At 61.8% G+C, this 112,917-nt stretch carries 115 protein-coding genes and 1 pseudogene (2 of these 116 running past the window's edge); 63 read left to right on the top strand and 53 right to left on the bottom strand.

Annotation, left to right across the window (positions count from 1 at the left end):
• A protein-coding gene (locus tag ACBG85_RS25375) for a LuxR C-terminal-related transcriptional regulator (protein ID WP_065351475.1) crosses the window boundary here: on the bottom strand, positions 1 to 214 show its 5' end (the start). Its footprint begins 791 nt before the window's first position; the window shows 214 of its 1,005 coding nt (coding positions 1-214); it begins with the start codon at positions 212 to 214; its stop codon lies off the left edge, out of view.
• Here ACBG85_RS25375 and ACBG85_RS25380 point away from each other — a divergent pair.
• Positions 203 to 709, top strand: coding sequence for a hypothetical protein (locus tag ACBG85_RS25380; RefSeq protein ID WP_372025303.1), 507 nt, complete (start codon positions 203 to 205; stop codon positions 707 to 709). The genes ACBG85_RS25375 and ACBG85_RS25380 overlap by 12 nt on opposite strands.
• Positions 710 to 731: 22 nt before the next feature.
• Here the strand turns inward: ACBG85_RS25380 and ACBG85_RS25385 are convergent, their stop codons facing one another.
• Both ACBG85_RS25385 and ACBG85_RS25390 read right to left on the bottom strand, forming a co-directional pair.
• Positions 732 to 1,874 carry a hypothetical protein gene (locus ACBG85_RS25385; protein WP_372025305.1) on the bottom strand — a complete coding sequence of 381 codons (1,143 nt, stop codon included), beginning with the start codon at positions 1,872 to 1,874 and terminating at the stop codon, positions 732 to 734.
• Complete coding sequence (locus tag ACBG85_RS25390; RefSeq protein WP_156778932.1) at positions 1,867 to 3,195, bottom strand: hypothetical protein; 1,329 nt, start codon at positions 3,193 to 3,195, stop codon at positions 1,867 to 1,869. Before ACBG85_RS25390 ends, ACBG85_RS25385 begins: the two co-directional genes overlap by 8 nt.
• A 349-nt stretch (positions 3,196 to 3,544) precedes the next feature.
• Between ACBG85_RS25390 and ACBG85_RS25395 the strand changes: the two genes are divergently transcribed.
• The gene (locus ACBG85_RS25395) at positions 3,545 to 5,500 is read left to right on the top strand and encodes an ABC1 kinase family protein (RefSeq protein WP_372025307.1); all 1,956 of its coding nucleotides are present in this window, start codon (positions 3,545 to 3,547) and stop codon (positions 5,498 to 5,500) included.
• A 14-nt stretch (positions 5,501 to 5,514) separates the two neighbouring features.
• Here ACBG85_RS25395 and ACBG85_RS25400 read toward each other — a convergent pair whose 3' ends face one another.
• From ACBG85_RS25400 to ACBG85_RS25415, 4 genes are all read right to left on the bottom strand, one after another.
• Complete coding sequence (locus ACBG85_RS25400) at positions 5,515 to 6,246, bottom strand: hypothetical protein (RefSeq protein ID WP_338926262.1); 732 nt, start codon at positions 6,244 to 6,246, stop codon at positions 5,515 to 5,517.
• A 38-nt stretch (positions 6,247 to 6,284) separates the two neighbouring features.
• A complete protein-coding gene (locus tag ACBG85_RS25405; protein WP_042924918.1) occupies positions 6,285 to 6,569 on the bottom strand; it encodes a hypothetical protein in 285 nt (94 codons plus the stop codon).
• Positions 6,570 to 6,696: 127 nt separating this feature from the next.
• A complete protein-coding gene (locus ACBG85_RS25410) occupies positions 6,697 to 8,304 on the bottom strand; it encodes an AMP-binding protein (protein ID WP_338926264.1) in 1,608 nt (535 codons plus the stop codon).
• Between the two features lie 103 nt (positions 8,305 to 8,407).
• Positions 8,408 to 8,599, bottom strand: a complete 192-nt coding sequence (locus ACBG85_RS25415) for a hypothetical protein (RefSeq protein WP_039973125.1) — start codon at positions 8,597 to 8,599, stop codon at positions 8,408 to 8,410.
• 25 nt (positions 8,600 to 8,624) lie between these two features.
• Here ACBG85_RS25415 and ACBG85_RS25420 point away from each other — a divergent pair, with 25 nt between their 5' ends.
• The gene (locus ACBG85_RS25420) at positions 8,625 to 9,140 is read left to right on the top strand and encodes a CGNR zinc finger domain-containing protein (protein ID WP_003940315.1); all 516 of its coding nucleotides are present in this window, start codon (positions 8,625 to 8,627) and stop codon (positions 9,138 to 9,140) included.
• Positions 9,141 to 9,150: 10 nt separating this feature from the next.
• Here ACBG85_RS25420 and ACBG85_RS25425 read toward each other — a convergent pair whose 3' ends face one another.
• From ACBG85_RS25425 to ACBG85_RS25435, 3 genes are all read right to left on the bottom strand, one after another.
• Positions 9,151 to 9,783 carry a hypothetical protein gene (locus ACBG85_RS25425; protein ID WP_075834517.1) on the bottom strand — a complete coding sequence of 211 codons (633 nt, stop codon included), beginning with the start codon at positions 9,781 to 9,783 and terminating at the stop codon, positions 9,151 to 9,153.
• Between the two features lie 87 nt (positions 9,784 to 9,870).
• Positions 9,871 to 10,407: a hypothetical protein gene (locus ACBG85_RS25430; RefSeq protein ID WP_007729952.1), complete on the bottom strand. Its 537-nt coding sequence runs from the start codon at positions 10,405 to 10,407 to the stop codon at positions 9,871 to 9,873.
• A 149-nt stretch (positions 10,408 to 10,556) separates the two neighbouring features.
• The gene (locus ACBG85_RS25435) at positions 10,557 to 11,720 is read right to left on the bottom strand and encodes an LLM class flavin-dependent oxidoreductase (protein WP_003940457.1); all 1,164 of its coding nucleotides are present in this window, start codon (positions 11,718 to 11,720) and stop codon (positions 10,557 to 10,559) included.
• 157 nt (positions 11,721 to 11,877) lie between these two features.
• On the opposite strand from ACBG85_RS25435, the gene ACBG85_RS25440 reads away from it, so the two are divergent.
• The 3 genes from ACBG85_RS25440 (at position 11,878) to ACBG85_RS25450 (ending at position 15,668) form a co-directional block, all read left to right on the top strand.
• Positions 11,878 to 13,209 carry an MFS transporter gene (locus tag ACBG85_RS25440; RefSeq protein WP_075834521.1) on the top strand — a complete coding sequence of 444 codons (1,332 nt, stop codon included), beginning with the start codon at positions 11,878 to 11,880 and terminating at the stop codon, positions 13,207 to 13,209.
• Between the two features lie 141 nt (positions 13,210 to 13,350).
• Entirely contained in the window at positions 13,351 to 14,016 is a 666-nt protein-coding gene (locus tag ACBG85_RS25445; RefSeq protein WP_003939987.1) for a TetR/AcrR family transcriptional regulator, read from the top strand.
• Positions 14,013 to 15,668 carry an FAD-binding dehydrogenase gene (locus ACBG85_RS25450; RefSeq protein WP_019745556.1) on the top strand — a complete coding sequence of 552 codons (1,656 nt, stop codon included), beginning with the start codon at positions 14,013 to 14,015 and terminating at the stop codon, positions 15,666 to 15,668. Before ACBG85_RS25445 ends, ACBG85_RS25450 begins: the two co-directional genes overlap by 4 nt.
• Positions 15,669 to 15,676: 8 nt before the next feature.
• Here the strand turns inward: ACBG85_RS25450 and ACBG85_RS25455 are convergent, their stop codons facing one another.
• Positions 15,677 to 15,814 carry a hypothetical protein gene (locus tag ACBG85_RS25455; RefSeq protein ID WP_153211511.1) on the bottom strand — a complete coding sequence of 46 codons (138 nt, stop codon included), beginning with the start codon at positions 15,812 to 15,814 and terminating at the stop codon, positions 15,677 to 15,679.
• A gap of 44 nt (positions 15,815 to 15,858) precedes the next feature.
• Positions 15,859 to 18,225, bottom strand: coding sequence for an arylsulfatase (locus ACBG85_RS25460; RefSeq protein WP_372025312.1), 2,367 nt, complete (start codon positions 18,223 to 18,225; stop codon positions 15,859 to 15,861).
• A 117-nt stretch (positions 18,226 to 18,342) separates the two neighbouring features.
• On the opposite strand from ACBG85_RS25460, the gene ACBG85_RS25465 reads away from it, so the two are divergent.
• Both ACBG85_RS25465 and ACBG85_RS25470 read left to right on the top strand, forming a co-directional pair.
• Positions 18,343 to 19,554, top strand: a complete 1,212-nt coding sequence (locus tag ACBG85_RS25465) for a DUF2254 family protein (protein ID WP_165638981.1) — start codon at positions 18,343 to 18,345, stop codon at positions 19,552 to 19,554.
• A 94-nt stretch (positions 19,555 to 19,648) separates the two neighbouring features.
• Positions 19,649 to 21,481: an APC family permease gene (locus ACBG85_RS25470; protein WP_311094901.1), complete on the top strand. Its 1,833-nt coding sequence runs from the start codon at positions 19,649 to 19,651 to the stop codon at positions 21,479 to 21,481.
• Positions 21,482 to 21,489: 8 nt separating this feature from the next.
• Here ACBG85_RS25470 and ACBG85_RS25475 read toward each other — a convergent pair whose 3' ends face one another.
• Complete coding sequence (locus ACBG85_RS25475) at positions 21,490 to 22,563, bottom strand: VIT1/CCC1 family protein (protein ID WP_007729922.1); 1,074 nt, start codon at positions 22,561 to 22,563, stop codon at positions 21,490 to 21,492.
• Between the two features lie 25 nt (positions 22,564 to 22,588).
• Entirely contained in the window at positions 22,589 to 23,434 is an 846-nt protein-coding gene (locus tag ACBG85_RS25480) for an alpha/beta hydrolase (RefSeq protein ID WP_054780970.1), read from the bottom strand.
• Between the two features lie 190 nt (positions 23,435 to 23,624).
• Here ACBG85_RS25480 and ACBG85_RS25485 point away from each other — a divergent pair, with 190 nt between their 5' ends.
• On the top strand, positions 23,625 to 24,266 hold the full coding sequence (locus ACBG85_RS25485; RefSeq protein WP_063315626.1) for a DUF4232 domain-containing protein: 642 nt from the start codon (positions 23,625 to 23,627) through the stop codon (positions 24,264 to 24,266).
• 1 nt (position 24,267) lies between these two features.
• Here the strand turns inward: ACBG85_RS25485 and ACBG85_RS25490 are convergent, their stop codons facing one another.
• The 3 genes from ACBG85_RS25490 to ACBG85_RS25500 are packed head-to-tail and all read right to left on the bottom strand — an operon-like array spanning position 24,268 to position 26,617.
• A complete protein-coding gene (locus ACBG85_RS25490) occupies positions 24,268 to 25,338 on the bottom strand; it encodes a hypothetical protein (protein WP_064687790.1) in 1,071 nt (356 codons plus the stop codon).
• Entirely contained in the window at positions 25,335 to 26,204 is an 870-nt protein-coding gene (locus ACBG85_RS25495; protein ID WP_063315624.1) for an ABC transporter ATP-binding protein, read from the bottom strand. Before ACBG85_RS25495 ends, ACBG85_RS25490 begins: the two co-directional genes overlap by 4 nt.
• The gene (locus tag ACBG85_RS25500; protein ID WP_003939899.1) at positions 26,201 to 26,617 is read right to left on the bottom strand and encodes a GntR family transcriptional regulator; all 417 of its coding nucleotides are present in this window, start codon (positions 26,615 to 26,617) and stop codon (positions 26,201 to 26,203) included. The genes ACBG85_RS25495 and ACBG85_RS25500 overlap by 4 nt, the downstream gene beginning before the upstream one ends.
• Positions 26,618 to 26,925: 308 nt before the next feature.
• Between ACBG85_RS25500 and ACBG85_RS25505 the strand changes: the two genes are divergently transcribed.
• The 4 genes from ACBG85_RS25505 to cobU are packed head-to-tail and all read left to right on the top strand — an operon-like array spanning position 26,926 to position 31,034.
• Positions 26,926 to 27,885, top strand: a complete 960-nt coding sequence (locus ACBG85_RS25505) for an ABC transporter substrate-binding protein (protein WP_063316028.1) — start codon at positions 26,926 to 26,928, stop codon at positions 27,883 to 27,885.
• A gap of 7 nt (positions 27,886 to 27,892) precedes the next feature.
• The gene (locus ACBG85_RS25510) at positions 27,893 to 28,927 is read left to right on the top strand and encodes an iron ABC transporter permease (RefSeq protein WP_042447095.1); all 1,035 of its coding nucleotides are present in this window, start codon (positions 27,893 to 27,895) and stop codon (positions 28,925 to 28,927) included.
• Positions 28,924 to 29,712 (top strand): ABC transporter ATP-binding protein, encoded by a 789-nt coding sequence (locus tag ACBG85_RS25515; RefSeq protein WP_058226645.1) that lies wholly within the window; start codon positions 28,924 to 28,926, stop codon positions 29,710 to 29,712. The genes ACBG85_RS25510 and ACBG85_RS25515 overlap by 4 nt, the downstream gene beginning before the upstream one ends.
• On the top strand, positions 29,712 to 31,034 hold the full coding sequence (gene cobU, locus ACBG85_RS25520) for a bifunctional adenosylcobinamide kinase/adenosylcobinamide-phosphate guanylyltransferase (protein WP_064687792.1): 1,323 nt from the start codon (positions 29,712 to 29,714) through the stop codon (positions 31,032 to 31,034). The genes ACBG85_RS25515 and cobU overlap by 1 nt, the downstream gene beginning before the upstream one ends.
• 2 nt (positions 31,035 to 31,036) lie before the next feature.
• On the opposite strand, the gene ACBG85_RS25525 is transcribed toward cobU, so the two are convergent.
• Together ACBG85_RS25525 and ACBG85_RS25530 are read right to left on the bottom strand one after the other, a co-directional pair.
• Positions 31,037 to 31,822, bottom strand: a complete 786-nt coding sequence (locus ACBG85_RS25525; protein ID WP_217017917.1) for an IclR family transcriptional regulator — start codon at positions 31,820 to 31,822, stop codon at positions 31,037 to 31,039.
• Positions 31,819 to 33,357 (bottom strand): APC family permease, encoded by a 1,539-nt coding sequence (locus ACBG85_RS25530; RefSeq protein WP_217017919.1) that lies wholly within the window; start codon positions 33,355 to 33,357, stop codon positions 31,819 to 31,821. Before ACBG85_RS25530 ends, ACBG85_RS25525 begins: the two co-directional genes overlap by 4 nt.
• Before the next feature lie 348 nt (positions 33,358 to 33,705).
• Between ACBG85_RS25530 and ACBG85_RS25535 the strand changes: the two genes are divergently transcribed.
• The 8 genes from ACBG85_RS25535 (at position 33,706) to ACBG85_RS25570 (ending at position 40,207) form a co-directional block, all read left to right on the top strand.
• Positions 33,706 to 34,296, top strand: a complete 591-nt coding sequence (locus ACBG85_RS25535) for a MauE/DoxX family redox-associated membrane protein (protein ID WP_063315621.1) — start codon at positions 33,706 to 33,708, stop codon at positions 34,294 to 34,296.
• A 44-nt stretch (positions 34,297 to 34,340) separates the two neighbouring features.
• A complete protein-coding gene (locus ACBG85_RS25540) occupies positions 34,341 to 34,949 on the top strand; it encodes a redoxin domain-containing protein (RefSeq protein ID WP_019745575.1) in 609 nt (202 codons plus the stop codon).
• A 75-nt stretch (positions 34,950 to 35,024) separates the two neighbouring features.
• Entirely contained in the window at positions 35,025 to 35,696 is a 672-nt protein-coding gene (locus tag ACBG85_RS25545) for a methylamine dehydrogenase light chain (protein WP_064688132.1), read from the top strand.
• Positions 35,693 to 37,012, top strand: a complete 1,320-nt coding sequence (locus ACBG85_RS25550) for a hypothetical protein (protein ID WP_003940153.1) — start codon at positions 35,693 to 35,695, stop codon at positions 37,010 to 37,012. The genes ACBG85_RS25545 and ACBG85_RS25550 overlap by 4 nt, the downstream gene beginning before the upstream one ends.
• Positions 37,009 to 38,598 (top strand): multicopper oxidase family protein, encoded by a 1,590-nt coding sequence (locus ACBG85_RS25555; protein ID WP_372025318.1) that lies wholly within the window; start codon positions 37,009 to 37,011, stop codon positions 38,596 to 38,598. The genes ACBG85_RS25550 and ACBG85_RS25555 overlap by 4 nt, the downstream gene beginning before the upstream one ends.
• A gap of 27 nt (positions 38,599 to 38,625) precedes the next feature.
• On the top strand, positions 38,626 to 38,973 hold the full coding sequence (locus ACBG85_RS25560) for a plastocyanin/azurin family copper-binding protein (RefSeq protein WP_003940240.1): 348 nt from the start codon (positions 38,626 to 38,628) through the stop codon (positions 38,971 to 38,973).
• Positions 38,973 to 39,296 carry a cupredoxin domain-containing protein gene (locus ACBG85_RS25565; protein ID WP_080712742.1) on the top strand — a complete coding sequence of 108 codons (324 nt, stop codon included), beginning with the start codon at positions 38,973 to 38,975 and terminating at the stop codon, positions 39,294 to 39,296. The genes ACBG85_RS25560 and ACBG85_RS25565 overlap by 1 nt, the downstream gene beginning before the upstream one ends.
• A 74-nt stretch (positions 39,297 to 39,370) precedes the next feature.
• Positions 39,371 to 40,207, top strand: coding sequence for a methylamine utilization protein (locus ACBG85_RS25570; RefSeq protein ID WP_372025320.1), 837 nt, complete (start codon positions 39,371 to 39,373; stop codon positions 40,205 to 40,207).
• Positions 40,208 to 40,302: 95 nt separating this feature from the next.
• Here ACBG85_RS25570 and ACBG85_RS25575 read toward each other — a convergent pair whose 3' ends face one another.
• Genes ACBG85_RS25575 through ACBG85_RS25600 form a run of 6 tightly spaced genes read right to left on the bottom strand, consistent with a single transcriptional unit; the run spans position 40,303 to position 47,498 of the window.
• A complete protein-coding gene (locus ACBG85_RS25575; protein WP_372025322.1) occupies positions 40,303 to 40,992 on the bottom strand; it encodes a vancomycin high temperature exclusion protein in 690 nt (229 codons plus the stop codon).
• A 25-nt stretch (positions 40,993 to 41,017) separates the two neighbouring features.
• Positions 41,018 to 42,751 (bottom strand): ABC transporter ATP-binding protein, encoded by a 1,734-nt coding sequence (locus ACBG85_RS25580; protein WP_372025324.1) that lies wholly within the window; start codon positions 42,749 to 42,751, stop codon positions 41,018 to 41,020.
• Positions 42,748 to 44,562, bottom strand: coding sequence for an ABC transporter ATP-binding protein (locus ACBG85_RS25585; RefSeq protein ID WP_372025326.1), 1,815 nt, complete (start codon positions 44,560 to 44,562; stop codon positions 42,748 to 42,750). The genes ACBG85_RS25580 and ACBG85_RS25585 overlap by 4 nt, the downstream gene beginning before the upstream one ends.
• Complete coding sequence (locus ACBG85_RS25590; RefSeq protein ID WP_372025328.1) at positions 44,559 to 44,906, bottom strand: plastocyanin/azurin family copper-binding protein; 348 nt, start codon at positions 44,904 to 44,906, stop codon at positions 44,559 to 44,561. The genes ACBG85_RS25585 and ACBG85_RS25590 overlap by 4 nt, the downstream gene beginning before the upstream one ends.
• 10 nt (positions 44,907 to 44,916) lie before the next feature.
• On the bottom strand, positions 44,917 to 46,479 hold the full coding sequence (locus ACBG85_RS25595) for a multicopper oxidase family protein (RefSeq protein ID WP_372025329.1): 1,563 nt from the start codon (positions 46,477 to 46,479) through the stop codon (positions 44,917 to 44,919).
• Positions 46,476 to 47,498 (bottom strand): ABC transporter substrate-binding protein, encoded by a 1,023-nt coding sequence (locus tag ACBG85_RS25600; protein ID WP_042925933.1) that lies wholly within the window; start codon positions 47,496 to 47,498, stop codon positions 46,476 to 46,478. Before ACBG85_RS25600 ends, ACBG85_RS25595 begins: the two co-directional genes overlap by 4 nt.
• Positions 47,499 to 47,644: 146 nt before the next feature.
• Between ACBG85_RS25600 and ACBG85_RS25605 the strand changes: the two genes are divergently transcribed.
• A complete protein-coding gene (locus tag ACBG85_RS25605) occupies positions 47,645 to 48,376 on the top strand; it encodes a TetR/AcrR family transcriptional regulator (protein WP_372025331.1) in 732 nt (243 codons plus the stop codon).
• A gap of 63 nt (positions 48,377 to 48,439) precedes the next feature.
• Here ACBG85_RS25605 and ACBG85_RS25610 read toward each other — a convergent pair whose 3' ends face one another.
• The gene (locus ACBG85_RS25610) at positions 48,440 to 49,603 is read right to left on the bottom strand and encodes a S9 family peptidase (protein ID WP_003940397.1); all 1,164 of its coding nucleotides are present in this window, start codon (positions 49,601 to 49,603) and stop codon (positions 48,440 to 48,442) included.
• Positions 49,604 to 49,777: 174 nt separating this feature from the next.
• On the opposite strand from ACBG85_RS25610, the gene ACBG85_RS25615 reads away from it, so the two are divergent.
• Entirely contained in the window at positions 49,778 to 50,218 is a 441-nt protein-coding gene (locus ACBG85_RS25615) for a VOC family protein (protein WP_064687801.1), read from the top strand.
• A 21-nt stretch (positions 50,219 to 50,239) separates the two neighbouring features.
• Here ACBG85_RS25615 and ACBG85_RS25620 read toward each other — a convergent pair whose 3' ends face one another.
• Together ACBG85_RS25620 and ACBG85_RS25625 are read right to left on the bottom strand one after the other, a co-directional pair.
• Positions 50,240 to 50,839, bottom strand: a complete 600-nt coding sequence (locus ACBG85_RS25620; protein WP_030536496.1) for a TetR/AcrR family transcriptional regulator — start codon at positions 50,837 to 50,839, stop codon at positions 50,240 to 50,242.
• Positions 50,840 to 50,914: 75 nt separating this feature from the next.
• Positions 50,915 to 52,348 carry an FUSC family protein gene (locus ACBG85_RS25625; RefSeq protein ID WP_064687802.1) on the bottom strand — a complete coding sequence of 478 codons (1,434 nt, stop codon included), beginning with the start codon at positions 52,346 to 52,348 and terminating at the stop codon, positions 50,915 to 50,917.
• A gap of 58 nt (positions 52,349 to 52,406) precedes the next feature.
• Between ACBG85_RS25625 and ACBG85_RS25630 the strand changes: the two genes are divergently transcribed.
• Positions 52,407 to 52,922 (top strand): MarR family winged helix-turn-helix transcriptional regulator, encoded by a 516-nt coding sequence (locus ACBG85_RS25630; protein ID WP_003940222.1) that lies wholly within the window; start codon positions 52,407 to 52,409, stop codon positions 52,920 to 52,922.
• 1 nt (position 52,923) lies between these two features.
• On the opposite strand, the gene ACBG85_RS25635 is transcribed toward ACBG85_RS25630, so the two are convergent.
• Positions 52,924 to 53,328: a PaaI family thioesterase gene (locus ACBG85_RS25635; RefSeq protein ID WP_019745591.1), complete on the bottom strand. Its 405-nt coding sequence runs from the start codon at positions 53,326 to 53,328 to the stop codon at positions 52,924 to 52,926.
• A gap of 117 nt (positions 53,329 to 53,445) precedes the next feature.
• Here ACBG85_RS25635 and ACBG85_RS25640 point away from each other — a divergent pair, with 117 nt between their 5' ends.
• Positions 53,446 to 53,889: a helix-turn-helix domain-containing protein gene (locus ACBG85_RS25640; RefSeq protein ID WP_165639001.1), complete on the top strand. Its 444-nt coding sequence runs from the start codon at positions 53,446 to 53,448 to the stop codon at positions 53,887 to 53,889.
• Positions 53,890 to 53,891: 2 nt separating this feature from the next.
• Here ACBG85_RS25640 and ACBG85_RS25645 read toward each other — a convergent pair whose 3' ends face one another.
• The 4 genes from ACBG85_RS25645 to ACBG85_RS25660 all read right to left on the bottom strand — a co-directional run bounded on the left by ACBG85_RS25645 (position 53,892) and on the right by ACBG85_RS25660 (position 56,003).
• Positions 53,892 to 54,347 carry a PPOX class F420-dependent oxidoreductase gene (locus ACBG85_RS25645; RefSeq protein WP_030536493.1) on the bottom strand — a complete coding sequence of 152 codons (456 nt, stop codon included), beginning with the start codon at positions 54,345 to 54,347 and terminating at the stop codon, positions 53,892 to 53,894.
• A gap of 33 nt (positions 54,348 to 54,380) precedes the next feature.
• Positions 54,381 to 54,890, bottom strand: a complete 510-nt coding sequence (locus ACBG85_RS25650) for a hypothetical protein (protein ID WP_030536492.1) — start codon at positions 54,888 to 54,890, stop codon at positions 54,381 to 54,383.
• Between the two features lie 70 nt (positions 54,891 to 54,960).
• Positions 54,961 to 55,776, bottom strand: coding sequence for a DUF72 domain-containing protein (locus ACBG85_RS25655; protein ID WP_372025335.1), 816 nt, complete (start codon positions 55,774 to 55,776; stop codon positions 54,961 to 54,963).
• 44 nt (positions 55,777 to 55,820) lie between these two features.
• Entirely contained in the window at positions 55,821 to 56,003 is a 183-nt protein-coding gene (locus ACBG85_RS25660; RefSeq protein WP_007729726.1) for a hypothetical protein, read from the bottom strand.
• Between the two features lie 81 nt (positions 56,004 to 56,084).
• On the opposite strand from ACBG85_RS25660, the gene ACBG85_RS25665 reads away from it, so the two are divergent.
• The 5 genes from ACBG85_RS25665 (at position 56,085) to ACBG85_RS25685 (ending at position 59,911) form a co-directional block, all read left to right on the top strand.
• Positions 56,085 to 56,405 carry a GYD domain-containing protein gene (locus ACBG85_RS25665; protein ID WP_007729728.1) on the top strand — a complete coding sequence of 107 codons (321 nt, stop codon included), beginning with the start codon at positions 56,085 to 56,087 and terminating at the stop codon, positions 56,403 to 56,405.
• A gap of 44 nt (positions 56,406 to 56,449) precedes the next feature.
• Complete coding sequence (locus ACBG85_RS25670; protein ID WP_039973116.1) at positions 56,450 to 57,298, top strand: LLM class F420-dependent oxidoreductase; 849 nt, start codon at positions 56,450 to 56,452, stop codon at positions 57,296 to 57,298.
• Between the two features lie 75 nt (positions 57,299 to 57,373).
• Positions 57,374 to 58,123 (top strand): SDR family oxidoreductase, encoded by a 750-nt coding sequence (locus ACBG85_RS25675; protein ID WP_372025337.1) that lies wholly within the window; start codon positions 57,374 to 57,376, stop codon positions 58,121 to 58,123.
• A gap of 62 nt (positions 58,124 to 58,185) precedes the next feature.
• A complete protein-coding gene (locus ACBG85_RS25680) occupies positions 58,186 to 58,650 on the top strand; it encodes an Rrf2 family transcriptional regulator (protein WP_039973110.1) in 465 nt (154 codons plus the stop codon).
• 118 nt (positions 58,651 to 58,768) lie between these two features.
• Complete coding sequence (locus ACBG85_RS25685) at positions 58,769 to 59,911, top strand: diguanylate cyclase (RefSeq protein ID WP_007729732.1); 1,143 nt, start codon at positions 58,769 to 58,771, stop codon at positions 59,909 to 59,911.
• A gap of 27 nt (positions 59,912 to 59,938) precedes the next feature.
• Here ACBG85_RS25685 and ACBG85_RS25690 read toward each other — a convergent pair whose 3' ends face one another.
• Positions 59,939 to 60,823, bottom strand: coding sequence for a helix-turn-helix transcriptional regulator (locus ACBG85_RS25690; RefSeq protein WP_007729733.1), 885 nt, complete (start codon positions 60,821 to 60,823; stop codon positions 59,939 to 59,941).
• Between the two features lie 167 nt (positions 60,824 to 60,990).
• Here ACBG85_RS25690 and ACBG85_RS25695 point away from each other — a divergent pair.
• The 3 genes and pseudogenes from ACBG85_RS25695 to ACBG85_RS25705 form a co-directional block, all read left to right on the top strand.
• A pseudogene (locus ACBG85_RS25695) lies at positions 60,991 to 62,544 on the top strand (MFS transporter); the annotation flags it as partial.
• A gap of 217 nt (positions 62,545 to 62,761) precedes the next feature.
• Positions 62,762 to 63,148 (top strand): DUF2255 family protein, encoded by a 387-nt coding sequence (locus tag ACBG85_RS25700; protein WP_007729735.1) that lies wholly within the window; start codon positions 62,762 to 62,764, stop codon positions 63,146 to 63,148.
• A gap of 143 nt (positions 63,149 to 63,291) precedes the next feature.
• Complete coding sequence (locus tag ACBG85_RS25705) at positions 63,292 to 63,591, top strand: cupin domain-containing protein (protein ID WP_372027914.1); 300 nt, start codon at positions 63,292 to 63,294, stop codon at positions 63,589 to 63,591.
• A 13-nt stretch (positions 63,592 to 63,604) separates the two neighbouring features.
• Here the strand turns inward: ACBG85_RS25705 and lexA are convergent, their stop codons facing one another.
• Positions 63,605 to 64,294: a transcriptional repressor LexA gene (gene lexA, locus ACBG85_RS25710; protein ID WP_174519486.1), complete on the bottom strand. Its 690-nt coding sequence runs from the start codon at positions 64,292 to 64,294 to the stop codon at positions 63,605 to 63,607.
• A gap of 77 nt (positions 64,295 to 64,371) precedes the next feature.
• Between lexA and ACBG85_RS25715 the strand changes: the two genes are divergently transcribed.
• The 3 genes from ACBG85_RS25715 (at position 64,372) to ACBG85_RS25725 (ending at position 66,759) form a co-directional block, all read left to right on the top strand.
• A complete protein-coding gene (locus ACBG85_RS25715; RefSeq protein WP_063315607.1) occupies positions 64,372 to 64,830 on the top strand; it encodes a hypothetical protein in 459 nt (152 codons plus the stop codon).
• Positions 64,831 to 65,014: 184 nt separating this feature from the next.
• Complete coding sequence (locus ACBG85_RS25720) at positions 65,015 to 65,884, top strand: aldo/keto reductase (RefSeq protein ID WP_197487714.1); 870 nt, start codon at positions 65,015 to 65,017, stop codon at positions 65,882 to 65,884.
• A 122-nt stretch (positions 65,885 to 66,006) separates the two neighbouring features.
• A complete protein-coding gene (locus ACBG85_RS25725) occupies positions 66,007 to 66,759 on the top strand; it encodes a phosphotransferase family protein (protein WP_042925138.1) in 753 nt (250 codons plus the stop codon).
• 364 nt (positions 66,760 to 67,123) lie between these two features.
• Here ACBG85_RS25725 and ACBG85_RS25730 read toward each other — a convergent pair whose 3' ends face one another.
• Positions 67,124 to 68,623 (bottom strand): flavin-containing monooxygenase, encoded by a 1,500-nt coding sequence (locus ACBG85_RS25730; RefSeq protein WP_372025340.1) that lies wholly within the window; start codon positions 68,621 to 68,623, stop codon positions 67,124 to 67,126.
• Positions 68,624 to 69,140: 517 nt separating this feature from the next.
• Here ACBG85_RS25730 and ACBG85_RS25735 point away from each other — a divergent pair.
• Both ACBG85_RS25735 and ACBG85_RS25740 read left to right on the top strand, forming a co-directional pair.
• The gene (locus ACBG85_RS25735; protein ID WP_333822612.1) at positions 69,141 to 69,800 is read left to right on the top strand and encodes a LuxR C-terminal-related transcriptional regulator; all 660 of its coding nucleotides are present in this window, start codon (positions 69,141 to 69,143) and stop codon (positions 69,798 to 69,800) included.
• A gap of 168 nt (positions 69,801 to 69,968) precedes the next feature.
• Positions 69,969 to 70,856 carry a ScbA/BarX family gamma-butyrolactone biosynthesis protein gene (locus tag ACBG85_RS25740; protein ID WP_021331802.1) on the top strand — a complete coding sequence of 296 codons (888 nt, stop codon included), beginning with the start codon at positions 69,969 to 69,971 and terminating at the stop codon, positions 70,854 to 70,856.
• 38 nt (positions 70,857 to 70,894) lie between these two features.
• Here ACBG85_RS25740 and ACBG85_RS25745 read toward each other — a convergent pair whose 3' ends face one another.
• Positions 70,895 to 71,539: a ScbR family autoregulator-binding transcription factor gene (locus ACBG85_RS25745; RefSeq protein WP_003940238.1), complete on the bottom strand. Its 645-nt coding sequence runs from the start codon at positions 71,537 to 71,539 to the stop codon at positions 70,895 to 70,897.
• A gap of 86 nt (positions 71,540 to 71,625) precedes the next feature.
• Between ACBG85_RS25745 and ACBG85_RS25750 the strand changes: the two genes are divergently transcribed.
• The 5 genes from ACBG85_RS25750 (at position 71,626) to ACBG85_RS25770 (ending at position 76,493) form a co-directional block, all read left to right on the top strand.
• Positions 71,626 to 72,468 (top strand): NAD(P)-dependent oxidoreductase, encoded by an 843-nt coding sequence (locus ACBG85_RS25750; protein WP_065351496.1) that lies wholly within the window; start codon positions 71,626 to 71,628, stop codon positions 72,466 to 72,468.
• Positions 72,469 to 72,826: 358 nt separating this feature from the next.
• Entirely contained in the window at positions 72,827 to 73,945 is a 1,119-nt protein-coding gene (locus tag ACBG85_RS25755; protein WP_333822605.1) for a hypothetical protein, read from the top strand.
• A 219-nt stretch (positions 73,946 to 74,164) separates the two neighbouring features.
• Positions 74,165 to 74,878 carry a FadR/GntR family transcriptional regulator gene (locus ACBG85_RS25760; protein ID WP_003940486.1) on the top strand — a complete coding sequence of 238 codons (714 nt, stop codon included), beginning with the start codon at positions 74,165 to 74,167 and terminating at the stop codon, positions 74,876 to 74,878.
• Positions 74,879 to 74,927: 49 nt separating this feature from the next.
• A complete protein-coding gene (locus ACBG85_RS25765) occupies positions 74,928 to 76,163 on the top strand; it encodes an MFS transporter (protein WP_050656055.1) in 1,236 nt (411 codons plus the stop codon).
• 183 nt (positions 76,164 to 76,346) lie between these two features.
• A complete protein-coding gene (locus ACBG85_RS25770) occupies positions 76,347 to 76,493 on the top strand; it encodes a hypothetical protein (RefSeq protein ID WP_218695723.1) in 147 nt (48 codons plus the stop codon).
• Positions 76,494 to 76,498: 5 nt separating this feature from the next.
• Here ACBG85_RS25770 and ACBG85_RS25775 read toward each other — a convergent pair whose 3' ends face one another.
• The gene (locus tag ACBG85_RS25775) at positions 76,499 to 77,155 is read right to left on the bottom strand and encodes an alpha-ketoglutarate-dependent dioxygenase AlkB (protein WP_372025343.1); all 657 of its coding nucleotides are present in this window, start codon (positions 77,153 to 77,155) and stop codon (positions 76,499 to 76,501) included.
• Between the two features lie 94 nt (positions 77,156 to 77,249).
• Here ACBG85_RS25775 and ACBG85_RS25780 point away from each other — a divergent pair, with 94 nt between their 5' ends.
• Genes ACBG85_RS25780 through ACBG85_RS25790 form a run of 3 tightly spaced genes read left to right on the top strand, consistent with a single transcriptional unit; the run spans position 77,250 to position 78,548 of the window.
• A complete protein-coding gene (locus ACBG85_RS25780) occupies positions 77,250 to 77,594 on the top strand; it encodes a helix-turn-helix transcriptional regulator (protein WP_003939956.1) in 345 nt (114 codons plus the stop codon).
• A 2-nt stretch (positions 77,595 to 77,596) separates the two neighbouring features.
• The gene (locus ACBG85_RS25785) at positions 77,597 to 78,079 is read left to right on the top strand and encodes an SRPBCC family protein (protein ID WP_003940319.1); all 483 of its coding nucleotides are present in this window, start codon (positions 77,597 to 77,599) and stop codon (positions 78,077 to 78,079) included.
• Between the two features lie 40 nt (positions 78,080 to 78,119).
• Complete coding sequence (locus ACBG85_RS25790; protein ID WP_118607011.1) at positions 78,120 to 78,548, top strand: VOC family protein; 429 nt, start codon at positions 78,120 to 78,122, stop codon at positions 78,546 to 78,548.
• On the opposite strand, the gene ACBG85_RS25795 is transcribed toward ACBG85_RS25790, so the two are convergent.
• Genes ACBG85_RS25795 through ACBG85_RS25815 form a run of 5 tightly spaced genes read right to left on the bottom strand, consistent with a single transcriptional unit; the run spans position 78,511 to position 82,393 of the window.
• Positions 78,511 to 78,804 carry an Ada metal-binding domain-containing protein gene (locus tag ACBG85_RS25795; RefSeq protein ID WP_007729748.1) on the bottom strand — a complete coding sequence of 98 codons (294 nt, stop codon included), beginning with the start codon at positions 78,802 to 78,804 and terminating at the stop codon, positions 78,511 to 78,513. The two genes, ACBG85_RS25790 and ACBG85_RS25795, sit on opposite strands and share 38 nt — an antisense overlap.
• Positions 78,794 to 79,513 (bottom strand): 2OG-Fe(II) oxygenase, encoded by a 720-nt coding sequence (locus ACBG85_RS25800; RefSeq protein ID WP_064687817.1) that lies wholly within the window; start codon positions 79,511 to 79,513, stop codon positions 78,794 to 78,796. The genes ACBG85_RS25795 and ACBG85_RS25800 overlap by 11 nt, the downstream gene beginning before the upstream one ends.
• Before the next feature lie 21 nt (positions 79,514 to 79,534).
• The gene (locus tag ACBG85_RS25805; protein ID WP_372025347.1) at positions 79,535 to 80,554 is read right to left on the bottom strand and encodes an ABC transporter substrate-binding protein; all 1,020 of its coding nucleotides are present in this window, start codon (positions 80,552 to 80,554) and stop codon (positions 79,535 to 79,537) included.
• Complete coding sequence (locus ACBG85_RS25810; protein WP_166502715.1) at positions 80,551 to 81,927, bottom strand: MFS transporter; 1,377 nt, start codon at positions 81,925 to 81,927, stop codon at positions 80,551 to 80,553. Before ACBG85_RS25810 ends, ACBG85_RS25805 begins: the two co-directional genes overlap by 4 nt.
• A gap of 46 nt (positions 81,928 to 81,973) precedes the next feature.
• Positions 81,974 to 82,393 carry a MerR family transcriptional regulator gene (locus tag ACBG85_RS25815; RefSeq protein ID WP_021345761.1) on the bottom strand — a complete coding sequence of 140 codons (420 nt, stop codon included), beginning with the start codon at positions 82,391 to 82,393 and terminating at the stop codon, positions 81,974 to 81,976.
• 132 nt (positions 82,394 to 82,525) lie between these two features.
• Here ACBG85_RS25815 and ACBG85_RS25820 point away from each other — a divergent pair, with 132 nt between their 5' ends.
• From ACBG85_RS25820 to ACBG85_RS25830, 3 genes are all read left to right on the top strand, one after another.
• Positions 82,526 to 83,935, top strand: a complete 1,410-nt coding sequence (locus tag ACBG85_RS25820) for an ABC1 kinase family protein (protein ID WP_372025349.1) — start codon at positions 82,526 to 82,528, stop codon at positions 83,933 to 83,935.
• Between the two features lie 164 nt (positions 83,936 to 84,099).
• On the top strand, positions 84,100 to 85,740 hold the full coding sequence (locus ACBG85_RS25825) for a CdaR family transcriptional regulator (protein WP_047271905.1): 1,641 nt from the start codon (positions 84,100 to 84,102) through the stop codon (positions 85,738 to 85,740).
• 79 nt (positions 85,741 to 85,819) lie between these two features.
• Positions 85,820 to 86,935 carry an NDMA-dependent alcohol dehydrogenase gene (locus tag ACBG85_RS25830; RefSeq protein WP_042447159.1) on the top strand — a complete coding sequence of 372 codons (1,116 nt, stop codon included), beginning with the start codon at positions 85,820 to 85,822 and terminating at the stop codon, positions 86,933 to 86,935.
• A gap of 58 nt (positions 86,936 to 86,993) precedes the next feature.
• Here the strand turns inward: ACBG85_RS25830 and ACBG85_RS25835 are convergent, their stop codons facing one another.
• Together ACBG85_RS25835 and ACBG85_RS25840 are read right to left on the bottom strand one after the other, a co-directional pair.
• Positions 86,994 to 87,896, bottom strand: coding sequence for an alpha/beta hydrolase family protein (locus ACBG85_RS25835; protein ID WP_223304593.1), 903 nt, complete (start codon positions 87,894 to 87,896; stop codon positions 86,994 to 86,996).
• Positions 87,897 to 88,190: 294 nt separating this feature from the next.
• Positions 88,191 to 88,781 carry a heme-binding protein gene (locus tag ACBG85_RS25840; protein WP_003940245.1) on the bottom strand — a complete coding sequence of 197 codons (591 nt, stop codon included), beginning with the start codon at positions 88,779 to 88,781 and terminating at the stop codon, positions 88,191 to 88,193.
• 184 nt (positions 88,782 to 88,965) lie between these two features.
• Between ACBG85_RS25840 and ACBG85_RS25845 the strand changes: the two genes are divergently transcribed.
• Together ACBG85_RS25845 and ACBG85_RS25850 are read left to right on the top strand one after the other, a co-directional pair.
• The gene (locus ACBG85_RS25845) at positions 88,966 to 90,135 is read left to right on the top strand and encodes a sensor histidine kinase (protein ID WP_058038292.1); all 1,170 of its coding nucleotides are present in this window, start codon (positions 88,966 to 88,968) and stop codon (positions 90,133 to 90,135) included.
• Positions 90,132 to 90,761, top strand: coding sequence for a response regulator (locus ACBG85_RS25850; RefSeq protein ID WP_372025351.1), 630 nt, complete (start codon positions 90,132 to 90,134; stop codon positions 90,759 to 90,761). The genes ACBG85_RS25845 and ACBG85_RS25850 overlap by 4 nt, the downstream gene beginning before the upstream one ends.
• A gap of 21 nt (positions 90,762 to 90,782) precedes the next feature.
• On the opposite strand, the gene ACBG85_RS25855 is transcribed toward ACBG85_RS25850, so the two are convergent.
• From ACBG85_RS25855 to catA, 6 genes are all read right to left on the bottom strand, one after another.
• Positions 90,783 to 91,148 (bottom strand): hypothetical protein, encoded by a 366-nt coding sequence (locus tag ACBG85_RS25855; RefSeq protein WP_065351503.1) that lies wholly within the window; start codon positions 91,146 to 91,148, stop codon positions 90,783 to 90,785.
• A 17-nt stretch (positions 91,149 to 91,165) separates the two neighbouring features.
• Positions 91,166 to 92,629 carry a benzaldehyde dehydrogenase gene (locus ACBG85_RS25860; protein WP_030536465.1) on the bottom strand — a complete coding sequence of 488 codons (1,464 nt, stop codon included), beginning with the start codon at positions 92,627 to 92,629 and terminating at the stop codon, positions 91,166 to 91,168.
• Positions 92,630 to 92,783: 154 nt separating this feature from the next.
• Positions 92,784 to 93,731 (bottom strand): helix-turn-helix domain-containing protein, encoded by a 948-nt coding sequence (locus ACBG85_RS25865; RefSeq protein WP_003940292.1) that lies wholly within the window; start codon positions 93,729 to 93,731, stop codon positions 92,784 to 92,786.
• A gap of 6 nt (positions 93,732 to 93,737) precedes the next feature.
• On the bottom strand, positions 93,738 to 94,019 hold the full coding sequence (gene catC / locus ACBG85_RS25870; RefSeq protein ID WP_007729770.1) for a muconolactone Delta-isomerase: 282 nt from the start codon (positions 94,017 to 94,019) through the stop codon (positions 93,738 to 93,740).
• Between the two features lie 13 nt (positions 94,020 to 94,032).
• Positions 94,033 to 95,154 carry a muconate/chloromuconate family cycloisomerase gene (locus ACBG85_RS25875; RefSeq protein WP_372025353.1) on the bottom strand — a complete coding sequence of 374 codons (1,122 nt, stop codon included), beginning with the start codon at positions 95,152 to 95,154 and terminating at the stop codon, positions 94,033 to 94,035.
• Positions 95,155 to 95,183: 29 nt separating this feature from the next.
• Positions 95,184 to 96,023, bottom strand: a complete 840-nt coding sequence (gene catA / locus ACBG85_RS25880; protein WP_003940427.1) for a catechol 1,2-dioxygenase — start codon at positions 96,021 to 96,023, stop codon at positions 95,184 to 95,186.
• A gap of 199 nt (positions 96,024 to 96,222) precedes the next feature.
• Between catA and ACBG85_RS25885 the strand changes: the two genes are divergently transcribed.
• A complete protein-coding gene (locus ACBG85_RS25885; protein WP_054827049.1) occupies positions 96,223 to 96,993 on the top strand; it encodes an IclR family transcriptional regulator in 771 nt (256 codons plus the stop codon).
• On the opposite strand, the gene ACBG85_RS25890 is transcribed toward ACBG85_RS25885, so the two are convergent.
• On the bottom strand, positions 96,990 to 97,928 hold the full coding sequence (locus ACBG85_RS25890) for a helix-turn-helix transcriptional regulator (RefSeq protein ID WP_204855319.1): 939 nt from the start codon (positions 97,926 to 97,928) through the stop codon (positions 96,990 to 96,992). The two genes, ACBG85_RS25885 and ACBG85_RS25890, sit on opposite strands and share 4 nt — an antisense overlap.
• Before the next feature lie 273 nt (positions 97,929 to 98,201).
• On the opposite strand from ACBG85_RS25890, the gene ACBG85_RS25895 reads away from it, so the two are divergent.
• The 10 genes from ACBG85_RS25895 to aztD all read left to right on the top strand — a co-directional run bounded on the left by ACBG85_RS25895 (position 98,202) and on the right by aztD (position 111,642).
• Positions 98,202 to 98,771, top strand: coding sequence for a flavin reductase family protein (locus tag ACBG85_RS25895; protein ID WP_007729773.1), 570 nt, complete (start codon positions 98,202 to 98,204; stop codon positions 98,769 to 98,771).
• A gap of 11 nt (positions 98,772 to 98,782) precedes the next feature.
• Positions 98,783 to 100,411, top strand: a complete 1,629-nt coding sequence (locus ACBG85_RS25900) for a 4-hydroxyphenylacetate 3-hydroxylase family protein (protein ID WP_003939685.1) — start codon at positions 98,783 to 98,785, stop codon at positions 100,409 to 100,411.
• A gap of 260 nt (positions 100,412 to 100,671) precedes the next feature.
• Complete coding sequence (gene benA / locus ACBG85_RS25905) at positions 100,672 to 102,069, top strand: benzoate 1,2-dioxygenase large subunit (protein ID WP_372025356.1); 1,398 nt, start codon at positions 100,672 to 100,674, stop codon at positions 102,067 to 102,069.
• Positions 102,070 to 102,080: 11 nt separating this feature from the next.
• Positions 102,081 to 102,590: a benzoate 1,2-dioxygenase small subunit gene (gene benB, locus ACBG85_RS25910; RefSeq protein WP_003939939.1), complete on the top strand. Its 510-nt coding sequence runs from the start codon at positions 102,081 to 102,083 to the stop codon at positions 102,588 to 102,590.
• Between the two features lie 31 nt (positions 102,591 to 102,621).
• Complete coding sequence (gene benC / locus ACBG85_RS25915; protein WP_311094004.1) at positions 102,622 to 104,175, top strand: benzoate 1,2-dioxygenase electron transfer component BenC; 1,554 nt, start codon at positions 102,622 to 102,624, stop codon at positions 104,173 to 104,175.
• The gene (locus tag ACBG85_RS25920) at positions 104,172 to 104,954 is read left to right on the top strand and encodes a 1,6-dihydroxycyclohexa-2,4-diene-1-carboxylate dehydrogenase (protein ID WP_007729779.1); all 783 of its coding nucleotides are present in this window, start codon (positions 104,172 to 104,174) and stop codon (positions 104,952 to 104,954) included. The genes benC and ACBG85_RS25920 overlap by 4 nt, the downstream gene beginning before the upstream one ends.
• Positions 104,955 to 104,998: 44 nt before the next feature.
• Positions 104,999 to 106,384, top strand: a complete 1,386-nt coding sequence (locus ACBG85_RS25925) for an aromatic acid/H+ symport family MFS transporter (RefSeq protein ID WP_007729781.1) — start codon at positions 104,999 to 105,001, stop codon at positions 106,382 to 106,384.
• The gene (locus tag ACBG85_RS25930) at positions 106,381 to 109,083 is read left to right on the top strand and encodes a LuxR C-terminal-related transcriptional regulator (protein ID WP_372025358.1); all 2,703 of its coding nucleotides are present in this window, start codon (positions 106,381 to 106,383) and stop codon (positions 109,081 to 109,083) included. The genes ACBG85_RS25925 and ACBG85_RS25930 overlap by 4 nt, the downstream gene beginning before the upstream one ends.
• A gap of 4 nt (positions 109,084 to 109,087) precedes the next feature.
• Entirely contained in the window at positions 109,088 to 110,332 is a 1,245-nt protein-coding gene (locus ACBG85_RS25935) for a benzoate/H(+) symporter BenE family transporter (RefSeq protein ID WP_372025360.1), read from the top strand.
• Positions 110,333 to 110,394: 62 nt separating this feature from the next.
• Positions 110,395 to 111,642: a zinc metallochaperone AztD gene (aztD, locus tag ACBG85_RS25940; protein WP_311094006.1), complete on the top strand. Its 1,248-nt coding sequence runs from the start codon at positions 110,395 to 110,397 to the stop codon at positions 111,640 to 111,642.
• Between the two features lie 383 nt (positions 111,643 to 112,025).
• Here the strand turns inward: aztD and ACBG85_RS25945 are convergent, their stop codons facing one another.
• Positions 112,026 to 112,493, bottom strand: a complete 468-nt coding sequence (locus ACBG85_RS25945; protein WP_030536456.1) for a VOC family protein — start codon at positions 112,491 to 112,493, stop codon at positions 112,026 to 112,028.
• Positions 112,494 to 112,595: 102 nt separating this feature from the next.
• Here ACBG85_RS25945 and ACBG85_RS25950 point away from each other — a divergent pair, with 102 nt between their 5' ends.
• Positions 112,596 to 112,917: the beginning of a YafY family protein gene (locus ACBG85_RS25950; RefSeq protein ID WP_070162549.1), read on the top strand. The gene runs 653 nt beyond the window's last position; the window shows 322 of its 975 coding nt (coding positions 1-322); its start codon is at positions 112,596 to 112,598; its stop codon lies beyond the right edge, outside the window.

A 112,917-nucleotide genomic window follows, 5' to 3' on the forward strand; every position in this document is an offset into this window, starting at 1 on the left:
CGTCGAGCTCCCGCGTGTAGCCTTCGCTCGCCAACGTGACGTGCCTGTGACTTCCTGAACCCGCATCCCATGCCGTCAATGCGTATCCGTCCCATGGAATCGAATCACGCAGGACTCTCATTGCAGCAGAAGCGCGCACGTGGACATCGGATAGTTCGACGAAACGGCCATCGTCCGGCGGGATCATGGCGGGAAGCAAAGCGTGGATCTGCATACGATACTCCTGGATCCGACTCCCCCAAGTACGTATAGGCTCTCATTGTCTCGCCAGTCAGGCAACATCGGGGAACGAGAGGGAAACCGGCGGCAGAGCCACACGCAGTGGTCGAAAAGTGGCTGGGTTTACGCCCACCCGGCGATCGGCTCGAGCAAGCTGGGGTCGCTATCCCCGGCATTTTTGACGGCAGTCGAGACTTTGCAAAGCTCCGATGCGGCACCCGCAATCGAACTGTCACTGGCGGCAACCGCTGACAAACAGTGCGCGCAGATTGGCTGCAAGTTGACCACCAATGGTGAATCGGCAATCGTTCGCGCAGCGATCAAGGGTATACCGTTCGGCACCATCACAATTCACACTGAATCAGGGCCGATCCACACCGAATCGTTGTCGAACACCGGGACCGGCGGAGGTGCGTTCGTCGCCGCGGTGGGCAGTGCAGCAAGTTTCCGGCTATGTTCGATGACGCTGCCAGATGCCCGTTCTCCTTGAAGAGTGCCTATCGCCCTCAGTCTCAGTCGCCGTTCGAACCGCCGAATACCAGTTCAGGCGTGCCCACTACCGATAGGCCGGGGTGTAGTTGCTGCTGTAGGGACTCGATCCCGGCGGTGTCGAGTGTTCCGTGGTGAATCTGGCAGACCCAGTCGAAATCTTCTGTAGACCAGGCGATCTGATAATCGTAAGTCTTGGCTTTCCACGGCTGGTTCGATCGTGGCCTCCGGGCGATCCATCCCGCTTTTTCACCGAGTTCGGCTGCGAATGTGCCGGTTTCGGGTTCGATTGAGTGGACGAAGCGCGGGGTCAGGTCCGTCAGCATGGGCACCGTGATGGGTTCGGCGGTGATCTCCTCGTGAAACCAGCTCATCGACTCCTGCGCCGGCGTTACTGGTGGCCCGCCGCGACCGGTGAGGCTCCTCGATTCTGCATCGGTGGTGACCGGACCGTCCCAGGTGAACAGGGAGAGTTCGAGGTGCTCACCCACTCTGAGGTCGGTGTATGCGGCGCCGTCGATACCATCGCCGGAGTGTTGGGCAAGTACTGCACCGGTTTCCGCGTCGACGACAAGCCGCAGCGACGGCTTCGGCAGATTCCGGCTCTCGCGTGGGGCGAGATCCACCGACCAGCATCGACGGCCGAGGAACTCGACCTCTGTCACCTGCCCTGTCGGGCGTGAATGATGGTTGCCGACCCAATGCTCAACGCGCGGGGTGATCGCAAGGTATCGGCCCGCGCCGGGCGAGTGCACGTGATGGAGTTCGGTGCGGCGCGGTTGGTCTGGGTCGGCGGTGAAGTCCCAGGCGGTGGTGCCGTCGCTGACGAACATCACCTGCCCGTCGACTGACTCGATCCTCGATCGGCGTCCCCACCGATACAGATGCACGCCGGGGAGGTGAACGGGAAGAAACACAGGTTCTTCACCGTAACTGCCGAAGTAATAGTGAAACGGTTCGTCGGAATTGCGGTACGGGACCACGACCCCGTGGATAGGTTGCCGGGGGCCGTCGGCCATCGTCACCAACATCTGCACCCATTCGGTCATCACTGCCTCCAATACATATTCCGGTGTCGGGCGTCTTCGGCCCAGGTCAACGCGTCTCCCACCGACCGTTTCGGTGAGCTTTCCGGCTCGATCGCCTCCGCTGCTCAGCTCAGACATGCAGGACTCCCGCGATGGCTTCGGAAGCCGGCGGGTAGGCGCGGGTGTCGGCTTGTTCTCTCAACTCTGCTGAGGCGTAAGACAGGAGATTGTCGAGTCGGATTCCTTGCTCGTCGTACAGATTGAGGCGAGCTGTCAACAACAGTCCTGGGTAGTCGCGATGCTGGAATCGGACGTGGATCCGGCCGCTCGGCCAGTGGCCGACGTACCTGGCGCTCACCTGATCAACTTTGTCCGAGAAACGAATTCGGTCGAGACCGCGCAGGCAGTACTGCACGTACCTGTGATGGTCGAGTGGCTCGGGCCCGACAGGCCAGCACCGATCGGTGATGTCGATGCGGCCTGTGATCAGCGAATGGATCCCGCCATCGACCCCGGTGGAAAGTACCGACCGGCCGACGGCAGGACGGGTGGCGGCCCTCGCGACCAACCACAGCCTCCCGACCCCTGCTACCCCGTGTGCGACATCCATCCCAGACAGCATCAAGGTCGTCACCGGCGACGGATCCTCACCCCGCAAGGCCCGTACGATCGTGGCGCCTCGCGTACTGGGGTCTTTGCCCCAGTACCAGCGCACGTCGCCGTCGAACGCCCGCTTGCGACGGCGCTTTTCGTTGTACGACACATCGGCGTACTCGCTGGTGCACGCGACCTGCCGGTCTTCCGCGCAGAGGTAGGTGTCGCGGTCGATGCGCAGCGGGTCCGGATCATGCAAAGATATCTGCAATACCGATGAGCTGTAACGCAACTCGAACCCGGCCCGCTTTCCTCCGGTGCTGTCTACGCGCGGCACCCGTTCCCACGGATCGTGTTCGACACCGAGATAGAGCGAGGATTCGTCGAACTCGGCCGATATGATCGCTGCGGCACCTACTTCGACATGACGCATCCCGCCACCCGGCTTGCTCACCAGCAGCGCCGGTTTGCGCCGCAGCGTCCGTGGCGGAATGTCCGGCGAGGGTGCAATGTCATCGTGCCGACGTGTAGTCATCATGCACCAGGCGCCGGCGCTTCCCGCGGCGACCAGATGGCGCCCTTCGGTATATTCGGACCGATCGATGCCGTCGATACCGAGGTGAACCAACGGGCCGTCGCGGTGATTCTGTATCCACAATCCCGACTCGTCCGCCGCGATCTGCACTGGGCCGGACCCCGGTGGTGCGGGAGGAAGATCGGTCCACGCCACCAACCCCACCAACGATTCTGTATGCGGATCAATCAGTGCCGCAACGGGTTGACGCTCGTCAACCACCCACAGGTGAGCAGCGGCGAAGAAGACATATCGAGGGCGCAGGAACCTACGCCCGAGGTGGGCGCTCACGCGCCTTTCTGCAAAGTCATGACATCGACGGTACCAGCGAAACCGGATCGTGTACCGCAACGGTCGCCCGCCTGGTTCGATTTCAGGGCTGCAGATGGTGCAACGCCTCGACGATCTTCCACTGCGGTCGAGGGTTGAGTGCACCGTGCGCTGTGATTGTTTCATTGCTGCCGTGTCACTATCTTCTTTTGGACAGTCGATCAGGACGAGTCGACATCGGAGCGAATGAACACCGAAGTGCCCAAGCATGTTCGACGCTTGGGCACTGTCGGGCTTGTTACCCGGCAGTCGGGGTGGGCTCGGGGTTTTCCTGGATGTATCGCAGATTGCGAACCCGTACGCTATCGCAATGGACTTGATGGTCTGGATCGTCACGACGCCATTTCTTGCAGCAGCACTGGCGGGCGTGATACGACGAACACTGGGGACGAGAGTCGGATGGCCGCGAACCCTTGCGGTCGCGGTGATAGCACTCTCGGTGGGGGTTCCACTGTCGGGATACGTCGCAACGCTTGCAGGAATTGCCAGCCAGGACGATCAACTTCTGGTGAGCGTAGGAACAGCGCTCATATTCTTCGGAGTTGTCGCGCTCTGGGTGTTCGCAGCATGCCTGGCCGCATTGGTTTTCCTCGAAGTTGTCCTTCCAACAGGGTCCATCCCCGGACCGCCAGAAGCATTGCAGCGCAGCCGCAAATCGTGGCGACGAACCAAGCGATACGTCCAGATCATGGGCATCGTCGTGCGAGCGGGAGGCGGGCCCGCTCTCCGTGCTGGGCCATCAGCGCCTCAGTTCGGGGACGCGCTGGTGGAAGTAATCAACCGGTGCGGTGTCACTTTCGTCAAGCTGGGACAGATCCTCGGCACGCGAGACGACCTCATACCACCTGAGTTGGCTCGCACTCTCTCGTCTCTGCAAAGTTCGGCACGACCGGCTGATCCAGTCCGCATTGCGGAGCTACTGGCATCGGAACTCGGCGACGCACCAGAGTCGGTGTTCGCATGGTTCGATGTGGAGCCGTTCGCCGCCGCCTCTGTCGCACAAGTACATTCCGCGCGCACCGTTGAAGGCGTCGACGTTGTGGTGAAGGTTCAACGCCCCGAGGCGAGCGCACAAGTGAGCGTGGATTGCGATATCTTCCTTCGCGTGTCATCCCGCGCGGAGACCCGTTTTCCCTGGGCACGCGATATCGGCGTTCACCGACTCGCCGGGGGCCTCGTCACGTCACCGCTCGAGGAACTCGACTACCGCACCGAAGCAGCGAATACCGGCGCGATTGCTTCCACCATGTCGAACCGCCCGGATATCGTCGTTCCGCATATCTACCCCAACCTCAGTAGCGGACGGGTGCTCGTGATGGAACGTCTTCACGGCACACCGCTCTCCGACGGTGAGTCGGCGCTCACCGGCCTCGACCGCGACACCCGCAGCAGCATCGCCAACGAACTTCTTGCGTCGTTGCTCGACGGGATCTTTGTCCACGGCGTGTTTCACGCGGACCTGCACCCCGGCAACATCATGATCCTCGATGACGGCCGGGTCGGGCTCCTCGACTTCGGCGCAGTAGGGGTTCTGGACGGCGAGACACGGATCTTGTTCGCCGTGCTCCTCAACGCTGCCCTCGCGGGTGATCCGGTGGCGACCGTCGACGCGATGCTGATGGCATTCGACGTGCCGCCCGAAGTTGATCGCGGAGCACTACGTCACCAGGTGGGCCGAGAGATCACCCTGCTCAGTGTCCAACCCAATGTTTCCATGGCATCGTTCGCGCGAATGTTCACCGTGCTTCGAGAACACCGAATCGGAGTGCCGGGAGACGTCGCCGCCGCTTTCCGTTCGCTCGCGTCCTTGGAGCGCGCCCTGCGGCTCCTGGATCCGCAGATCGACCTCGTCGCTGCTGTACGGGCCGAAGTACCCCGACTGTTGACCCATGTCGCCAGCCCGACTGCAGCCGCGCAGGCAATCCTGTCGACGACGGCGGTCACAACCGCGGTGGTCAGGCGCCTGCCTGGTCAGCTCGATCAGATCGCGACCTCGATCGCGTCGGGAAGCTTCACACTTCGCACTCGCTCGGTCGCACACCCCGACGACAGGCGATGGCTACGACGGTCGGCGAACAACGCCCTGGGTATGGCGGCGGGGGTGACCGCGCTGATTGTCGCGGCGATCCTTCTGTTCGTACCTGGCGGACCACAACTCACACCTCAGCTGTCGGGCTATGCACTCGCGAGTGCGGTACTGGGCTTCGTCGGCGTCGTTCTGTGCATGCGGACCGTGTTCCGTTTGTTCACACTCGACAACCGGTAACCAGTAACTGATGTTCATCGCTTGATCTCGATGTCGTCGAAGTCGAGCGCCAGGAGGGTCGGCCGCGAGAGAACGCGACTGCCTGGGCCCCGCGGGAGAACGCGCCGTCGAGTGGGAAAGGTGAGACCGTCGAACTGACGGTGATGGTCACAGTAGAGAGCAGCTTTCGCCCAGCTGCCTACCGGTTCGGCGACGAAGTCGTGACGGCGGATGAGGCCACCGTTGTCGACATAGAAGGTCTGCTGCCGGCAATGGGTGTCGATTTCTGGCGCAAATGTTGCTTGTAGTCGTCGCCATTGCTGCCCGGATTCCTGCCAAGGTTCGGCTTCGGCGACAGTGATGTCGTCGCGGGCGAGCAGCAGCGGTGCGTTCAGATAGTTCCAAAAGGCGTAGCCGGCAAAGTAAGCGGTGTCGAGCGCGTCCCAGTGGAGGTTGCGCCGGACTCCACTCAACCCGAAAAACTCTGGACGTGGGTCGGTTCGCCTCCCGAGTTCTTCGCCGTCACGAGTTTCGATCCGCACGACGCCCTTGTCGAACACAGCGCACTCGCCGACACGCGGAAAGTCTTGGAGGACAGTGCGTTGCTCGGCGACTTCAACCTCGACCGTGAACTTCGCCAGCTTGTTGCCGGGGAAGCGCTGAGGCAGCAGACCGCCCAAACGTCCCCGTGCCGTGATCGCTGAAACAGACTGCCAACGTTCGACTCCGCCATGTGCGGTGAGGACTTCATCGAGTAGTTCGGTCATATGTCGACGCTCTCCGTCCCCTGACGGAACTGTGGAAATCAGCGATCAGACGGACGCGTAGTTGTAGTTGCGTTCCTCCCGCGGTACCACTGCCACCCCGCGGTGATGATGACAGCGCCGGCAAGGGACCCGAGGATGCCGCTCGGGCGCAATGATAATCCGTCGCCCGCAATCAAACTCACAAGCAGTCCGCCCACCAGCGAACCACCGATTCCCGCGATGAACGCGAAGGTCCAATCCACTCGTGCGGCCCTTTGTCCCAGAATCAACTGGGCTCCCGCTCCGATGACGATTCCGAACAGAAGTATTCCGATGATGAGCATGAGCTGAGACCCTTTCGTGGAGTGACGACGCAAGGCGCGAACGACTTACTCTGCGCCATCTTTCCGGTATGTCTCTTATGTCGTGGTGAAATCCGTGTGAAAGGTTGTCGCCACCCACTCCACACTGCTAGGACGACGCCAGTGTCGTCGCCCAGCGGTAGTCCGCCTTACCGGCCGGGGTCCTCTTGACTTCATCGACCAGCACGATCGTGCGCGGCACCTTGTAACCGGCCAACGTCTTACGGCAATGTTCCTGAACCGCTTCGAGAGTCAGCTCGTCGGACTCGGGATAGGTCGCGATCACCGCGGCAACCTGCTGCCCCATGCGCGCGTCGGGTGCGGGGACGACAAGCGCGTCGGAGATCGCCGGATGCGCGTGAAGGGCAGCCTCGACCTCTTCGGCGAAAACCTTCTCGCCGCCGGTGTTAATGCACTGTGAGCCGCGGCCCAGGAAGACAATCGTGCCGTCCGCTTCGACCTTGCCCATGTCGCCGAGCACCGAAAGACGGGTGCCGTCAACGCGGGTCGGGAACGTGCGGGCGGTCTTCTCTTCGTCCTTGTAGTACCCGAGCGGGACGTTTCCGATACGCGCGATGTAGCCCACGTCGTCGGAGCCGGCGGGGATCTCTTCGAGCCGCTCGTCGACCAGGATCATGTTCGGCGAGGGCGGCATTCGCAGATTTCCCGCCTCATCGATGGAGAAGGCGCCGTCATTACCGGACTCCGAGGCTCCGAAGTTGTCCCGCAACAGCAGGTCCGGCTTCACCGCCAGCATGCGGTCTCGAACGCTGGTGGACCAGATCGCACCACCTGACGTGATCGAGAAGAGACTGCTGAAATCGACCTCGTCTTTGCGTCGTTCCATCTCGTCGACCAACGGCAGTCCCATGCCGTCACCGACGATCAGGATCACCTGTACCGAATCCTTCTCGATCGCTTCGACGACCTTCTCCGCAACGAATTCTCGTCGTAGAACCACGCGGGCACCGAGGGTGAGGAAGGTGAACAGCGAATACAACGCTGCGCCGTGCATGAGGGGGGCGGCAATGAGGAACGAGAGTTCCGGAAATTCCTTTGCAGCGCTGGCTATCTCGGCGAGGTCCTGTCGAGCTTCCTCGCCGTACGGATTTCCGCCGGAGAGCGGCTTACGGAAGAAGTCGTCGTGACGCCACATGACACCCTTCGGGTATCCGGTCGTCCCGCCGGTGTAGAGCAGGTACACGTCGTCGCCCGAACGAGAATCGAACTCCCCTACCGGTGACATCTCGCGAGCGTCGTCGAAGGAAACCACCGACACTTCATGCGCTTTCGCGGCAGCGACCAGTTCGGCCTCGACCTCGCCGATCACGATCACCGTCTTCACCTTCGGGCATGCACCGAAAAGGGAAGCAAGGACACGCTGATGCTCGGGGAGTTCCACGACCACTGCGACCGAGTCGGAGTTGGTGAAGATGTACTCCAGCTCGGCGGGCGTGTACCGGTAGTTCACATTGATCGGGACCGCACGGATCTTGATCAACCCGAGGATCGACGTGACATGTTCGACGCTGTTCTTCAGGAACAGGGCTACATGATCGCCGCGCGAGATGCCGGCTTGCGCGAGCAGGTTGGCCGTTCGGTTGGCTTCCGCGTCCAGCTCAGCGTAGGAGAAGTTCTCTCCCTCGTAAGTCAAGGCGACGCGATCAGGCACCGAGCTGGCGACGGTTTCGAATACATCAGCGAGGTTGAACTGCATCGTCTTCCCTTTCAGAGTCTGCGCCGCGATACCGAGGCATACAACCCTGAATCTAGAACACGTTCCATGTCACCCGAGGCAAAACGGAGCGATTAGCTGACCATTACCTGGACCTGACCTTGATCGGCGCAGCGACGGCCGAGCCCGCACCGCCCGACACCCATTCGGCGAGCAAGGTCTGCCACGACCCGCAATGGCAGCGCAGGTAGGTGACCGTCCCCTCGCTGGTCCGATGCCGAGATTCGATCTCCCAGCGGTGGATGCAACTTATCGGCGCGAAATCTGTTTTCTTCATACGACGAGCATGATGTAATGGCATTGTGCATCTCAACCCTTACGGCGAATATGCGGTGACGCTGGCCGCCGACCTGGCCAATCGAAATCCCGAGACCTTGGCCGAACTCGTCGAACGCTGCGTCGATGCAGGCATCATTCTCGATTTCCCCATCGCCGAGAAGGACCTCGACGAGACCCTCGACCTTCTGATCGAGTGGTCGAAAATCGTCGACGTCACGGAGGAGGCAGCCCGCGCCGAGTTGGTGAACGTCATGCTTGAGCAAGCGTCGGCGTATCCGCGCATGACCAACCATGCAAACGACGGGTGGCATCTGCACTACCGCGATCCGCAACAGTCGCTCGCCGAGGTCCTCAAGGCCCTCTTCTCGGTAGGCACGGCGCTGCACCTCGTCGGCCGCGGAATGCACAGATTAGGTCGGTGCACCCTGGACGAGTGCACCAACATCTATGCGGACACCTCACGCAACGGCAATCAGCGGTACTGCTCCCCCACGTGTGCGAATCGCGACGCGGTGCGACGCCACCGCGCGCGCAAGTGAGCCGGACCGACTACGACGTGGGACCCACTACCTCGAAATCCGAGCCACCTTGGTAGTCGAACTGGAAGCTGCCGCCGCTGCTTCCCGAGCTGATTCGATTCCACGCGTCGATCAAGTCCTGGACCGTGATATATCCCAGGTCCTCCAAAGAACCTGAGAGACTTCCGGTTCCGGCGCCCTCGAACCAGCCGCCGACCACAACGGCCTGCGGAATCGCGATAGTGGGGTTGGTCGGATCGAGCAGTCGAACGCACGCTCCCGCAACGGCGTACACCCCGGCCGGCAGATTGCCGACGGTCCGCGTGATCGTCTGCCCAGGCGAAACAGCAAACAGATCGAGGATGTTGCTGACGGTCGGATACACCAACACGCCGGGCTGGAGCAGCTTTGCCGGATCACGAATCACGTCGGGGACATCTCTGGCGTTGAGGATCGCCACTGTGCAGTTGATGAAGCTGAACCGCGGGTTCGGGTTGGTGATGGTGAAGGTGATCGCATTGTCCGCTGCGCTCACCGACATCGGAGGCGGGAGAATCGCCGGTGCTGCGGACGCCGTCGCCGGAGTCATGACAACAAGTCCCACGACGGCGGCCGACGCCGCGACAATGCTTCCGAGAACGCGTTTGAATCCACGACTTCGCATTTCCGAACCTCCAGGCAAGTCGGTCAGATCACCAGATGCCTGAAGAATAGACCGCTCAGTCGGAAAATTGGGGAGACAGACGGTGAGCTACCCGAAAAGTCCTTCGAGGCTGCCGCTGCCGAACAGGTCGCTCAGGCTTCCGGTATTGATGCCGCTGAACGGTCCACCGATGACAACGAGGCTCGGCACGCCAGGAACAGGCTTACCCAACGTCTCCAGATCGAGAAGATCGGAGCAGGCACCGAGCACGGCGTAGGTTCCGTCCGGAACATCGGTCACGGTGTTGGTGACCGTCTGCCCCTTACCGACGGCGAACAGTGAGGACGGGTCGGTGATCTTGGGGTACACCACAAGGTTCGGATCGAGCAGCTTGAGCGGATCATCAAGCACAGCAGCAGAATCCGCGGCGTTGACGACAAACGCCTGGCACAACGGGGCAATGCCCGTGTTGTTGTTCGTGATCGTCAGTGCCAGATCGTTTCCGGTCACCTTGTACGAGACGACCGGCGGGACCACCTCGGCCGACGCAGTTGCAGGATTGACCATCGCGACGCCTGCCGCGGTTGCAGCGGCGACTGCCACGGTTCCCACGACGCGACGTACTCCACTCGTGCCCAGCTTCATCGAGGATCCTTTCGTACTGCGCCTTGAGTTCGGCAACAGTGCGCAGCCTAGAACGGATCTACTGACCGAATTGCGTGAATAGTCCCGGAGGGAGGCCGTGCCCGAAAGATCGGGACAAACGTCCCCTTCTCGAAGAGCTTGCTTTCGACTCAGTTCCCACTGGAGACGAAGGGCGTCCGCACCGGTCCGCCGACCGAACCGTGCGGTGCTACCAATCCACGCTTTTCGAGGATCGGACGCACACCCTCACCGAACTGATACGCCTCTTCGAGATGGGGATAGCCCGACAATACAAAGTGATCCAGGCCGATCGCCGCGTACTCGGCAATCCGATCAGCCACTTCTTGGTGCGAACCTACCAATGCGGTGCCTGCACCCCCTCGCACCAATCCGACGCCGGTCCACAGGTTCGGCGCAATCTCCAGCGACCTCGCTCCGACACCCTCCTTGTAAGCCGAACCGCCGCCGTGCAATTCGAGCATTCGACGCTGACCTTCGGAGCCGGATCGCGCAAGACTCGCCTGAGCCTGCTCGACGGTCGCCGGATCGAGCGCACTGAGCAGCCGATCCGCTTCTGCCCATGCCTGTTCCGAGGTGTCCCGGCTGATGACATGCAGACGGATTCCGTAGTCGAGGTGACGACCTTGGACTTCCGCGAGGTCGCGGATCCAGGCGATCTTGGCGGCAACAGCGGACGGCGTCTCACCCCACGTGAGATACGTATCCGCGTAACGCGATGCGACGGTTCCGGCCGCCGGCGACGATCCGCCGAAGAAGATGGGCGGTACCGGATCCGGAATACGCTGCAGCGTAGCCTTTTCCACGTTGACGTACTCGCCGGAGAAATCAACCGGACCGTTACCGGACCACAACTGGCGGATCACGTCGAGGAACTCGCCGCATCGTGCGTACCGTTGGTTCTTGTCGAGGAAGTCACCGAACGTGCGCTGCTCGTGGTCCTCCCCGCCGGTCACGACGTTGAGCAGCAGACGACCGCCCGACTGCCATTGGAAGGTTGCGGCCATCTGGGCGGCCAGCGTCGGGCTGAGCAATCCCGGTCGCAGAGCAACCAGAAACTTGAGCGTCTCGGTGGTCTCGAGCATCATCGCTGTCGTCAGCCATGCGTCTTCGCACCACGCGCCGGTCGGCGTGAGGACGGCCTCGAAGCCGTTCGTCTCGGCGGCCGCGCCGATCTGATTGAGGTATTTCAGCGTCGCCGGACGATCACCGGACATCGAGCTGCCGTGCCCACCCGCCATCAGATTCCGGGAATCACCGTAAGTAGGCAAGAACCAGTGGAAGCGCAGTGACACGGTGATTCCTTTCGTCGACGAACAGGCAGAACTCTTCTGTCATTACAACCACAGTCCACCTCGAAGAACAGGGTTGAAATCACCCTGATCGCTACGGGTGCCCACTTTCGGCTCCGGCGATACCTTCGTGAATTTGCACCGCGACCCGGGGGCTCCGATGACCACGTTTGCCGAAGTCGAGCACAATTCACCGTTCTCGAACGAGACCGACGACGAGCGGCGATCCAGACTGAGAACCGTCGTCGCCGCGAGCCTGCTCGGCACGACGGTCGAGTGGTACGACTTCTTCCTCTATGCGACGGCCGCGAGCCTCGTCTTCAACCAACTGTTCTTCCCCAACCAGAGTTCCTTTGTCGGGACCATGCTTTCTTTTGCGACCTTCGCGGTCGGCTTTCTCGTTCGCCCCATCGGCGGAGTGGTGTTCGGTCACATCGGCGATCGCATCGGGCGCAAGAAAACGCTTGCCCTCACGATGTTCATCATGGGTATCGCGACGGCGCTCATGGGTGTCCTTCCGACCGCAGCTCAAATCGGGGTCGTTGCACCGATTCTGCTTCTGCTGCTTCGTATCCTGCAGGGATTTGCTCTCGGTGGTGAGTGGGCCGGAGCCGTTCTTCTGGCGGTCGAACACAGTCCGGAGAAGAAGCGCGGGCTGTTCGGCAGCATCCCGCAGATCGGACTGGCTCTCGGCTTGGCTTTGGGCACAGGAATGTTCGCACTACTTCAAACGGTCTTCGACGACGAACAGTTTCTCCGTTTCGGCTGGCGCATAGCCTTTGTTCTGAGCTTGGTACTCGTGATCGTGGGGTTGGTGGTCCGTTTGAAGGTCGACGAGACGCCGGCATTTCAGGCCGTTCGCGACCTCGAACAGCGCTCATCCGCCCCGCTCAGGGAAGTCTTTCAAGGAAGAGTCGCGCGAAACACCTTACTGGGCATGCTGTCTCGCTGGGGCGAGGGCGCCGCGTTCAACACCTGGGGCGTCTTTGCAATCACGTATGCAACCAAGACTCTGCATTTCGAAAAGGTTCCGGTACTTCTTGTGGTCACCGTGGCCGCAGTAGTGATGGCGATCTTGCTGCCGTTTTCCGGTTCACTCGCTGATCGGTTCGGCCCGCAACGGGTCTACATCGTGGGCATCGCCGCGTACGGCCTCGCGATCTTCCCCGCCTTCGCACTGTTCGGTACCGAGAATCTCCTGCTCTTCGGAGTCGCGATGGTCGTGGTCTTCGGAGTGATTCATGCCTTGTTCTACGGCGCCCAGGGAACGCTGTATGCGAGCCTCTACCCCACAGAAATCCGGTACACCGGGTTGTCGGTCGTTTACCAGTTCTCGGGTATCTACGCCTCCGGCGTCACACCTCTGATTCTGACGGCACTGATCGGCGCCAGTGGCGGTCCGCCCTGGCTGGCATGCGGATATCTGGTGGCCACCTCGGCGATCAGCGTCGTCGCCACTGCGGCGATCAGGAAGCGTGATCTGCATCTGTAGCGATCACACCTGAATATTCACTTCTCTTGGACATTTACTAGATACCCATAGAAATACCTGCGAAGAAGAACAGATCGAGATACGCCTACGCATCGGATACATCGGTGTATCGTTTGGGGTCCCACCCTGACGGAGGCGCCGATGACGACTGGAACGGACAACTCGCCGGCCAAGCGTGTCACCAAACGCCGTGGTCAGACCCGGCAGCGCCTGCTCGACGCGGCTGCAGATGTCTTCTCCGAAGCCGGGTTCGGGCACGCCACGGTCGAGCAGATCTGCGAACGCGCCGGATACTCCCGAGGCGCGTTCTACTCCAACTTCGATTCACTCGACGAATTGTTCTTCGCGATGTGGGAGCAGCGATCCGCAGCAATGCTCGCCGATCTGCGGTTGGCGACGGAGTCGATCACCGCCGGTAACACCGTCGACATCCATGCCGCTGTCGCCCGGATCGTGGCGGTGGTTCCGGTCGACCCGCAGTGGTACCGGATCAACGCGGAATTCACAGCCCACGCGCTCCGCAACCCGGCACTTCGCAAAGCCCTTGCCGACCGTGAAGACGCGATCCTTCGCACCCTGTTGCCCATCGTGGAGTCCGCACTCAGCGACGTCGGGCGAACAATCGTCGGCGACCCGACGGCGTTGGGACGGGCATTGGTTGCAGTGCACGACGGCACCAGCGTGCAGTGCCTCGTCGATACCGACACCAACGCCGCCTTTGCACTGCGCCGCGATATCTTCACTCGAATTCTGCTGTCCTACAGCGAAATAATCCAGAACAACCAATCGGAAGAGGAGTTGTCGTGAGCGAACAAGCTGACGTCATCGTTGTCGGGGCAGGGCTGGCGGGACTGGTCGCCACCTACGAACTGACGCGCGCGGGCCGCAAAGTCCTTGTCGTGGAACAGGAGAACGCTGCCAACCTCGGCGCGCAGGCATTTTGGTCTCTCGGCGGACTCTTCCTCGTGAACAGCCCCGAACAACGCCGACTCGGCATCAAGGACTCCCTCGAGTTGGCGATGCAGGACTGGATGGGCACAGCGGGATTCGACCGTGAGCGCGAAGATCACTGGCCTCGCCAGTGGGCCAAGGCGTACGTCGAGTTCGCGGCCGGCGACAAGCGTCAGTACCTGCACGATCTGGGGCTTCGCCTGATGCCGAATGTCGGCTGGGCCGAACGTGGCCGCGGAATGGCTCTTGGACACGGCAATTCGGTACCGCGCTTCCACCTCACCTGGGGCACCGGACCTGGCGTCGTCGATGTCTTTCTGACCAAAGTGATCGCCGCTCAGAAGCGTGGACTGGTCACGTTCAAGCACCGCCACCAAGTCGATCAACTCGTCGTCACCGATGGTGCGGTCACTGGTGTACGCGGAACCGTCCTCGAACCTTCCAGTGATCTGCGCGGCGTGAAGAGCTCGCGCACCCCCATCGGCGAATTCGAGTTCGCCGCACAGGCCGTCGTGGTCACCTCCGGTGGAATCGGCGGCAACTACGAACTGGTGAAGAAGAACTGGCCCGAGCGACTCGGCAAGGCACCCAAGCACATGCTGACGGGAGTACCGGCGCACGTCGACGGGCGCATGCTTGAAATCACCGAATCCGCGGGCGGAAACATCGTCAACCGCGACCGCATGTGGCACTACACCGAAGGCATCCAGAACTGGAATCCCATCTGGCCGAACCACGGAATCCGAATCATTCCCGGACCGTCCTCGATGTGGTTCGACGCCACCGGCAAGCGTCTGCCGGTCCCCAACTTCCCGGGCTTCGACACGATGGGAACCTTCAAGTACATCCTGGACAGCGGCCACGAGTACACGTGGTTCATCCTCGACCAGAAGATCATCGAGAAGGAGTTCGCACTCTCGGGATCGGAACAGAACCCGGACTTCACCAACCGCGACTTCAAGCTCCTCCTCGAACGAATCAAGAAGGGCGCGCCGGGACCGGTCGAGGCGTTCAAGCAGAAGGGCGCCGACTTCGTTGTGCGCAACAACCTTCGTGATCTGGTCGACGGCATGAACGCCCTCACTGACGAACCGCTCCTCGACTACGAGGACATCGAGCGCGAGATGATCGCCCGCGACCGCGAAGTCGACAACAAGTACAGCAAGGACTTCCAGGTCACCGCCATCCACGGTGCCCGTAATCTGTTGGCAGACAAGATCGTGCGCGTCGTTGCACCGCACAAGATCCTGGACCCCAAGAACGGCCCACTGATCGCGGTCCGGTTGCACCTGCTCACACGCAAGACTCTCGGCGGCTTGGAAACCAACCTGGATTCGCAGGTCATCAAGGCCGACGGCAGTGTCTTCGACGGCCTGTACGCAGCCGGTGAAGTCGCGGGCTTCGGCGGCGGCGGAGTCCACGGTTACAGCGCACTCGAGGGGACCTTCCTCGGCGGCTGCATCTTCTCGGGCCGCGCAGCCGGACGAGCATTGGCGCGCGACCTGTAGCCCCCAAATCAGGCGAGCGAATGCGTGACCAGAATGTGGTGGGCACGCATTCGCCGCGCCTCGTGCACGGATTGATGGTGGTGATGGTGCGTCGGCCCGCGCGCGTGGCGGACCAGATCGTGAACAGTTCGGATGACGGTCGGCATTGCGACCCTCCCTCAGGAGATGGCGACTGCTGTTGTCGGTGAAATCACTGTCTGGACACCGCCACTCGCGCCACCTCCTCCGGATCGATCAGGTGGGTATGGTCGTCGTCACCGACATCGATCTGCACGACGTCGATACGGCAGTTGAATGTGGTTGCGCCACTGTAATCAACACTGACAGGCATGCCGTAGTCGTCACCGATATCGGTGGTCTCGTCCGCGGAGAACACCATCGGTTGAGTCTGCTCGACGCGACCCGAGCCCACTTCGCGACCGTCGTGATAGATCGTGACCCCGCCACCTCTCGCGAGACCACCTCCGTCGTAGGCGAACTCAGCCCTGATCTGGTGGGATCCTGCCGGAATGTCTTCGTCAGAGCCGATGACGAACTCGGTCATGCCCAGTAAGTTGTAGACGAATTTGGCGCGACCTTCCCGCGCGTAGAGTGCCCAGCCCCCGAACCTGCCTCCCTGCGCGATCATCACACCGTTTGCTGTGATGCCATCCGCGACGTCGACAGCTGCTGTCACACTGAACGATCGGTTCTTGATGCTCAGCACGCTGTGCTCGCTCAGTCGCTTCATTCCGGGAAACAGAACCTGTCTGTTCCCCGACACCAACTGCGGGCGCCCCGCGATGTGAGGGTTGAACCGCTCGAATCTTCGGTCGTCGATGGGGAGCACGTTGTACTTGACCGCTTCGATCAACCACAAACGTTGCAGTGCAGCGAGTTTCTCCGGCATCTGGGCCGCCAAATCTTTGGACTGCGTCCAATCCTGTGACCCGTCGTAAAGTTCCCAGACGTCGTCGTCGAGAGCGGGGAGTACCTCCGCGAACAGCCACGGAGTGCTGTGCCTGGTGACCGCACTCCAACCCTTGTAATAGATACCGCGATTGCCGGCCATCTCGAAGTACTGCAGATCGTGGCGTTCCGGGGCTTCGGCGTCGTCGAAGGTGTAGACCATGCTGGTCCCCTCGACGGGCGATTGCTGGACGCCGTTGACAAAAGTCGGTTCCGGTAGTTTCGCGGCTTCGAGGATCGTCGGTGCAACGTCGATGACGTGGGTGAACTGCGACCGCGTCTCCCCCTTGGTCCGAATCCCTGCAGGCCAGTGCACGATCGTCCCGTTACGGGTGCCACCCCAGTGTGACGCAACCTGTTTCGTCCACTGATACGGCGTACACATTGCCCACGCCCACCCCACGGAATAGTGGTTGTACGCGTCCTTGGTGCCGAACTTGTCTTTCACTTCCGCCATGAACTCCGGCGTCTCGATGGCGGCGAGTCCGTTGAAGTTGGCCATCTCGTTGAAGGCCCCGTTGATAGTCCCCTCTGCGGATGCTCCGTTGTCGCCGATGATGTAGTACACGAGGGTGTTGTCGAGAGCCCCGAGTTCTTCGATCGCATCGACAAGCCGGCCGACATGAAAGTCGGTGTGTTCGAGAAATCCTGCATAGACTTCCATTTGGCGTTCGAGGACAGGCTTCAATTCCTCACTCATGTCCTCCCACGCCGGAATGGCCTCAGGGCGCGGGGTGAGAACCGCATCCGCGGGAACGACTCCCCGCTGCTTCTGCTGCTCGAGAATCGACTCGCGTTGAGCATCCCAACCTCCTGCGAACCGCCCCTCGTACTTGTCGGCCCACTCCTTCGGAACATGTTGCGGCGCATGGGTAGCGCCGGGAGCGAAATAGACGAAGAACGGCTTGTCCGGAGCCAAGGACTTCTGCATGCGAACCCAGTCGATCGCGTGATCGGCAAGGTCTTCGGTGAGGTGATAACCCTCCTCCGGTGTCTTGTCCGGCTCGACAGGCGCGACGCCCTCGTACAGAGCCGGGTAATACTGGTTGTTCTCCCCGCCGATGAATCCGTAGAAGTGCTCGAACCCGCCTTCTCCCGTCGGCCACGATGTGAACGGTCCCACCGGGGATGTTTGCCACGGCGGAACCTCGTGACACTTGCCGAACTGCGCCGTCGAGTATCCGTTGAGTTTCAACGTCATCGGCAGTGCGGCTTTGGTATTCGGCCGCAGGCCGGAAAGACCAGGAGCCGAGGTAGCGGTTTCGGTGATCGATCCCATGCCGACCGAATGATGGTTGCGCCCGCTCAGAAGAGCGGCGCGGGTCGGAGCACACAGTGCCGTCGTGTGAAACCGCGTGTACGTGAGCCCATTACTTTGCAATCGCTCAGCAGTCGGTGTGTCCGCTGGTCCTCCGAAGGCACTGCTCGCGCCATATCCCACGTCGTCCAACAGGACCACCAGAACATTGGGTGCGCCGGCCGGCGGTAGTAGCGGAGTGATCGGCGGAAACTCGGTGTCCGGATCCTTCGCGTCGTACGTCACCAGACCAAGATGTTGTCGATCCGGAATCGGTAGTACGGCGCGGCTCTGGTCTGTCGGATCCGTCATGACGTCTCGCCTTCTGTCTCTCACATGGCTCTTTCAAGCGTTTCAGGATCACGACGACGTCGACATCATCCGTTTCGGGTGAAGGCGCACCATTGCCGCAGCGTGGAGGCTTGAAGTGTGGATCAGCCCGGACGTTTCGCTCCCACCCCGATCGGGCATGCCTTCCTCGTCCCCCGGCGCCGTGTACGTGCAGGCCTGACCCAGATCCTGTGCGTCGTCGTGGGACTGGCTGCCGGACTGGGGATGCCGTATGTCCGGAGCGGCCCGATGATTCCCGCCCGTCAGGTCAGCGAGATGCTCGTTGCCCTCGGACTGGGGTTACTGGGTGTAGTGGCAGTGATCTTCTCGCTGCTGTTCCTCGTCGTCCAGTGGGCCGCGACCACCTTCACTCCTCGCTTGTTGTTGTTCCGCGACGACCCCATCGTGTGGCGGACGTTTGCCTTCGCGATAGGCCAGTCGGTTTTCGACATCACGGCGGCGCTCGCCATCAGCAACGAAACGGACGTGTCGGTGATCGTGCCCAGCCTCGCAGTGCTGGCGCTCTTGGCGACGCTGACGCTGATCAGGCTGCTCCAGCTGCGCGCATTCTCGGCCATCCAGTTGGCTCCTGTACTGACCACGATCTCGAGTCGTGGCCGAGCAGTCTTCGCCGCCGTGTACCCCACCACTGATCTGGAGTTGCTTCCTCTACCAACACTTCCGGTGATCACGACAATCGAGTGGCATCGACCGCCGGCCGTTCTGCAGCAGATCCTCGTCGAAGATCTGCTGCAGAACGCTCGGAACTGCCGATCCATGGTGGTCCTCCGAGTGTCGCCGGGTAGCACGCTGCGAGACGGATTGCCGCTCGCCGACGTCTACGGCGGACCCATGCCCGCCAACACGATCCTTGACGCCTTGGTCAGTGGGAGTGAGCGGACCTTCACCCAGGACCCCCTACTCGCGATTCGGTTGTTGGCTGACATCGCGCTCAGAGCGCTCTCACCCGCTATCAACGATCCTGCGACGGCCGTGCAGGCTCTGGACGAGATCGAGGACCTCCTCTCTCTGGTGGCCTCCGTACGCGCAGATTCGATCCGGGCCGTCGACGAGCGTGGTGATCTGCGTGTGGTGATTCCACTGCCCGACTTCACGAGCTTCGTCAGAACCGGACTGGACGACGTCATAGCCTCGGCATCGAACTCGCCACTCGTTCTGGGCCGACTTCGCGACCTACTTTCGCACGTCGCCGCCCAATCGGAGTCTCGGAACCGCGATATTCTCGCCAAGCGCGCTCGCTGGATTGATCAGCTGTCACAAGGCTTCCCGCGACTCGAACCCCCGTTGTGAACCCGTACAGATTTGCGGGCCATCGCGTCAAAGCATCGTCAAGATCAGTCTCAGAGCTACGGGAAATGACGATACTGACTCGGTGAGACATGCAGTGATACTCGGACACCGTGGAGTCATATCGTCGACGACCCGCCCGGCCCGTGGGCCAGAGAATCAGAAGCTCTCCGTCGCAACCGGACTGGCAGGGCTTTCGCTCGACGCGATGGCCTCGGTGTCGTACGGGCCAGAAGCCATCGTGTTGGTGTTGGCCCTCGCCGGCGGCGCAGGGATCGGGTTCACCGTGCCGGTGACAATCGCCATCGCAGTGCTGCTTGTGGTCCTGGTGGCGTCGTACCGCCAAGTGATCGCCGCATTTCCCGAAGGCGGTGGCGCCTACGCCGTCGCAAAGAAGCATCTGAGCCCGCGGGCAAGTTTGACCGCCGCCGCGTCGTTGATCGTCGACTACACCCTCAACGTCGCGGTATCGATCGCAGCCGGTGTCGCGGCTCTGACCTCCGCCTTCCCCGCACTTCTCCCCCACACGGTCTGGATCGCACTGGCGATACTCGGCGGCATCACGGCACTGAATCTGCGGGGTATCGCAGATTCCGCGCGGGTATTCATGTTGCCCACCGTGATCTTTGTCGTCAGCATCTTCACGGTGATCGGTGCCGGACTGCTTCGGGAAAACCCTGCCGCCGCAACGGCTCCCTTTATCGTCGACAATGCACACACGATCGGCATTCTCCTTCTGCTCAAGGCATTTTCGAGTGGTTGCGCCGCATTGACCGGTGTCGAAGCCATCGCCAATGCCGTACCCAGTTTCAAGAAGCCTCGCGTGCGTAGCGCTCAGCGCGCCGAAGTAGCTCTGGGAATCCTTTTGGGCACCATGTTGATCGGCCTTGCCGTGTTGATCGAGAAGTTCTCACTGGCCCCAGTCCCTGGAACAACGGTCCTGTCGCAACTCACTTCCGCTGCCCTCGGAAATGGTGTGGGCTACTACGTCGTCCAATTCTCCACTGTGATTCTGTTGGCGTTGGCCGCGAATACCTCGTACGGCGGACTCCCCAATCTGATGCGAATCCTCGCCGACGACAACGTGCTCCCGCACCGCTTCAGCCGGAAGTCGACGCGCGACGTCTTCACGTACGGCGTCTTGTCGCTCGGAGGCGTCGGTGCTCTCCTGCTCATCGGATCCGGCGGAAACATGAACACCTTGGTGCCGCTGTTCGCCATCGGTGTGTTCATCGGATTCACGCTCGCGCAGTTCGGCATGGTGCGCCACTGGCTCGCCGAACGGACACCGGGCTGGAAGTGGCGATTGGCGCTCAACGGTTTCGGGGCTGCGTTGACTTCGATCGCAGCAGTGGTGACTACCGCCATGAAGTTCACCGAGGGCGCCTGGCTGATCGCTCTCGCGCTCCCTGCGCTCGTCCTCGGCATGGAACGCATCCGCGGTGCGTACACACATATCGGTACGCGGTTAACCGTTCAGGGTGAGAACGATTCTCTGTCCATCGGATACAAACCAGCGGTCCTAGTACCGGTGTCCGAAATTACGTCGCTCTCCACCCGCGCGATGGCCGCGGCAACGGCGATGTCGTCACAGCCCATCGCAATTCGAGTCTGCCTGGCCCACGAATCGACGACGGACTTCACACGCCGATGGCAAGCCCGACATCCGAATTCGCGTTTGATCGTCATCGAGGACACCGAGAATTCCGTGGGGAACACCCTCGCCCGATACATCCGCACACACTTCCCCCACCGAGAGACCTTTGTTGTCGTCGCCACCATCGACCCGGCGACCAGATGGCACCGGTTCCTCCCGAGCCAACGGACCGATGAGATCGCTCATGCACTGCGCAAACACACCGAGGCCGTGGTGTGCCAGATTCCGGTTCGGATCGATCCGGCTCACCGCGATCCCGCCCTACGCGCGTAAGCCGACGCTCAGAGCGAAGTCCCGAACAACATGCCGAGCAGATACGTCGCGCCGGCAGCGCCGTAGCCGATCGCAAGTTGGCGTAGCGCCCGCTTGAATGGCGGCCCGCCCGAGAGCAACCCGACCACAACGCCCGTCGTCAGCAACGCGATCCCCACGAGAACAGATGCGACGATCAGAGCCGTCATGCCTTCCAGGCCGAACAGATACGGCAGCACCGGAATGATTGCGCCCGAGGCGAAGAAGCAGAAACTTGCCGCCGCTGCGCCCAACCCGGTTCCGACAGCTTCATGGTCGTCGACAACGTCGGCGGCGCCGAAGGTGCTGTTCGCGAGGACCTCGGCGGCGCGCTGATCCGCTTCCTCGGCGGACATGCCGCGGGCCCGGTAGACCAGGGCCAATTCGTTCGCGTCGACGTCGAGCAGTCCGACAGCTTCGCTGGCAGCCGGACCAGGATTGGACGCTTCCAACAACTCTCGCTGCGAGCGGACTGAAACGTACTCGCCGGCGCCCATCGACAGGGCGCCGGCCAGAAGCCCGGCCATGCCGGTGATCAGAACGATCTGATTGGAGACGCCGCTACCGCTGATGCCGAGCACGAGAGCGAGATTGCTGACGAGGCCGTCGTTGGCTCCGAAGACGGCGGCACGAAACGTCCCCGAAAGTCTGTTCCGACCCCGAGTGGCCAAGGCCCGCACCACTTCTTCGTGGATCTTCTCGTCCGCGCCCATCGATGCAGTCGCGTCGGCGTCGTTGGGATACGGGGATCGCGTCTCCGCGCGCTGTGCAAGAGCGAGCACGAAGACGGAGCCGAAGCGCCTGGCCAGAAAGCCCAGTATCCGAGTGCGGATATCGCCGCGAAGTGGTTTGCCGACGTGATCGCCGAGTAGCGCTCGCCAGTGCGCCTCGTGTCGCCCCTCCGCGTCGGCCAGTGCGAGAAGGATTTCGCGCTCCTCGCCGCTGCGCCTACTCGCGAGGTCTCGGTAGACGGCGGCCTCGGCTTGTTCGTCGGCGAGGTATCGTCTCCAGCGCTTGACATCTCGCGGGTCTGGATCGGGTCGTGCGGCCGGAACTGTGGACATCGTGTTCCCCTTTCCGGTGAGGCGGTCACGCTTCTAGTACGCGGTCCATCCACGTCGTCAGATCGTTGATGACGTCGTCGCGGTTGGTCTCGTTGAAGATCTCGTGTCTGGCACCCGGATAGGTGTAGTAGGTGACGTCTTCGATCCCCGCCGAGTTGTACCGTTCGACTGCGACGTCGGTACGGCTCAGCGCGGCGTTGAGAGGATCCGAGGTGCCGACGAAGACCAGGATCGGAAGGTCTTGTCGCACGCCCTCGACGTCGACGAACCTCGGTCCCGCTGCGATAAGTCCACCCATGCCGGCGTCGTCCAGGCTGAAACCGCACAGCGGATCGTTGATGTACAAATCCACCTGCGCTTCGTCACGGCTGAGCCAGTCGTGCGGAGTACGGGCCGGTTCGAATTCCGCATTGAACTGGGCGAGGACGTCCGGGCCCTCGTTGACGAGGCTCTCGATCAGTTGATCGACCGCGGTGGTCCCCGACAGTGCGACGGCGTCGATCAGGTGCGAATGATCGAGGATGTACTGCTGCGAAGCGAACGAACCGAGGCTGTGGCTGAGCAGTACGACGGGCAGGCCGGGGTGTTTGTCGCGGATGATGCCCGTGAGGGTCACCATGTCTGCAACCAAGCGGTTCCAGCCGTCGTCGCCGATGTTGCCTGGGCCGGCGTGCATGCTCTCACCGTGGCCGCGGTGGTCCGCCGCGTAGACGTGGAAACCGCGAGCATTCAGGGCTTCGGCAACGTGTGCGTAGCGTTTTGCGTGCTCACCCATACCGTGCGCGAGTTGAACAACCCCTCGAGGTTCCTGCTCGGTGGGCCATTCGTGGACATGAATGACCACTCCGTCGTCGCTGGTGAAGGTGAACATGCGCTACTCCCGGTGATCGCGATCCGGACAGGTCATTTCTCATGCTAGATCCGCAACGGCAATCCATCCGGGAAGTAGGTCCTGATCACCGGCGAGCCTGATTCGTTTCTGCACATCCGGCTTCAAACTCGGATATACCGGACACGGATGTTCGGAAACAGTTGTCGACCAGCCTGAGGAGTACAGAGCGATGAATTCGAACCGCATGCGCAACGTCGGCTTGTTGGCGGCTCCACTTGCTGCTCTCGCCCTTCTCAGCGGTTGCGGCTCGGATGAAACGGGAACGGCCGAGAGTTCACCGGCACCCGCCTCAACGACGACCGCCTCTGCGCCGACGACCCAGACCGGCACCGCTTCACCTTCGACGACCCATACCGATCACACCCAAACCACAACCTCGACGGCACCCAATCCCGAAGGCTGCGCGATCGGGGAACTGAACGTCACCCTCGGCGAGTCGAGTGGCGCCGCCGGTTCTGTGGAGCTTCCGGTGGTCTTCACCAACACGGGCGGCCGCACGTGCACGCTCGACGGTTTCCCCGGCGTCTCGTATGTCACGGGAGCGTCCGGAAGCGAAGTGGGTGCTGCAGCCGGCCGCTCCGGATCCGGTTCACTCGTCTCCCTTGCCCCTGGCTCTGCCGCAACGTCTTTGGTGCGAGCTACGAACGTCGAGAACTACCCGGCAGATCAGTGCGGCCTGACCGACGTTGCGGGACTGAGGGTTTACCCACCCAACAGCTACGACTCGGTCTTCCTCGCCTACCCCACCAAGGGTTGCTCGATGACCGGCGCGAACATCAACCAGCTGACGGTCGCGCCGGTCGCCCGCTGAGTCACGGCTTGAGGCGTCGTAGACCCCAGAGCGCCGGCAGGAGGAACAATCCCGAAAGGAACAGGACGAGTGCAGCTTCCGTGAATTGGAAACGCCAGAACCGATCATCCGAGTGGTAGCGAACTTCGTAGTGGTCGACCCCGTGCTGCCGCAAACAAATCTCCATCTCTCTGTTCTGCTGCGCTGAGAGCACATCCATGCGGAGGCTGTACTCGGCGCCGGTCTCCTCCGGGCGCTGGTCGTACGGGTCCTCATCGCCTGATCCACCCCACGTGCACTCGTCGTATTTGACGTCGACCCAGTTACCTCGGAGGTCGACATATCCCTGCGCGAGTTCCCAATTGACCGCGGGGATACTGGTATCGCTCGAATAGTAGGAACTGAATCCGGCGACGGGTGACGTTCGGACACTCGGCTCGGCGTAATCGGGTCGTGCAACCAACTGAAATGCTGCCAGGATCGCAACAACACCGACCATCGTGATCGCCATTGCGCCGATCGAACTACGCACCAGCAAAGCCAGTGCTGCTCCGAGCATGAGTGCCATGAATGTGTATGCACCCAAGACCAGTCCGCTGGATTGAAAGAGCGGATACGACAGGTTCGATATCTCGACGAAAGTCGAACGCCCGGCAACAAATGCATACCGGGAGTTGTCCGGGAGAGATCGAGCCCATTGCAGTGCAAATCCGAGCAATGACGAAGCCACAGAAATCGGCAGGAAGACGATTAACACCCGGGTCCAGAACCAACGAGTCCGACTGACCGATTGAGTAAGCCCCAGTACGTGTGTTCCTTGTTCGACATCCCGCGAAAACACGGTGACACCGATCAACACGCCGAGGAACACCGGCAGAGCAGTAGCAACCACTGTCGTCAGTGTGAGAGCAGTCTCTGCCGTGCAGATAGCGGTGATGTCATCGAAGCAACTGAGAGGCGATCCGAAGAGTTGGGCTTGTCCGCCGCTCTTGATGATCGCACCACTCGACAAGACAATGACTGCTAATGCCGCGAGGAATCCCAACGACACAACGAGCGATGTCCGGTGATGCCGCCACGTAACCCAGATCATGCCGCCACCATCGTTTCTGCGCTCAGGTGCCCGAGCACCACGTCGTCGAGAGTTGCGTCGTCGATCACCCAGCCGTCCCGAGGGCTCGGACGCATTCCCTCCACCACGTGAGAATTCGACCGCATCCCCTTCTCGGTATGAATGACCGCACCGGCGCCGACCACGTCCGAGGGATCGCCGTCCCCGATCAATACGTAATGGGCAGCGATCAATTCATCCAACGGACCGGACAATCTCGCGTTTCCGCCGCCCAGCAGAAGAAGTCGATCCGAGACGTCTGCCAATTCGGAGACGATGTGTGAAGACAACAGAACCGTGGTGCCGTACTCGGCAACGTCTTCGAGCAGAGTGGTCGCCACAGACCGCCGCGCCACGGGATCGAGATCTGCCAGAGGCTCGTCGAGTAGAAGCAACTGCGGCCTGCGTCCGAGCGCCAAAGCCAGTGCAACCCTGGTTCGTTGACCTGGTGACAGAGTCTTCGCCTTCGCATCGAGAGAAATTCCAGCGCGCTCCACCAGATCCAGAGCGTACTTCGCATCCCACTCGTCGTTGGTGTATGCGCCGAATCGAAGAAGTTCTGCCACAGTGAATTTGGGGTACAGGGGCTTGTGCTGAGCGAGGTACGACAGGCCTGGGCAGATGCCGTCCTGATCCGGCGTGCTGCCCAGGACGGTGATCGAACCGTGGTCAGGCATCGTCAACCCGACCGCCAAGGACATCAGTGTGGACTTGCCCGCTCCGTTCACCCCGACCAGGGCAGTGATGCTTCCTGTCGCGACCTCGAATGTGCAGGCGTCGAGCACCTTCTTCTTGCCGAAGCGCTTGTCCACGTCCTGCATTGTCAGTGCCGATTCTTGCGCAGTCATGATGTCTCCCCCTGCTTTCCGGACGGATCCGTTTCGATGAACGTCTTCTCGAGCTCCAAACTCACCAATGCTTCGATGTCCGTGCGCTCGAGTCCGGCGGCCACGGCATCTGCCACCCAACGCGCCAACTCACGACGTAGCGCAGAGCTTTCCGCCATACCGGGCTTGGCCAGGGACTTCACGACGAACGTGCCCAATCCGGGCCTCGGGGCGACAAGTCCGTCGCGCTCGAGTTCCTTGTAGGCCTTCAGGACTGTGTTCGGGTTGATCGCGAGCGCTCCCACGACGTCCTTGGCTGTGGGCAGCCGATCCCCGACTTGGAGATCACCGAGCCTGAGCGCCTGCTTCACCTGAAGGACCAATTGCACGTAAGTGGGAATGCCGGATCGGCGGTCGATACGGAAGTCGATCATCCGAACCCTTTCACTAGTTCATTAGTGGAATAGATATTTACCCTGCCTTGACCTCCCGGGTCAAGCCAGACGACCCCTGTAAAGTGCAGATGCCCCGGTTCACCGGGGTGCCACGCTGCTCGTGTGAAGTTCGGTGAAACCCCGGCACTGTCGACGCAACTGTGAATTCGCCCGTCACTACTCGAGGCGAACGAGTCAGGTCACCGGCCTCGTGGCGACACGATGGTTCTCGGACGAAGGACCGCTCGTGGCGCTTCGCCTCGCGGCCGCGCTGCTCGCGACCCTTCGCCACTAGCGGAGGGGTGGCTGTGAGTACTCGGCCGACACGTAAATTCAGATCTGTACTTGCAGCACTGACGGTGAGCACCGCACTGCTTGCCGGTGCGTGCAGTAGCTCGACGTCCGATGCACCCGCAACCACAGCGGCCTCGGACGGCTCGTTCCCGGTGACTGTTGTTTCCGGTCCCACGGATTCCGGCACGGACATCACCATCGAGTCACGTCCGCAGTCGATCGTGTCACTCAGTCCCAGCGCCACCGAGACCCTGTGGGCCGTCGGCGCGGGCGATCAGGTGAAGGCCGTCGACAATCAGTCCGACTACCCGGCCGGTATCCCGGTCACCGATCTCTCGGGCTTTCAACCGAACGTCGAAGCCATCCTCGGCTACGCACCGGATCTGGTGATCGCATCGGATGACATGAACGATCTTGTCTCCGGACTGCAAAAGGCGAAGGTGCCGACACTCCTACTACCGGCAGCGACGAGCATCGACGACGTCTACGCCCAGATCGAGCGCGTCGCGAAGGCCACCGGCCACGAGGACAAGGGCACCGAAGTTGTCGACACCATGCGCTCGGACATCGACGCCGCTGTCGCCAGTGTTCCTGCGCGCCAACAGCCGCTGACGTACTTCCACGAACTCGACTCCTCGCTCTACACCGTCACGAGTTCGAGTTTTGTCGGGCAGATCTACTCGCTGTTCGGAATGAAGAGCATCGCCGACGCCGCGGGGCAGGGTGACTATCCGCAGTTGTCCGCCGAATTCGTGGTACAGGCCAATCCCGATCTCATCTTTCTCGCAGACTCCCAATGCTGCGGAGTGACAGCAGAATCCGTCGCCGCTCGACCCGGGTGGAGCGGCATGAAAGCGGTTACCGGCAACCAGATCCATGTGCTCGACGAAGACCTCTCCAGCCGCTGGGGACCTCGTGTCGCCGACCAGGTGAAGGCCGTCGCTGCCATCGTTGCCCAAGTTCCCACGGCCTGAGCACTCGATGATCAAAGCCGGTATCTCCCAACATCGGACCGCCGTTCTGCTCGGCGCCGCGCTAATTCTGTGCGCCGCCTTGCTGATCGGTGTTCTGGTGGGGCCGGCCGGTTTGACGCCTGATCGGACCATTCTCGAACTTCTGGACGGAATACCCGGCATCCATATAGATTCCGGCCTCACCGCAACACAGCAGGCCATTCTCTGGCAGATCCGGCTTCCGCGAGTAGTCCTGGGCGCGTTGGTCGGAGCAATGTTGGCGGTAGCCGGCGCCGCCTACCAGGGCGTGTTCCGCAATCCCCTGGCGGATCCGTATCTCCTCGGAGTTTCCAGCGGAGCCGGACTGGGCGCAACCCTCGCCATCGTTTCGGGTGGAGCGCTGGGCATGTTCGGAATTCCCATGGCCGCCTTCGTCGGTGGTGTGCTGGCAGTGTTCGCAACTTATTCGCTCGGTCGAAGCATTGGCGGGCCGCAGAACGCGGTAGTCATCATCCTCGCCGGTGTCGCAGTCGCAGCGTTCACGAATGCAGCGCAGACTTTTGTTCAGCAGCGGTTCGACGATTCACTGCGCGAGGTCTATTCCTGGCTACTCGGCGGACTGTCCACCGACGGTTGGTCGGAAGTTCTGGTTGTCTTGCCGTACGTCGCGCTGGCATCTGCCGTCATCCTGGTACACCGACGCGTACTCGACGTGATGGCCGTAGGTGACGTCGAAGCCGCCAGCCTCGGCGTCGACCCGGCCAGATCACGCCTGGTGCTGGTGCTCGCCGCAACTCTGGGAACGGCCGCGGTCGTGAGTGCAAGTGGACTCATCGGCTTTGTCGGAATCGTTGTTCCCCATGCGGTTCGACTGGTCGTCGGCCCGTCTCATCGGCTGCTTCTCCCCCTGTCACTCATGCTCGGAGCGGCGTTTCTTGTCCTCACCGACGTTGCCGCCCGCACGGTCATGGCACCGGCCGAACTCCCCATCGGAGTTGTGACCGCGATGATCGGCGCTCCGTTCTTCCTTCTGGTTCTGCGCCGCAGCCGGGTCTCGGCATGACCGACAGCGCAGTGCGGTGCCGCGACCTCCGAGTCAATCTCGGCGGCAAGGACGTCGTCGACGGCATCGATCTCGATGTGACACCAGGCGATTGGGTTGCCGTGGTCGGGCCGAACGGCGCCGGCAAGACAACCTTGATGCATGCCCTCGCTGGATTGATTCCGTCTACCGGTGAGCTCTCGGTCGGGGGACTGAGTCCTCGCAATTCCAGCCGCAAGGCGATGTCCGCCGTCGTCGCGTTGATGCCTCAGCGTCCGGTAGTACCCGAGGGCTCAACGGTCAAGGAACTGGTTGCGCTCGGCCGCACTCCGTATCTACGACGATTCGGAACCGAAACCGCCACAGATCGTTCGGTGATCACTTCGGTGATCGAAAGGCTCGACCTCACCGAGTTCGCAGATCGACGAGCCACCGAACTTTCCGGCGGCGAATTGCAACGCGTGGTCCTGGCTCGGGCACTGGCTCAAGAGCCGCAGGTATTGCTCCTGGACGAACCCACCAGCGCCCTCGACATCGGTCACCAGCAGCAGGTTCTCGACTTGGTGGAGGAACTGCGAGAAGACGACAACATCACGGTCATCGCCGCGATGCACGATCTCACTCTCGCGGGTCAATACGGTCGACGAATTGTGCTGCTGGACAAGGGCAGCGTGGTTGCCGACGGTACACCCTCAGCGGTGCTGGAGGCAGACCTCCTCGGCCGCGTGTACGGCGCTCGCGTCGAAATCCTGGAACGGCCCAGCGGTCCCATCGTTGTTCCGATTCGGCAGGAAGGCACCCGCTGATGGAACTGGTGATGCTCGGCACCGGCGCTGCCGACGGTTGGCCGAACCCGTTCTGCACTTGCCCTTCCTGCCTGGCGGCATTGTCGAATGAAACCATTCGCGGACACACCGCTGCCTTGCTGGACAACCGCATCCTGTTGGACTGTGGACCCGAAGTACCGCGCGCCGCGTCGCGATTCGGTCGCACGCTGGCACACGTCGAACACATCCTGCTGACGCATTCTCATCCTGATCACCTCGGCCCGATGGCATTGCTGTTCCGGTCCTGGGCGTCTCGCACCGAACCGCTCCAGGTTCTCGGACCACCCGACGCGCTCGCTCCCTGCCGAGACTGGGTGGGCCCGGATGACCCGGTGACCTTCACACCGCTCGAGACCGGCCAGTCGATCATGTTGGGCACCTATCGTGTTCGCGCACTCGAAGCCGCGCACGAAGTAACCACCCTTCTCTACGACATCACCGACGCATCCGGAACCCGAATCTTCTGGGCCACCGACACCGGGCCTCTGCCCGAAGTCACTGTCGACGCCCTTGCCGACGCCCGTTTCGACGCCGTCTTTCTCGAAGAGACCTTCGGCCACAAGACTGACCACGGCACCGGGCACCATGATCTGCCGAGTTTCGCGGAGACGGTGAGCCGACTACGCAATTGCACCGCGATCACCGATCGAACCGATGTGGTCGCCGTACACCTCGGGCACCACAACCCGGTCGAAAACGAACTCTCGGAAGCACTTCGAACGTCCGGGGCGCGAGCGGTTCCGGATGGAGCTGTGCTCGAGATCGGGGTAGGACAGAGCCATCGAACTCTGGTCACCGGTGGCGCCCGCTCGGGCAAGTCCACTTACGCGGAGGGCCTGCTTGCCGGCTACCGGCACGTCACGTACATCGCCACCGGGGATCCGCAGGACGACGATCCCGACTGGATCGAACGAATTGCGTCGCATCGCGCGCGGAGGCCGTCGACGTGGACGACGGTAGAGACCTCCGAAGTGACCGAGATTCTCGCAACCGCAACAACACCGATCCTGCTCGATTGCCTAGGCACGTGGTTGACCGCATGTCTGGATCGACATCAGGCGTGGGCGACAGAAGATCTCAGCGCCGTCCACGCAGATATCGACCGGTTGGCCGACGCCTGGACCGCCTGTCCGGTACCGATTGTCGCCGTCACCAACGAAGTCGGAAGCGGCGTCGTCCCGGACACGAAGTCCGGGAGACTGTTCCGCGATCTACTCGGTCTGGTGAACAGCCGCATCGCCAGTGAATCGGAGTCCGTGGTCCTGATGACCGCCGGACTCCCCCTGAGCCTGCGCGTGTGACGTCAGAGCAATCCGGTGAGCTGACGCGCACAATCGAGTAGGAAACCGACCAACTCTCGATCCTCGTCCGTCACTCGCCCGCTCGCTCCCTGAACACACAACCCGCCGGCCACCTGGTCTGCGTGATCTCGAACCGGTACTGCCACTGCGGATCGACCCAGGCGGCATTCCTGGTTCTCGAATGCAAAACCCTGCAGGCGAACAGACCTCAACTGCTCATACAACGCGTCGAAATCACCGAGGGTGAACTCCGTGACCCGGCGAAGTTCCAAACCCGAAAGCAACCGCTCGTCGTGCGCCAACAGAACCTTCCCCAGCGCATTCGCGTGAAGGTTCTTCGGCAGTGCCGCTATTCCGATGATCTCGTGGTCCGGATCCTTGTCGACGAACCTCAAGCGCCCACCGGCGAATGACGCGACGTGCAATCCGAACCTCGTGTGTGTCCGCATGTCCTCGACGCGCTCGTGCAGCGTGGGCGCCGGGCCACTCGACGACGCCGCATGCGAGAGCTCGGCAGTCCGACGCCCCAACGCGAACCCTGACAGGTCCGGCACCCGCACGAGAAAGCCCTCCGCAACCAGCAGATTCAGCATCCGGTAGGCCGTGGCCGATGGAACGCCTGCAAAAGTGGCGATCTCCTTCGCTGTTGTTCCCGGTCCCAGATGAGCCACCGCCTCGAGCATCCCCAGCGCCTTCTGAACCGCACGCGGTTGTTGTCCACTGAAGTGGGTCTCTTCGCCGATCCGTTTGTCTGATCGTGGACCAGCGGTTGCACGGTCCGCGGTCACCGCCCATGCTCCGGCGAGTTACCCTCGGCGGCCCCACGATCCGGTACGAGTCGCCTTCGCCCGTCACCGTCGATCAGCAGAGTACCCGTACCGGGCAACAGGTCCGCCGTCTCGACGCTGTCGAAAGCGCCTACCATCAGAAGGCTTTCCGGTCTGGCTCTCCGAAGCAATGAACTCCACAATGTCCCCGAGACCGCAACAACAAGCGCCGCGATCGGCAGTGCCCACATTCCGTGAACCGCACCGTCGAGAACGATGTAGGCCAGTAGACCGGCACCCGCAGCGCTCACGGATACGGTGCATATCCGAGTCAGCGACGTGTGTTCCCCGATTCGGCGCAAGAACTTCCACGAGGCAAAGGCCACCAGCGTGTAAGCGCAGACCAACGCGGTCTCCACCACGCCGTCGAAGGATCCCGAATCGTCGCGAACCGTATCCGAATAGATGAATACGCCTGCCGCACTTACCGCGACGAACGCAAGTACCGCAACGTACGGGGTGCGGAACCGTCTGTGTACGCGAGCGAGCGGCGCAGGCAGTACCCGTTCGATCCCCATCGAGTACAACAACCGCGAACCCGCCTGCGCACAACCGAGAGTGGATGCGAACCAGGAACACGTCATTCCGATCTTGACTGCCAGAACCACTTCCGCGCTGGCTCCGGATGCCGTTCCTTCGAAGTACGCTCCGACGATCGTTGCGCCGTGGCCGGTCATCGCCGCCCAGGCCGCAAAAACGAAGAGGACCCCGCAGATGATCGGCGAAATGAGAACCGTGCGTGTGACGCTGATGAGTGGTCGTTTCGCTTCCGGGCCGAAGAAGGCCGAGCTTTCGAAGCCCGCCATGCTGAGCACCGTCAGCATCGCGAGAAACGGAACTGCACTCAGCGACGGATTCGGCAGGGCAACAGCAGTTGTCGTGTCACTGTGCGTCGCCAGCATGACCACGACGATGAGAATCAACGAGCACGCTTCGACGACCAGGATCGCTCGGGTGGCGAACCGGACGCCTCGCACTGCAATCCACGCGACGGCCAGGGCAATCGCCACCGTCGTGATCACCGTCGCGGCAGTTCCTCGCACGTCGGGGCCGACAATGGCGATGGTATCGAGCAGACTCGGAACTGCCTGCGAGAAAACCGAAACCGAGATTCCGAGATACCCGAGTACCAGTGCGGCACCCGCCGTCAGTGTCGCCCGGATACCGGAGCCTTGGAAGACGAAGCTGTACAACGATCCTGCTGCGGCCAGTCTCCGCGTGAACTGAGTGATGCAGAACGCAACGAGAAACACCGCCGAAGTTGTCGCAGCAATCGCAGCCAACCCGACGTAGCCGGGACTGTAGGTGATCATCCACAGGGCGATGAACACCATTCCCGTTGCCGGAGCGATCGTGGAGAGTGATTGCCCCAACAGGTCGATCGGGGTCAAACGTCCTCGTCCGAGACCACGGAGCGGGGAGAACACGGGCTCACTGTGTTGATCCGCATTCTGCGCTCGCGTGATCGCCGCACGCAGTGCCGCACTCACGGCCATGTGTCACCGTCCGTCGCGTCCAGGCCCGAACCTACGAGCGAATTGTCAGAATTCGGTCAAGTTAGTCCGCTTATGTTTCCGCGCAGTTTCCACGATGGCGCGCACAGAACTTTCAAGTGAGAATCCGACTCTGTTTCCCACCCAGCGTCATGCCGGATCAAGGGCGGCCGACGGTATCCGGCCCCTCCGGCAGCACCTTGAACTGCGAGTTCTCCGATTCTCACACGACAACTGCTCTCTCAGTTGCACCTCGTCCAGGCGTAGCGCGGTCGACGCGGGTTCGCAGCATCGCCCGTACAGGATGTGTCCCACACACCACCGGCACTACCCGAGAGGAACGGAGGAAGCATGGACTTGGTCAGCGCCACCACTTCGGCGATCATCGGATTTGTTCTCCTGCTCGCCGGCATTCCCAAGCTGAACGACCACGACGGGGTGCTTCGTTCGGTGCGCGGATACAAAGTGTTGCCGGTGCGACTCGAAGTACCGCTCGCTCGCATCCTTCCCGTCGCGGAAACCGTCGTAGGCATCCTTCTGGTTCTCGGCGTGGCCCATCGCCTCGCCGCCTTGGTTGCTGCCGTCATGTTCGCGTCGTTCTTCACGGGCCTCACGATCAACCTCCTGCGTGGGCGACGCGATCTGGACTGCGGATGTTTTGCATTCGGAGTCGGCGAGATTCCGCGTATCGGATGGTTCCACGCCGTTCGCGCCGGAACACTCGCGGTGATCGCTGTGGCACTGTCGGTCACCGCCGGACAGGCTGAGATCGGCGTCCAGGTCGTGGCGACGACCTTCGGATTCCTCCTCGTTCTGGCGGGAGTTGCGCTCGCACAGATTCGTTCGGTGGTCCACCTCGGACGACGCCCGGTCGACGACTACCTGTCGAGCGCCTCCATCCGCCTCCGAACCGCCGAAACCGCGTCCCGGTACGGCTCGTGAACTTACATCCCCACCACTGAAAACTCGAAGGCAGGACTACCACGATGACCACTTTCCTCCTTGTCGCGACAGTGATCCTGGTGATCGCCGTAGCCGTACTGTTCTTGATGGTTCTTGCTCTGGCTCGTGAAATCGGCCGCGTACAAGTACGTCTCGGACCTCTCGGTGCCCGGATGATGGATACCGGGCCCAAGGTCGAACAGGCCGGCCCGTCGTTTGCCGGTCTCATCGATCAGGAAGGACGGACCGTCGGAGTCGGTGGTCACCGCGACAAACCTCAACTCCTGCTGTTCACAGCACCGAGTTGCTCGACGTGCAAGAGCCTTCTTCCCGGCGTAAGGGCAATGGCCCGAGCCGAATCGGATCTCGACGTGATCATCATCTCCGACGGAACACCCGAAGAGCATCGCGAGTTCCTGGCCGGCAGCGGGATCGGTTCCGAGCTCAGTTACATCGACGCTCGAGACGTCGGTATCGCATACCAGGTGGGCACCACTCCGTACGGCGTGATTCTCGACGAGCACGGCAAGATCCGAGGAAAGGGCCTGTGCAATCACATGGCTCAGGTGGAAAGCCTGCTCAATGCGCTCGAATCCGGCACCCCCTCACTCCAGCACCTTCATGCCCAGGCGAAATCCGGCAGCGCGGCCTGATCTTCCTGCACAGTTCGATCCTCTTCACGAATCAGGAGAAAATCGTTGGACGACAATGAATTCCCGCAGCACAACATGACGGAGAACCGATATCCCGTCGACGAGGCGACAGTTCAGGCCCAGGCCGAATGGATGGCGGGCCAGGGCGGTTCGCTCACCAGTCGAACCGGACGCAAACTCTCCGAACGCGTTTCGCGGCGGTCCATGATCAGCCGGATCGGCAAGTGGACCATGGGTGTGTCAGGAGTGGCACTGATCAGCACACTTCCTGTGACACGTAGTGCCTTCGCCCAAGAGCCCGAGGTTCCTGCGCCGACACCTGGCCCCGAGCCTCTTGTCCCTGTCTACGACGGTAAAGATCCGGCCGAGTGCGAGTACTGGCGCTGGTGCAACATGGACGGAACGTCCTGTGCCGCATGCAACGGCGGCGGTGTCACCACCTGCGCCCCCGGCAGCAAGCCCGGCGCAGAGTTCTGGGTCGGATGCTGCACCAACCCTGATACCGGCAAGACCTATCTGATCGCCTACTACGACTGCTGCGGTGCACCTTCGTGTTCCAACGCATTCTGCGGCGAACCGGACATGCAGGCCGTGATGTACAACCCGGTCTCCGGAAGCTACGACCAGGAAATCATCTGGTGTGTCTCCGACGAGTCTCAGGCATACACCTGCACGATGGCGCCCATCATCGGTGAGGACTGCCAGACTCGACCGGCCGAGCGCCCCAAGGTCGGTGCCGGATCATGAGCAGTCCGCGAACCCGAAAACTGGCGCGACCCGCCGTTGCCGTCATCCCACTCACCGTCGTACTCGCGCTGGCCGGCTGCAGTTCGTCCGACAACGACGAACCTTCCAGCGCAGGTGATGTCACCTATCCGACAGTTCCGTTCACTGCTCCCGGTGAAGGAATCTCCCTCGGTCACGACGACCAGGAAATCGGCGACACCATTCCCGAGCCGTTGCACGTCGGTTCGATCACCCCGATCGCAGCTGACCGCTTGCTGGGCGTCGAAGGTGGATTCGGCCAACTCGAGCTCAGCGTCAACGTCATCGATCCGAAAACCGGTGTGGCCGAGAGCCGGATCACCGTCGGCCCGGGTATCTGGGATCCGGTCATTCACGGATTCGTCGGGGATTCCGCCGAGGATCCTGCGGTGCTCGCTGCCGAGGTGTGGCGCCCCCGAGGTTCCCGCGGCGCGGCAGATTTCACGGTCAGCACCTACTCCGGAAACCTGCTGGAACCAGCCGAGGTCATGCTTCCGGACGTCGCACGCGTACATTCACGTCCCGGCTCGAACGCCGTGACCTCCGACGGTAAGTTCTTCGTCACGTGGGACGACGGTTTGTACGGCATCAGGGTGGTCGACCTCGAGAAGAAGGAAGCGACCGGTGCACTCCAGATAGTCGGCTGCGGTCCGTTCACGTGGATGGTCGATCACGAACTGTACAGCGTCTGCGAGGACACCCGGGAACTGCTGCACGTCACGATCGGTGACGACGGAGTTCCGAAGGAAACCGCCCGAAGCAAGGTCCTACCCGAGGATTTTGTCTCCACCCGCAAGGTCACGTGGGCCTCGGAAGCACAAAAAGCCTTGCTGGTCAGTGAGAACGGCGATGTGTACGTCTTCGACTTCTCCAACGGACTGCCTCAGGAAGGTGTCAAGCCGATCGGAAACGCCGGGCAGGACTCCGGTCGATTCTCGGAGAACGTCATCAACGCCGACGCAACCCGGCTCGCAATCGCGTACACGGACACGGCGATTCATCCGGACTCTGCTCGGGGAGGCTCACTGGTCAAGATCGACTTGTCCGATGCAACGACCTTCGCCCCGGTGAAGAGCTTGACGCTTGCAGACCTCGGCTTGACAGACATCAAGAGCATGACCTTTTCCGTCGACGGCGCCACGTTCTACGTGCTCGGTTCGGGACCTGAGGTCGAAGGCTCCGCTCCGCAGAAGATCGTGGGTTACAACGCGAGCACCGGCGAGCAGGTCAGTTCCGTCGATGTCTCGGGCAACGTCGGGGATGTCAGCGGGTTGATCACACCAGAAGTACTCCGATGAGTCGTCCCGGATCCGGTGTGGTGATGGGCCGGCGCCGCTTCCTGAGTTTGGGAGCACTCGGCGCCGGAGCACTCGGGCTCGGCGCAATGGGGACGATTGCCGGATGCAGTTCCACTGCAGCATCTCCGACGCCGACGACCGATCTCGACTACATCCTGCCCACCGACCCGGAAGTTGCCGCCGCAGAATCGGCGCGAGCCTGGAACGGGACCACCGCTGCGTTTGCCCTTGCCGCCGGATTCTCGACGGTAGATCTTGGCGGACGCCTCGTGGACACGTGGACGTACGGAGGCGCTGCGGTGGCTCCGGAACTTCGCCTGAAGTCCGGTGACCGGGTGAACGTCAGCGTCCAGAACGGCCTCGACGCCGAAACAACACTGCATTGGCACGGAATTCGAATCCGCAACGACATGGATGGCGCGGCACCCACCACGCAGGCTCCCATCGGCGCCGGTTCGAGTTTCGAGTACAACTTCATCGCACCGGATCCGGGAACGTACTGGTACCACTCGCACAGCGGATTACAAGCCGATCGGGGGCTCTTCGGCGCCATGATCGTCGAGAACCCGAACGACATCACCGGGGCCGACATCGATGCCGTTCTGGTGCTCGACGACTGGCTCGACGGATTGGGTACCACACCGGATTCCGTCCTGATGGCCCTGAACCCGGCAATTTCGGGCGGGCACGGCGGACACGGCGGTGGGGCAACAACTCCGGCGGAACACTCGGAAGCCGACATGTCCGTCGCGCAACAGTTGGTGAGCGGCGGACACGGTTCTTCCGAACCACTCGGCGGGATGACTCAACACATCGCGTATCCACTGCACTTGATCAACGGGCGGCCACCCAACGATCCTGCTGTCGTGACTGCAGCGCCCGGTTCGACCCTGCGACTGCGAATCATCAACGCAGCCGCCGAAACTCCGTACCGGTTTGCGGTGGCCGGTCACGAGATGACAATCGTCGCTACCGATGGCTACGACGTGGAACCAACTCCCGCCGACACCATCATCGTCGGAATGGCCCAACGCTACGACGTACTGGTGACGGTGAAGTCGGGAACATGGCCGGTGGTGGCGAAGGTCGAGGGCCGAGATGGTTATGCGTCGACCGTCCTACGCAGCACCGACGCGTTGGCCCTGGCGAACCCGGATGTGGGCGGAAACCTCTCGGAACTGGCCGGCCGACTGGTCACCGAAAGCGAACTCCGGCCCGCGGAATCCGCACGGCTCGAGACGAAATCGCCTGATCGCGACTACCGCATCGAGTTGATCCAGGCCGGCGATCGGTACGTCTGGGGAATGGCGGGGGCCGATGCAGGCAAGCTCGTCATGAAACAGGGCGAACGGGTCCGGATCACGATGAAGAACGCGTCCACGATGTGGCACCCCATGCACACCCACGGCCACACGTTTGCGGTACCGGATTACGGCGGACTTCGCCGCGACACCGTCAACGTCCTACCCGGCACCGAGCTTGCCATCGAGTTCGACGCCGACAATCCCGGCGAGTGGATGTTCCACTGCCACAACGCCTACCACTTCGAGGCCGGCATGACGGCAAATCTGCGTTACGTCCGCTGACAAGTCGAAGAATGGAGAGAACACCTCATGAAGAAACTCGTTCCCGCTTTCCTGGCCGCGTGCGCTGCCCTGAGCCTCACCGCCTGCAGTAGTGATGCCGGTGCGTCGTCGGACGAACCTGCAGTCGTGATCGAGGTGAAGAACATGGCGTACACACCGGCATCGGTCACCATCGAGAAGGGACAGACCGTCGAATGGAAGTTCGACGACAGCGGACTCCCCCACGACGTGGTCGGCAACGGTGATCTCGACGGGAAACTGAAGAGCGAGTTGCTCACCGAGGGAACCTTCTCGTACACGTTCGACGACGCCGGAACCTTCACCTACCACTGCACGCCCCACCCGATGATGGTGGGCACCGTGATCGTTCAATAGTGAGGAGGTGGATCGCCGGCTTCGGCCTCGCCGTCGCGGCGACGTGTGTCCCAGCTTGCGGCACAGAAGATCCCGTCCCCGACGTGGTGGTCGAGATCAGCAATGTTCAGTTCAGTCCGATGGACGTCACCGTGGAACACGGCGGCACCGTCGAGTGGCGCTTCGACGACGGCGGACTCCTGCATCACGTGGAATCACCCGGCCTGTTCGACAGCGGTATCACCGGAGACGGAACGTTCCGGCACACGTTCGAGAGCGTCGGCGTCTACGAGTATTCGTGCTCCGTGCACCCGTACATGATCGGAGTCATCACAGTGCTGTGAACACTGGCTCATCACTTTTCGCTGCGACTTCGGCTCGACACTTTTCCTGAACCACAAACACTTCGGAGGATCTGATGACTACTGTTCTCTCACACGGCCCACTGCAGACCGACGTCCCTGACATCCGGCCGCCCCTTCAAGGCTCGGTCGGCACCGCGACCCGTGTCAGCCTCGTCGCGGCGGGCGCCGCTGCGGGTGCCGGCCTCGCACTCGTGGCCACGCCATCTGCGACAACAGCTTTGACCACAGCTGTTATCGGCGCCGGACTGGTTACGTCGCTGGCCGCGAACTGGTCGACCTGCGGAATGTCCGTCGCCGGAGTTGTTGCCGCGCCGAAGCAAGTCGATCGGAAGGGATCCTCGACTCCCGTCCGCCGACTCGGCTGGCACGCTCTGGGTTCGGTCACGACGGGAGCCGTCACCGGGGCATTGATCGGCGCTCTCGGTGCGGCGATGTCCGGGTACGTGCCGATCGGCTGGGCGCTGGGCGCCTGGGCCGTCGTCGCGGTTGCATACGGGCTGCACGAGTTGGGTGCGGTGAGCATGCCGACTCCGATGCGGCGCCAACAGCTTCCGCGCCATCTGCGCCGCACGATGGCGCCGTGGAAGGTCTCGCTGATCTTCGGCGCGATCATCGGTCCGGGATTTCTGATCTTCATCCGCTCGAGTGCGTACTACCTCCTGGCACTCGGCGTCATGGCTTCGGGTTCACCGGCTCTCGGGGCGGCGCTGTTCACAGTCGTATCCCTTGGCCGCTGCATGCCCAGCCTCGCGGCAATCGTGCACACCAAGCGCGGTGGCTCGATGCCGGGATTCCTCTCGATCATGTGCGTCGTGGACCGTCGCGTGCAGAGCGTCACCGGCGCGGCATTGATCGCACTGGGAGCATTCGCCGCCGCAGCACTGATCTGACTGTCGAGCTAGCACCCTTCACCTCGAGTGAACACACGCTCCGACTCTCCGGAGCGTGTGTTCACTCGACAGAAACCGTGCGCACTCACCCCGCGTCAGGGAATCGACAGCGCCACCTGGACCGAGTCCTCCGACGGCGACGTCACCTTTGCGTCCCGACTCCACAGCATGTCCAGCGCTGCCTTGGGCTTGGCAAGAACCCACTCCCGGGCGGCGTTCTTGATCAGCGTCGGAGTTGCGCACCCGCAATCGCTGTTCACCCCGTCTGCGTCGATGCCGACGTCTCGGCACAGCGCCACAGCGCGGGGCACGTGATACCCCTGAGTGACGATCAACGCCTTGGTCACCCCATACGTATGTATGGCCCGGAAGCAGGTGTCATAGGTGTCGAGGCCGTACGGATCCCCCACGATGCGACGCTCATCTATTCCCTGCTCCAACAGGTAGTTCGTCATCGCCGCGATCTCGTCACCCGAGCCGCCGTTCGCGTCGCCGGAGACGAGGACCGCTTTAGCCTTTCCCGCTTCCACCAGTTCTACTGCTGCGTCCAGCCGCCCTTTCAGGAAAGCCATCGGCTTACCGTCCTTGATCTGCGCGCCCAGCACGATCACTACCGGAGCATCGGGAGCATCGGCGGCGTCCGACGTGTGGCCGGCCGACGCCACGGAGATCCACACGATCGAGCCCGCGTAGACAACTGCTCCGAGCACCGCAATTCCTGCGACCCAACGAGGCCACCTGCGCTTGCGCGGCGGTTTCACTGGATCTGCAGCAGCTTCGTCCATTCGTCGATCAAACCACACGGTTTGCTCATGGCTCGAGCGCTCGGTCGATCCTCCATCCCTCCGCGCCACTGCGCTCGGCCCACAGATCCAAGTACTTTCCACCTCGCGCGATCAGGTCTTCGTGGGAACCGACCTCCTCCACCCCACCGTCTTCGAGGTAGACGATGCGATCTGCTCCCTGAATAGTCGACAGGCGATGAGCGATGATCACCACCGTTCGACCACGGGCCAATCGGTGAATTGCCTCGGTGATGGCGACTTCGTTCTCTCCGTCGAGGGCTGAAGTCGCTTCATCGAGAAGAACAATCGGAGTGTCCTTGAGGAATGCCCGCGCAATCGAGACCCGCTGACGTTCACCGCCGGACAGCAGTGATCCGCCTTCACCTACCCTGGTCTCCTCACCGCTCGGCAAACGGTCGATCACTTCGCCTAGCCTGGAATCCACCACTGCTTGACGGACCTCCGACTCGGTGGCATCCGGTCTCGCCAACCGAACGTTCTCCAGGATGGTTCCGTCGAACAGGTAAACCTGCTGTGAGACAGTCGATATCCGAGACATCAATGCTCTCGTTCCGATCTCGCGAACATCGGCTCCCCCGATGGATACCGCACCTTCGTCGACGTCCCAGAATCTGGAGATCAGCCGAACCAGAGTTGTCTTTCCGGAACCGGAAGGACCGACCAGAGCAGTGACCGAGCAATCCGGGAATTCGAGGCTCACGTTACGAATCACGCGATCCGGGCCGTAGCCGAAGGAGACCGAATCGAACCGAATATCATACGACGTAGGCGCTTTCGGCACCTCAGGCTCCGCCAGCACCGGTACATCGATCATCTCGCGGACAGATCCGAGCGACACCCGGGCCAGTGAGATACCTTCACCGAATCCTGCGAGCATTTGCATCGGCTCCACGAACCTCACGGCCAACACGAGAACAACGATCACGCTTGCTGTGTCGATGGACCCGGTGGTGACCAGCAGTGCCGCCAGAACCAGGACGGTGAGAAAGGCAACCTGAACGACGATCATGAAGCGCAGCAGATACTTGTCGACCGATCCGATTTCCTGCAGGTGTGCGTCCCGGTTGGACACAAGAGCTTCGTCCAACCGAGTCCAGCCTTCGCCGCTCTTACCGGCCGAACGTAGAACTTGCTGCGCCTGTGCATATTCGACGACGCGCGATGCCAACTCGGATTCGCTCTTGCCGATCGCCTCGTATTCGGGAACAACCGCACGCTGCACGTTGCGGTAAGCCCGAATCCCCAGTGGAACGAAGACGACCATCGCGAGAGACAGTCGCCAGTCCACAAACAACACAGCGATCGCCACTGTCGCTGGAGTCACCGTGACGGTGACGAGTTGCGCGATGATCATTCCCGGGATGCTCATCAAGATAGCCGTGCCCTCGGTGACCAGGCGAGTGAACGCTCCACGGTTTGCCTTGCTGAACCACCCGAGCGGAACCTGCACCAAGTGCTCACCGAGGCGATGCATGATTCCACCGGCAAAACCCTCGATTCCGATGCGGTACGCCCGATTCTCGGCGATCCACCGTACGGCGCCACAGGCCACCGCCACGAGAGCAGCCGTGACAACCCACGGCACTGCGGCGTCGTAATCGCCGCGAACCACCGCTTTCAGGATCGGAATCATCAGTGCAAAGACGACACCCTCGAGTATCCCAGCGAGCGTGAAACCTGCTATCTGACCTCGCATCCCATTGCCGCGCCCGAGGATTTCGTCCAGGTCTCGAATCATTGCAGCGCCTTTCGCGGAGAGATGTCTTCGACGAGGGGGTTCTGGAGCGCCCACATCCGCGCGTAGGTTCCGCCGAGCGCCGACAACTGTTCGTGCGTACCCTTTTCCACGATCCGTCCGGCGTCGAGAACGAGTATCTGATCTGCATATCGGACGGTGTGCAGTCGATGAGCGATCACCATCAGGGTGCCGCCGTCCGCACTGATCTCACCCAGTGCGCGTTGAACGGCCGATTCACTGTGGGGATCGGCCTGCGAAGTCGCCTCGTCCAGGATGACGATCGGCGGGTTCTGAAGGATGGCGCGGGCGATCGTCAGGCGTTGCTTCTCCCCACCCGACAGCTCACCGCCCGAACCACCACCGATCTCGGTGTCGTACCCGTCCGGCAGTCGCATGATCACGTCGTGAATCTGCGCCCGCCTCGCCGCTGTCTCCACTTCCAAATCCGTTGCATCCGGTCGACCGAGCCGAATATTCTCGCGCACGCTGTCCCGCAGGAGCACAACATCTTGGAAGACGATGGCCATCGATCTCAAGACTTCGCGACTGGACTGATCTCGTAAATCGCTTCCGCCCAGTCGAATAGACCCGTCCGTGACGTCCCAGAACCGCGGAAGTAGACGCGCCAAAGTGGTCTTTCCGGAGCCGGAGGGGCCAACGATCGCGGTCACGGTGCCCGGTTGCATCTCGAAGGAGATGTTCTCGAGGACGCGCTGCCCAATGGTGTATTCGAAGCCGACGCTGTCGAATTCGACCAAAGTGCTGCGAGCAGGCACTGCATCCTGAGGTTCGGCCAGTTCTGGTTCGCCGAGGATGCTCTCGACGTGAGTCGCTCCCAGTTGGCCTTCGCGGTAGAGGTTGGCCATCGTTCCCATGTGCAGAACCGACGACGGAACACCGATTCCGACGACCAGAAAGGCAACAAGAGCTACCGGGGTAATCCAACCCCCGGACAACATTGCAGTTCCCGTCGCCGTGATGACCACGATGAGTACCGCCGGTGAGAGGAGGATCGACATCGCGACCACCGGCCTTCCCATCCCCGACATCCATCGCACGCACACCGCAACCATCGAATCGACAGCGCTCGAGTAGCGCGCGAATGCGCGACTCCCACTCCCGTACGTCTTGACAACCTCGATACCGTCGCCCAGTTCTACTGTCGCAGAGGTCAATGTCGACATTGCAAGATTCCAGGAGTCGACGTTCGTTCGATAGGCTCTGCGCATCGACGGCGCGGCGAGAGCGAGACACACTCCGATGTAGCCGACCAGGACCAGGCTGAACTTCCAGTCCATCGCCACCAGATAGATCAGGGCCACTATCGGCGACAGGATCGCTGGTACCACGTCGGCGGGAAGGTGAGCGACGAGAAGATGCATCCGCTTCACGTCGTCCGTCATCGCCTGCTTCACTTCACCGGTGCCACCATTTGCAAACCACCCCAGAGGAACTCGGGACAGATGCCGAGCGATACGCGAGCGGATCGAGTATTTGAAATGCGCGTCGGCGGTGTGACAGACGGTCAGTGCTGCGTTGTAGACGACAAAACCGAGAATTGTGCCCGCTGCACCGATTGCGGCCCACATCCAGACCAGGTTCAACGACGAGCCGGTCAGGAGCACCCGCGCGATCTCGACCACCGCAACGTAGGGCAGGAATCGCAACGGCACCGACAGTGCCGACAGACCCGCCCCTAGGAGGAGTTGATTTCTCACCGGCGCGATCATCCTGCCCAAAGCGTCTCGGTCGACGAGTCCAGGCGAGTCTTCCGGGGCTGCGGACTCGTTCACTTTCATTGCCGCACTCACTCTTCGACGATGATCGTGCCGGTCATGTTCGGATGTGGTGTGCACGTGTAGGTGAACGTTCCGGCTTTGTCGAAGGTCTGACTGTAGGTTCCGCTTCCTTGGAGATCGCTCTTGATCCCCAACTCGGCGAACACGACATCGTGCGGCATTCCCTGGTCCTCGAAAATCCACGTGACGGTCTGTCCTGTGTGCACGGTGACGGAGTTCGGTTTGTACGCAAGGTTTTTCACCGAGATCTCGACCGGCGCTTGCTCGGTAGATCCCGTCGAATCGTTGCCGCACGACGTCAGTGTGAATACCGCTGCAACAGCGATCAATGTGGTCAATCCGGTGCGAAATAACATTCTGCTCTCCTCATCGAACGTAGTGGAGGTCGGCAGTCATCCCGGCCTCGAAGTGGTACGCGTTGTGACAGTGAAACATCCACCGTCCTGGATTGTCGGCGTCGAAGTCGATCGCCATTTGTGTACGCGGAAGTACGATCACGGTGTCTCGGCGAAGCCCGCCGTAGGAGGGAACCGAGAAGGTGTGCCCATGGGTGTGCATCGGGTGCCACATGTCGGTGTCGTTGTTCATGACGATTCGTATTCGCTCGCCCTGCTTCATTCTCAACCGACCTGCATCGGCGCCCGCCATTCCCCAGAGGTATCGATCGCCGGCCTGAATGAGATCCACCGAATACGCACGATCCGGTGCCCTCTGCTCCAGCGCTCCTGACGGGCGAAGCTCCGATTCCAGAACGAGCCGACCGCCGGCACCTGACAGCACTGCAGGCGAAGTCAGGTCGACGACCGCTACCGAATCCGGCGTCCGAAGCAGGCACGCGACGCCACCTGACTTCCCTTCCACCTTCGCGGCGATGGGCCACGAGCCGGACTGCACCGTCACCAATACGTCGTATCGCTGCGCGGGTGCGATCAGAATCTCGTCTCCGGCTGTGTAGGCAACGTCCTGCCCGTCAGCACTGACAACGGTCATCTCGTGCCCGGCGACCGAGAAACGGTACGGAGTCTCCGCCCCGGCATTGATCACCCGCAATCGAAGCCGAGTTCCGGCCGTCGCACTGACGACGAAGGGATCTTCCACAGGCCGTCCGTTGATCAGGTGCAGTGGATACGTGATGTGCGTTGCCATTCCACCGAGCGCCTTGGAATTTCCGTGACCACTGCCGAGAAGTTCTGCGGCAGAATCAATCTCTGCACCATCGACTTCCGGTGGAGTGCCGCCGTGCCCGTGGTGTCCTCCCTGCACGTCCGGTGACAATGCGCGAAGCACTGCATCCGGGGTTGTTCCCAGCCCGTCGAGCCAGTCGTCGATCACGATGACGACGTCCTCGTCGGCTCCGGTCCGGTCGTTCGGGTCCTCGACCACGAGTGCACCGAATAACCCTCGATCGGCCTGCAAGCCTGAATGGGAGTGGTACCAATATGTTCCGTGATCCGGGGCCACGAAGTCGTAAGTGAACTCGGCACCTGGTTGGATTCGTTCCTGGGTGACCGGCGGGACGCCGTCCATGTCGTTGCGGATCGCAATGCCGTGCCAGTGCACCGAGGTCTCCGTCGGAAGGTCGTTCTGCAAAAGAACGTTGAGCTGGTCTCCCTTGGAGATTCGAAGCTCCGGGCCAACTGCTTCCGCACCGTACGACCATGTGTCGACCTCTCTGGCGCCCAGACTCACCCGAGCCGGTGCAGCTGTCAGATTCCGTTCGACTGTGCGCCCGCTATGAAATCTCGCCTGTTCGGCAGCACGAACTTCGTCGTCGAACGGTGAAATCTCAGAACCGGTTTCGTTCGCCGAACCACGGCTGCACGCACTCAGTGCCACAGAACCCAAAGCCGCAGAGCCCAAAGCCGCAGAGCCGAGCGTCACCGCTCCCCATCGCAGAGCCAGGCGCCGACTCAACGCTCTCGAACTCATGCCGTCAGCGCCGTGAATTCCTGATAGCGCGTCGCGGCAACAGCTTCGGTTCCGGTGCCGGTCAGATTGCCGGCAGCCATGGCATCCATGTCCTCGATCATCCAGAAGGTGGCGAAGGGATGAGTGGCAAGCCACATGTCTCCGTTGACCTTGGCCACTCGGTTCTCCTGCACCGCTGAAAGACTCGAGAACCCGGGAACACCGGCAACCTTGCCGAACTCGTACACGCCCTCGTCGAACACGGCTACGATCCGAGCATCCTGCGCCGGGATCGCCTCGTCGGACAGGGGCGCATACGGCAGTCCTCCAGCGGCATTCGCTCGCTGGGATTCCGGACGCCCGAAGCCGCTCTCCGCCAACAGCAACGACGGCGGCGCCTGCTCGGTGGTGGTGGCAAGGATTCCAGAACTGCTCATCAGCACCGACACGGTGTTCACTTCACCACCGGACCGAGCAGAGACGTCAGCGATCTTGCCCTCCAAAGCGACAGTCAGCTTGTCGGCAACCGACTGACGATCAAAAGCGCGTCCGAAGAAGGCAAGATTCTCACGCCACGGAGTTGTGACGGCCGGGACCGGCACTGTGGGGACGGTCGACGCGAGGGAGTCGTAGTAGCTCCGATCGCCCATCGACGTGAAGATGACCAGTCCGGGATCCTGGGCGAGGACCTGCTCGATCGGGGGTGCACCGAGCGGCGGCACCGTGACCACCTCGGTACCCGCTGACGCCAAGATATCCTGGCCGATCTCCGATCCCCACGACGTGAAGACCACGTCAGGGGTGATGCCGACGGCAAGGAGACCTAGTGCGGCGTATTCGTCGAGGGAAACAATTCGCCCGAGGTCGCCCGGAACCGACGTCTCACCGAATTCGTGGGACACAACACGCGTTCCCTCGGCAGGTTCCGTCGTCGGTCCCGCCTCACTCGAGCTACAGGCGGCCGCAGTCAGGGCAACGACACTGACCAGCAGCGAAGCTCCCAGCCTCGATAGGTAACCGGGTCGCGTTTTCAACTTCATAATGTCCTTCAGCTTCGAAAAATCGGGGGTTCGATACAAATCGGAGCACTGCTCGGATTTGGCAAGTAAACCTCACCTAAGTTCATCCGTCAATCGGTTGCGTCGACTACGCGACGCGATCCGACGCCACTAAGCTCGGTCGGACCATGACTGCGCCATCACCTGACAAGAAGTCCGCCGCGAAATCACAGCGCCGCCGGAGTTACAACACCGGGATCACTGCGGACGCGGTGCTGACCGTGGCGTTCGGGCTCAGTCGCGAGCACGGAGTCGAGGACTGGTCGCTGCGGCAGCTGCTCGGCGAACTCGATACGTCGTTCTCCGTCGTCTATCGACTCGTAGGAGATCGGGACGCACTCTCGGCTGCGGTGGTCGACAGTGCGGTGTCGGCCGTGAACGTTCCATCCGCACAAGAAGATTGGCGTCAATGGCTGACACATCTGCTCTTGCAGATGCGAGAGGCATTGATCGAGTGTCCAGGTGCGGCGCAGTGGCTGCTGATGAACGGAGTTGCCACCCAGCGCAGCCGGGAACTCATGGAGGCCGGATTGGCATCGCTGATCGACGCCGGGTTCGGGGAAGAAGCCGCTCAGGCTTACACCGTCGCCTTCACCTCGACAACCACACTGATCGCCATGAACGACGCCAGGCGCATTCCCAGCGGACAGCCTTCACCCGATCACAGCGCGATGCTGGAACGACTGAGTAACGACGGACCCTCAGATCCTCGTTCATCGATGGAGACACTGATCGGGAAGTTCGCCGGTCCACCGGATGCTGCGGAAGCAACACGGGCAGAACACTATCGCTACACACTCGACCGTGTCCTCGACGGCCTCGAGGCGCGGCTGAACTCAATCAAGGAGTCACAGAAATGACCGAGGGTCGCTGTCGCAGTTGTGCGACAGCGACCCCGCGGATGATCTGGATTCTCGGTATGCCTAGCGGAACAGGTTCGCGACGAACGGAATCGTGTCGGCCTGTGATTCGACCAAAGCGCCGCTGTGATCGGTGTTGTAGGTCTTGAACGTGACCGGTTCACCGTTGGCGACCAACGCTGCAACCAGCGAAAGTGCAGACGGTGCAGGGACATCCACGTCGAGCAAGCCCTGGCCGATGAAGATGGGGCGATCGTATCCACTGGTCGGTACACCCATGTAATCGTTCAGCAGACCCTGGAAGTTCGGGATCTGACTGAGCGGGCGGGAGAAGATGTCACCGAGGACCAGATCCTTGGATGCCTCGTCCAGGTCTGCGGCGCAGAGCTTTTCGGCCGAGTCGACCTTTTCCCTTCCCAAGTCGTTCAGGTAGGAATTCAAGTCGATCTCGGGGTGCGCTTCCCGCAAGCCCGCGAGGATGTAGAGCGCGTACGACGTCAATCCGCCGCCGAGGGCGATGGGAGGGAAGCCCGGACCGGCAGGCAGGAGGGTCAACTCGATGTTGGCCGGCACTCCGGTACCCACCCCGCCGCGATAGTCGAGAGAATCCCCACCGTATTCGGTGGCGTAGCGCGCCGTCGTGATGGCCGCACCGCCGCCCTGCGACTGCCCGACCACTGCCCACCTATTCGAGATGGTGGGGTCGATCACCCGAGCAGCCTTGACCGAGTCGACGACGCTGTGCGCCTCCACCTTTCCGTCGAGATACGGCATCAGCCCCGGTGTTCCCAGACCGACGTAGTCGGTGGCGACTACGGCGTAGCCCTCGGAGAGCCAACGCCCCAGGTAGGGGTAGTCGCGCTCGGGCAGGCCAGGACCGACCAGCGAAGGGGCACAGGAATCGTCGAGTCCCGTGGTGCCGTGCGCCCACGCAATGACGGGCCAACCACCTTCCGGTGCCGGACCGGCCGGGACGTAGTACGCGCCACTGCTCAGCGCAGGCCCGCCGTTGGAACCGATGGTCCAGTACGTGAATCGCTTGGCGTCGGCGGTACCCGGAATCCACAGATCTTTCGGTAGCGGCTCACTCGACACCACAGTGCCGGTGGCTTGCGACGCGCTCGGTGCCTGTGCGGACGCGATGGGCGCAGCAACGGCGGAGCCGATCGTTGCAGCACAGAGGGCTGCGATGGATATGCGGGCAAACGACTTCGACTGGAATTTCACGTCTGACGACTCCGGTTCGTGCGGTGGGCGACCTCGTTGGACGTTATCGTAGATTTTGTTTAACCGATCGGTCAAGCAAAATCTTGCAGCTTCGTGAAACGTATATGTCGAGATTCCGGCCCCAACTCCGACCTAGCATCGAACCGCACGAAAAAACAGTAGGAGGATGTGTCCATGGCACACGTACAGCGTTTCGACCACATCGGCATCACCGTCACGGACCTCGAATCAGCGACGGCATTCTTCGTCGGTCTGGGTCTCGAGGTGGAGGGCACCGGATCCGTGGAGGGTGAGTTCGTGGAAACCGTCTGCGGTATCCCTGGAGCCAAGTGCGAAATCGCCATGCTGCGCCCGCCGGGCGAAGGATCACGGCTCGAGCTCTCGTCCTTCGTCACGCCCGAGCACGTACCCGGATCGCCTGCTCCGATGGCCAACGAGATCGGGATACGCAACGTGTCTTTCGAGGTGGGCGATCTCCAGGCTGCGGTCGACGCGGTGGCTGCGGACGGTTACGGACTCATCGGCGGGATCGGCGAGTACGAGAACAGCGTGCGCATGGCCTACGTCCGGGGGCCTGAAGGGATCATCGTGTCCCTGTTCGAGCAGATCGCCTGAAGCGTCACGGCATTCGGAGCGTCAGATCGCCTTCCAGGAGCTGGCCAGAGCGCCCATCGCAGCCGCGAATTCGGCGAACGCCGCGTCGATTCTGACGCGGTCACCGGTGGTCACCAGATCGAGCGTCAACCCGCGAATCTGCGCCAACACGATCGTCGCGTAGCGATCAGCGCGATCGGGTGGACATCCGTGCGCGAGCGCAGCTTCCGCCAAACCACCCAACCAGTCCCCCACCACATGGTCGAGAAACTCGCGATACCGCTCCGGATGCAACAACGCCTGTCCGTAGATCTCGAACATCAAGCGAAAGTTCGGCAACGATTCCGCTGATGTGCGCCCATTCCAGTAACTCGTCAACATCTCGACGATGTCGGTCCCGGAAGAGATGTCGAGAGAAGAGCTGTCTCGCAGGGTGGCAACCACTTCAGTGAGCAGTTGTTCCTTCGAACCGAAATGATGGATGAGTGTCGCATGACTGATCCCCAGATCCTTGGCCAATGGCCGCATGGACAGTTCACCGACGCCGTTCGCCGTGACGTACGCGGTTACCTGCTCGAGCAATTCGGCACGGCGATGCTGGTAACGCAGTTTCCGGCCGTCGACCGGCGTGCTGTCCTCCACCTGCAGGAGCCTACGCAGTACCGGAAACACAGCAGTACCGGAAACACGGCAGTACCGGAAACACGGCAGAACCGGTTACACGGTGACGTGGTGGCGATCCGATCGACTGATCGTCACAGCGGCGACGACAACACCGATCACCACGCCGATGAGAGTGTCCGCGACGCGAGCCACTGCCGCTTCGGTCCCGATCGGAGCACTGAAACCGATGAGGAGCAGTGCCATCGGGGTGACGGCCAGTGATGTCAGTGCATAGTTCTTGATCACGAGCAACTCAGCAGCAGTCTGCAGAATCACGACCACGGCAACCGCTTGCCAGTAGCCGAGCGTCAATGCGATGAGAGCAGCAGCGACGACGGCGCCACCGACATTTCCCACCAACCGCTGAATCCCACGCTGGACGGTCTGCTTGTAGTTCAGCCCCTGCATCGCGGCGATGGCACCCATCGACGCCCAGAGCGGATGCTCCAACCCGGCTCCCGCCGCGAGCCAACCGGCCAGAGCCGACGCTGCCACGATGCGGAGAGCATTCATCCGCACCGGGCGCGAATACAGCCGATTCAATCCTTCGAGAAAATAGCCTTCGGGCGCGGCCAGGTTCTTTGCCGGTGCGAGATCGTGTTCGATCATGCTGGATCGCTTGAGCTTCCGAAGCTCCTTCTCGTGCCGAGCAATGCTGCGAATCAGGGTGGCGTCGCCGTGCAACTGCCACTCCTGAACTGCCGCTTCTGCTTCGTCGAGCACCGCCACCAGTTCGCGTCCGTGATCGACGGTCGACTTGATCCGGCCACTCGACGCAATAACCAAGCGGGCGTTGGCAATCGATCCGAGCGCCGGTTCCACTCCGTCTGCGCCGGACTGTTCGAGACGCCCCACCGCAGAAACTGCACGGGCAACTGCCAGGCGGGCAGGTCCCATCGGCAGTACGAGCGCTGGGAGCATCGCGGCCGCCCAACCGACCAGAACTCCGAGCGCACCGGCAGTGACCAACCGCGCCAAATCATCAACGCTGGAGGCATATCCGGCTGCACCGGTCGCCGCGAAGACGAGGATGACGGGCCCTGGCCCGGTGATCCGGAAGCCCGACATGAAGCAGTACGACGCACCCGCAAGCAAAGAGAGGATGCCGATCTGCAACCACATCGGAACGCCCGCGACACCCATGGCGCCGCCGAAGGCAATCGAAACCACCAGTGCAGCACCCACCATTGCCAGCTTGCCGGCCAACCGTGGATACGGCTCGTACCTGCCGAACGCGGCGCACAGCGCGCCCAAGGCCGCGAAGCCGGCCAATTCCCGATGCCCGAGCAGTCCGCCGACCACGAGGACTACGGCGGTGGCGAGCCCGACCCTGATCGCGGGGGCGATGGTCGCGTCGGCAGATCCGACGCGAAAAGCCGCTCGCCACGTCGCCCCGGAGACGGTATGTGCAATGGCTTCACTCGAATGAGTGAGACGGCTGGGCGTCCTGGCTGCGGTTTCGGTTCGGCTCACCCACCCAGCATACATTTATTTCACTAGTAAATTACTTGTGAAGTAATGTGAAATCTGTCGCTAAGATGGGGCCATGGGCGCGGCGAACAGATCCGAAGACGACTTCATCGACAAAGTCCGTCGCGAATGGAAGCGCGCCTACCCGGAGTTCGACACCGCCCCCGTCGAAGTGATGGGCCGGATCGCCCGCATCAACGCGCAGTCTCTTCACCAGCTCGACCGCGCACTGGCGTCCAGCGGGGTCTCTCGCGCCGAATTCGACGTGATGAGTGCACTCGCTCGCAGTGACCGTCCCCTGCGGGCGAGCGAAGTCACCGCCGTCACGATGGTCAGCGGCGCCGCCACCACAAAACACGCAGACCGCCTGGCCAAGCTGGGCTTTGTCGAGCGTCAGCGCTTCGAACACGACGGACGAGTGGTTCTGCTTCAACTCACCGATGCCGGTCGCGCATTGGTCGAGGCAGAGTTTCCCCGACGCGTCGAGCGAGACCGTCAAGTACTCACCGGACTCGACGAGGACGAACGTGCCCAACTGACGGCACTGCTCAAACGCATCTCACTCAACATCGACTCGGGGATCTGGGACTGACCTACTTCGGCAGCGGCACGTTCTGCAAGCGCACCTGACCGCGCGCCACCTCTTTCCCCGATTCCGGATCGGTGATGACCACCGACCACAACTGCTGAACGCGTCCCTGCTGTATCGGCACAGCCACGACGTCCACGCGCCCACCCGTACGCGCCCGCAGGAAATCCGTTCCGTTGTGCACTCCGACGGCAAATTCGCCACGGTCCGCCACTGCGGTACTCGCCCCGATGCTCGCGGCCGACTCGACGGCAGTCGTGTAAACGCCGCCGTGGACAACGCCCCACGGAGTGTGGTGTGCCTCGGACAGATCGATGTGCCCGACAACCTTCGTGCCAGACACCTCGTCCAGTTGCAATCCGGCAGCGCTGACGAATCCGCTTGCTGCCTCGAGATTCAATTCCGTCATGACGACCCCTCATCTGCTCCGTTGGATTTCTCGACCTACCTTCCGCCCTCGAATACATGCCGTCAAGTGCTAAGTTGGAATTCCCAACTAACATTTCCAACTAACAGGGGCCCAGAGATGACGGCGACAAAAGGACGCAACTGCTCCATCGCCAACGCCTTGGAGGTCGTCGGCGAGAAGTGGTCACTGTTGGTGCTCCGAGAAATCGTCCTCGGGCAACGACGGTTCGACGAGATCGCCGCGGGCACGGGAGCCAGCCGCGACATCCTCGCCGCGCGTCTACGCACCCTTGTCGACGCCGACGTCCTCACGAAGCGACGCTACGAAGACCATCCACCGCGCTACGAATACATCGCCACCGAATCAGGGAAGGCGCTCTACCCGATCCTGATGGCACTCATGGAATGGGGAGACACCTTTGCGACGACGGGTCCACCGCCAACCGTCGTCGAACACCGTTGCGGTGAGATCCTGCACGCCCAAGTTGTGTGCGCGCACTGCAAAGAGCCGCTGGCCGCCAAAGACGCGCATGTAGTCGAACTCTCGCCGCCTGCTCGATAGCGTCAGCGTCCGGGCGGAAACCCGCCTGTTGCGATCGGACCCCAGGAGTCGACGGTGACGCGGATCAGGCTCTTACCCTGCTTGCGCATGGCTTCGCGGTACTCGTCCCAGTCGGGATGATCACCGGCGATGGATCGGTAGTAGTCGACCAACGGTTCCACCGAGTCCGGGAGGTCGATCAACTCCGCGGTTCCGTTCACCTGGACGTACGGGCCGTTCCACTCGTCGGAGTGGATACACAGAGACACCGCCGGGGTGCGGCGGACATTCGCGGCCTTGGCCCGTTCCGGGTACGTGGAGATGACGATCCGACCCTCGTCGTCGACCCCGCACGTCACCGGAGAGATCTGCAACTCGCCGGATTTCTTCACCGTGACGAACGTGGCCCGATGGCGCGGCCTGACGAATTCGAGGAGCTCGGCAAACGACACACGATCTGCGCTGGCGATCTTGGACATGACCTCAGCCTAATTCGATTTACGAACTGACGCTCAGGGCATCTCGATGGTCTGAGCACGTGCGATTTCGCCGATTGCACGAATGATGTACGCGCTCTGAGCTTTCTTCACTCCGGTCGACAAACTCCCGATGACCAGAACCGCCGAACGCAGGTACGCGCCGTGCCCGATACGGAACGAATCGTCTTCCAGATCCGAGATCCCGAGCGCCCCGGTGTAGACCGCAGCGAGCGCCTGCACGTCCAGATCCGGCAGCCACACAATCGTGGACTTGGCGCAGGCGGTGAGCGCATCCTGCACGTCCTCGCTGGACAAGCCGTCCGGATGCGTGTCCTCGAGCAATTCGCGCACGATCGCCGCGTGAACCGAGCTGACCTGCTCGAAAGAGAGCCCGCGCAGTTCCTCGACAGCCACGAGTAGTCCGTCACGATTTGCCGCCCGCACCGCGGCGAGTGCGTCGGCCGTGGCATCGGCGATGTCACGGGCGACCTTCGGCCAATGCGTCGGCCAGCTCTGTTCTGGCGTCCGCTGTTCTGGCGTCATCGTGGTATCTCCTCGGTCCTCGTGTTCATGCGGAAGCCTTCCACATCCCACCGACAGGCCAGGCGATCCGTCAGCGCAGCCGCTCCAACAAGGACATTGCGTTGTGCGGCGCAAAGCCTTTCATGTCGTTGTCGAAGTAGACGTACACGTCGAGGCCCTCGTCCATCCAGTCCCGAAAGCGCTTGGACCACTTGTCCAGAGCTTCGTCGGCGTACCCACTCGCATACAGTTCCTTGTCCCCGTGCATCCGCACATAGACAAAATCGGCAGTAGGAGTGGTGATGCGGGGATACCTGCCGGCTGTGTCTGCGACGACAAAACCGATGGAGTGCTCGCGCATCAGGTCCACGGCTTCGTCGGTCTCGAAGCTGGCGTGCCGCGCTTCCACCGCGTAGCGAATCGGCACGTCCCTCTCGGTCTGGGCGAACACTCGGTCTTCGGTGAGTTTGTCGTCGTGCTGTGCTGCCAGATCGGCTGCAGCCTGAGTGGTACGGGGAAGACCGTCGAAGAAGTCGGCCAATCGCTGCGATTCGAACTGCAGCGTCGGAGGTAGTTGCCACAGAATCGGCCCGAGCTTGGGGCCGAGGGCGAGTGTTCCGGCGGCAAAGAAGTTGGCGAGTCCGTCACGGGCGTCGAGCAGCCGTTTCATGTGTGTGATGTACCGGCCGCCTTTGATCGCGAACACAAAATCTTCGGGAGTTTCGCTGCGCCATTTGGTGTAGCTTTCCGGCTTCTGCAGCGCGTAGAACGAGCCGTTGATCTCGATCGACGTCAATCTCTCTGCGGCATAAGACAATTCTTTGCGGTGAGCAAGACCTTTCGGATAGAAATCTCCGCGCCACGCGGGATACGTCCACCCGGAGATACCTACCCGAATATCTGCCATCGATTCAGACTAAGCGGCACTCGAGCGTTTTGGCACTCCGTGTTTCAAACTCCGGCGCTGAGCGCGACGGATACCGGTACGACGGTCAGGCACACCACCGCACCGACGAACAACGCGATCACGAGGCGACGGTCCCACTTTCCGCGTGCACCACTGGCAGCGAGCATGAAGATCACAAAACCTACACACACGGACACGATAGTCACGATCACCGGAGTTCCAACCATGCCGTGATTGTCCCCTACCCATTGCCACCGAGCGCCCTACGGGTACACGATCGAAGTACCCATCCCGAGCTAGGAGTGGAAATGCCGAAATACCTCTGGCAAGTGACGTACTCACCCTCCGGCGCCGCCGGTCTACAGCAGGAGGGAGGCACTGCGCGGCGCGACGCGATAACGCGAATGGTCGAAAGCATCGGTGGCACTGTCGAATCCTGCCACTTCGCACTGGGCGGTCACGACATGTTCGTGATCGGCAACCTGCCGGACGACGTCGCGGCAGCCGCATTGAGCATTCGCACGGCTGCGGCAGGTGCAGCACGCTCGGAGTCGATCACACTGCTCACGCCGGAGCAGATCGACGAGGCAGTCAAGCGACCGACCGACTACCGCGCGCCGGGCAAATGACGACGGAAGGAATAGATCCCGGCAGCAGCCGAGTTGCACCCGCTGTGACGGAGACTACGAAAACACCTGACCTGGGAACCTACGGAATCTGGCGAGGAGCGGCTGGTTTGCCGCCCGAGCTGGGAACTGCGATCGAGAAACTCGGTTTCGGCACCATCTGGATCGGCGGCTCCCCACGCGCCGATCTACGGATCGCCGAGAAACTTCTCGACGCGACCGAGCACATCACCGTGGCAACCGGAATCGTCAACATCTGGTCCTCACCTGCGGCTGAGGTGGCGGAGTCCTATCACCGACTCGAAGCCGCGCACCCGGGTCGATTCCTGCTCGGCGTAGGCGTCGGACATCCGGAGGCTACCGGCGACTACACCAAGCCGTACGCCTCGCTCGTGTCGTACCTCGACGAACTCGACGCGGCCCAGGTCCCGGAAGCGCGGCGCGTCCTCGCCGCACTGGGGCCGAAGGTGTTGAAACTGTCCGCCGCTCGCGCCGCCGGCGCGCATCCGTACCTGACCACCCCCGAACACACGGCCGAAGCTCGCGAAATCCTCGGCCCTTCGAAGATCCTGGCCCCCGAGCACAAGGTTGTCCTGGAAACCGATCCGGAGAAGGCCAGAGCAATCGGTCGCCCCGCCGTCGCCAACCCGTATCTGTATCTGCGCAACTACACGAGCAATCTCGAGCGCCTCGGTTTTGCGCCCGAAGAGTTGGCCAACGAGGGGAACGATCGCGTCATCGACGCCCTGGTTGCGCGGGGTACCGCGAAGTCCATCGCGGATCGACTTCGGGAGCATGTCGCGGCGGGTGCCGATCACGTTGCGATCCAAGCACTTCCCGCCGAAGGTGATCCGATCGCGACCTACGAAGCACTGGCCGCCGAACTCTTCGACTGACCGGGCAACCCTTGACTTGGATAAGTAGTGTCCGAGTATACTTGGACACTACTTATCCGAGTAAAGGAGAAAAACATGAAGATCGTCATTTTCGGAAGCGGACTCATCGGAAGCCAGGTCGCCGCCAAGCTCGCTGACGCCGGGCACGACGTGAAGGCGCTCGGTCGCGGCGACGGGATCGACATCACCACCGGCGCAGGTATCGCCGAGGCAGTCGAGGGTGCCGACGTCGTCGTGGATCTGACCAATTCCCCGTCATGGTCGGACGACGACGTCTTGGCCTTCTTCCGCGACGGAACCGGCCACATCCTCGCCGCGGAGGAGAAGACAGGCGTCGGGCACCACGTCATCCTGTCCATCGTGGGTGCCGATCGACTGCCCGATTCCGGGTACATGCGAGCCAAGGTCGCCCAGGAAGACCTGGTCAAAGCGGGCCCGACCCCCTACACGATCGTCCGATCGACCCAATTCTTCGAGTTCGTCGCCGGAATCGCCGACGCGGGAACCACCGACGGCGCCGTCCACGCAACGCCGGGACATCTGCAACCCATCGCGTCTCGAGACGTCGTGTCCCACGTCGCCGAGGTAGTGACCGGCGCGCCGCAAAACGGCACGGTCGAGATTGCCGGACCCGAACCGCTGGGCATCGACGAACTGGTCCGGCGCTTGTTCCTCGTCACCGGCGACAAGCGTTCGGTTATCTCCGATCCCGAAGCCGGCTACTTCGGCGCGAAACTCGACAACTCGGCACTGACCCCGACACCCGGTGCAGATGCATGGATCGCGCCGACAACATACGACGCGTGGCTTGCCGAGAAGGCCTGACGTCGACAACTCGAGCGACGTCCGGCCCGCACCGCTTTCCGCGGCGTCGATAGAGTCCAATCATGAAGCTTTCCGGAGGCGTGGAGTGGTCACTCCACTGCTGCGTGGTTCTGAGCCAGTCCGAGGGGCCGGTACCCACAGCCAGACTCGCCGAACTTCACGGGGTGTCGAAGACATACCTGGCGAAGCATCTGCGAGCGCTCGCGCACGCCGGTCTGGTCAATCCGACCGAGGGCCGAGACGGCGGGTACGTTCTCACCCGGGCTCCCGAGAAGATCACCGTTCTCGACGTCGTACAGGCCGTTGACGGCACCGAACCTGCGTTCCGGTGCACGGAGATTCGACAGCAAGGAATCCTCGCCGCTCCACCGGAGCAGTGCCGTTCCGCCTGCGGAATCGCCAAGGTCATGGCCGACGCCGAAAAAGCCTGGCGCGCATCGCTGTCGGGGGTCACTATTGCAGATCTTGCTGCAACCCTGGACCTTCCGGCACTCAGAAAGATCCTGACCACACCGATCACACCCTAGAGCAGCCCACACCCCACGAGACGGCAATCCATCGTTCAACTATCGGGTACCTTGTTCGGGGATCAAATCTTGACGAAGAATCTTCCGGGAATTTTCGCAAGATCTCGGAGGGGGTTTCATGGGAGTCAGTGGCGCTGCGGGGTTGGGGCAGAACATTCGTCAAACAACGGGACTGTTGAGTCGCTGGTGGTCTCTTGCGTACGACGGCGAATGGTTCCCGAGGTTCCTGGCTGCTCGATCGATGTTGGGGACAGCCAGGGTGGTCGTCACCTTTTGGTGTGCTGTGTTCGTGGCACTCGCCGTACTGGCTCAATTCGTGAAGGGTGGCGCAACCGAGCTCCCTGAACGGCTCGCGGCGGGCGCAGCATGCATGATCGCGCTCTACTGCATGATTCGCTGGTCACTCGGTCGGTCTTGGCCGAGTCACCATCAATCCGTTCGTTTCGTTTCGCTCACCAATATCTGCTTGTCCTTGATACTTCTCGCCGGAATCCATTCGAGCTTCCTGGCATTGACCGGCACCGTTCTGTTCGTGGTCGTCGCGAACTATTCGTCGGTATTCCACAGCCCTCGAATAGTCACCGCACAGATCACCGGTGCGCTGTTCGTCGTTGCGCTACTGACAATTCGAGCTGTAACCGATCCGGATACCGACTCTTCGCTGTCGGTGTCCACTGGATTCGTCATCGGGTGTGTTATCGCTTCAGCCTCGATGACCGTGCATTTCCTCGTCCTGTATTTGACCGACGACGCACGACACTCTTGGCGTGATCCACTCACCGCTGCCCTGAATCGACGTGGGCTGCACAATGTCTGGCAACAGTTGTTCGGTGTCGGCGAACTCCAAGGACACGTAGTCCTTGCGGTGGTGATCGATGTCGATTCGTTCAAGAGCGTCAACGACAAACTGGGTCACGCGGAAGGCGATCGGATGCTGGTGACAGTCGGCCGGCGCCTGAACTCGGTGGTCGGAGAGGTCGGGCTGGTGGCGCGGACTGGCGGCGACGAGTTCGTGATTCTCATGCCCGTGGAGCCACGTCGCATCGAACAAACCGTGGTGGACATTCACAATTCGATATCGCGGCCCGCCGGCCGGCAGTCGATTTCCGTGAGCGTCGGAGCCAGCGTGTGGCTGTCCTCGACAATCCCGGACGCTTCGGGAACCATCGATCGGATTCTTGCCGATGCTGACAACGCGATGTATCGGGCGAAACGACGAGGTGGAGACCAGGTAGCTTGGGCAGTAACGCATCTAAGCTGAATCGGCACGACTACCTGCCGATCGAATTCAGAGCGCCGCTTCGCTGTCGTTCGCCGGATCCAGCTGATCCTGGGTTGCCGCCCAACTCGCCAAGAGTTTGAGTGCGTCAGCCGTGGGCGTCCCGGGCGCCGCGGTGTAGACCAGCAGTGTCAGCCCGGGATTGGACGGCAGTTCCATCGCCTCGAAGTTCAGCTCCAGGTCTCCGACGACGGGGTGACGAACCTTCTTGAATCCCGTCCGATGAAAGCGCACATTGTGTTTCGCCCACCGGGTGCGGAATACCTCACTGCGAGTGGCAAGTTCACCGATGAGCTCGGTCAGCGCCTTGTCATGGGGATTGCGCCCCGCTTCCGAGCGGAGCATCGCGGCGATGTCGTCTGCCGCGCGCTCCCAATCCACGAAGAAGTCCTGCGATGCCGGGTCCAGGTACACGAACCGGGCGTTGTTCGCCGGCCTACGTGGATCGGCCAACACCGGCGAATACAACGCGCGCGCCATACGATTGGCCGCCAGCATGTCGTGCCTGGCATTACGTACCCACGCCGGCGCGTCGGTGATGGCGTCGAGTATCTGCTGAATCGCCGGGCTCACGCCCTTGGGGGCGGGCCGCTTTCTACTCGGTGCGCCTGCACTGGCGGCCTTCGCGAGGTCGTACAAATGGGCAGTTTCGGCTTCGTCGAGTTGCAGTGCTCGGGAAAGGCTTTCGAGCACCGAGTCCGACGCTCCCGCCAGATTTCCGCGTTCCATGCGCACGTAGTAGTCGATGCTCACACCGGCGAGCAGAGCGACTTCCTCACGGCGCAACCCCTTGACGCGACGGTTCCCGCCGTAGGCCGGCAGCCCTGCCTGCTCGGGTGTGATGCGAGCACGACGGGAGCTGAGGAATTCGCGGATCTCGGCTCGGTTGTCCATGCAGTTCACGTTACTCGAGCGGAGAAGACCGAGGGAGGTACTGCCGTTACCTGGAACAACAGACACTCCCGCGCCCGCGAGGCGCGGCGTTGACTGATTGCAGTCGACCGGTCCACGCCGAAACGTCGACTTCGAAGCACGCGACACCAGAAGCAAGAGGGGACACCATGCGAGCAACCATCATGTACGGCGCCGGAGACGTTCGAGTCGAAACCGTGCCCGATCCGGCACTGCAGCAGCCGGCGGACGCGATCGTGCGGGTCGTCAGGGCGTGCGTTTGCGGCTCTGACCTGCACCCTTACCACAACATGCCGGCCACGCCCGGTGGTTCCCCGATGGGCCACGAATTTGTCGGAGTGGTCGAAGAGACCGGTCGCGAGGTGTCCACGTTGAAGAAGGGCGACTTCGTCATCGCCCCCTTCGCCTGGTCCGACGGGACGTGCGACTTCTGCCGCGAAGGCTTGCAGACGTCTTGCCGACACGGTGGATTCTGGGCCGGAAACGGGATCGGAGGCGGTCAGGCAGAGGCCATCCGAGTGCCGTTGGCAGACGGTACCCTGGTCAAGGCGCCGGTCGGTGAGGATTCCGAACTCCTACCGTCACTGCTCACACTCTCCGACGTCTTCGGCACCGGCTATCACGCGGCGGTCAAGGGTGGCGTCAACCAACGCACGACGGTCACGGTCATCGGCGATGGAGCCGTGGGGCTGATGGCAGTGCTCTCCGCCAAACGCCTCGGCGCCGAGCGCATCATCCTCATGGGGCGCCACAAGACCCGCACGGATCTCGGTCTCGAGTTCGGAGCCACCGACGTGGTTGCCGAACGTGGAGACGAGGGCATCGAGAAAGTCCGCGAACTGACCGGAGGCGACGGCACTCATGTCGTCCTCGAAGCGGTAGGTCACATGCCTGCCTACGAGCAGTCGCTCGGAGTTGTCCGACCGGGCGGCGTCATCAGCCGAGTCGGGGTACCCCAATACGAAGAAGCTCCAATCGGATTCGGGACACTCTTCGGACCCAACATCACACTCACCGGTGGACCGGCCCCGGTGCGCGCGTACCGGTTCATTCCGGAAACCGAGCCCAACTCCGGACGTTTCGATGTGGCCGGCGCTGTTCTCGCCACACTCGGGATGACCGCGCTCGTCTTCGGCACCGTCAACTCGGCCGAAGCGGGGTGGACCTCACCGATCACCGTTGCGACACTGGCGGCCGGGGCGATACTACTGACCTTGCTCTTCCTCAACGAAGCGAGAGCGGAGCAGCCGATCATGCCACTGAGGTTGTTCCGTAGCCGGGAGCGATCCGGGGCGTACGCCGCCCGAATGCTCTATCTGGGTGCCATGATCGGATTCTTCTACTTCACGACTCAGCTACTCCAAGGCGTCATGGGCTTCAGCGCGTTCCAAGCAGGCATCGCCTTCTTCCCGATGACGATCGTCAATTTTGCTGTGGCGATGCTTATTCCGCGACTGACACCGCGATTCGGAAATTCCGCAATTCTGTCGGTTGGCATTGCCGTCACCCTAGCCGGGATGGCGTGGCTCAGTCTGGTCCATCCCGGCAGCACGTACCTCACTGCGATAGCACTTCCGATGATCTTGATCGGCGCCGGACAGGGGTTGGCTTTCGCCCCACTGACTTCTGCTGGCATCTCCGGGGTACAGGCCGAAGATGCCGGTGCCGCATCAGGATTGGTCAACACTGCACATCAACTGGGCAGTGCTCTCGGACTCGGCATCCTCGTCGCAGTCTCCGCGGGCGCCGGATCCTCTGCCGACGACGCTACAACGGCACTCACCGATCACGTATCAACGGCTCTCACCGCAGGCACCGCCCTGCTCGCCGCTTGTCTCGTCATCGTCCTCGCACTGATCGTCCCGGCTACGAGAACGCGAAGTACCGCAAAGCAATTCGACCAGGAGAAAGGAAGCCGAGATGTCGCACTCGTGGACCGAGGCCGAACTGACCAAGATCGGCGACGCCGAGGAGTTGCAGGTCTCCTCGTACCGCCGAGACGGAACCGCAAGGCCGTACGTCACGATTTGGGTTGTCCGTACCGACAACCAACTGTACGTTCGCTCGGCCTACGGAACCGACAACCCGTGGTTCGTCCGAGCAACGGCAAGTGGAACGGGCCGAATCCGAGCAGGAGGAATCGAGCGGGACGTGGCGTTCGAGTCCGCCGCACCGGATGCCCACTCGTCGATCGACTCCGCCTATCACACCAAGTACGACCGCTACGGCCCGCAGATCGTCGGCTCCGTCACCGGCCGCGCCGCCGCACCCAACACCATTCGACTTGTTCCGCTGACGCAGAACTGAACCGCCCCTTTCGATTCCGAGGAGACCTCATGAAAATCTTGAAGCCCCAGCCCACCAGCAAAGCACCCAGCGACTGGTTCACCGGCGACGTCTGGTGGGACGTCATCTACGCCGGCCAGGAGCCGTCGAGGATGCGCGCCAACATGGTTCGCTTTGCACCGTGCGCGCGAACCGACTGGCACTCCCATGCAGTCGGACAGACCCTCCACATCGTCTCCGGTACCGCGCTGGTTCAAGCTCGCGGCGGCGAGATCGTCGAAGTCCACCCGGGTGAGACCGTCTACACCCCAGCGGGAGAGGAACACTGGCACGGCGCGGCACCCGACCGTTTCATGAGCCACCTCGCACTGTGGGAAGGACCCGGCGACGGAGGCACCGAAACTACATGGGGCGACAAAGTCACCGATGAGGAATACGGCGGTCCCCGCGCCAAACGTCGTTGAGACCGGACACCTCTCAGATACGGCGCATCACGGAAACAACTTTGCCCAGGATGACCGCGCGATCGCCGTCGATGACGCTGTATGCGGGATTACGAGGCTCGAGGTACACGTGACCGTCGCGACGCCGGAGCACCTTCACCGTGGCCTCGCCGTCGATCATCGCGGCGACGATCTCACCGGAATGAGCTTCGTCCTGGCGGCGCACCACGACGACGTCACCGTCACAGATCGCTGCGTCGACCATCGACTCACCACGCACCCGAAGTCCGAACACCGTGCCAGAGCCGACGAGCTCGCGAGGAAGCGCAAGCACCTCGTCGGCGTGCTCCTCCGCGAGGATCGGCGCGCCGGCCGCGATGTCACCGACGACCGGAACCGTCACCGTATTCGACGACGACTGTTCCTTCGCGCCTACGAGGAACGGCCGCACGTCCAACTGCCGAGCCATGGCCGCTCCCCTACGGAGGAAGCCCTTCTCTTCGAGACTCTTGAGGTGCTTGGACACCGTCGACGTCGAGCGCAGACCAACCGCGTCTCCGATCTGCCGTGTGCTCGGCGTGCACCCGTTGGCAGCCACGAGATCCCGGATGGTCATCAGAATCTGCTGCTGGCGGAGCGGCAGGGAGGAGGCGTCGAGGCCACCGAACATGTCGAGATCGTCGTAATCGGTCACGATGAGAATCGTAGTGAGGGGTCCCGACATCCAGGCCAGGCAGCCGGAGTCTGCCAGAAACGGCACAGGCAGTTTGTTTCCCGAGCGGCGCATGGCACGCTGAGCTGATGGAGCCTCTCGAACCGATGCGCCCGGTCAGTGTTGCAGTCGACACGCGGTCCAAGACTCCACTCTGGAAGATGGTGGTGCTCTATCCGGCAGTGACATCGGTGTTCATGTTTGCCGCGCTCACCACCCGAACGGGAATTGGTCTTGTCGTACTCGGACTGGCCATTTTCGTAGTCGGCGCGACCACTTACGCGATGTCGGAGCGACGGATGCTTCGGGAGAACTCAGGGGTTCGAGTTCCATACTTCGCCGGACCTCCCGTCGCCCCGCGGCACGTCGATCTACTCGCGGCAGCAGGGATGCCCCTGCTTACGAGTGGAGCTGTGTTGACCGTCCGAGCATCCGAAGCAGCGCGCCCCTGGGTCTTCATATCGGTGTTCGTGATAGCGATGGTCCTGGCAATAACTGTCCCGATGGTTGTGCATAACGCGCGGGTCAAGCGGACAGAATCATCCTGAGCACGTCAGGACACTCGACATTTCGCAGCGTGATATTCAGCTGTGTACGCCCACTTCCAAACAGCGATCGACAGCTGCACCGCGTCAAGCGCTGAACGGGCGATGCAGCGAGATGTCGAAGTCGCCGGAATCGGCCTCTTTGGCGACCTGGTTCTGATCAGCGGCCCCGATAATGTACTCATTCATGACTGTCGCGCCGAAAACATTCGATGACGGGCCCATCCAGGGCCTGGGCCTGATGCGATTGACCGACAGCGGGTGGGGTGATGCTGACCGCGACCCCGCCGCACTGGTTCGCGCCGCGATCGACTCCGGGGTGCCCATGCTCGACACAGCCGAGATGTATGGAAACGAAGAGCTGGTTGGTCGGGCAATTGGCACCAACCGTGAACACATCACGTTGTGCAGTAAATTCGGTGTCTACCGCGGGCCGTCCGGTCGTCCTGATGACTGGAATGTTCGGGCGGACTCTGCAACGGTGCGCGCGGCCATCGACGGCTCACTCAGGCGCCTCGACGTCGATCACCTCGATCTTTACTACCTGCATCACCGCAGCGAGGACACACCAATCGAGGAGACCGTCAACGCTATGGCCGAGCTCCGCCAGGCAGGGAAGATCCGGGCTCTGGGGCTGTCCAATGTCACGCTCGATGACATCCGACGAGCTCATGCCGTACACCCGATCACTGCCGTGCAAGAGCAATGGTCCCTTATACGGCGAGATGTTGAACTGTTCCTCCCAACGCTCGCCGACCTCGGGATCACACTGGTCGCACATTCGCCGATGGGGCACGGCGACCTCAACCATTCCACCGGCAATCTTGTCGCTCGGTCCCTTGCCAGCATCGCTTCTCGTGTCGGAGCGACGGCTGGCCAGGTCGCTCTTGCGTGGGTCCATCAGCGCGGGCGCGGGGTCGCGGCCACCGTCATTCCCCTGCCCGGCACCACGAGCATCGCTCATCTACAAGCCAACATTGCTGCTTCGCGAATTGATCTCAGTGAGACTGACTTGGCGGACCTTGATGATGTCACGCAGCAAACAAGGGAGCAGTAAGGCAGTTTGTTGAGAAAGTTTGAGGTGCGGGAGGTCAGCGGACCATACCGCGCTCCGATCGCGAATGACCGCACGCGAGAAACCCGGCGACGCCAAGGCGCATCCCAGCCATACTGACCGACGTGACAGAAGTCGAGGTCGTCGTCGCCCATACCGAGCGCGCGACTCTGCGCGTCGGTGAGGTGTTCCTCAAGATCGACGCCGATCAGTCGAATACCGACGTCGAGGTCGAAGCAATGCTCCGGGCCCCAATCCCGACAGCGCAGATTCTGTGGCGCACACCGCCCGTGCTCGCGCTCGCCGCTCTGCCGGGACACGCGCTCGGTCGCCTAGGCAGACCGTCGACCACGTCTTCAGCGGCGTGGGCCGCAGCGGGTGCCGCCGTTCGAACGCTGCACGACGCACCGTTGCCGCCCTGGCCCGGCCGTAGTCTCGACGACATCGCCTCAGAACTGGACCGCGAATGTGCATGGCTGACCAGGAGCGGGGTGGTTGCCACCGGAGTGATTACATCCAACCGTCGGATTGCCGAGATTGCGCTCAGGTCGTGGACACCGGTATTCACGCACGGCGATCTCCAAGCCTCCCATGTGTTCGTGACCGATGACGAAGTTGCCGGCGTCATCGACTGGTCCGAAGCCGCTCAGGGCGATCCCTTGTACGACCTCGCAACACTGACCCTCGGCCACCCGGAACATCTCGATGACGTGGTTGAGGGCTACGGCACTGACGTCGACCTCGAGGTCATCCAGGCGTGGTGGTCGTTGCGCAGCTTGAGAGGCGTGCGCTGGCTGGTCGAGCATGGTTTCGATCCAGCCGCGCCGGGCTGCGAAGTAGACGTGCTGAATCGACAAGCGATGCGCGACCGACAATAACCGAACCATCAGGACGTTCTCCCCCGATCTGCCAAACCTTCGACTCGCGCCAAAATTGCTGCAGCCAAAAGCATTTCGTGTCGATGACGGCACGGTTAGGCAGGTCGCGACGCGTTCGCGCCGCCGTTGATTGCCGTCAGCCGGCAAACGCCTGGATATTGTCAGCGAGCGGTGGTCGTCTCAATCGAGCTTCGGACCGCGGCAAGCATGCCCAGCCGCCCAGATGGCAGACCGAAGTCTGGACTCGCTCTTCCTGCAGCAACTTTCGAAACGCCGCGAACGCGAACCTCGACTCTCCGACAAAACGAAAAGATCACGGATTCAGGCAAGGGGGCGCAACCCCGTTCATTCGAGTGGAGCCGGCTCAGGCGCTGGCGACCTTGCTATCAGGCACGACAGGAATGTCTACCTTGCTGAACTGCAGCACACCGTCTTCGATCTCGGCGTCGTGCATCAGCTTGCGGTCGCGGTAGTAATTGTTGACCACTTTCCACGCACCGCGGGCACCCTGACGCGGCATCTCTCCGTCGCCGCGCTGGATGTAGCCCGAGGTCAGGGCTCCGCCCATGAGAGATTCTTCGGCGAAGTCCTCAGGTTCGGCGTGAACCTCGAAAGTCGTGTAGTCGCGCTTACGCATGATCTTGAGTACGCGACACAGATAGGACGCGGCCAGGTCGGCCTTGAGCGTCCAGGATGCGTTGGTGTAGCCGAGGATCATCAGGAAGTTCGGGATGTCGGAGTAGAGCACGCTCTTGTAGGCGACCGTCTCGTTGAGCTTGACGGGCTCGCCGTCGATGCTCATGGTCGCCCCGCCCAGGATCTGTACGTTCAAGCCGGTCGCCGTGACGATGACGTCGGCCTCGATTTCGCGGCCCGACTCGGTCACGATGCCCTTCTCGGTGAACGTGGCGATACGGTCGGTGACGATGTCGGCCTTGCCGCTCTTGAGCACCTTGAACAGGTCCCCGTTGGGAACCACGCACAGGCGCTGATCCCACGGGTTGTAGTTGGGGGTGAAGTGACGCAGGTCCACGTTCTTGCCGAGTTGCAAGCGGATCTGGGTGAGGAACAGCTTCTTCGCCAGCTTCGGATTGGTGCGTGAGAGCTGAAAGCTGGCGCGTTGCAGTGCGATATTGCGGGCTCGACCGATCTTGTAAGCGATCTGGTCGGGAACGCGCGCAAGCTTGAGACCCTTGGCAACAGGGTCCTCGGACGGCAGCGCCTGGATCCACGTGGGCGAGCGCTGCAGCATGGTGACGTGACCGGCGGTGGGGGCCATCGACGGGATCAGGGTGATCGCGGTGGCACCGGAACCGATGACCACTACCTTCTTTCCGGTGTAATCGAGATCCTCCGGCCAGTGCTGCGGGTGCACGATCTGACCGCGGAAGTCGTCCTCACCGGGGAAGGCGGGGCGGTATCCCTTGTCGTAGTTGTAGTAACCACAGGCGCCGACGAGGACGTTCGCGGTCCACGTCTCGGTCTCCCCCGTCGCCTCGACCAGGACGGTCACGGACCACTGTGCAGTCGCGCGATCGAAGTCCATTGCCACGACCTTGCGGCCGAAGTTGATGTGGTCGGTGACGCCGTATTCCTTGGCGGTTTCCTCGACGTAGTCACGGATACTGGCGCCGTCTGCGAGCACTTTGGTTCCGATCCACGGACGGAAACCGAATCCGAAGGTGAGCATGTCGGAATCCGAACGGATGCCGGGATACTTGAACAGGTCCCAGGTGCCACCGATGTTCTCGCGGCGTTCGAGGATCGCGTAAGTGCTTCCGGTCTGCTCACGAATGAGGTGGCAAGCCGCGCCGATTCCGGACAAGCCAGCGCCGATGATCAGTAGGTCGACATGCTGTGTCATGAGGAAACTCGTTTCGTCGGTCGTCGCGAAGCTACTTCTGGCGTCGGCAGTGACCGAGAACGACCGGCCGGTTCAGGCCGGGTTCCCTAAGGTCAGCGCCAATGAACAGGGTATGTGCAACTGACGGTAACAGTCAATATCTCGACCCGGCCGCGCACGGAACATTGAGGCGCGACGCACCGGCCTCGCGGAAACTCGATCGAGACGCCTGAATGCCTCGAGCCATTGGGGAGTCGTTCACGTCGTCGACGGAACGCCCAATGGCTCGTCTACGCGGGATACTCATCGCCCAAATATTCAGCGCCCTAGCATAATTCGAAGGTCCACGATCAGGTGTCGAACGCGCGAGTTTCCATGGGAGGACGGGCAACTGCGATATCGCCGTAACCTTCGTGCGCATCAGCGGAAAGGTCACTGCGATAGCTAACCTGCTGACGAAACCACGCTGAAAGCAACGGTTTTGGTTCCGCAGCGAAGAGAGCGGGCGGAGTGGACCTCCACCGGAGATGTAGTCGCTATGACACTCTCCAGCACAGTCACCGTGTACACCACTCATAGCGATCGAGAGTTCGCCAATGCAATCGCTGCCGGAATCAGCGCCAGGGCTTATTCCGAGCCACAAACCGCAGACATGAGCCTGTTAAGGCATCACACCAGCGATCACGGTAGAGCGCTCGTTCTCCTACCACTCGGGGGCGTCGATTGGCAGGTGAAGGAGCTCTCCGCGCTCGAGGGATCGGTCCTGGTCGGCGATCTCAGTAGCGGCAACTCCATGATTCGGGGGCTCGCAGCGGGCGCCCACGCCGTGCTCAACTCTCAACTGCCATTCACATCCCTGCTCGATGAGCTGCAGGCCGCGATCAACCCCAACTCCGCTCGGTCTGCACACGACAAGTCCTCGCTCGTACAACGCATCCGGTTGCGCACCGAAGAATTCGCACGAATCAGCAGTCTCACCGATCGCGAGTTCGAGATCGTGGGCCTTCTCTACGGAGGCTCGAATGTCGACTCGATTGCTCGAACCGCCCACATCGCACCGACCACGGTTCGCGCCCACATCCGAAGCATCCTGCAAAAACTGGGGGTGCATTCCCAGCTGGAGGCATGCGCGATGCTCCGCCGCTCTGGTCACGAGGCACGCAGACACCCACTGGAACTTCGGATCGGACGCTTCTAGCAGGAAGTGTCCCAGACACACTCGTCGAGATGGGGTGCCGCCCCTGATCGAACTCGACCTTCGAAAAGATCGTCAATTTTGACGATTCGATGACGCGCCCGGACGTCGAATATTAGGTCCTACACGACACCGAAGACACGAGTGAACATCGAAAGGTGCATTCAATCAATGGAATACACACGCACAGTGCCGCGGCATCTTGTCCACAGACATGCTGTTGCCGAGGTTTTCTTGACGGACTACCGGATCGAATCGGACTCGGCGTACCAGGTTGCTGTGCAACTCCCGGTCTCGCACCGGATATTCGACGTATCGAGCGAGCAACACGATCCGCTCGGGGTGGCAGAAGCATTTCGACAGGCAGTGGTGCTTCTGTGCCACACCCGATACGAGATTCCACTGCACTACAAGTTCCTCATGGAAACGTTCAGCTTCGAGATGCTGGACGCGCTCGACGTGCAATCAGTCGCGGAGCCGTTGAGTTTCTCGATGACAGTGGACAACCTCACTCATCGCGACGGAGCGGTTTCGGGGGTCGAAGTATCGGGGATCCTCAGCGAGGGCAACCGGCACGTCGCCAGATGCAACGCTGTTGCGCGAGGAGTCAGCCCCGAGGGATACCGTCGAATTCGGCAAGGACGAGAAGACCACCGCCCGAGCCGACGCATCCTTCCTTCCGGAGCCGCGGTGGTCGGATCGGAGCGAGTCGGACGCCTAACCGATGGAGATGTGCTCATCAGCACTGATCCTGCTCGGCACGCGATGTTCTGCGCTCCCGATCCGCGCAACCACTCCCTTTTCGATCACCCCGTCGACCACATCCCAGGAATGATTCTTTTCGAGGCCGCCCGACAAGCGCTCCGATTTCACATCGGCAACCCAGCAACAAAGATCGCCTCACTCTCGGCGGTCTTTCCGAGGTTCACTGAATGGGAAACGCCGTGCGAGGTGTCAACGATCCCCCTTGACGCGTCGGGCCATGTGCACCGAGTTCGGTTCACTCAAGAACTGGAAACCACCGCGGAACTCGAAATTACAGTTGCGGACCAATCATGAGAGCGAACGAACACGTTCTTCTCGTCGCGTCTACCACGTCAAGCGCTCGGTGCTTCCCACTCTCTCGGTGCAAGCGCCGCCAGTTGCATGACGTGCGCCAACTTGTCCTCGCGGACGATCGTTGGCAGCACCAGGTTCCACATCTGACTCAACCGCTCGTACAGATCGGTTCTGCCCGTCAGCATTTCCGAGAGAATCTGCACTCCGGTGAACGACCCCACCACAAATCGAGCCAACGCGTCTATATCGGTGCCCGGGACGATATCGCCGGCTTCGGCCGCTTGGGTTGCCACCTGCTTGATAGCCTCGATCCAATCGAGGTACGGCTGTTCGATGGGGCCTTGAATACTGCCGATCTCCATCGTCAACCGCATGCCACCTCGCGCGATGGGCTCGGTCACAAGCTGCCGAGCCATCTCCTGCGAAACGAGCACCAGGGTTTCGACCGCGATGTCGGAGTGCGCAGCAACCCGCCGGGTACCCTCCATCGCCATACCGTGCTGCGCTGCGATGACCGCGTGCGCAAGCTCCTCCTTGGACGCGAAATGAAAATACATCGCCCCCTTCGACACACCCCCGTGCTGCAAGATCGTGCCCAAACTGGCGGAGTACCCGAACTTCTCGAAGCTCTTCGCAGCACCCAAAATGACGGCCTGGCGCGTCAGGACAGCACGCTCCTGCATGATCTACCCAGCTCTCGTTGCCGACGGAATGAATCTCAACGATACGTCGAAAGAGCCCGCAGCAACGCTCTCGACACGGACACACCGTGACGACTCTGGTACTCGGGGCCACTGGTTTCATCGGCTCGGCAGTGATGAAACAGCTGGTTTCCCGCCACGGAAACGCTGCAATCGGTTTCGTTCGCACGGCCACCGCAGCCAAACAGTTCGGCCGTGAAGGAATCGCCACCGTGATCGGCGACATCAACGAAAGTGCTTCTCTACGAGTTGCAATGAGTCAGGCGTCGACCGTCATCTGTTGCGTGTCGTACGTGGGCGACGACGAACAACGGTGCGTTCACGTCAACCAGCACGGCGTACAGAACGTTGCGTCGATGGCCGCCACCGTCGGCGTCGAACGCTTGCTCTACGTCAGTACCGCGGCCGTGTACGGGCCGGGACCGTTTCGAGACTTGCCGGTCAACGGCGCACCTCTCAGCCCCTTCTCACCTGCCAGTCGCACGCGCGCTCTCGCCGAGAAGTTCGTGCGCGACGCCGGAGGCCTGGTCGTCCGGCCGCATCTCGTGTACGGACCCGGCGACAGATGGTTTCTTCCGACACTGACGCGAATTGTCTCTCGCCTCGACTCGATCATCGACGGCGGTAGCGCTGTCCTGTCGGTAGTCGACGTAGACCTACTCGCCCGATCCATCTACGAGTTGTCGATAGAACAGCAATTTCGCTACGGCTCAACACTTCACGTCAACGAGCCTGTCCCGCGGACAGTCATCGACCTTCTCGAGCAACATGCGCGGGAGACCAACTGGACTCTGCCCCAGAACTCTATCCCCCGCGCCGACGCGGTGAAAGCTGCTGCCCAGCTGAGTCTCGACATGCACCAGATCGACATGATCAGCCTCGATCACTGGTTCCGGTCGAGACTGTACTGATGGCACACGGATCACTCTCGCCAAAACACCTGTCTCCCAACCTTTTCAGCCCTCTCCATTGTTCAGCCTCAGCAATCAATACGACCTATTTCGCAGTCACTACAGGCAAACAGAGAGCTCTGATCGACGAAAACCACGGCTACACAAAGACGGCAGTGATCGCGCACACCAAAGAAGCGGCGTTCACGCGACTGGCAGCAGCCTGGGGCTCCCTTCCGTCCGCCTTCGCCGCCGAATGCAGTGTGTGGCGATCATGTCGTGCGCGACGGGACCGTCGGGATTTCCGACATCAAAGGAGAAAGTTCTCCGTCTCAACGACCTCGGCTACCGTCATCTGAACCAGAAAACGGGAGAACAGATGCTCACTGCGGATATTTTGCTGTCGGGCCCGCGCGGACGCCAGATGCTGCTCGCGTATGCGATCGACGCCGAACGCGCCCTGCGTCCCGAGCCAGGCGACGACATGTTCCGCATCAACGCTCACCGGGCGGCGTATCACCTCGACATCGGACAAGGAACCTCCCAAGTGTTGTTCGGCCCGGGCGCCGAAGAGGCCCGGCAGACCATAGTCACCGCGGAGGGCGTGGCGCGCAGCCTCACGGAAATATCGCTCCCCGACGTCACCGCCGTCGATCTACGCTCCGCCCTCGCAGAAGCGGTCGATGCGGCGCGTTACTGGCAGGATCCCGACGGAGAAGACGTCCTCGTCGCCACCGAAGTTATGCGAGATGAGCTTCGACGCGTCGCCGAGCACATCGCCGGCTCCGAATGCGCGCGGTGGTGGTCAACCTCGCTCGCCTCATCCGACCAATGGTCGATTCTGAGCAGAGGTGAGGAATCTCCGGACACAGACGAAGTGCCTGCTGCGCAACAACTCCTCAGCGAGTGGCGCACGAGCACCCTGGAATCGGAAGCGAGAGCTGAACGTGACCGCCCGGTGGACCCCGCGGCGAACTGGTCAGGTTATTGGTGGTCGAATCCACCCACTCAGGGTTCGACGAGGGCGCTGTTCGACGGGACTCCGGCGGGCTTGTGGTTCGTCGAAGACAGCATGGGATGGGAACGGGTCGTCGTGCGAGCATTGCGGCCACCGACTGGCGCACGCATCTACGAGATCGACAGCGCGCAAGCCTGGTCGGAGCTGTGCAGACGGTTCCCGCTCGAGGTCACCGCAGAAACGCGGCAGGTTTGGTACCGGACTACCGGCCGATCAGGCAGGTGGGTCATCCCCGACTGGGTGCAGGTCGCGGAAAGATTTGAGGGAGTGCACCTTACCGTGACGGGATACCTCGCGGCAGCAGGAACCGCGATCGAGGTCGATACCGAGACGGCGAGCGTCATCGCGGGCTGGGCACCCGACGAAACATACTGGTTCACCGATGCTGCCACCTACATTTCCGAGCCGTGTGCTTGGGTGCTGCACGACGGCCCGGAAGTGACCGACCAGCCCGCATGGACGCTGGAATCGCAGCAATGACCCGCACGTGAGGGTCTGCTAGGCATGAGGTTCCGTGAGGAATCGATCGCAGTTGCCCTTCGAGTCGAGTCAACTGCCCCGTGCGCGGTCGGCAGGAGCACTCACGTGCACGCAGACATGCGGAAGGGCGGTACCCCGCCCAGGCCGATCCGAACCCGAGTGCCCTAGATCACAAAGGTAAACCTATCCAAAAATCGCCAAATGTCCTACATTTGACTCATGCCGGATTCCCGTATCGCACCCACCGCACGCAACATCCCACTTTCAGTGCAGATCGCGGAACAACTGCGGTCCCAGATCACTTCTGGCAACTGGGAATTAGGGGAGAAGATCCCCGGCGAGCATCAACTTGTCGAAATGACCGGCGCGAGCCGCAATACGGTCCGGGAGGCCATTCGCGGCCTCGTCCATGCCGGCCTCCTCGAAGCACGCCCGGGAGACGGAACCTACGTCTGCGCGAGCTCAGAACTCGAAATTGCACTTCAAAGACGTGCAGCGGCGGAGAACGTGCTCGAAATCTTCGAAGCCCGTGAAGCTTTGGAGCTCTACGCCGCCCGACTCGCAGCCGAACGAGCCCTGCCCGAAGACATCGACCGAATGACTCGGGCTTTGGATGGCCGAGACGCTGAGCCCGACGTCGCCAAATCCGTCGAGTACGACCTCGACTTCCACCTGGAGATGTTCGCAGCGAGCGGGAACCAACTGATCACGGACATCTACCGCAGTCTCGATCGCTCTGACACCATGAGCATCCCACAAGGTAAGTCCGACAAGGAGACTCGACAGCTGTTCATCGGACCTTGGACCGACGACGACCCACACCGGCAGCTGCTTGCGGCCATCCGTGACCGCGATCCGGACGGCGCAGCCGCCGCAGTGGTCCGACTGATGGACCACAGCCGATCCCTCTTTCTGCAAAACATGCCGAAGTAGCTGACACACAAGAGGTTCAGCGCACAGACAATCTCAGAAGGGCACACCTATGGCTAACGTCATCTCCGACACCGAAAACGTGGCGTCTGCCCCGAGCGCGATACCGATAATGCGCCGAGGACTCGTTATCGCTGGCATTCTTCTCATCGCAGCCAATCTTCGAGCCTCAATCACAGTCGTCGGCCCGCTACTCGGTGAGGTACGCACCGATCTCGATATCTCGTCGACAACAGCATCAGCGCTGATCAGCCTTCCACTGCTGTGCTTCGCAGTGTTCTCCCCCGTTGCCCCGGTCATCGCAGCTCGGTGGGGAATGGAACGGACACTCGCAGCAGCACTCGGCATGCTCGCCTTAGCGATCGTGATCCGCTCTGTTCCGTGGATGCCTGCGCTGTGGATCGGTACCGTATCGCTCGGCATGTCCATCGCAACAATGAACGTTCTACTGCCGGCGCTCCTCAAACGAGACTTCCCGACCGAAGCCGGCCGTTTGACCGGCATCTTCTCGGCGGTCTCTGCAGCCGTCGCCGCAACCGCATCCGGACTTGCCGTGCCGATCGCCGGTCTCACCGATCACGGTTGGCGGATCGCATTCGGAATCTGGGCTGCTATGGCTCTCATAGGATTTGGGGTGTTCCTTCCCCAACTTCGCCGACGCACGCTTCCGAAACACGATCATGCTGCGGCTTTGGATTCCCATCCAGGCGGCCATCGCTCCCCCTGGCGCTCAGCACTCGGGTGGCAGATCACAATATTCATGGGCGTCCAATCTCTCTTCTTCTACACCGTTCTGACATGGTGGCCCACCATTGAAGAATCACACGGCACTACCGCGGCTACCGCCGGACTGCATCAAGGCATCATGCAAATATTCTCGATCGTCGGCAGCCTCCTCACAGCAGTGCTCCTGCACAAACTGCCCAAGGATCAGAGAGGAGCCGTCCTCGGGCTGGTGTCGGTCGCCGCAGTGGCAGTTCTCGGCCAACTCCTCCTCCCCTCCTGGGCCCTGCTGTGGAATGCATTCCTCGGCATCGGCATCGGCGGATCGATTGTCATTGCCTTGTCCTTCTTCGCAATACGCACTGTCAATCACGGTCAAGCAGCGGCACTCTCGGGTATGGCACAGTCCGTCGGATACCTTCTGGCCGCCACCGGTCCCCTCGTTTTCGGTGCACTGCACGACGCCGTCGATTCCTGGACGACTCCTCTGATCGCGTTGCTGGTGCTGCTGGCCGTGCAACTCGTCTTCGGCTCCCTCGCCGGCCGCAACAAGACACTGGGATAAGCGAACCACGGTCGCCTCGAATCCACCCACCAACCTCGCCAGACCCGTGCCGCGACCCGAACTGTCGTCGACGTGCTGAGGTCCGAGGATGTCGACGAGACAGCGGGGCGCTCAACGGCCTACCGAATTGCACCCGGCCCATCCCCGACTGGTGGATCGGAGCCGAAAGTCGATAATGAGGGCATGAACGAGACACAACCCCACAACCTCGAACGAGAGCGCTGGCGCACGCTGCCAACTCCACCGTCGACCGAGTTGATCGAGATGGTCGGGGACGGACCTTCGAGCGCAGACTTCACCCCTGCTGCACCAGTGGCACAGCAGGGGTGAGACAGTCACGACATTCCGGTATCCCGCAGGGTGATGTTCAGCCGCCCGGATGGCAGACCTATGTCGGGACTTGCACTTCCCGCAATAACTTTCGGCACTCCGTGATATGCGAACCGAGACTCTCCACCGAAGACGAAGAGATCACCCGAATGGAGTTCGACATCGGTGTACGGCTTGTTCCGGTTCTCGGAATTCCCGAATCGAAAGACACAACTCTGCCCGACGCTCAGTGAGACGACGGGAGCGTCGCAGCGCTCGTCCTTGTCCTGGTGCATGCCCATCCGAGCGCCCTCGTCGTAGAAATTTATCAGCACGGTGTCCGGCGTGTACCGCTCCCCCGCAGTCGGATCATCATAGGCAGCGGCAACTGCGGCCCGGCCGAGGTCGACGAGCCAGTCAGGCACCGCTGCGACAGGCGCACCGTTCACGTCGTCGGCGGTGCGCGTGTACTTGTACGGCTGCCAATGCCAACCGAGACAGACTGTTTGCACCGACATCTTGTGCCCACCAGGGACAACAGCGGAGCGCATCGGTACGGGTGCGGTCGCCCACCGTCGGCACTCGGCCACCAAGAAGCGTTGCTGTTCGACGCTGAGCCAATCCGGAACGAGGATCGCCCCCGACGCCACTTCCAATCGTGGCCGAGGAATCAGAGCGTTCATGGTTTCCACGCTAATCGGTTTCGAAGCATTGACACCCTCGGCATGGGCTCGTATCGTAATCAACAGGTTGGTTGATAAAGGAGATGGTTGACAAGTGATCGTGGATCCAGGGGCAGACGAGCGTCTCGACAAAGCGTTCATGGCACTTGCCGACCCTGTACGACGGCGGATCATCGCCCGCCTGAGCACCGGCCCCCAAACGGTCAACGAGTTGGCCGAGCCATTCGAGATCACGAAACAGGCCATCTCCAAACATATTCAGGTACTCGAAGCCGCGGGTTTGGTCACTCGCAGCCGCGAAGCCCAGAGGCGGCCGGTACATCTCAACGCCGCAACTCTCGAGGCTTTGACCGCCTGGATCGACCGCTATCGACTCATCCACGAACAACAGTTCCGCAAGCTCGATCACCTACTCAGCACCACACAGAAGGAGACTTAGCCATGGCTACCACCAATCCCGTCACCATCACGGCTCCTGAGGGCGTGCCGTACATCGACATCACCCGCGAATTCGACGCACCCGTCAGTGCCGTCTTCGCAGCTCATTCGAATCCCGATCTGGTCAAGCAGTGGCTCGGCCCCAACGGATACGAGATGGAGATCGACGAATACGAGTTCGTGAGCGGCGGTCGATACAAGTACGTCCATCGCAACCCCGAGGGCGAAGAGTTCCGGTTCAACGGTGTATTTCACGTCGTTCGCGAGAACGACTTTGCCATCCAGACCTTCGAATACGAGGGATTTCCCGACGTCGTCAGCATCGAATCAATCACGTTCGAGGATCTGGGCAACGGACGCACCCGCCTCTCCGGCCATTCCGTATATCCGAGCCTCGAAGCGCGAGACGGAATGATCGAGAGCAATATGGAGCTCGGCGTCACCGAAGGTTACGAACGCCTGGACAAGATCGTCGCGCAACTCTGACCACCTGTTTGCCCGAACCTCCTCAGCGAAAGGCAGTTTCATGGACTGGACCCTCGAAGTAGTCATCGTTCCCGTCAGTGACCTCGACCGCTCCATCGAGTTCTACCGTGACAAGGTCGGTTTCGATCTCGACCACCACACCGTCAACGAACACATGACGGTCGCCCAGCTCACTCCGCGTGGTTCGGGCTGCTCGATCGTCATCGGGAACCTGCCGTCGCAGACCGAGATGACCCCTGGTTCGTTGAAGGGATTGCAGTTGGTCGTGGCCGACGCTGCAGCGGCTCGCCAGGAGCTCATCGACCGCGGCGTCGATGCCAGTGAGGTCACCGTCTTCGACGAGCGCGACGGGGGCACCTTCTTCGGATTCGCCGACCCGGACGGTAATACCTGGGCTGTCCAGCAGCTGAAGGTCCGCGGCGACAAGCCGCTCATTCCGAAGGAGTACCGCGACCGCTTCGGCGCGTAGCAACTGCCTTCCAGGCTGCGTAACCTTCGGGCATGCAGACGGCACAGGGGCGATAGCCGGCCGCAATCGCGGTCGGCTCGTCCGCGAAGAACACCCGACTGGCGACATACCCGCCACGCGCGATTGCCTGCGCGGCCCCTCGACAGTCGAGTCGCCCGTAGATCTTCGTTTTCCGGTGCCCGCCAAGCACACCGGGCGTCGAACTCTCGTAGGGTTTGTTGCGAGCGTCGCGGAGAATGTACGTCTTACTCGGCATCGTGAAGCACCAATCCCAATGTTCGACGCGTACCCGAGTGCACCACGCTGACACCATGTCGCACAGGGGCTCTCGACCACCCACGAGAACTCTGCACCGGTCGATCCCGCGTGGTGAAGATCAAAGCGTGACCTTGCTCGAGAACTGTCACCGTCCCTTTCGACTGGGCGCGCGGCCGCTGTTCCACGAGCAAGAACTCGCCGCCGACGTGGTCGATGCGAGGTCTGTCGAGCCCGATCACGACTTGCAAGGGAAACACCAACTCTCCGTACAAGTCCCGATGCAATGCATTCCAGTCACCAGGTCCGTAGGACAGAAGGATCGGGGTAGGGCGATTCTGACCGGCGTCGTGACACTGATCGATCCATTCTTCGAAAGAATCCGGCCACGGTGCACCCTCGCCCAGCTTGAACGCCCACTCCCGCGCCACGGGCAGGAGGTGTCGGTAGAAGGCGGATCGCATAGCTGTGATCGGCTCCGGTACGGGATCACCGAAGTACCGGTACTCCCCTTGGCCGAAACGGTATCGAGCCATGTCGACGGTGCTCCGGAACCGGTCGACCTCCGAGTACCAGGAAGCAATTTCGCGACATTCCGACTCGTCGAGTATCGGCGTCGTCTGGGCACACCCACTGGAGTCGATTCCCTCGATCAGCGCAGGCCAATCGAGGGATTCAACACGAGCAGACAGAGCGGTGAAGAGGTCCATACGTCGTAGACGACGCGGCGGTCAGGAATGTGAGAATGCCAGCAGCTGGTCAGCCAGATCGTTGTACGTACGGGCGATCCCGGCATAACTGAGCACGGGTTCCGGATTCCAGGTCCCGATCTTCCCCGCCTTCACCGCGGGCAAGTTGGACCACGCAGGATTGGTTCCGAGCGTATCCAGTTGCAAACTGGACGGGCGATCGTCGAGGAAGATCATGTCGGCCGGATAGTGGTCCGCCATCTCCCAAGCCAGTTTCTCGACGTAGACCGACGATCCCGCGGCCGGATCGACGACGGCAAGGCCCAATCCCGCCAGATCTGCAAGGATCGGGAATCCCGAACGACTGACACGAATCGTGTCCGGATCTGCGGACGCGAACAAAACCTGTGAATTATTCAGCGAAGAAGCAACTTCGGAGATCCATGCACGCGCAGTGTCGTAGTCTTTTCGCTGAGCCTCCATATCCTGGTCCGCCCCGAGTTCCACGGCGAGTTCCACGATCTCTTGCACGGTTCGGTCGATGGTTCCTGCTGCCGTTTCCACGAATAGTACTGTCGACAAGCCTTTCACCGCATCCAAGTTCGCCTCGTCGAGTAGTGCCGAACCACGCAGCTGAGGGACTATGACGACGTCCGGCTCCAGCGAAGCGATCTTCTCGAGTTCCACTTGTCCCCAGAGCTGCCCGACCATGTCGGTCTTCGCGAAATCCAAATTGCCGGAGATGCTGGTGTCCGTTGATCCCGGCGATCGTGTCAGTGCCCCGAAAACTCCGACAGGCACCAGTCCGTAATCCCACAGAGCACCCGCGATACCGGTGTAGGTGACAAATGTCCTTGGTGGTGAATCCAATTCGATCAGATTGTCGCGATCATCGGTGAAGGACCAGCCTGCGTCGCCTTCGCCCCCGGCGTCTGCGTCCGAACGCGAGCAACCGGCCGCTGCCAGCGCAGCAGCCAATCCTGCTGCAGCGCCGAGGAACCTGCGGCGATTCCAGTCCATCTCGATACGCCGGTGCGGTCGTGGAGTGAACAGCGTGGTCATGTGTGTGCCCTTTCGGCGATTGGTTGAACTGTTGCAGGAGTTGACGAACGAGAAAAGAGAAGGATCGACACCAAACCCGTGAGCATTCCGACGCCGGCACAGAAGACCAACGGCCACAGCAAGGCGAACTCGTCCGGACCGACGAAGAGCGAGCCGCACAACGCAATTCCGACGGCAAGCCCGAGTTGACGCGACGAGTTGGCTGTTGCCGAAGCCGTCCCGGCGCGCTCTGCCGGGGCGTCCGACATCGCGGCACCCGGCAGCACCGGCGACACCATCGCCGAACCGACACCGGTCAGAATCAGCCCGGCGATCAGTGCGGGCCAGACCGGCTCGGTGAGAACGTACAGCATGGCCACGCAACCGATTCCGCAAAGGATCGTCCCGAATCCGAGCGACAGTCGAAGGTCGACTCGCTGAAGCCGTGATCCACACAAGGCCGATACGAAGACAAAAGCGAGCGGTTGAATCGAGAGCACGAGTGCGGCCGCCGATGCCGACAGTTCCAGCCCGTTCTGCAGCCACAGTGAAAGGACTACGAGCGGGCCGTAGGCCGCGAGGTAGTACCCGAAAGCAGCGACGAGGACGCCGTCGAATTTCAGGGATCGGAACAATGCCGGATCGAGCATCGGACTGCTGCCTCGACGCTGCCAGAACACAAACGCCGTCAGCGCACCGATTGCGATCAGGAAGGCAAGAGCTGTCGACGACGAAGCCCACCCGATGTCGCCGCCCCACGTCACGCCGAGAACCGCGGCAACGGCAGCGAGGGTGAACAAAAGGATTCCGGCCCAGTCGATGTTGTCGTCGCCGCGCTCACTGTCGGCGAAACAGAACACAGCCATTGCGAGCGCCACTGCGGCCACGGGGATTCCGGAATAGAAGACCGCACGCCAGTCGAAGAACTGCGTCAGCAGCCCTCCTGCAACATTGCCGATTCCCGCCGCCAATCCAGCGACGGCACCCCACGCGGCAAAAGCCACGTGCCGATCGCGGCCCGAATATGCCTCGCCGAGCAGAGGCAGGAGTGTCGCGAACATCGCCGCACCGGCAATTCCTTGCGCGCCGCGAGCAACGACCAGAACCGTGACGTCCGGAGCAATCGCGCACACGGCCGTTGCAACCAGGAACACGACCAGTCCGCAGATGTAGAGGCGTTTGCGTCCCCACGCATCGCCGAGTGCGCCCATGCCCACAAGAAGCGCGGCAAGAGCCAGCGTGTAGGCGTCGACGACCCATGACATCGCGCCCGTACTGCCGTCCAAACCGACTGCGATGGCCGGCACCGCGATCGTTGTGATCGTGGCGTACGTCAGTAACAGGAAAGTTCCGATGCATGCGGCGATGAGCGGCAGCCATCGTCGTGCCGACATGGTCAACCTCCGGGTAGGGCGGTAAGTGCGCCCTAACTATGAAGGTTCAAGTGAACTTGAAGTCAAGCGCCGCTTCGACACGAATGTCGAGCTGCTCGAGCAACCACGGGCACTGCATCGGACGCTCTTGCCGACACGTCAGGTGATGCTCGAGGATCAGCTTCGCTCGCGTAGCAGCGGCGATCTGTGCCTCGAGTGTCGACACTTGATCTGCGAGAACCGTCGAGAACTGGTCGGACGTGGTGTCGGTTTCGATGAAGGACCGCACCTGTTCCAAGGACATTCCCGTCTCGGTGTACATCCGGATCAATGCCAGCCGGCGCAGCTCACGCTGCCCGTACCAGCGTTTACCGCCAGTTCGCGACCGCGCGGACAGCAGTCCTTCGTCCTCGTAATAACGCAAGGTCGACGCCGCAATTCCGAACGATTTTGCAACCTCGCCGATCGGGATCAAGTGCTCACGCATTCACCGATCGTAGGCTGAACGCGTAGGCGGTTCCGGCAGTTATGTGTGACTTGGCATACTGACTAACGGAAGGGGTCGCGTAAGTGATCTCACGGCAAAATGCTGGATGCGCTCGTTGAACGAGGGAGAGCTGTGCTGGATCCAACGCGACCTGTCGGGCCGTACTCGTCAGGAGTGCCCGCCACTGCCCTCGAAGTCCACATGCCGGACCTCGAACGCTTCGGCCTCGCCCAGTTGTGGCGTTCCGCGATCATCGCCGTCGTGTTGTCGACGTCGATCATGCTGGCACTGATCGTGTGGCCTTTCCGCAAGCGTGGACGCACGTGGGCTGACGCCGCCTCCGACGGAATGGTCGACGGCTTCATCGCGCTGGGTCCCACCTTCGTCAAGCTCGGGCAACTGGTCGCGTCGTCGTCAGGCCTGTTCCCCGCCCCCGTCGCCAATGCATGCCTACGTTGCCTCGACGACGTTCCGCCATTTCCTGCCGAGCAGGCGAGAAGCGTCGTGCACGAAGACCTCGGATACTCCGTAGACGACCTGTTCGCGAAATTCGACGACGTACCTCTCGCGGCCGCGTCGGTAGCGCAGGTACACGCGTGCGTTCTGCACGATGGCCGCGAGGCCGTCATCAAGATCCAGCGTCCGGACATCTATGCGCGGATGCTGATCGACCTGAGGGCGGCGTACTGGGGCGCGAACATCCTCGAGAAGTTTGTCGAGTTCCTTCGAATTGCCAATGCCACCGCCATCATTCGCGATCTGCACAACGCAACGATGACGGAGTTGAACAGCGCGGTCGAGGCCGACCGGCAGACCACATTCCGGAACAACATCAGCGCATTCGGTGACAACAAAGGAGTCACGACACCGGAGGTGTACTGGGACTACTGTGGTCCCCGCGTCATCTGTATGGAACGCATGCGCGGCGTTCCACTGGATCGGTTCGTCGCCGGTCCGGACGGCATCGACGAAGCCCGCATGCTAATCCGGCGCGGAGTGAAGGTCTGGCTCGAATCAGTCATCGTTCACGGTCCGTTCCACGGAGATGTCCACGCGGGAAATTTGTGGGTCCTCGACGACGGCCGGATAGCCATGCTCGACTTCGGCATCGTCGGCGTCCTTCCCGAGACCTGGAGATCCATCCTTTCCGACATGTTCCGAGCGACCCTCATCGACGGTGATTTCGCCCGTGTCGCCCGCGGAATTCGATCCTTGGGATATGCAACCGACTACGAGGTCGACGACGATCAGCTCGGTATGCAGGTCGCAACGGCCCTGGCCCCGATTCTCGGCCGTGACCTGGGTGAACTCAAGCTCAGTGAATTGATCATGGCACTGATTCAGTTGGGCAAGCAGTGGGGCGTTGCGAGTCCCGAGGAATTGGTTCTTTTCGGTAAACAACTCGGATACTTCGAACGATATGCGACGGCTTTGGCACCTGGTTGGGTGATCGGACAAGACCTTTATCTGTTCAAGAACGTTTTTCCAGAGGCAGTCGCCGAAAAGGTGCAGGAACTCGGCATCACCATGCCTGACGAATAAATTTGTCCCCTATTTCCTTATTCTGCATTTCGTCTGTCGGGGTTAGCCTGTAGTGACCCACTGGCCGAGGAGCAAATGTGCAGCCACTTTCTGTAACCCTCCCGCAAGCGTCGACAGGTCCGAGGAGTAACGGGCCGAGTGTCGGCACCACCCTCGGCGCCCTCATGCATTCCACGGACAAGTCCGTGATCGAGCTTCTGGAAAGCCCGGACGGACTCGATGTCGAAATCCGTTCGATCGCCCTCGTCGAGTCCTCCGATATCGACGGCACCGACAGCCGTGGTGCGATCTCCGACATTTACCTTCCCGTGGGAGTTCCCGAATCGACGTTGACGCAGTGGTTGCGAAAGTTCGAAGGCAGGCCGGCGAGGCGTCGTCCGAAGCTTCTGCTCGTCAAGAATGCCCGCGCGGCGACAACGCTTCTCACCGCCGCACGCAACATCGGAATCGCAGTGGCCGCGGTACATCCGCAGGCTAGTTCCGGACACGTCTATTCACTCGTACAACGACTTCTGACACAGAGCATGTACCGTTCGCGGGCCGTCTCAGGAGCTGTGGCCGGTGGCGATTCGGATCTGTTCGCGCTCTCGGAGACGATCGCCGAATTGACCGGCGGACTCGTGACGATCGACGACACGGCACTCCATGTCATCGCATATTCAGCTGCTCACGAAGGTGAAGACGAACTCCGTCAGCTCTCCATACTGGGCCGGGAGTGGCCGATCGAATACACCGAATGGATAGAGCGCAGAGGCGTGTTCGAGCATCTCAGGCGATCGGACGAGGTCATCAGTCTGCCCTCCGAGCCGAGCATCGGAGCCGCGCACAGGTTGGCTGTGAGCATCACCCGCCCGGACCTGTCAGCGCCGACGGGTTCTGTTGCACACCAACACAATCTCGGCAGCATCTGGGTGCAGCGCGCCTCTGAACCTCTTTCCGACGACGCCCAAGCGGTATTGCGGGGTGCAGCGGCAGTCGCCGCACGCATTCTCATGCGAACCTTGGACGCCTCCAGCCGCGAGAATGCCCAATTGCAAAGGCTGTTCGGCGTTCGCTCCGGCGGAGTCGACATGCACTCGCTGGCCGGCTCCTTCGGCATCAACACCGACGGACCGTCTGCGGTCATCGGATTTGCGACATCACTCGCGCCCGGATCGAATCTCGATCGAATCACCAACGCCTTGCGCCTGCGCGCCAGCGCATTCCGCAGCGACGCGGTCACAACGATCATCGACAACCGGATCTACGTGCTGTTTCCTCAGGCCGAACACGAGGTCGCGATCAGCGACTGGGCTTACGACACCGTGGGAGTAGTCGAGGCCCGTGCGGGCATCAGCGTGCGCGCCGCCGTCGCGGTCCCGATCGCGCGATTGCACGGCGTACCCGAGGCGCGTCGAGAAGTGGACCGCGTGCTCGATACCACTGATGATCACGAAACCTCGAAGGTCACCACACTCGCGGCGTCACGCACCGCGGTGTTGCTGGGCGAGATACTCGACCTCGTTGCTGATCACGAGCGATTGCGGGACCCTCGTATCGACAGACTCGTCTCGTACGACGACAAGAACACCTCTGACATGCAGTTCACGCTCACGGCCTACCTGACAGCTTTCGGGGATGTGAAGAAGGCCGCCTCGTCTCTGAAAGTACATCCGAACACGCTGCGCTACCGCATTCGGCGCGCTGAACAGATCATGGGCATTTCGTTGGACGAGCCGGATACGCGACTGCTCACCGAACTGCAACTCGCCATCTTGGGACGCACCCCGGACGAGTCTGAAAGATACGAAACGTCCGATCAGTGAGATAGGCCTCGAGCCCGTCCTGAACTCTCGAGTAGACAACTGAGGAAGCCGAAGAACAACTCTTACCTCAGGAGATACCTTGCGCACTCGTGGAGCCGTCATTCGCCAAGCACCAGGCACATACGAGGTGGTCGATCTCGAACTCGATTCACCCCGCAGCGGCGAACTCACTGTCAAAATGGTCGCCTCAGGCCTGTGCCACTCGGACGATCACATCGCCAGCGGCGACCACGGAGTCGGCCGCTACCCCATCTGCGGCGGACACGAAGGCGCCGGAATCGTCGTCGAGGTCGGGCCGAACACGGAAGGATGGTCCGAGGGCGATCATGTCGTGTTCTCGTTCCTCGCCGCCTGCGGCCGTTGCCGTTGGTGTGCAAGCGGAATCCAGAACCTCTGCGACAACGGCGCCGCCATCATGACTGGCAGCAGACCCGGCGAAACCTCGAGTTACAGAATGTCTCTCGACGGTCAGCCCGTCGCACAAACCTGCGGCCTGTCCACCTTCAGTGAATACACCACGGTCAGCACTCTCTCGGCTGTGAAAGTCGACAAACACCTGCCACTCGACGCTTTGTGTCTGCTCGGCTGCGGCGTCGGAACCGGTTGGGGCGCCGCGGTCAACTCCGCTCAGGTGTATCCCGGGCAGACGGTCATCGTCATGGGCGTCGGCGGAATCGGAATCAACGCGGTGCAGGGCGCCTCGCATGCCGGCGCCGCCCACGTGATCGCGGTGGACCCGGTTGCGTTCAAGCGCGACAGTGCATTGAAGTTGGGCGCCACCCATGCCGTGGCCACCATGGAGGAAGCCACCGACATAGCGCGCTCGTTCACCAACGGCCAGGGCGCGGATTCGGCCATCGTCACCGTCGGCGTGACCACCGGAGAACATGTCGCGCAGGCATTCTCGTCGATCCGCAAGGCAGGAACCTGCGTCGTCACCGGCCTCGGGAAGATGACGGACGTCGGAATTCCCGTGAGCCTGATGGAACTCACGCTGTACCAGAAGAGAATTCAGGGATCCCTGTTCGGTGCATCCAATCCCACCGCCGACATTCCCTGGATGATCGATCTCTACACCAGCGGCAAGCTCGAACTCGACGGACTGATCACCAACCGATACACCCTCGACCAGATCAACGACGGTTTCGCCGACATGCATGCCGGTCGCAACCTCCGTGGAATCATCGCCTTCTGAGCGAGTTCTCTCCGGACTTTCGATCGAGAGCAAGTCCGGAGAGATCCTCACTACAGCTTCACCAGGCGTTCATGGTGTCGAGGATTTGTCCTCTGGCCATCCACAATTCAGCAGACCAATACGGCCACGAGTGAATTCCGGCGGGCGGAAAGCTGTACGTCGCTGGGATTCCCAAGGATTTCAGGCGAATTTCGAATGCACGCGCGTGCACCCACGAGAGCGCCTCGAGCCCCATACCCGTCGCCGTGTGGAAGTAATCGATCGGCGCAGAGGGATGATCGTACGGTCCCGGGATGCCGTTGGACGACGAAATGTACATCGACAGTCCGCGAAGCGATTCCGCGTTGACGAACGGGTCGTTGCGAAGCCATCCGGATGACCACGGCGGGCCCCACATCGAATCGACGTTGTACCGGCCGGCGTCGAACATGGCTACGCGGATCGCTTCACGCATACCCGGACCCGAGATATTGATGTAGCCGGACAGCGAGCCGGCGAACTTGAACTGATCCCGATGATGCCCCGCCAGGTTCAACGCGGCACTGCCGCCCATCGACAACCCGATGATCGCATTGTTGGTTGGTGAAACGCCATACCCTGCAAGGAAGTCCGGAAGCTCGCGGGTGAGGAACGTTTCCCACCTGTACGTTATCGGCTGAGCGTTGAAATTGGACGGCGCGTACCAATCCGTGTAGAAACTCGACTCACCGCCGACCGGCATCACCAACGTGATGTTGTCATTGCGGTACTGATCGAGTGCGTTCGTTTCGAAACTCCAAGCATTTCTGTCGTTTTGCGCGCGAAGACCGTCGAGCAGGTACAACGCGGCGTTGCCACCGCGCGCGGCCCACTGCACCTGAACCTTGATGTTTCCCATCGAAGACGGGACCCACAACTCGTCGTACCCACCCCATGGCGCCGAGCGCGCCGGAGTAGCACTCGCAGCGGTCGGACCGAACATACCGCCGAGCAGGAATATCGACAACAACGCCGCTACGAGCACCCGCACCCGCCGTGTATTGCGTTCGGGCAACGTGAATCTGATTCTCTGCAAGGTTGTGTCTTTCCCCGAAACTGCGCATCAAGAAACTCGCTTCGGTAAGTGCATCGTCGGTTCCACTGTCGACGTGTTTGTCCCTTTCCGGGGGCTCCGGTGTTACAAAGTCGAGGTCATCGCAACAATCGGACAACTGTCGTGCCGAGCGAATCCAGGTGGCGAAAACCACAATTCACGAAGCACGCTGAATGCGCTCACTCAGCCGAGTGACGAAGCGATCGCATCACGACCTGCGGCAGCACACGCTTGGTCCTGCATTCCGTCTGGAGCGCCACCGACACCGATACCGGCGATCGACCCGGCTCCAGCCTTCAATGTGACTCCACCTGCAAGGAAGAGAGTGCCGGGAAGGTCGGCGATGGTTGATCCTTCGCCTTTGGTACGCTGCGAGAGGTCACTGGTGTCGGCTCCGAAAGCTGCAGAGGTGTATGCCTTCTCGCGTGAGGCTTCCACCGTGTGCTGGGCTGCGTTGTCGCCGCGCACCATGGCGATGACATTTCCCGCGCGGTCTACGACGGAGACGGTGACGAAGCCGAGACCGTCGGCGCGGCATTTCGCCAGGGCCGCACCAGCAGCCTTCACTGCTGCGTCGGCACTGAGTCGATTCTGAGTGACAATCGCCGAATCACCGGTCGCGGCAGGCTGCTGCGTGGCAGTAATCGACGTCGTGCTCGATGCGTTCGCCACCGGTGTGTCGGTGGTCGAGCATGCGGCGCTGGCAAGGATTGCGACAACCGGAACGGCGACAGCGAGCGTACGGGGAAGTCGTGTGTAAATGCGGTGGTTCATGTCGGGCACACTTTCAATCGAATGGTTCGAAACCGTCCACTACAGCGTCGCGTCCGGGGGCGGGTGCGCACATCGGGCGCTCGGGTGACGAACCGTGCCCCCTACGGCTACCCGGATATCATCCGAATGGTTGATACGACGGCCTGGTGCCCTCCGTAACATTCGAGGGATGAGTAACGGAGCCATGAACGCCGACGCCGAACGCGGCCTACGCGGCCCGTTGGCGTATGCGATCCACGCGTCGTTCTTCGTACTGCTGTCTACATCGGGAGTTCGGTACGTCACAGTCCACGGGACCAGCGGTCGGTTCGGGGTTGTACTCGTCCTGGCCGTGGTCCTCGCCCTGCTCTACGCCGTCATGGCCACGGTGTCCTCGCGAGATGTCGTTCGCCAACGGCTGTGGATGTGGCCGGTACTGAGCGCATGGGCAGCGCTGGTCTGGCTTGCCCCGAGTTTCGCGTGGTGTGCGTTTCCCGTTCTCTTCCTCTGCATTCGTCTGTATCCGAGCAAGATCGCCTACCCCCTCGTCGGGATCCTGGGCGTCCTCGCCGGTGTCGCGTTCTACCGGGTCACCGGTCGTGCCGAATTGGTGACACTTCTCGGGCCGCTGTGCACCGCGGCACTGGTCGCGGCCGCGTACGGGCAGATGGAACGAGATGCCCGAGAACGCCTTCGGCTTCTGCGTCAGGTAGCAGAAGCGCAATCTGCATTGGCAGATACCGAACGCGCTGCCGGCGTTGCCGCTGAGCGAGAGCGCCTCGCGCGCGAAATCCACGACACCGTTACCCAGGGACTGGCGAGCGCCCTTCTACGGCTCGAGGCAGCCGAACAAACGTGGAATACAACGGGTTCGCCGTCTCGAGCCGATGTCGATGCCGCAGCAGAGAACATCCGAACGAGCTTGATGCAGAGTCGCGACCTCGTCCACGATCTGGCGCCGACCAAGGGCGGTACGGGCGACTTCGACGCCTTGGTCGTGGCCGCCGCCCGCCAGTTCGTCCCGGCCGTTCGGATCCGCACCGTCGGTGAAGCCGTCATCTTGCCCTCGGACGTAGCTCATGCCGTCGTGCGAGTGGTCTCGAGCGCGTCCTCCAACATCGCCCGCCACGCTCGCGCCGAAACGGCGGGCGTGACGATCACGTATCTCGACCACTCCGTCTCCGTAGACATCTTCGACGACGGCGTCGGCTTCGATCCGGGAAAGCTCGCCGACCATTCTCGGTACGGTGGATACGGCCTGCGTGCGATGCGAAGCCGCGTCGCACAGCTCGGCGGATCGTTCACCGTGGAAAGTGCACCGGGAGACGGCACCGTCGTCGCGGCCCAGTTCCCTCTCGAACGGAGGATCCGGTGACCACCATCATTCGCGTGTTCCTCGTCGACGATCATCTGGTCGTGCGAGCCGGGCTGAGAGCGCTGCTGAACACTCAGCCGGACGTCGAAGTAGTAGGCGAAGCATCGTCCGGCGAGGAGGCGGCCACGTCGATACCGTCGGCCTCACCGGATCTGGTGATGATGGATCTGGACATGGGCACCGGCATGCACGGTGCAGAAGCGATCAAACGCCTGCGAAGCGACGGTGTCGATGTTCCCGTACTGGTTTTCACGACGTATGACACCGACGCCGACGTCGTGCGGGCCGTGGACGCCGGTGCCATCGGTTACCTACTCAAGGACTCGACTCCTGACGAGATCTTCGGCGCGGTGCGCGGCGCGCTCGCCGGGCGCAGCGTCCTCTCCCCCGCCGTGGCCTCTCGTCTCGTCCAGCAGATGCAGCGCCCGCAGGAAGCGCTCACCGCCCGTGAGTCCGAACTGCTCAGCCTGCTCGCCGAGGGGATGACCAACCGCGAGCTGGGTAAAGCGCTCTTCATCAGCGAAGCGACGGTGAAAACACACCTCGGGCACATCTACGCCAAACTCGGTGTCGATAACCGCTCTGCCGCAGTGTCCGTCGCACTACGTCGCGACGGAATACGCTGACCTCGGTGGCAGCCGAACAGCTCAGCCGCCCATCGCCTTACGCACTCCGTCGATCAGTTCGAGGAATTCAGCCTTGGGAGCAAAGTCGACATACTCCGAGTCGTCGATCGCTCCGGGAACGTGACCGGGTGCCCAGTAGAACACGTCGCCGGCATCGTAGGTTTGCCGACCTGCTTCGGAATCTGTGTAGATCCTTCCTTTCAAGACGTATCCGTAGTGCGGACATTGACAGCGCCCGCCTTCCAATTGTGCGAACGGTTCGGCGAAGTCTGCACCAGCAGGAATTTTGACGAAGTTGACGATCATGTCGCCTTCTTCTCGCATCCGCAATTCGAATTCGCCGTCCTGCAACACGATGGGAAGATCGTGAGCCGAGATGGTGCGCATAGGAGTACCTTTCGACTTCAGAAGGGGAAGGTCTGCGCCGCTGGCCGGCTGGTTCGCCACTGCCAGGTGGTGAATTCGTCCCAACTGCTTTGAGTTCCGAATCTCGCGCCGTTTCCGGAGGCACCCGTGCCACCGAATGGTGCATAGGCATCGTTGTTCAAAGTCTGATCGTTGATGTGCACGATGCCGGTACGCAGTCGGTCCGCGATCCGCTCGCCGCGTTCAACCGATCGTGTTTGAATGGCAGCAACCAGACCGTATTCGCTGTCATTGGCCGTCCTGACTGCCTCGTCTTCGTCCTTGACGATCACGACGGGCGCCACGGGCCCGAAGATTTCTTCACGGAACGCGGGCATGTCCGAGGTGACTCCGGCCAGGACGGTCGGCTGATAGAAGAGCCCTTCGTATGTTCCACCGGCGCGGATTTCGGCGCCGGCCGCCTTGGTGCCCTGGACGATTCGATCGACGTTCGCAATCTGCCGCGCGTTGATGAGCGGTCCGAGAGCGACGTCGCCTGTATTGGGATCCCCGACCGGCAGGACCGCTGCGCGCTTGGCCAGCAGGTCGAGGTACTGATCGGCGACCGATTCCAACACGATGTGGCGGCCTGCGGTCATGCAGACCTGCCCCTGATGCAGGAACGAACCCCACGCACCCGCCGAGCTCGCGGCATCCAGGTCTGCGTCGTCGAGGACGATCAGCGCATTGTTCCCACCCAGTTCCAGCGAGACACGCTTGAGCGTGCGACCGGCAGTTGCCCCGACCTGACGGCCGACGGCGGTCGAACCCGTGAAGGACACCATCGCGATGCTCGGGCTCTCGCACAATGCCTGACCAGGTGCCGCGTCACCGGCGAGCACATGCAGGAGGCCTTCGGGAAGACCTGCGGACGTGAACAATTCCGCGATGACCGCACCCCCGCTGATCGCGGTTTGAACATCCGGCTTGAGAACGACGCCATTTCCGAGCGCCAAGGCGGGGGCGACAGCGCGCATGGCGAGGAGAAGCGGGAAATTCCACGGGCTGATCACGCCGACCACACCCAGGGGCACCCGGCGACCGATGCTCGTGCGCCCCTCCTGGCTGGCGGGCAGAAGGTGCCCGAACGGCTGTGTCGGCAGTGCCGAGGCTTCCCACAGTTCGGAGATGACAAGATCAACTTCGAATGCGGCTTTCCCTGGTACGGAACCACCTTCACGGATCAACCAGCGCTCCACCTCGGCTCGCTCGGCTTCCAAAATCTGCGCTGCCTTACGGATCACCGAAGCGCGAGCCTGCCCGATCGTCGCCGCCCACGCCGGCTGCGCGGCCGACGCGATGTGTGCCGCTCGATCGATATCCGCAGCAGTCGCCGTGCCGATCACCCCGAGCACCTCGCCGGTAGCCGGTTCGAGCGACTCGACGGTGTCACCGCCTCCGTCGATCCATTGGCCGTCGAAAATCTTTCCGTGCCATTGCTGATGAGCGAGCAGATTCGTCATGCGTTCCTCGATTCGTAGCTTTCGCTGCGGTCCTCGCTGTTCGTGGACCTGAGCTCTTCGCGAGCCTGAAAAAGCGATCTGAAACACACTCTGCCCCGGTATTCGGGCTCCCAGTTGTCGTGATCGGACACGTTTGTTGTTCGGATGCGACAGATCAGTGACGTTCGCGGGCGTTCGGATCAGGCGAGTTACGTACTTCCGACGGCGCCGCACCGAATTCCGCTTTGAACGCACGCGAAAACGCTGGTGCGTCATGGAAACACCATCGTGCGGCCAGGATGGAGATCGAATGACCCCGCAGTGAGACGTCGGTGAGATCGCGGCGTACGCGGATCAACCGTTCGCGGCGAATCAGCGCACTGAGGGTCAGATCCCCGTCACCGAAGTGACGCTGAACGGTTCGCGGCGACAGGTGCAACGCACCGGCGATCGACGCGACCGAGAGGTCTGGTGAGTCGAGATTCCGAAGCGCATATCGCAAGATCTCCTCTCGCGTCGAACGTCCGGGTGTCGCGGGCGCAGATCCTTGCATCAGAACTGCCGAAGCGAGATTGACTCCAGCATCTCCGAGAAGCCCGGCTGCGCTGCCGTCGACCTGGGATGCAACAGCGCCCGAGATGAAATTTTCCAGCAATGCACCGGACCCACGCCGACCGTCGTGGGTGCGCTCGAGCGCGCAATTCAGTTCTCGCTCGGTCAGACTCACCGCACTGCGCGGTAGGGTCATGACGGTGCACGACCAGTGACCGTCGAAACGCAGCGCGTACGAATGCTCGACGTCGTAGAGAATCATCGCGCCGGGCGGGGCCGTCAACTCGCGGTCCGATTGGCGCAGTATCGCGCTCCCGGTTCGGACCGTGCAGATCTTGAGCAGATCACTACCGTGTCGCTTTGCTGCGCGTGCGCTCCGCCGCAGTATCTGCGGTGAACCGGAGATGTCGAAAGCGCCTACGTCCCCGAGACTTACGCCGCTGACCGTACCGACAGGCGCGGCATCGACGGAACTCTCGGGGCACAGGCCACCGAAGGTCTCCGACATCTCGCAGTGCCACTGCTGCACAGATTCCGGCAGGCTCGGAGGCGTGGCAGACACGGCAGACATGGCGGGCTACTTGATCGAAGATCCGTGCTGCGTCAACGGCATGACCTCGATGGTCATGTACGGGAACAGGGGCAGTTTCCAGAGAATCTCATGGAGTTCGTCAGCCGACTCGACATCGAAGATGCTGATGTTGCTGAACTGTCCCACAATTCGCCACAGATGCACCCACTTTCCCTGTCGCTGAAGGTCTTGCGAGTACGCCTTCTCCGTTGCGACGGTATCGGCGCGTACTTCCGGATCCAGGTCGCGCGGAATATCGACGTCCATCCGAACGTGAAAGAGTGCCATGTTCTTCTATCCTCTAGTTCCTGGTCCAGGTCTTGACGGCGTCCATGTTCAGTTCGACTCCCAGGCCAGGTCCGGCGGGGAGGTGCAACTGACCCTCGGAATACTTCAGGGGTTCCTGAAGCAACTCTTCACTGAAGAGCAGTGGGCCGAAAAGCTCTGTTCCGAAGTTGATTCCGGGCTCGGCGCACGCGAAGTGCAACGAAGCGGCCGTGCCGATCGGGCCTTCGATGGACGTCGCACCGTGGCACGCGATACCGGCGGCCTTGGCAATCGCGACGATGTCGCGGCTGCGCCGGAGGCCACCACATTTGGTGGTCTTGAGGGCGATGACATCGGCGGCGCTCCGGCGGGCGATTTCCAGAGCGTCGTGTGGGGTCTGCACACTCTCGTCGGCCATGATCGGAATCGGTAGAAGCCTACTGAGTTCGGCGAGGACCTCGATTTGGTCTGCCGGAGTGGGTTGTTCGATCAGTTCGACTCCACCCTCGGCGAGTTGCGGCAAGTACCGCAGGGCAGTGAAGCGATCCCACCGTGCGTTGACGTCGACACGGACTCCGGCGTGGCCGTCCAGCGCCTGCGCGATGCTGACGATGCGCGCGACGTCGACCGCCGGATCGAGTGCTCCCATTTTCAGTTTGAAGCTGAAATTGAGCCGGGATTCGAGCTTTTCGTGAGCTTCCTCGATGATCTCGTCCGCCGGCGCAGCACCCAGTGCCCACGTGACGTCGACACTCTCGCGGAAAGCCCCGCCGAGGAGCGTGTGCACGGGGACTCCCAGGCTACGCGCCCAGGCGTCGTGCAACGCCACGTCGACGGCGGCCTTCGCGAATCGTGCATTGGCAACAACTTTTTCGATTTCGGCCATGATCGCGGTGATGTGATCCACGCGCCTGCCGACCACCACGGGAGCGATGTACTTCTCGATGATGACCTGCATCGTCTCCACCGATTCGCCACCCCACCACGGCCCGCCCGGAACGACTCCTTCGCCGTATCCGATCACCCCGTCGGAGGTGCGAATCGCGACCAGCAACAACGGCTGCGCCGTCATCGACGTGGTGGCGAACTTGTGGGGGCGAACCAGCGGAACGTCGAGGATGGTCGTCTCGATGGAGACGATCGACAGGTCTGTCATCAAATCACTTTCTTCAGAGCAGTTGTGGATCAGGCCGGATCGAGCACGAAGTCGTATGTGACCCGGTTGGTTCCGTCGGCACCTGGCTTCGGATCGAGAATCAGTTCGGGCTTCGTCGCCGTTGCCACGTCGTTCTCGATCCACTCTCCATCCTTGAAATAGAGCTGGGTGGTGATGGTGCGCTTACCGGGAGCCTTCACCATGAGGTGCAGGTGAGCCGGACGCCACGGGTGCCAGCCGGCCTTCTCGATGAACCAGCCGGTGGGGCCGTCGGTCGGGATCTGGTACGGCGCAGGCTGAATCGTGGTGATCTCGAAGCGTCCCTCGTCGTCGGCGACGATCGTTCCGCGGAGGTTGCCGTCGGGGATGTGCGGCGCGAAATGGGAGTAGTAGCCCTCGTCGTCCGCGTGCCAGAGTTCGACGGTTGCACCGCCCAACCCCTTGCCGTCGAGATCGCGAACCTGGCCCTCGAAGACCAGCTTCGATCCAACCTCGTTGTCACGCATCGGAAGTTCACACTTGGCAGGCAACGTCTTGGCATCGGCAACGTAGTACGGGCCCTCGATGCTTCCCTTGGTGCCGTGCTGACCGCGGTACGCGACCTCCTCGACGTTGTGCTCGAGGAAGACGTCCAGCCACAGGGGCCACTCGCCGAACTGGCCGATGTCGATGAGCCACTGCTTGAGGACGCGGTACTCGGGGTAGGTGATGCCGTGCTTGTCGATGACGCCTGCGAGTGCCTCGAGCACGTCCTTGGCGATGGCCGAGACGCGTTCGGGCGGGGTGTCCGCGCTGACTCGTTCCTGGAGGAACTTGTCGGTGGCGGCAGTGCCCGAACCTACTGCGGTGGGGCTCTCGGAAGTGGTCATGTGGTCCTCCTCGGGGCCGTATGTGGCTGTTACCGGGTGGGTGCCGTACTGCTGGGCTGCGTCGGCTCCCCAAGTTTGGGTTGTACGCTCTGCGTACATCTGTTACGCTGTGCGTACGCTTGTACTGTGCGCCCAGTCACAAGGTTTGTCAACCTTCGAAGGCGCCGATCGGGCATACCCGCAGATGAAAGGCCATTCCGTGAGCGAGAACGATCGCGATTACATCCAGAGCATCGAGCGTGGATTTGCTGTGCTGACGGCCTTCGACGAGAAGAACCCCAACCCGTCGCTCGCCGATCTTGCCGCCGAAACGGGTCTCTCCCGCCCAGCGGTCCGGCGCATCCTCCTCACGCTGCAGAAGCTCGGATACGTCACCGGCAACAACAGTCGGTGGTCGCTCACCCCACGCGTTCTGAGCATCGGGCAGCACTTCTCGGCATCACATGCCTTGACGGAGGCGGCGCTCCCTCGTCTGTTGGAGATCGCAGAACACACCCACGAGTCGGCGTCGCTCGGGGTGCTCGACGGTGTCGACGTGGTCTACGCCGCGCGTGTACCCGTCCGGCGGATCATGAGCATCAACGTCAGCGTCGGCACCAGAGTGCCTGCATATGCCACCTCCATGGGTCGAGCCCTGCTAGCTTGGGCGCCAACCGAAATCGTCGACAACGTCATCGCGAACTCCACGTTCGACGCCCTCACACCCACCACGATCACCGACGAAGACGCATTCCATACCGCCCTCCGGGTGGTGCGCGAGCAGGGATACGCGCTCACATCGGAGGAACTGGAAGACGGCCTGATTTCCCTCGCTGCTCCCGTCCGCGACGCCGGTGGAAGCGTCGTCGGAGTGACAGCGTGTTCGACCTCGGCCGGACGAACATCCCCGGAAGCTTTCCGCGCCGACGTCGCGCCTTTCCTCGTCGAGAAGGCGAACCAACTCAGCGCGGACATGGGGTACCGAAGCTAGCGCCTCAACACCTCGGAAGGCAGCAATCCGTACTTACGCCGAAAGGACGACGCGAACCGTCCGGTGTGCGTGAAACCCCATCTCACAGCGACATCGGTGACCGTCGTCGAGTCGTCGGCATCCACCAGATCTGCATGGACCCGCTCGAGACGGATGTCGAGCAGGCATTCCGACGGACTCCGGCCCACGTACTGCCGAAATCCCTCCTGCAATCTCCGTACGCTGACGCCCGCCACCTCCGCCATCTCGGCTGCGGTCCACACGCGGGCCGGGTCGTCGTGCATCTCGTCGAGCACCCGCTTGACGATGCGTGGCCTGGCGTTTCGCACCGCGTCCTCGCTTTCGGGCATTGCGGCAAGGACGAATGCCGTGACCACGGCGCCGGAGAGCTGACCTGCCACCAGTTCGTTGTGCAGCACGCCGACCGGGCCGAGTATCTGATCCGACAGTGAGCGAACAAATTTCAGCCATCTGGCTCCGTCGTCGCCCCGAAGATCCACCTGATCAGGCAAGTGCATTCCGGGTCGACCGAGAACCTTTTCCATCTCACGGTCGAGGTACTGACGGTCCATCCGGACTCCGACGATCTCGCAGTCCGCACTCCACCGCGTAATTCTCGTCGTGATGTCGGGTGGACATACCGTCGCAACACCCTGCGTCGAGAGCACGTGCGAGCCCGCGAACACCGACTCGAGCTCGCCCGAGAGCGGGATGTTCACCCCATAGGCACCGGGATGATCGGATTCGACGGCGACGTCAGCTCCCCACCGAATATGAGCGATCCTCAGCGGTCCCAACTCGGTGGTGCACACCCCGACTCCACTGGCCGCATGCCGAGACAACGGCGTCAGCGAGTGCGGAAAGTAGGCGTCCGAAACCGCATGACACGCCTCGTCCCAGTCGCGGGGAGCTGTACCGATCATGGAGTCGACCATCGTCCTTCTTCACCTTCCAAACCCGTGACCAGCCACATTGCCGAGCAAGGGCGCTGAACATCATTGAACACTGTGTCCCCGGTCACTTCCAAGAGAAAACGGGTACGGGCCGCGATCGGGTGCGCAATCCGGATAGCCACCGCGCTGTACGGATCGACCGAAGCCTGCGCCCGCCGTACGTTCGTCTTCACTCCCGGCGCGAGTCGCCCACTACTTCCCTCCCGCACTTCGCGGCACTCTCACTCAACCGCCATCCGACAAGGAGGTCCGGTCATGGAACAAAATCAGCTTCGAGGAATCTTCGGTCAATTCGCGAGCGGCGTCACCGTCATCACCTGTACCAATGCCGACGGTCAACCACACGGAGCCACGGTCACCGCATTCACGGCCATTTCCCTGGAACCACGGCTGTGCCAGATCACGATGACTCGCAAGTCCAAGGCGTGCGGCTACCTCGGCAACGCGCCGTTTGCGGTCAACATCCTTGCCTCCGACCAAGTGGACACGGCCATGCATTTTGCCGGCCGACCGCAGCGCACCGAACCAAGGTGGATCGACGGACCGACCGCTCCCCTGCTCGACGGCGCCGCAGCAACCATCTCGTGCGTCCCGTGGAGGGAGTACGACGGCGGTGACCACATCATCTTCATCGGCGAGATCGTCGACGCTCAGTCGAGTGGCAAGGATCCGCTTCTGTTCTACCGAAGCACTTTTCACGATCTAGGCGCTACCTCGTCGACCACAGTCTGGAACGGAAGTCAGGACGACCCCCACAGCGGCTGGTTCGACGCCACCACTTCGTTCACCCCGATTCATCTTCAGCCCGCACCCCAAACGATCTGAAAGGCTTTGCCATGACGACCACCGAAATTCCTCCCACCGGCGTCGATCCCGCAGATTCCGGAGCGCCACAGGTCAATCCGGCCGCCGATTGCGAAGCCAACCGCACGAAGAACTTCGCCACCCGACCGATGACCGGTGACGAGTACATCTCGAGCCTGCAGGACGGTCGCGAGATCTGGCTTCACGGTGATCGCGTCAAGGACGTCACGACGCACCCCGCGTTCCGGAATCCGATCCGCATGACCGCGAGGCTGTACGACGCTCTGCATACGGGCGAGCACGTGGACGCCTTGACCGTTCCGACGGACACGGGCAACGGCGGTGTCACCATGCCGTTCTTCCGCACTCCGACGTCGTCGGCCGATCTGCTCAAGGAACGCGATGCCATAGCGACGTGGGCTCGTATGACCTACGGCTGGATGGGCCGTTCCCCCGACTACAAGGCGAGTTTCCTGGGCACCCTCCACGCCAACAAGGAGTTGTACGCACCGTTCCAGGACAACGCCGAACGCTGGTACCGCGAATCGCAGGAGAAGGTTCTGTACTGGAACCACGCGATCATCAATCCCCCGGTGGATCGCCAACTTCCACCGGACGAGGTCGGTGACGTCTTCATGAAGGTGGAGAAGGAAACCGACGCAGGTTTGATCGTCAGCGGCGCCAAAGTGGTCGCCACCGGATCGGCGATCACGAACTACAACTTCATCGCTCACTACGGTCTGCCGATCAAGAAGAAGCAGTTCGCCCTGATCTGCACGGTACCGATGGACGCGCCGGGTGTGAAGCTGATCTGCCGCACCTCGTACACCGAACATGCTGCGGTGATGGGCAGTCCGTTCGATTATCCGCTGTCGAGTCGCATGGACGAGAACGACACCATCTTCGTCTTCGACAAGGTGTTGGTTCCGTGGGAAAACGTCTTCATGTACGGCGACGTCGACCGGATCAACGCATTCTTCCCTCAATCGGGCTTCCTGCCGCGCTTCACCTTTCAGGGCTGCACTCGCCTGGCCGTCAAGCTCGACTTCATCGCCGGACTGTTGATGAAGGCACTCGAAGCCACCGGCGCCGGCGGCTTCCGCGGAGTCCAGACCCGTGTCGGTGAGGTGATCGGGTGGCGAAACCTCTTCTGGTCGTTGACCGAATCGATGGCACGCGATCCCGAACAGTGGGTCGGCGATTCGGTGATCCCGAAGCTCGAGTACGGCCTCACCTATCGAATGTTCATGATTCAGGGGTACCCGCGGATCAAGGAGATCATCGAACAGGACGTCGCGTCGGGCTTGATCTACCTGCCTTCGAGTTCACTCGACTTCAAGAGCCCGGACGTGCGTCCGTACCTCGACAAGTACGTTCGCGGTTCCGACGGCATCACCGCCGTCGACCGCGTGAAAGTCATGAAGGCGCTGTGGGATTCGATCGGGACCGAGTTCGGCGGCCGACACGAACTCTACGAGCGCAACTACTCCGGCAATCACGAGAACGTCAAAGCCGAACTGCTGTTCGCAGCCCAGAATCGTGGACACGCAAGTTCCATGAAGGGACTGGCCGAGCAGTGCTTGAGTGAATACGACCTCGACGGCTGGACGGTCCCTGACCTCATCGGCAACGACGACGTCTCGTTCTTCAAGAACCGGTAATCCCCTCGGCAGGTAGGGCGGACTCGCGATGTCGAGTCCGCTCTGCTCGTCGTCTTCAGCAGGCATGGCCCATCAGCAGAATTCGACGAACACTGCACCCTTGGTCAGGACTAGGCAATTGCCTAGTGTGACCCGAGACACACGATGTCAAGGTGAATTCAGTACCGGACGCAGCCCCGTCCGGAAAGCGGGTCCCACCGATTTGGTCCGACAGCCCTCGGCTTTCTCGGTAGGCGCCCACTCTTATCTGGAGGACACCCATGACGGATATGTTGGATGCTGCCCGCGGCACCGACCAGTTCGCGAACATCCGCGCCGTCCTCGACGACGCGCTCGTCGAGGACCCGGAGACCGGCCGCTACCAGGTGCGGCGCAGCGTCTTCACGGACGAGCAACTGTTCGAACTCGAGATGACGCACATCTTCGAAGGCAATTGGATCTACCTCGCGCACGAGAGCCAGATCCCGAACGTCGGCGACTACTTCACCACCTACATGGGCCGTCAGCCCATTGTGATCACCCGCAACAAGGACGGCGAATTGGGTGCGCTGATCAACGCATGCAGCCACCGCGGTGCGATGCTCTGTCGCCGTAAGACCGACAACCGAACCACCTTCACCTGCCCGTTCCACGGCTGGACCTTCAACAACAGCGGAAAACTCCTCAAGGCCAAGGACGCTCGCACCGGTGGCTATCCGGAGCAGTTCAACAAAGACGGCTCACACGACCTGACCAGGGTGGCGCGGTTCGAGAACTATCGCGGCTTCCTCTTCGGCAGCCTCAACCCCGACGTGCTGCCACTCGAAGAGCACCTCGGTGACACCACGAAGGTCATCGACATGATCGTCGATCAGTCACCTGACGGACTCGAAGTTCTGCGCGGTGCATCCACCTACACCTACGACGGCAACTGGAAGTTGCAGACCGAGAACGGCGCCGACGGCTACCACGTGTCTTCGACGCACTGGAACTACGCCGCTACCACCGCTCGCCGCACCGCCGGTGAATCGTCCAACGAGACCAAAGCCATGGACGCCGGCACCTGGGGGAAGCAGGGCGGTGGATACTTCTCCTACGACTACGGCCACCTCCTGCTCTGGATGTGGTGGGGCAATCCCGAGGACCGACCCCTGTTCGAACGCAAAGCAGAACTGGAGGCTCAGTTCGGTTCCAAGAAGGCCGAATTCATGGTCGGTGCGTCGAGGAACCTCTGCCTGTACCCGAACGTCTACCTCATGGATCAGTTCAGCAGCCAGATCCGGCACTTCCGTCCGATCTCCGTGGACCAGACCGAAGTCACCATCTACTGCATCGCCCCCAGGGGAGAGAGCGCCGAAGCACGCAGCAACCGCATCCGTCAGTACGAGGACTTCTTCAATGCCAGCGGTATGGCCACCCCGGACGATCTCGAAGAGTTCCGTTCCTGCCAGAAGACCTACCAGGCAGCCGGCGCCCCGTGGAACGACCTCAGCCGTGGTGTCACACACCAGATTCCCGGTCCGAACGACGTCGCGAAGGATCTCGGCATGAATCGCGTGCTCTCGAGCGGAGCCAAGACCGAGGACGAAGGCTTGTATCCCATTCAGCACGGGTACTGGCGCGACGCCATGCTTGCGGCCGTAGATGCCGAGCAAGCCGCTTCCAACCGGACCATCTGAGGACGATCACCATGACTGTCACCACCACCAATGCCGTCGCCCTCGAAACAGTGCAGCAGTTTCTCTACCGTGAGGCTCGCTATCTGGACGATCGCGAGTTCGAGAAGTGGATCGAGTGCTACCACCCCGATTCCGAGTACTGGATGCCCGCATGGGCGGACGACGGAGAGCTGACCACGGACCCGGCCGCAGAGATCTCCCTGATCTACTACCCGAATCGCGGCGGTATCGAGGACCGCGTGTTCCGAATCAGGACTGACCGTTCCAGCGCGACAAGCCTTCCCGAGCCCCGCACCGGTCACAACATCACCAACGTGGAAGTGATCGAAGAACGCGGCTTCGTCGTCGACGTCCGCTTCAATTGGTTCACGCTGTACTTCCGCTACAACACAGTCGACACCTACTTCGGCACCTCGCACTACACGATCGACTTCTCGGGCGAGCAGCCGTTGATCATGAAGAAGAAGGTAGTCCTCAAGAACGACTACATCCATCACGTGGTCGACATCTACCACTTCTGACACGACTTCCCTTCGAATCGAGCTGTTTCCCATGAGCATTCAAGCTGCGCCGACCTTTCAAGTAGCCCTGAGTTTCGAAGACGGCATCACCCGCTTCGTCGAATGCAACACCGACGAGACCGTCGCGGACGCGTCGTACCGCGCACGAATCAACATTCCGCTCGACTGCCGCGACGGAGCTTGCGGCACCTGCAAATCACTCTGTGAGTCAGGTACTTTCGACGCCGGCGACTACATCGAGGAGGCCCTGACGGACGACGAGGCCGAGCAGGGATACTGCCTCCCGTGCCAGATGGTGCCGGAATCTGATCTCGTGCTGCAGATTCCCACCACGTCGGCGGTCGCCCAGACCACTGCCGGTTCGTACACGTCCACCATCACCGAGATCATTCGCCATTCGGATTCCACGGTGGGTTTCACCGTCGCAGTCGACAACCGCGCAGATCTGGTCTTCCTCCCCGGTCAGTACGTGAACATCCTCGTTCCCGGAACTGAAGCGACGCGGTCGTACTCGTTCAGCTCCGGCCCTGAGGTCGAGTCGGCGTCGTTCCTGGTCAAGATCACCCCGGGTGGTCTGATGTCCGAGTATCTCAGTCAGCGTGCGCAGGTAGGCGACACTCTCGAATTGACCGGACCGATGGGTAGCTTCTTCCTCCGGTCAGGTCAACGGAGAGCCCTACTGCTTGCCGGTGGAACCGGCTTGGCCCCGCTGCTCTCCATACTGGAGAAGATGCGTACCGAAAGCTCCACTCGGCCCGTCCATCTGGTCTACGGCGTCAGCTCCGACACCGATCTCGTCGAACTCGACAAACTGCACGACTACGCGGAGTCTCTACCCCAGTTCACCTTCGACTACTGCGTATCCGATCCCGACAGCACAGCACCGAACAAGGGCTATGTCACGGGCTTGATCGAGCCCGATCACCTCGACGACGGCAACGTAGACGTCTACCTGTGCGGCCCGCCGCCGATGGTCGAAGCCGTACGTCTGCACTTCAAGGACGTATCAATCACACCCACGAACTTCTACTTCGAAAAGTTCAACAATGCGGCAGCACCGGCTGATTCACCGGCAGCCTCGGCCGAAGAATCAGCTGCCGGCACGTACGAGATCGGTGAAGAACATCTGCCGGTCACGGAGTCGGACGCACAGTTCGACGCTCGGATGGCCCTCGAACTCGGAGCAATGGAACTCACGATCGGCCGCCTCACTCCGGCACAGTTGACGGAGTACCGCATTCTGGCGGAGAACTCGGCTGCTTCCATCGACCGCGATCACTTCACGGACGCAGCGGCATTCACCGAAACCAATGCCCTGTTCCACGACTTCCTCTTCCGCTGCACCGGAAACGAAGTGCTGCTGCAGGCATACCACCGTCTCGAGGTCACACAACTGATGAACCGAGTGCTCCGCACCGCCGATTGGGTGGACGAACATGTCGCGGAGGATCACTCACGTATCGTGAGTGCATTCGAGCAGAATGATCGCACCGCGGCCCGTGATCTGATCGTCCAGCACAGCGAACACGCCAAGTCGACGATGCACCGCGCCATCACTGACGCTCGGGAAAGTGTGGCGTCGTGAGCACGAGATTCTTCGCCGGCCGGTTCGACGACCGGGTCGTGGTCGTCACCGGAGCGGCTCAGGGGATCGGGCGCAGCGTTGCCGAAAGAGTTTCCGCAGAAGGTGGTTCCGTCGCGCTTGTGGATCGAGCTGAACTGGTTCACGACATCGCGACACCGCTGGAACGTTCCCATTCGGTGACCGCGGACCTCGAGACGTTCGAAGGTGCCCAGAATGCAATAGATTCCGCATTGGAGCGCTTCGGACGCATCGACGTCCTGATCAACAACGTCGGTGGGACCATCTGGGCCAAACCCTACGAGCACTACACGCCGCAGCAGATACAAGCCGAGGTCACACGATCACTGTTCCCCACGCTCTGGACGTGTCGCGCCGTACTGCCCCATCTGATCGAGCAGGCGAGCGGCACCATCGTGAACGTCTCCTCGGTCGCCACCCGCGGTGTCAACCGTGTTCCTTACGCGGCGGCCAAGGGCGGGGTCAGCGCGATCACCGCTGCACTGGCGATGGAAGTCGCGCAGTACGGAATACGCGTCGTGGCAACCGCTCCCGGCGGAACCGAGGCGCCACCACGCGTCGTGGCACGCGGGCCGGGTGCCGAGACCGACGAGGAGAAGGCCTGGTACCAGCAGATCGTCGACCAGACCGTCGACTCGTCGCTACTCAAGCGTTACGGCACCCTGGACGAACAGGCTGCTGCTATCACTTTCCTTGCCTCCGAAGAGGCTTCGTATGTCACCGGAACGGTTCTGCCCGTCGCCGGTGGCGACCTCGGCTGAATCCAGCCTCCCCCGATTCCTGATCTCTCGAACGGAGATTCGCCATGTCCTCGATCGAACGTGGTTCCTGGGCCAGTGCCCGCCATCGCTCGTCAGTGTTGTGGGTGGTTACCATCGCCGCCATTGCCATTCTGTTCGACGGATACGACCTGGTCGTGTACGGCACGATCCTGCCCGTACTCATGGACGACCCCAGCCATATCGGCACCTTGACCGCATCTCAGGCCGGCGCGTTGGGTTCGTATGCACTCGTCGGAGTGATGGTCGGCGCACTGACGTGTGGAGCGATCGGCGATCACTTCGGTCGCCGAAAGATGATGCTGGTCAACATCATCTGGTTCTCGGTCGGAATGGCACTGGCAGCGTTCGCCACCAGCATCACCACTTTCGGTCTGCTGCGGTTCTTCACCGGCATCGGTGTCGGTGGGCTTGTCGCCACCGCCGGAGCCATGATTGCCGAGTTCGCGCCGCCGGGACGCCGCAATCTGTTCAACGCCATCGTCTACAGCGGTGTCCCGGCCGGTGGCGTCATGGCTTCCGTCCTGGCGATCGTCCTCCGTGATTCCATCGGATGGCGCGGACTGTTCCTCATCGGCGCGCTGCCATTGGTGTTCCTGTTCCCACTCGCCTGGTTCAAACTGCCCGAGTCTCCCGCGTGGCTGATTGCTCGCGGACGTGTCGAGGAAGCTCGCGCCATTTCCTCGAAAACCGGAATTCCATTGCCTGTCGGTACAGATCGACCCAACGACGCCGTGGCCGAGAAGGTCGGCTTCCGAGCGTTGGCGAGCAGACAATATGTCTGGGGCACCGCGCTTCTCGGCCTCATGAGCTTCGCCGGCCTCCTCCTGACCTACGGGCTGAACACCTGGCTGCCCAAGATCATGGAAAACGCGGGATACAACGCGAAGGGTTCGCTCTCGTTCCTGTTGGTACTCAACGGCGGTGCCATCATCGGTGGACTTCTCGCCTCCAAGATCGCGGACGTCACCGGTCCGCAGCGGGTTGTCGCAACCACCTTCGGCCTGGCCGCACTCGCCCTACTCCTGTTCACATTCGGGTTCCCGCTTCCCGTACTCCTCGCCTCCGTTGCCATCGCGGGTGTCGGAACCATCGGTACTCAGGTTCTGATCTACGGATTCGTGTCCAACTACTATTCGACGGCCGCTCGGGCCGCAGGTGTCGCGTGGTGCGCCGGATTCGGACGTCTGGGCGGGATATTCGGGCCACTGATCGGCGGAAGTTTGATCAGCGCCGGAATCAGTTCCGAATCGGCGTTCTACGTCTTCGCCGGCATCGCGGTGCTGGGCGCCATCGTCACCTTCTTCGTGCCGAAGCAAGCACCTGATCTGGGTGCCACTGCACTTCGATCCGATGGAGACCGTGCCGAAAAGGAAACCCGTGGTGAGCCCGGCGTTACGGTAGTCGGGTGACACTTCGTGACCTGTTGCTCGGCCGAGAACGCGAGCTCGCCGTTCTCGGCCGAGCCTTGGCCGCGGCAGAGACAGGAGTGCCGACTCTCGTGCTGGTCGAGGGCGATGCCGGTAGCGGTAAGTCCACTCTCGTCGACCGGTTCGCCGAAATCTCTTCCGCTCATACGCTCCGCCGCGCTCGTGGGCTGGAGTGGGAATCGAACACTGCCTTCGGAGTGATCGAACAACTACTCGAACGTCCGGTTTCCAACTCGGACCCGGTCGCCGTTGCACACGAGATCGTCGACGCAGCGGAGCAACTGACCCTGATCGTCGTCGACGATGCCCATCACAGCGATGTCAGCTCGCTTCAGGCAATCACCTCCGCCCTCCATCGAGGCCGAACGGCACCACTGCTGTTCGTCCTCGTCGCCGAGGAAACGCCGTTCCTGCGCGAGGATGTCAGGCAGATTCTCGACCTGCACTGGTCGACGCGATTGCACATCAGCCCGATCGACGCACCCGTCATCATCGACATCGCGCGCATGCGAAGCGGAATCGACCTCAGCTCCGGCGTCGCGCTTGCCCTTCAGGACTTCACCGCGGGCAACACACTCGACATCGTCTCGCTTCTCGACGAGCTGCCACCTACCTATTGGACCCAATGGCACCGAACTTTGCCCGTCCCTCGCCATCGTGCAGTATCGATCGCCGCCGCCCTCGCTACGTGTTCGGCGGGAGCACGAACGTTGATCGAAGCCGCAGCAGTTGTCGGGCGCAGCACGACGTTGTCGCATCTTGCTCAGCTAGCCGAAATCGACGACGTGGTCGGCGCCTTGGACAGCGCCTTCGCCAGCGGCCTCCTTTCTGTCCACGAGCAGCACGGCAGCACCGAGGTGTCACTGAGCAGCACGATGGTCACGGCCGCAGTGCGCGGGGCGTTGGGACCCGCGCACTTGCATCTGCTGCACACACGCGCAGCCGAGATCGCTTGGGGAGAAGGTGAACGGCTTTTCCACCTTGCCGCTGCCAGCACCACACATGACGAGGACCTCGCCGCCGAACTCGTTGCGTACGCATCACTACGAGCATCCGACGGCGCGTGGTCGGAAGTCGCCGACGCCATGGTCACGGCAAGCCGTCTCACCACGGCCCGAACCGAACACGAGGACCGACTGCTCCGCGGAGTCGACGCGCTGACCGGATCGGGTGACATCCCCCGCGCCATGGTCTTCGTGCCGGAGATCGAGAGTATTTCGCGCGGGCCTCTCCGCGACGCCGTCCTCGGCTACCTCGCCATCCATAGAGGGCGACCGACCGAGGCCGCCGATCTTCTGACCAGAGCGTGGGACAGCTGCAGCGTGGATCGTGAGCCAGGCATCGCTGCGATGATCGCCCAACGAATGGTCCTGCATTCTCTGGCTCGGCTCGATGGCACGGCGCTCGTCGAGTGGGTTGACCGCGCAGTCGAATTGGTGGGCCCTTCTGATCCCGCAGCAGTGGAGTCCGAAGCGATCAAGGGTCTCGGGCTCGGTGCTACCGGAAGAACCGAGAATGCGCTCGCGGCATACGCCGAACTCTCCGATCGTGTCCGCCCCGGAGCCCAGGCACAGCGCTTCCAGATGGGACGCGGATGGCTCGAGCTTGCGTTGGACCACCCGGAGTCCGCCAGACGCGACCTCGAAAGTGCGGTGTCCACAGAGTTTTCCAGTGGTTCGTCAAGAATCTCACTGTGGGCACAGGCCTGGCTCGCCCGCACTCAATTCGCTCTCGGCGCCTGGGACGAAGCGCTCTCGACCGTCGAGGGCGCCGGTGCCGAGGTGGATCGGTTCGAGATCGAGATCATCCGGCCGTTGGTCCACTGGTCGGGAGCACAGATTCACGCTCTGCGCGGCAACTGGGAACTGGCCCGTGACCATGTGCGACGTGCGTACGCCGGCATTCATGCCTACGAAATCATGTATGTTCCTGCACTTCTCGCCAGGGCCCAGGTTGCCGAGGCCGCCGCCGACTACGCCGAAGTTCTGGTGGCGCTGGCTCCGCTCACCTCGAGCAAGGCGCAACAATGGCTCGACGAGCCGGGCTTCTGGCCGTGGGTCGATCTCTACGCCAATGCATTGGTCATGGTCGGGCGAGCTGATGATGCCGACGCCTTTCTGCAACCACACGAGCAGACCGCACGACGTCGGGAGCACCGCTCAGCTGCGGCACGTCTCGGCTACGTTCGCGGCCGGATCCACGGCGCACGGGGCGAACTCGACTTGGCAAGAGAAAGTTTCGATGCTGCACTACTCGGCATCGAGACGCTGCCGCTCCCCTACGACCGAGCCGGAATCAATTTTGCCTACGGCCAAACTCTCCGCCGGGCCGGGAAACGCGCGGAGGCCGACGTCGTCCTCCGCGCCGCCCGCGAGCTGTATCACTCGTTGGGCGCCGCTACTTACGTCGAGCGCTGCGAGCGCGAACTCCGCGCGGGCGGGTTGAACCTCTCGCGGACGGAGAAGGGAATCACCGACCTGACCCCGCAAGAACGAGCCGTCGCCGACCTTGTCGCAGCGGGCAAGTCCAACAAGGAAGCTGCCGGCGAATTGTTCCTCTCCGTCAAGACCATTCAATATCACCTCACGCGCGCATACGCGAAACTCGGACTGCGATCACGGAGCGAACTCGCGGCTTTGTTCCGCGACCGAGGGCTTTCGGATCCGCATCAGGAGAACTGAGAACATGCCGGACACTACGACGACCGCGCCCGTTCGCGTCGTCACCGAGCCACTCCCCCAACCGCTCTACGGCCCGAAGCGGGTCTTGCGCGACTTCGGCGGAACGTCCATTGCCAACGGAATCATCGGCATCGTCTTCTCGGCCACCGGGCCGGTGGCGGTCATTCTCGCTGCGGGGTTGGCGGGTGGACTGAGTCAAGCTCAATTGGCCTCTTGGCTTTTCGGTGCCTTCTTCGTCAACGGAATTCTCACCATCACGGCTTCCTGGCTGTACCGGCAGCCGCTGGCCTTCTTCTGGACGATTCCCGGAACCGTTGTCGTCGGAGCGTCGTTGGAGCATCTGCCGTGGGAGCAAGTGCTCGGAGCGTTCTTCGCGACCGGCGCCCTGATCTTGCTGTTGGGATTGACAGGGTGGGTCACACCGATCATGGCCGCATTACCCTTGCCCATCGTAATGGCAATGGTGGCAGGCGTTTTCCTTCATTTCGGAACGGATTTGGTCGAAGCGCCTGCCCACGACGCGGTGATTGCCCTGCCGATGATCGCCACCTTTGTCGCTCTGAGCGTGTTCGCCAAGCTGGGAAGATTCGTTCCGCCCGTTCTCGGCGCGTTGATCGTCGGCGTGGTCGTGATACTCGTGGCCGGAAGATTCAACTCCGCCGGCGACGCGCACGAGTGGCTGGCGCATCCGATGCTGACCACGCCAACCTGGTCTTGGCAGGCGATGATCGAACTGGTTGTACCGCTGGCGATCACAGTCGTCGTCGTGCAGAACGGCCAAGGAATCGCAGTCCTCCGCGCAGCGGGTCATCAACCGCCGATCGGGGCAGCAACGGTTGCCTGCGGTGTGTTCTCTCTCGTGAACGCGGCGGTGGGTTGTGTCTCGACGTGCCTTACCGGGCCGACGAACGCATTGCTCACGGCGTCGGGAGAGCGGACACGCCAATACACCGCCGGAATCTTCTGCGGCTTACTCGCCGTCGTCTTCGGACTGTTCGCCCCGACTTTCGTCGCGATGATGTTGGGAACTCCGACGGCATTCATCGTCACTCTGGGTGGTCTGGCCATGCTCAAGGCCTTACAGGGAGCCTTCGTGACCGCATTCGGCGGGAAATTCACCTTCGGCGCTTTGATCGCGTTCCTCGTGACGATCTCCGACATCGAACTACTCAATATCGGAGCCGCTTTCTGGGGACTCGTCTTCGGGGTCATCGCCTCGCGCATGCTCGAGCGAGCCGACTACACCTGACATGCGAATATTCGCATACTCGACTTTGACAATCATTTACATTAAGCAGTAGATCTATACCCATGCACCTCAACACCCGCATGTCGCGGCGCCTCACCCTTGCCACATCAGTAGGCCTCTCACTCGCCCTCGTTACGGGTTGCTCGTCCGACAACAAGGACTCCGCCCAGTCCGAAACCACGACCACGACGTCGGCCGCACCAACCGAACAGGCCTCGGCAACACCACGTCTCGCCGTGTCGTACGACGGCGGCGTCCTGGTGCTGGATGCAACTTCCCTCGACGTGGTCGGCGAGACCGAGATCGACGGCTTCACCCGACTCAACCCGGCCGGCGACGGTCGCCACGTCATGATCTCTGCCGGCGAAGCATTCAAGGTGCTCGACACCGGCACGTGGTCTTCGGCTCACGGTGATCATTCTCATTACTACACAGCCGATCCCGCGATGTCCGAGGTCGAGTTCGCAGCCAACGAGCCCGGACACGTCGTACGCCATGCCGGAAAGACGGTCCTCTTCAACGACGGCTCGGGACTCGTCGAGATCTTCGATCCGGCGCAGTTGGCAAAACGCCAACCCCGCGTCGAGACGTACACCACGCCAGAACCCCATCACGGCGTTGCGGTCGCACTTGCCGACGGCAGCCTGTTGACGACCATCGGAAATTCGGAGTCCCGCAACGGCATTGCCATCCTCGATGCCGACCGCAAGGAAATCCTGCGCAACGAACAGTGCCCCGGTGTCCACGGCGAAGCAGTCGCTGCCGGCGACGCCATCGTGCTGGGCTGCCAGGACGGGTTGCTCGTGTACAAGAACGGAGCGATCACCAAGGTCCAGAGTCCGGATGCATACGGCCGCATCGGAAATCAGGCAGGCTCGGAGGAGTCGGACATCGTGCTGGGTGATTACAAGACCGACAAGGACGCCGAACTCGAACGTCCGCAACGGGTCTCGCTGACCAACACGACGACGTCCGAACTTAAGCTCGTCGACCTCGGCACCAGCTACACCTTCCGCTCACTCGGCCGCGGACCACACGGAGAGGCACTGGTGCTCGGCACCGACGGCGCCATCCACGTCATCGACCCGAACACCGGCGTCGTCACCAAGAAGATCGCCGTCATAGACGCATGGACCGAGCCCACCAAATGGCAAGAGCCCAGGCCCGCGCTCTTCGTAGAAGATCACACCGCTTACGTCACCGACCCAGCGTCGAAGAAGCTGATCGCAGTCGACCTCGAGGACGGCAGCATCCTGACCGAGACCACTCTCGATCACGCCCCCAACGAATTGACCGGTGTCACCGGCTGATTCAGATCCTCACCTCAGGCCCCCATCTCACACCGAGATGAGGGCCTGAGCCGTTCTCGTGCTTCGCCTACTGACCAGGGAATCTCATACCCAGGCAATCCCCGAGGTGCTACGACGCGCACCTCAGAGAATCGAAGCCGTTGTCGCCAGCTCTGCTGGAGCTGAGCGATGAGCAGGACCACGATTGACCGCGGCACAAGTCAGCATGGAATAACTCCGTGTGGAGGTTCGTTGGAGATGGTGTCGGTGTTCGGTTCTTTGCCCCGGGTACCACCCCAGAATTGCCACTTCGAGTGGCCACTTGCCGAGAGGCGCAAGACGGGCACCGACGCGCCGGAGCCGCTGGACACCTTTTGGTGCCAGCGGCTTTGTCGTCTGAATGATCAGGCCGGGTTTTCGCCGGCAGCGACGTCGAGGATCCACGTCACCCCGAACGCATCGGTGAGCATGCCGAAACCGGGGCTCCACGCCGCGGCGGCAAGACCCTCGATGATCGATGCACCAGCAGAGAGTTCGGCCCAGTAGTTCTGCACCTCTTCGAGGGTTTCACCGCGAACCGAGACGAAGAACGGTTGGTCGGTGATCGTGGTGCCGTTCTCGCGGTGTGTCGAGCCTGCGTTGCCGGCCGAGCCGCCCGACTGTCCAGGGATGTCGTATGCCATCACACAGAAGCCGTCCTCTGTCTCCACCTGGCCGAACACGACGTTCTCAGCGCCGGGCACCTCCTTGGGCATCCCGAAGTCGCCGTAGGTTGCGATCGTGACCTGGCCACCGAAGACGGACTGGTAGAACTCCAGAGCCGCGCGGGCGTCTCCGCGGAAGTTGAGGTGGGTCGTTGTCTTGATGCTCATGTCTGCTCCTGGTACGAACGTCGCTCGGGTTTTCCCTGACAACGTCGACTCTCACAGCCGTATAGGACTGTTTTCGTCCTAGACTCGTCGTAGTCTCACCGCATGGCGACCACCACTCGACTCTTGAATCTGCTGTCCCTCTTGCAGACGAGACGCGACTGGCCGGGCGCTCTACTCGCCGAGCGGCTCGACATCAGCCATCGCACGGTCCGCCGCGATATCGACCGGCTCAGGGAGATGGGTTACCGCATTGCGGCGACCATGGGCCCGGACGGCGGATACCGACTCGACGCCGGCAGCGAGCTGCCACCCCTGCTGTTCGACGACGATCAGGTCATCGCACTGGCAGTTGCGCTGCAGGCGGCGACGCTGACCGGCGTCGGTATCGAAGAGGATGCGGTTCGAGCGTTGACCACTGTGCGGC

The sequence above is a fragment of the Rhodococcus sp. NyZ502 genome, from assembly GCF_041464245.1.
GTDB lineage: Bacteria > Actinomycetota > Actinomycetes > Mycobacteriales > Mycobacteriaceae > Rhodococcus_F > Rhodococcus_F qingshengii.

Coding starts and splice junctions, on each gene's coding strand:
- ACBG85_RS25590 (WP_372025328.1), bottom strand. CDS start 44,906: ATGTTATTTCGCACCGGATTGACCACATTGATCGCTGTTGCAGCGGTA.
- cobU (WP_064687792.1), top strand. CDS start 29,712: ATGGAACTGGTGATGCTCGGCACCGGCGCTGCCGACGGTTGGCCGAAC.
- lexA (WP_174519486.1), bottom strand. CDS start 64,294: ATGTCGGGACCCCTCACTACGATTCTCATCGTGACCGATTACGACGAT.
- ACBG85_RS25785 (WP_003940319.1), top strand. CDS start 77,597: ATGGCTACCACCAATCCCGTCACCATCACGGCTCCTGAGGGCGTGCCG.
- ACBG85_RS25405 (WP_042924918.1), bottom strand. CDS start 6,569: ATGCTCATCATCGGAATACTTCTGTTCGGAATCGTCATCGGAGCGGGA.
- ACBG85_RS25625 (WP_064687802.1), bottom strand. CDS start 52,348: ATGTATGCTGGGTGGGTGAGCCGAACCGAAACCGCAGCCAGGACGCCC.
- ACBG85_RS25935 (WP_372025360.1), top strand. CDS start 109,088: ATGCCGGACACTACGACGACCGCGCCCGTTCGCGTCGTCACCGAGCCA.
- ACBG85_RS25410 (WP_338926264.1), bottom strand. CDS start 8,304: ATGCAGTTCAACCTCGCTGATGTATTCGAAACCGTCGCCAGCTCGGTG.
- ACBG85_RS25395 (WP_372025307.1), top strand. CDS start 3,545: ATGGACTTGATGGTCTGGATCGTCACGACGCCATTTCTTGCAGCAGCA.
- ACBG85_RS25640 (WP_165639001.1), top strand. CDS start 53,446: ATGACGGCGACAAAAGGACGCAACTGCTCCATCGCCAACGCCTTGGAG.
- ACBG85_RS25445 (WP_003939987.1), top strand. CDS start 13,351: ATGACGACTGGAACGGACAACTCGCCGGCCAAGCGTGTCACCAAACGC.
- ACBG85_RS25430 (WP_007729952.1), bottom strand. CDS start 10,407: ATGAAGCTGGGCACGAGTGGAGTACGTCGCGTCGTGGGAACCGTGGCA.
- ACBG85_RS25475 (WP_007729922.1), bottom strand. CDS start 22,563: ATGTCCACAGTTCCGGCCGCACGACCCGATCCAGACCCGCGAGATGTC.
- ACBG85_RS25890 (WP_204855319.1), bottom strand. CDS start 97,928: ATGGTCGACTCCATGATCGGTACAGCTCCCCGCGACTGGGACGAGGCG.
- ACBG85_RS25800 (WP_064687817.1), bottom strand. CDS start 79,513: ATGGACCTCTTCACCGCTCTGTCTGCTCGTGTTGAATCCCTCGATTGG.
- ACBG85_RS25865 (WP_003940292.1), bottom strand. CDS start 93,731: ATGTCTGCCGTGTCTGCCACGCCTCCGAGCCTGCCGGAATCTGTGCAG.
- ACBG85_RS25900 (WP_003939685.1), top strand. CDS start 98,783: ATGACGACCACCGAAATTCCTCCCACCGGCGTCGATCCCGCAGATTCC.
- ACBG85_RS25440 (WP_075834521.1), top strand. CDS start 11,878: ATGACCACGTTTGCCGAAGTCGAGCACAATTCACCGTTCTCGAACGAG.
- ACBG85_RS25510 (WP_042447095.1), top strand. CDS start 27,893: ATGATCAAAGCCGGTATCTCCCAACATCGGACCGCCGTTCTGCTCGGC.
- ACBG85_RS25775 (WP_372025343.1), bottom strand. CDS start 77,155: ATGAACGCTCTGATTCCTCGGCCACGATTGGAAGTGGCGTCGGGGGCG.
- ACBG85_RS25455 (WP_153211511.1), bottom strand. CDS start 15,814: ATGCCGACCGTCATCCGAACTGTTCACGATCTGGTCCGCCACGCGCGC.
- ACBG85_RS25635 (WP_019745591.1), bottom strand. CDS start 53,328: ATGACGGAATTGAATCTCGAGGCAGCAAGCGGATTCGTCAGCGCTGCC.
- ACBG85_RS25690 (WP_007729733.1), bottom strand. CDS start 60,823: ATGGACAACCGAGCCGAGATCCGCGAATTCCTCAGCTCCCGTCGTGCT.
- ACBG85_RS25415 (WP_039973125.1), bottom strand. CDS start 8,599: ATGAAGAAAACAGATTTCGCGCCGATAAGTTGCATCCACCGCTGGGAG.
- ACBG85_RS25760 (WP_003940486.1), top strand. CDS start 74,165: ATGCCGGATTCCCGTATCGCACCCACCGCACGCAACATCCCACTTTCA.
- ACBG85_RS25740 (WP_021331802.1), top strand. CDS start 69,969: ATGGAATACACACGCACAGTGCCGCGGCATCTTGTCCACAGACATGCT.
- ACBG85_RS25550 (WP_003940153.1), top strand. CDS start 35,693: ATGAGCAGTCCGCGAACCCGAAAACTGGCGCGACCCGCCGTTGCCGTC.
- ACBG85_RS25385 (WP_372025305.1), bottom strand. CDS start 1,874: ATGTCTGAGCTGAGCAGCGGAGGCGATCGAGCCGGAAAGCTCACCGAA.
- ACBG85_RS25535 (WP_063315621.1), top strand. CDS start 33,706: ATGGACTTGGTCAGCGCCACCACTTCGGCGATCATCGGATTTGTTCTC.
- ACBG85_RS25515 (WP_058226645.1), top strand. CDS start 28,924: ATGACCGACAGCGCAGTGCGGTGCCGCGACCTCCGAGTCAATCTCGGC.
- ACBG85_RS25745 (WP_003940238.1), bottom strand. CDS start 71,539: ATGCAGGAGCGTGCTGTCCTGACGCGCCAGGCCGTCATTTTGGGTGCT.
- ACBG85_RS25735 (WP_333822612.1), top strand. CDS start 69,141: ATGACACTCTCCAGCACAGTCACCGTGTACACCACTCATAGCGATCGA.
- ACBG85_RS25555 (WP_372025318.1), top strand. CDS start 37,009: ATGAGTCGTCCCGGATCCGGTGTGGTGATGGGCCGGCGCCGCTTCCTG.
- ACBG85_RS25795 (WP_007729748.1), bottom strand. CDS start 78,804: ATGCCGAGTAAGACGTACATTCTCCGCGACGCTCGCAACAAACCCTAC.
- ACBG85_RS25600 (WP_042925933.1), bottom strand. CDS start 47,498: ATGAAGTTGAAAACGCGACCCGGTTACCTATCGAGGCTGGGAGCTTCG.
- ACBG85_RS25925 (WP_007729781.1), top strand. CDS start 104,999: ATGTCCTCGATCGAACGTGGTTCCTGGGCCAGTGCCCGCCATCGCTCG.
- ACBG85_RS25675 (WP_372025337.1), top strand. CDS start 57,374: ATGAAGATCGTCATTTTCGGAAGCGGACTCATCGGAAGCCAGGTCGCC.
- ACBG85_RS25495 (WP_063315624.1), bottom strand. CDS start 26,204: ATGACTGCGCAAGAATCGGCACTGACAATGCAGGACGTGGACAAGCGC.
- catC (WP_007729770.1), bottom strand. CDS start 94,019: ATGGCACTCTTTCACGTTCGGATGGACGTCGATATTCCGCGCGACCTG.
- ACBG85_RS25605 (WP_372025331.1), top strand. CDS start 47,645: ATGACTGCGCCATCACCTGACAAGAAGTCCGCCGCGAAATCACAGCGC.
- ACBG85_RS25645 (WP_030536493.1), bottom strand. CDS start 54,347: ATGTCCAAGATCGCCAGCGCAGATCGTGTGTCGTTTGCCGAGCTCCTC.
- ACBG85_RS25665 (WP_007729728.1), top strand. CDS start 56,085: ATGCCGAAATACCTCTGGCAAGTGACGTACTCACCCTCCGGCGCCGCC.
- benC (WP_311094004.1), top strand. CDS start 102,622: ATGAGCATTCAAGCTGCGCCGACCTTTCAAGTAGCCCTGAGTTTCGAA.
- ACBG85_RS25895 (WP_007729773.1), top strand. CDS start 98,202: ATGGAACAAAATCAGCTTCGAGGAATCTTCGGTCAATTCGCGAGCGGC.
- ACBG85_RS25685 (WP_007729732.1), top strand. CDS start 58,769: ATGGGAGTCAGTGGCGCTGCGGGGTTGGGGCAGAACATTCGTCAAACA.
- ACBG85_RS25655 (WP_372025335.1), bottom strand. CDS start 55,776: ATGGCAGATATTCGGGTAGGTATCTCCGGGTGGACGTATCCCGCGTGG.
- aztD (WP_311094006.1), top strand. CDS start 110,395: ATGCACCTCAACACCCGCATGTCGCGGCGCCTCACCCTTGCCACATCA.
- ACBG85_RS25650 (WP_030536492.1), bottom strand. CDS start 54,890: ATGACGCCAGAACAGCGGACGCCAGAACAGAGCTGGCCGACGCATTGG.
- ACBG85_RS25575 (WP_372025322.1), bottom strand. CDS start 40,992: ATGGACGAAGCTGCTGCAGATCCAGTGAAACCGCCGCGCAAGCGCAGG.
- ACBG85_RS25460 (WP_372025312.1), bottom strand. CDS start 18,225: ATGACGGATCCGACAGACCAGAGCCGCGCCGTACTACCGATTCCGGAT.
- ACBG85_RS25560 (WP_003940240.1), top strand. CDS start 38,626: ATGAAGAAACTCGTTCCCGCTTTCCTGGCCGCGTGCGCTGCCCTGAGC.
- ACBG85_RS25730 (WP_372025340.1), bottom strand. CDS start 68,623: ATGACACAGCATGTCGACCTACTGATCATCGGCGCTGGCTTGTCCGGA.
- ACBG85_RS25765 (WP_050656055.1), top strand. CDS start 74,928: ATGGCTAACGTCATCTCCGACACCGAAAACGTGGCGTCTGCCCCGAGC.
- ACBG85_RS25845 (WP_058038292.1), top strand. CDS start 88,966: ATGAACGCCGACGCCGAACGCGGCCTACGCGGCCCGTTGGCGTATGCG.
- ACBG85_RS25810 (WP_166502715.1), bottom strand. CDS start 81,927: ATGTCGGCACGACGATGGCTGCCGCTCATCGCCGCATGCATCGGAACT.
- ACBG85_RS25815 (WP_021345761.1), bottom strand. CDS start 82,393: ATGCGTGAGCACTTGATCCCGATCGGCGAGGTTGCAAAATCGTTCGGA.
- ACBG85_RS25660 (WP_007729726.1), bottom strand. CDS start 56,003: ATGGTTGGAACTCCGGTGATCGTGACTATCGTGTCCGTGTGTGTAGGT.
- ACBG85_RS25715 (WP_063315607.1), top strand. CDS start 64,372: ATGGAGCCTCTCGAACCGATGCGCCCGGTCAGTGTTGCAGTCGACACG.
- ACBG85_RS25755 (WP_333822605.1), top strand. CDS start 72,827: ATGCTCACTGCGGATATTTTGCTGTCGGGCCCGCGCGGACGCCAGATG.
- ACBG85_RS25835 (WP_223304593.1), bottom strand. CDS start 87,896: ATGTTCGGTCCGACCGCTGCGAGTGCTACTCCGGCGCGCTCGGCGCCA.
- ACBG85_RS25540 (WP_019745575.1), top strand. CDS start 34,341: ATGACCACTTTCCTCCTTGTCGCGACAGTGATCCTGGTGATCGCCGTA.
- ACBG85_RS25700 (WP_007729735.1), top strand. CDS start 62,762: ATGTCGCACTCGTGGACCGAGGCCGAACTGACCAAGATCGGCGACGCC.
- catA (WP_003940427.1), bottom strand. CDS start 96,023: ATGACCACTTCCGAGAGCCCCACCGCAGTAGGTTCGGGCACTGCCGCC.
- ACBG85_RS25500 (WP_003939899.1), bottom strand. CDS start 26,617: ATGATCGACTTCCGTATCGACCGCCGATCCGGCATTCCCACTTACGTG.
- ACBG85_RS25480 (WP_054780970.1), bottom strand. CDS start 23,434: ATGTTCACCTTCACCAGCGACGACGGAGTGGTCATTCATGTCCACGAA.
- ACBG85_RS25720 (WP_197487714.1), top strand. CDS start 65,015: ATGACTGTCGCGCCGAAAACATTCGATGACGGGCCCATCCAGGGCCTG.
- ACBG85_RS25425 (WP_075834517.1), bottom strand. CDS start 9,783: ATGCGAAGTCGTGGATTCAAACGCGTTCTCGGAAGCATTGTCGCGGCG.
- ACBG85_RS25945 (WP_030536456.1), bottom strand. CDS start 112,493: ATGAGCATCAAGACAACGACCCACCTCAACTTCCGCGGAGACGCCCGC.
- ACBG85_RS25790 (WP_118607011.1), top strand. CDS start 78,120: ATGGACTGGACCCTCGAAGTAGTCATCGTTCCCGTCAGTGACCTCGAC.
- ACBG85_RS25805 (WP_372025347.1), bottom strand. CDS start 80,554: ATGACCACGCTGTTCACTCCACGACCGCACCGGCGTATCGAGATGGAC.
- benA (WP_372025356.1), top strand. CDS start 100,672: ATGACGGATATGTTGGATGCTGCCCGCGGCACCGACCAGTTCGCGAAC.
- ACBG85_RS25490 (WP_064687790.1), bottom strand. CDS start 25,338: ATGATCTGGGTTACGTGGCGGCATCACCGGACATCGCTCGTTGTGTCG.
- ACBG85_RS25545 (WP_064688132.1), top strand. CDS start 35,025: ATGACGGAGAACCGATATCCCGTCGACGAGGCGACAGTTCAGGCCCAG.
- ACBG85_RS25705 (WP_372027914.1), top strand. CDS start 63,292: ATGGTTCGCTTTGCACCGTGCGCGCGAACCGACTGGCACTCCCATGCA.
- ACBG85_RS25860 (WP_030536465.1), bottom strand. CDS start 92,629: ATGACGAATCTGCTCGCTCATCAGCAATGGCACGGAAAGATTTTCGAC.
- ACBG85_RS25530 (WP_217017919.1), bottom strand. CDS start 33,357: ATGGCCGTGAGTGCGGCACTGCGTGCGGCGATCACGCGAGCGCAGAAT.
- ACBG85_RS25770 (WP_218695723.1), top strand. CDS start 76,347: ATGAACGAGACACAACCCCACAACCTCGAACGAGAGCGCTGGCGCACG.
- ACBG85_RS25630 (WP_003940222.1), top strand. CDS start 52,407: ATGGGCGCGGCGAACAGATCCGAAGACGACTTCATCGACAAAGTCCGT.
- ACBG85_RS25400 (WP_338926262.1), bottom strand. CDS start 6,246: ATGACCGAACTACTCGATGAAGTCCTCACCGCACATGGCGGAGTCGAA.
- benB (WP_003939939.1), top strand. CDS start 102,081: ATGACTGTCACCACCACCAATGCCGTCGCCCTCGAAACAGTGCAGCAG.
- ACBG85_RS25595 (WP_372025329.1), bottom strand. CDS start 46,479: ATGAGTTCGAGAGCGTTGAGTCGGCGCCTGGCTCTGCGATGGGGAGCG.
- ACBG85_RS25840 (WP_003940245.1), bottom strand. CDS start 88,781: ATGAACCACCGCATTTACACACGACTTCCCCGTACGCTCGCTGTCGCC.
- ACBG85_RS25580 (WP_372025324.1), bottom strand. CDS start 42,751: ATGATTCGAGACCTGGACGAAATCCTCGGGCGCGGCAATGGGATGCGA.
- ACBG85_RS25855 (WP_065351503.1), bottom strand. CDS start 91,148: ATGCGCACCATCTCGGCTCACGATCTTCCCATCGTGTTGCAGGACGGC.
- ACBG85_RS25875 (WP_372025353.1), bottom strand. CDS start 95,154: ATGACAGACCTGTCGATCGTCTCCATCGAGACGACCATCCTCGACGTT.
- ACBG85_RS25485 (WP_063315626.1), top strand. CDS start 23,625: ATGAATTCGAACCGCATGCGCAACGTCGGCTTGTTGGCGGCTCCACTT.
- ACBG85_RS25570 (WP_372025320.1), top strand. CDS start 39,371: ATGACTACTGTTCTCTCACACGGCCCACTGCAGACCGACGTCCCTGAC.
- ACBG85_RS25680 (WP_039973110.1), top strand. CDS start 58,186: ATGAAGCTTTCCGGAGGCGTGGAGTGGTCACTCCACTGCTGCGTGGTT.
- ACBG85_RS25825 (WP_047271905.1), top strand. CDS start 84,100: ATGCATTCCACGGACAAGTCCGTGATCGAGCTTCTGGAAAGCCCGGAC.
- ACBG85_RS25615 (WP_064687801.1), top strand. CDS start 49,778: ATGGCACACGTACAGCGTTTCGACCACATCGGCATCACCGTCACGGAC.